Source organism: Acidobacteriota bacterium, assembly GCA_030949985.1.
In the GTDB taxonomy this organism is placed as follows: Bacteria; Acidobacteriota; Polarisedimenticolia; order J045; family J045; genus JALTMS01.
This window is the reverse complement of the sequence record JAUZRX010000028.1, coordinates 57,672-138,815: the sequence shown is the minus strand read 5'-3', so window position 1 is coordinate 138,815 and position 81,144 is coordinate 57,672. Positions and strand designations below refer to the sequence as shown.

Here is an 81,144-nt window from a genome sequence, read left to right as displayed (position 1 = left end):
CGGTCGAACAGCCGGCCGATCTGCTCTGGGTGCGGGAAAGCGAGGCCCGGTTACGATACGCTCGGTAAACGGCGCTTTGCTTTCGTGCCGCTCTAGGGAATCCCGGCATTCCTGGTCTACACCATGCGGCGCGTTCAATGCCCGGAATGCGGCGTTGTCGTAGAGGATGTTCCGTGGGCCGATGGCAAACGCAGAATCACCACCAGCTATGCGTGGTTTCTGGCTCGGTGGGCCAAACGGCTGAGTTGGCTGGAAGTCGCGAAAGTGTTCCGTAGCAGCTGGAATACCGTATTTCGAGCCGTGAAATTCGCTGTCGAATGGGGCCAGGAGCACCGGGATCTGTCAGGGGTAGCGGCTATCGGTGTCGATGAAGTCCTTTGGAAACGCGGGTATGGCTTCATGACGGTTGTCTACGAAATCACACAGGGCCGGCGACGCCTACTGTGGGTCGGCGAGGATCGAAAAGAGGCTCCACTTCGCGCCTTCTTCGACTGGTTCGGTGAACGCAAAGCCAGCCTTCGCTTCGTCTGTAGCGTCATGTGGAAGCCCTACCTGAGAATCATCGCAGAGCGGGTGCCCGCGGCTGTCCATGTGCTCGACCGTTACCATCTTGTCGCTCGGATCAACAAAGCCATCGACGAAGTGCGTGCCAAGGAGGCCAGGCGCTTGGTCGCCGACGGCTACGAGCCGGTCCTGAAGAAGACGCGATGGCTGTTGCTCAAGCGGCCCGAGAATCTCACCGGAAACCAGGAAGTCAGGCTCGCCGAACTCCTGCGATACAACCTTGCCACTGTACGAGCCTACCTGCTGAAGGAGGCGCTCGATCCGTTCTGGAACTACACCCGAGCCGCGTGGGCGGGCAAGTTCCTCGACAAATGGTGTACCCGCGTCATGAGATCCCGAATCGACCCGATGAAGAAGATCGCACGCTCCATGCGCGGCCACAGGGAGCTTCTGCTCAACTGGTTTCGTGCGCGCGGGGAGATCTCGGCCGGTGCGGCTGAAGGGCTGAACAACAAACTGAAAGTCGCCACCAGAAAAGCGTACGGATTCCGCACCGCTCACGCCTCCAAAATCGCGATGTATCATCAACTTGGCAAGTTGCCAGAACCGGAAGGCACCCACAGATTCTGCTGAGGAGGCGAGTTCTTCAGCTTGCACAGCGTTGTGTAGTCCATCATCGGGCCATGGTCGATCCGGACAAACCGCCGCAGGAAGCCACTGTCGTCGATCCGGATGACGATCCCACGCAACGACTCGCCTTCGATGGCCTGGCAGACCAGGATCCGGAGCACATTCTCTGCGGTGAAAACGTGCTTACGCCCTCGCCGATCTCTCTGCTCCGTAGAATCGAGCGCTCGATCCAAGTCCTTGTGAACCATGTCCACGAGCGCGGGCACCTCGTCGAGGATGGTAGCAATCGCCTCGTATTTGGCGTGGTATTCATTGGTGATCTTCAGATGGGATCCGAAGAGATTCAGACTCTTCTGGGGATTGCATTTCAAACGCAACGCGGGTCCTCCCTTTGGCCGTGGTCAGCTTTGTCACTGCTATTGTGCCACAGCGAGAGGATCCGCGTTTCCTAATTTGCCGAATTCGTGCTGGATTTTGGCCTTTCTAGCCATTTCACCTGTGATGCAGCGTTTGTTCAACAGGAACGAGCTATGGGATGAAACGTGCCGTCGTCACGAAAACAGCCGGCGGCCACGACGGCGTGGATATGGTGATGGAAATTGGCGAAGGATCCGAAGGTCTGAATCGAGAGGACGACCGCAGGGCGGAGATCCCGTCGCTCGAGGGTGGCGTCAGAGGTCTTGCGGATGACGTCATAGGCGCTGCGGGCGAGGATTCCGAGCAGCCTGCGGTCGCGTCGGAACAGGCCTCGAATGGCGCGGGGTAGGGTCAGAATGAGATGCCGACGGGGAACCGGCGCGAGCACCTCTGTGACGAGCTTCTCGGCGAATAGAGCGGCGCGTTTGGCCTGGCACGACGGGCAGAAATTGCGACAAGAGCAGGAGAACGCGAGCAGGTGCTCGGCACCGCAACGCTCGCATCGAACACGGGCGAAGCCGCCTTCGAGCCGACCGCAGTCGAGGAAACGCTCGACTGCGGGTTGGACGACGGGGCGTAGCGGGCCCCACCGCGGCTCGTAGCGCTCGTCGTAGACCGAGAGGTAGCGTTCGAAGTGTTGCTCGAAGATCTTGTAGAAGTCCGAGCGCTCAGGGTGGCGGGGACGGTAGACCGTCGACGGTGCGGCGGCAGGCATGAGGGCCAGTCTGCTGCGCCCGGCCGTTGGTAGCTGCGTGTGAGAGTGGAACCCTCTCGGAAGCGGGAGTGACCTGGCAGGAGGCGTCAGCCAGAGCGCCAAGCGGTGGACATCCTGGAAGTGCCGTTCGTGAAGCTCTTCGAAGGTCAAGGCCCTCGCGCGCTTCTGCCCCAAGTAGGGCTGCTGAAGATGGACAACACCGCCGTGCGCCAGGCCCAGATCGAGCGCCTCGAGCATCTCCGGGCGGAGCGGGAGGGCGCGGAGGTCGAACGACCGGGCTGTGGCGCACAGGACTCCTCCGTCAGGAAGCGTTTGCGGGTGGCCGGGAAAGTACGAGCAACCTGCTGGTGGGCAGGGGGATAGGGCTGAAGTGCGCAACGTGCGTCCGGTGGTCGAGCGGAAGGAGCTGTTCGTGAGGACGTGGGCCGAGAGGAATTGAGGAACGGAGGGGACGGCATCGTCACTATTCGGTCACTGCCGCCGAATAATCTGTTGCCAACCCCACCTCCGCAAACGTGGTAACGTTTTCAGGGTAGTTGATCTTCATCCGGCATGATGCCCGTTCATGGTGAACCGGCGGCCGGATGGAAAAGGTTCGTGCAACAGGCTGAAAAGGGAGGTTCATTCATGAGTGGAGTCTCGAGAATCGGCATCTTGGCAGTTCTCGTGATGGCATTGGCGGGAGTTGCTGTCGCCGATACCACCACGCACGTGGCTACGTTTACGTGCCCCAGCGGTATTCCGCTCTGGCTCTGGGTGGAGGGAGACGATTTTACCTGCTCCGAGCTGGTGCCCGGCGAATACAAGTGTGTGGACCTGGCATTGGAGGATTCAGCTTCTGCCACGTGCACGCGGGGGTGCGAGAAGGTCGTGATCGGGACTCTCGCTGGGTGCTATCACGGCACGGGCAGTCCCAACATACTGGAGCCCAATTTCAGCGTCTTTTGTGACAACGGAAAGGAATTCGATCTCAAAGGAGTCAAGGGGGACACCTGTACGCAAATCAACTCGGGAACCACCGAAAACCCCAAGATCACGGGCGGGGAATGCTCCCAGACGGGCAAGGACGGTCAGAAGAGGACATCGACCTCCGTCGATTGCAATTTGGGCTGCGGTCCGACGGTTGTGCCGGCCGACTGCAAACAGCGCTCATGAAAGACCTGGGCTGACTCCAGGATCGGAGTGCTTGGCAGTTCGGGTTGCGGCGGGGCCGCTGTTGCTGAGTGTCCCCACCGCCGGGTTTTTCCAGGTCGCCTTCAGCTCGTTTACCCAGTGGCGTCTGCTGAGGCTCGACCCCGGGCAAGGATGGTCCATCGCCCGGCTTCTCTTTCGAGGCGGTTGTCTTGGGCCTCGCTGTCGTGCACCGTAGGGGCCCGGCCGGGCGGACTTCCTGGGAGGCAGGCAGCGTGTTCAAGCGCAGAGCGCAGCGTGTTTTGTGGCGGGTGCTCCCGCTGATCCAATTCGTGCGTTACGGGCGTCCCAATCCCATCGAGCCCTGGGACTCCGACGACGCCTTCCGCGAGGTGATGGAGCGGGTTCAAGACCATACCGTGGTGGACAAGGTGCGCTGCTACATGCTCTGGCAATGGCTGCGCACGGTGCTGCCGCTCGAGGGTGATGTAGCCGAAGTGGGGGTCTACCGGGGCGGGACCGCGCGGCTGCTTGGCGAGGCTCTCGGGGATTCGGGCAAGACGCTGCATTTGTTCGACACATTCTGCGGTATGCCCGAAACCGATCCGCAGCGCGACTACCACGAAAGGGGCGAGTTCGACGACACGTCCCTCGATGCCGTGCGGGCATTTCTGCAGGGGTTGGACCGTGTTGCGTTTCATCCCGGGCGGTTTCCCGCCTCGGCGACAACGGTACGGGAGAGCCGCTTTTGCTTCGTGCATGTCGATGTGGACATTTACCGGTCGGTCTTCGACTGCTGTTCCTTTTTCTATCCACGGCTGACATCCGGTGGCCTGCTCGTCTTCGACGATTACGGCTTTGTGACCTGCCCGGGAGCGAAAGAAGCCGTTGACGAGTTTTTTGCGGGGACACGGGATGTTCCCTGCTATCTGCCCACGGGACAATGTGTGGTCCGGAAGCATTGACCGCCCCCTGAACCGGTTGCTTGGCGCACTGGCCCCGGCTATGAACGTGAACCAGGCGAAGCATGAACCGCTTTGGCACATGGGAGATCGGGAGGTGCCATGAATAGACGCGGGGGAAAGAATGGCGGCGGAGGCCTGGTTTATTCGAGTGAGCTCGGCTCGACCTGCCCCGTCTGTGAACAACCCCTTGCCGGCTGCCGCTGCAGGGAGTCGACCGGGGCGCGCGCTGCTTTCGGTCCGGTCCGGGTTTACAGCGAACGCAAGGGCCGGCACGGCAAGACGGTCACCGTGATTCTCGGCCTGCCGCTCGATGGCGCCGCTCTCAGGAATCTGGCCGGTGAACTCAAGCGCATGTGTGGCTCAGGGGGCACCGTCAAGGACGGGCGGATCGAGATCCAGGGTGAGCATCGCGCGGCCTTGCTGGCCGAACTCCGCCGCCGCGGCTGGGCGCCCAAGGGATGAAAGGCGGCGCAGGAGATTGCGGCTGCCGGCCCGGCGATGAGCGAGTGCTGTAGAATCGGTCCCTTGCGGGAGGTGCCATGGTGCTTGGGTGGGCTCGAGTCCTGCTGCTGACGTGGTTCGTCGCCCTGGTCGGCGTCGCGGGGCTCCGCGCCGATGCCCCGGTCGATCTCCAGGATCGTCTGGTCACCCGCACGCTGGCCAACGGTATGCATGTCACCGTTCTCCCCGATCCCGCCCTCCGTACCGTGGCGACGGAGCTTTGGGTGCACGTTGGATCCGCCAACGAAGAACAGGAGACCCGGGGCTTCGCCCACCTCTTCGAGCACTTGATGTTCGGAGGGACGGTGGAGCATTCCAAGGAAGACTACGCACTGCTTCACGAGAGTCATGGGGGCTACGAAAACGCCTTCACCTCCTTTGACGAGACAGTCTACATTTCGGAGATTCCGCCTGCCGGGCATGACGAAGTCCTCGCGCTGGAGGCCGATCGCCTGGTGAACCTGGCCCTGAGCGAAGAGAACCTGGCCAACGAGAAAAAGATCGTCACCGAGGAACTTCGCCTGCGGACCGAGAACGACCCCATGGTACGGGTGATGCTCACAGCCCTCGAGGCGATTCTCGGTGAGCACCCCTACGCTGTGACCCCGGCGGGCACCAAGGAAGACATCGCCCGCGCCGACCTGGAGCAGGCGCGGGGATTTTATCGACGCTACTACCGGCCTTCCAACGTGCACCTCGTGGTGGTGGGGCCGGTGGATCCGCGGCGGGTGTTGGCCCGGGTCGAGGAGGTTTTCGGGTCCCTCGAGCCGGGCGCGGGGCCGCCTGAGGACGTGCCCGAGGTGATGGGCTGGCCGATGCCCGGCCTGGTGCGCCTCGAAGAGGATTTGCCGCCGGTGGAGACGGTGATCGCGGGCTTTCCGCTGCCGTCGCCGGATTCAGCCGACCACGCGGCGCTGGAGGTGATGCGGGAACTGCTCGGCGGCGGCCGGATCGATCCCTTCGTCGAAGAACTGGTGCGGAGGCGCAAGAAGGCGATCTACGCCCAGACCGAGCACCTCGAGTTCCGGAAGGGCGGGGCGGTGATCTTTGCCGCCGCTTTCTTGCCCTACCACCGGGAGCGTACCGAACGGCGCCTGGTGCGCGAGACGCTGCAAGTCCTCGCCCGCATGGAGTGGCTCGACGAGGCTGGTTTCGAAGGAGCGCGCAGGCGATTGCTTCAGCGTGTGTACCGGGGGGCCTACTCGCCGGTGGCGCTGGCCGATAGCCTGGGACGGGCCAGGTGGTGGCGCGGTGACGAGAAACTGGCCTTGCGGCACGCGTCGGAACTGGAGGCGGTGCGCCTCGAGGACGTGCGGCGGGTCTATCGCACCTATCTCGCCGAGGCCGAACCGGTCATGCTGATCATCCGGCCCGAGCACGTTCCCCTCTACGTCCAGCTCTTCGGCTGGCTCTATCCCTTGTTGCAGCGATGAAGAAAGCGCTGACATTCTGCTGCCTGGCGACGCTGCTGCTCGTCCTCCCGCCCGCCCCGGCCGGTACTGCGAGTGCGCGGGTCTTCGACCTCGACCCCGGCACCCGGCTCGTGGTGGTCGAAGACCACCGCGTGCCGCTGGTTCATCTGCAGATCGACTTTCCCGCGGGGCGAGACGCCCCCTGGGTGCGCGGACACCACGTCGACACCGCCTTCCGGGCCCAGTTCTACGACCCCGCGGGTCGTCTGCGCCGGCGGGCCGACGAGCTGGGGGTGAACCTGGGCCTGCGGACCTCCGACCGGGTTTCCACCTTGAGCGTCTCGTTCCTCAGGGACGATCTGGAGCCGACTCTCGACCTGGTGCGGAAGGTCCTGGGCAACGATGATTTCGACCGCCGGGAACTGCGCCGCTGGCGGCAGTCCGCGTCCGTGAGCTGGAAGTTCCAGCTCAAGAATCCCCACTTCCGTCTGCGGCAGGCCCAGATGCGTCTGCTCTTCCAACCCGACGACCCTCGCGTGCGTGCGGTGGAACGTCCGCCGAAGATCTCCACCAAGATCGAAGCCCTTCGCCGGGCCCGGGACACCTTGCTCAGGCTTCCCGGCCGCGTCGTGGGTTTCGCCGGTGCGATCACCGCGGAAGACGCCCGGGCGGCCGCGAGAGGACTGCTGCCTCCACTCCTCGAGGAGCCGCCCGAGGGTGTCGAGCCCACCTATCTGCCCGCGGCGCCCCGCACCGGGCGGCCTGCCCGGGTCAGGGTCCGGCTCCCCCGGTTGACCCAGGTCTACTTCGCCTTGACCCGTGAGTCTTTGACCGACGACGACCCGCGCTACCCGGCCCTGATGCTCGCCGACCATGCCCTGGGAGGCTACTTCTTTTCCCGTCTCTACCGCGCTCTGCGCCACGAGGGCGGCGAGACCTACGGCGCCCGTTCCTCGGGACTCGGCGGTGTGGTCAGCACCGGCTATGCCCTGGGCACCTTCACCCGCACCGCCAACGCGGACCACACCGAGCGGAAGCTGCGCCGCGTGCTCGAGCAGTTCCATCACGACGGCATCAGCGAGGACGAGCGGTCCCTGGCGGCCGCGGCTCTGCGCGGTCGCCGCCTGCGTCGGGTCCAGGATCCTGCCCGCCGCCTCGCCGAGGCGATGGACGACCTGCGCCACAATCGCCGGCCAGGTTTCCGCGATCGCCTGGTGGAAGCGGCCGCCCGGGTCTCCCTCGAGCAGGTCAACCAGGTCATCGAGGAGTTCTACGACCCCGACGACTTCACCATGGTCCGGGTCGAGCCCCGTTGATGCGGATCGGCGTGGGGTGCGCGTCCGCCGTCCTGACGGCTCGGCGGCAGGCCTGCCGCGGGTCGCCCCGGGGCTTTCGCCGACGATCTGCGGCGGCCGATCGCGTCCGTGGCCCCCGAATCCGGCCACTCGTGGGGTGGCAGGGAACCCCCTGCGGCAAGGTGCGTTGCGAGAGATCCTCTCCTATCTTGTGTGGCGGCCGGGCGACCTTCTCCGGCACAAGGAATCTTGCGGATGATCACACTCGCGGGCGTTGCCAAGACCTATGGAGCCCAGACCCTCTTTCAGGAGGTCTCTCTGCAGCTTCATCGAGGCAACCGTTACGGACTGGTGGGCGCCAACGGGTCGGGAAAGTCCACCCTTCTCCGCCTGCTTACCGGGGAAGAAGAGGCCAGCGCCGGGACGATCGCCATGCCACGCAAGGCTCGGGTGGGGTTCCTGACCCAGGACCACTTCCGTTTCGAGAACACACCGATTCTCGACGTGGTGATGATGGGCAACGAGGCCCTCTGGCAGGCGGTGCAAGAAAAGGAAGCACTCCTCGAGACGGCCGGGGATGACTTCGATATCGATCGCTACGGGGAACTGGAAGAGGTCATCCTCCACTACGACGGTTACAACATGGAGTCCCGGGCGGCGCAGATCCTCGAGGGGCTGAACATTCCCGCCGCGGTGCAGCGCCGGCCGCTGTCCACCCTTTCCGGAGGGTTCAAACTGCGGGTGCTGATGGCCCGCACCCTGGCCTCGGATCCCGACATCCTGCTGCTCGACGAGCCGACCAACCACCTGGATATCCTCTCCATCCGATGGCTCGAAAAGTTCTTGCTGGATTTCCGTGGCCTGGCGGTGGTGGTCTCTCACGATCACCGCTTTTTGAACAACGTCTGCACCCACATCATCGACGTGGATTACGAGCGGGCGACCCTCTATCGGGGGAACTACACCGACTTTACCCTGGCCAAGCGGGCGGAGCGTGAGCGCAAGGAGGCCGAGATCCGGCTGCGCGAGAAAGAAATCGCCGACCACAAAGCCACGGTCGAGCGTTTCCGGGCCAAGCCCACCAAGGCCCGGCAGGCCAAGAGCACGGCCAAGTTGATCGAGAAGATCGTCATCGAGGACTTGCCGCGCTCGTCCCGGCGCTATCCCAACTTCGTCTTCAGGGCCTGTCGCCCGAGCGGCAAGACGGTCCTCGAGGTGCGGGGCGTCTCCAAGAGTTATGGTGAAAACCGGGTGCTCGAGAACGTCAGCCTGACGGTGCGGCGGGGCGATGCCCTGGCGATCATCGGACCCAACGGCATCGGCAAGTCCACCTTGCTCAAGATCATCATGGGCGAGGTGAGCGCGGACGCGGGCGAGGTGGAGTGGGGCTACGAGACCCACCGGGGCTACTTCCCTCAAGAAAACACGCTCGCCGGCTCTCCGGGGGAGTCCATCGAAAACTGGCTCTGGCGTCACTGTCCCGGGCAGCCTATCGGCTTCGTGCGGGCGAACCTGGCCCGGGTGCTCTTTTCCCGGGAAGAAGTCGACAAGCGCATCGGCAGCCTGAGCGGGGGCGAGGGCGCGCGGTTGATCCTGGCGCGCCTGGGCGTGGAAAAGCCGAATGTCCTGGTGCTCGACGAGCCGACCAACCACCTGGACCTGGAGGGGATCGAATCCCTCGCCCGGGGCCTGGAGGCGTACGACGGCACGGTGATCTTCGTCTCTCACGACCGCTGGTTCGTCTCCCGGCTGGCCACCCGTGTGATCGAAATCACCTCCGAGGGCATGACGGACTTTCCCGGAACCTACGACGACTACCTGGCGGCCTGTGGCGACGATCACCTGGACGTGGACGCCGTGCTGCGCCGGGCGCGGCGGAAGAAGGCCCGCCAGGACCCTTAGAAACATGTCTCAGTTTCGCACCGGCGGTGGGCGCGAGCCGTTTCGATGTTGCGATGCGGGCCGGCCGCTGGAGCGTCGGCCGGGGGCTTGGCAGCCACTGTCCCGGACCCTGACAGTGCGTCTGCGGGAACAGTCCCGCGGCAGATCATTCACTCATGCGGGTGGCGATGATATCGAGACTGGCCCTGCCCGCGGGTTGCACCCTGAGCCGGGCCTTGCCCGCCCGCAGGCCGCTGTCATCGAGAAGAAGTGTGTAGCGCCCGGGCGTATCGAGCACCAGGGGTATGGAAAACGATTTCTTTCCCGGCTCCACGACACCCCGCAGGCGGGAGACCACCACGCCCCGCTCGTCGAGCACCTGCACCTCCAACTCGACTTGGCGAATGCCCAGGATGGAGCGGATGGGCCGATCGAGGCGGACGTCGACACGCCCGCTGAGCCCCTCCATCCGGGCCGTGACGTCGATCGAGCGGCGCGCCGAGAAACCCAGCCGGCTGGCGCGGACGTCGAAGCGAGTCGAGGCCTGGAAGGAATGGGCCGGCGCCGACACTCTTGCAGCGTCGGAAGTCTGCCGCACCCATCGGGCCGGCGCCGGCGGTTGGCGTTGCTGGCCGGGTACACCGGCCCATACCGAGGACGTTGTGGCTACCAGCAGCAGACAGGCGAAGCGAAGGAGGGGTAGGAGGCGCGGTCCCATAGGCATCCTCGGATCAGGTGCGCTCCTGGACTGCAAACTCCGAACCACATCGCGCCACTCTCCCGCCGGGGTCCAGGGCCTTTCGCAGGAGCCTGAAGCCATCCGGCCTGCGGCCGGTGGTTTCCGACGGAAACCGTGGTCTCGTTGCGGAATTGAAATCATTCCTCGGGAAACGGCATCACCTGGTGGATGCTCTCGGCCCCGAGGACCAGGGCCATCAGGCGCTCGAGTCCCAGGGCGATTCCCGCCGTAGGCGGCATCCCCGAGGCGAGGGCCGCCAGGAACGGCTCGTCGAGAGGGGGCACGTCGCGTCCGAGGCGGCGGCGCGCCTGTTGGTCGGCCAGATGGCGCCGACGCTGTTCGTCGGCGTCGGTCAGTTCGTCGAAGGCATTGGCCAGTTCGAGACCGCCGGCGTAGAGCTCGAAACGTTCGGCCACCGGCCAGCGGGGATCGTCGCGGACACGGGCCAGCGCCGCCTGGCTGGCGGGATATGCGCTGAGGATGGTCATCCGCTCGCGACCCAGGTGGGGCTCGACGAGCTGGATCAGCACCTTGAAGAAGATCTCGTCCCAGCCGTCCGCCGGGTCGACCGCGACGGCGCGCTGTCGGGCCGCCGCCGCCAGGTCGTCCCGGCGGCGAAGATCGGCCAGGTCGAGCGAAGCCCAGCGTCCGAAGGCCTCGCGCACCGTCAGCCGCTCCGCGCGCCGGCGCAGGTCGCAGCCCCGGGCGGGCCGATCGAGCCGCCCGACCGCCGCGGCGACGGTGCGCACCAGATCTTCGACGTCGTCCATCAAGGTGTCGAGACCGGCGCCGCTCCGGTACCACTCGAGCATCAGGAACTCGCTGCGATGCCACGGGCCGCCCTCGTCGTCGCGGAAGGCGTGGGCGATCTCGAAGATGCGCCCGGCGCCTGCCGCGATCAAGCGCTTGAGGTGCAGCTCGGGGCTCGTGGCCAGGTACTTTCCGTCTCCGGCGGGGAAGGCCTCGAGGTGGGGCTCGAGGCCCGGGCACACCACCCGGCAGGGGGTTTCGACCTCGAGGAAGTCCCGTTGGTGAAAGAAGTCGCGGACAGCCCGCAGGATGCGCGCGCGCTGTTCGAGCAGAACAGGCAGGGAGGGTCGGCTCACGTCAGCGCTTGATCCGCTCCACGTACTGGCCCGTACGGGTGTCGATGCGGATCCACTCACCTTCGTTGAGGAACATGGGCACCTGCACCGTGGCACCGGTCGACAAGCGTGCGGGCTTGGTGGCGCTGGACTTGGTGTCGCCCTTGACCCCCGGTTCGGTCTCGACGATCTGCAGTTCGACGAAATTGGGCAGCTCGATGGAAAGGGGCTTGCCGTTGTGAAAGAGCATGTCGACGGCCAGGTTCTCGGTCAGCCAGTTGGCCTGGTCGCCCAGGTTGTCGGCCCGCAGCGAGAACTGCTCGTAGCTCGATGTGTCCATGAAGTGGTACTCGCCGTCGGATTCGTAGAGAAACTCCATGGGCCGCTCTTCCATTTCGGCCTTGTCGATCTTCTCCCCCGAGCGCCAGGTGCGATCGATGGTGTTGCCCGTGATCAGGCTCTTGATGCGGCAGCGCGTGAAGGCGTTGCCCTTGCCCGGCTTGACGAACTCGGCGGTGACGATGACGAACGGTTCGCCGTCGATCTCGATCTTCACGCCCTTCTTCAGATTGCTGGTCTCGTACACGGGATTATCCTTTTCGAAATACCAGGCGGTATGGAGACGCCGCCCACAAGGCGGAGAATCTACCACGGCCAAGCCAGAGGCGAAGCCGGATTATCCCCCCAGGAGACCCTTTCAGCCATGCGCCCCCTGCCTCCTTCCTCCCCGGCTCCCTCCGGCGCCCTCCCCCTCGAGCAGGCCGCCGCACGCCTGGGTGAGACTCTCGGTCCCCGGGTTCGCCGGGCCGCCCGTCGCCTGCCCCTGCGCTTTCCGGCGGAGTACTTCTCCCTGATCGACCCCGACGATCCCGCCGACCCGCTCCGCCGGATCGCCTGGCCCGATCCCGAGGAGCTGGAAGGCGATGCCGGGGCGCTGGCGGATCCCGTCGGCGAGGGTGCCGGGCGGCCCCATCCCCTGGTGATCCGAAAGTATCCGGACCGCGCCCTCCTGCTCGTGACGCGCCGCTGCCACTTCTACTGTCGATTCTGCTTCCGAGCCGGCGAGGCCGCCGAGCCGGGAGAGGCGGACCTGGAGCAGGCGGTGGCGACCATCGCGCGGCTCGAGGGCGTGCGGGAGGTGATCCTTTCCGGCGGGGATCCGCTGGTTCTGCCCGATGCCCGCCTGGTCGGCCTGCTGGAGGCCCTCGGTCGCATCCCGAAGCTCAGGACCCTGCGCCTGCATACGCGGGCGCCGATCCACCAGCCCGATCGCATCACCGGGGATCTGGCGGCCTGGCTCGGCGGCGCTCGGCCGGGGCCCGTGTGGACGGTGATTCACGCCACCCACCCCCGGGAGCTCCGGGAGACCAGCGACCGGGCGTTCCGGACCCTGATGCGCCACGGCGTGCCGCTGCTGGCCCAGAGCGTGCTGCTCGCCGGGGTCAACGACGATGCGGCCGTGCTGGCGGAGCTTTTCGGGGGACTCTACGAGCGGGGCGTCAAGCCCTATTACCTGCATCATCCCGACCGGGTGGCGGGTACCCGCCGGTTTCGACTCCCCATTGCGCGGGGATTGCAGATCGTCCGCCGTCTTCGGGAGGCCTTGCCCGGTCCCGCGATGCCGACCTACGTGCTCGACCCCCCGGACGGGGGCGGCAAGGTGCCGGTGAGCTGGCTCGAGCCCGTCGGTCCCGGCCGCTGGCGCGTGCCCCGGCCCGGGGGGCGGGAGACCTACTACGAAGACGAGGCGGAGGGCAGGGAGGAGGGGCGGTAGCGTCTTGGTGGCCGGTGGCGGAGGGATCCTGGTGCTACCATCCGCAATACTGACCCGGCCGGGTCGTAAGCCCGGTGGCTTCGGAAACTCCGAGGGAGAACCCATGCAGGAGAGCGCACGGGCCTTTCTGGCGGGGCTGGTGGACTACGCGGGGCTTTTTCCTCCCGCCGCCCTCGACCTCGACACCACGGCCCGCAACTACGCCGCATACCTCCGGGGATCGGAGGCCTGGATGCTCGGCCGCCTGATCATCCCCGCAACCCGCCTTTCCGAATTGTTGCCGCTGCGCCGAGAGGCGGGAGACCCGTCCCGGCCCTGGCTCCTTTCCGTCCTCTCGGCCGCTCCGGAGCGCTGGGAAGCCCTGCCGCAGGCGGCGATCGCCGTGGCCGGGAAAGTGGCCAAGGCCCTCGACGACGGCGGTGACCGAGTGGAGCCCGACGTCTTCGAGCAGAAGCTGCCGCCGGTCCCCGCAGCACCGGTGGCCGGCCTCGAAGACTATGCCGCGGCCCTCGACGAACACTTGTCGGCTCCCGCCGGGGTGTTCTTCGAGGCGGCCCTGACGCCGCGGGATCCGACCGCGATCCGGGATGTGCAGGCGACCGTCGAAGCCCTGGGCGAGCTGGCGGTCCGGCGCTCCGCACCGGGGGGACGCTTTCTCGAGGGCGGTTTCAAGCTGCGCTGCGGCGGGGTCGAGGCCGGGCTGTACCCCGACGTCGACCTGGTGGTCGCCGCGCTGCTGGCCTGTCGTCGGGCCGGTGTGGCGATGAAGGCCACCGCCGGCCTGCACCACCCCCTACGCCATTTCCGCCCGGACCTGGGGGTCTACGAGCACGGTTTTCTGAACGTCTTCGGTGCCGGTGTGCTGCTCGACGTTCACGATCTCGACGAGCAGGCGGTGCGCCGGATCGTCGCGGAGGAAGACCCATCGGCCTTCGTCTTCGACGGCGCGGTGTTCCGCTGGCGTGATCTGGCGGCCACGGCCGAACAGGTGGTCGTCGCGCGCCGCCGCCGGGTCACCAGTTTCGGGAGTTGCAGTTTCGACGAGCCCCGGGAAGATCTCAGGCAACTGGGGCATTTGTGACCCGGGCCATGGGTTCCCGTCATGGAGAAACAACGATCATGAGCCACGATTCCTACCCCACGGCAGACCTGCGTTCCTTCGTGGAGGTGTCCGCCGAGTCCCATTTTCCGATTCAGAATCTTCCCTACGGGGTTTTCGTTCCCACTGCCGGCGGCGCCCCCCGGGTCGGCGTGGCCATCGGCGAGATGGTCTGCGACCTGTCGGTGCTCGACGAGGCGGGATTGCTCGATTCGACTCCCGTGGCGGGGCAGGGGATCTTCGCCCGGGATGCCCTCAACGCCTTCATGGCCCGGGGCCGCCCGGCCTGGAGCGCCGTGCGAAGGCGCCTGCAGCATCTGCTGCGGGAGGACGTGGCCGAGCTGCGGGACGATCAGGCGGTGAGGGATCGGGCCCTGCTGCCCCTGGGCGCCGTGGAATTGCGTCTTCCCGCCCGCATCGGCGACTACACGGATTTTTATTCCTCCCGGGAGCACGCCACCAACGTGGGCACCATGTTTCGCGGCAAGGACAACGCGCTGCTGGAAAACTGGCTGCACCTGCCGGTGGCCTACCACGGCCGGGCCAGTTCGGTGGTGATCAGCGGAACGCCGATCCGGCGGCCCCGGGGCCAGATGATGCCTCCCGGCGCTCAGCGGCCCGTCTTCGGTCCCACCCGGCTCCTCGATCACGAGTTCGAGATGGGCTTCTTCGTGGGGCCGGGTAACGCCATGGGCGAGCCGATCCCCATCGAGCGTGCGGGCGATCACATCTTCGGCCTGGTGCTGGTCAACGACTGGTCGGCCCGGGACATCCAGAAGTGGGAGTACCAGCCCCTGGGGCCTTTCCTGGCCAAGAACTTCGCTACTTCCATCTCGCCCTGGGTGGTGACTCTCGAGGCTCTCGAGCCCTTCCGCTGCGCCGGGCCCGAGCCGGAGTTCGAGCCCCTGCCCTACCTGCGCTCCCCCGAACCATGGTCCTACGACGTACGGCTCGAGACCCTGCTGGCCACCGAGCGCATGGATCGCCCCCAGGTCATCGGACGGGGTAACTACCGCACTCTCTACTGGAACATCTGCCAGCAGCTCGCCCACCACACCGTGGGAGGCTGTCCCGTGCAGCCGGGCGACTTGATGGCTTCCGGTACGATCAGCGGCGCCACTCGGGAATCCCGGGGCAGCCTGCTCGAACTCACCTGGCGGGGCACCGAGCCGCTGCGGCTGGAAAGCGGCGAGGAGCGCAAGTTTCTCGAGGACGGCGATACCATGACACTGACTGGCTGGGCCCAGGGTGACGGCTTCCGCGTCGGTTTCGGCGAGGTGACCGGCCGCATCCTGCCGGCCATCGACTCGGCGGCCGATCCGCGCCAGGGAGACAGCCCATGAAGACCTCGCACACCATCCTGTTCTTCGCCCTGGCGTCCCTGGTCCTGGCCGGGGCCTGCACCTCGACCCCTTCCGGGAAGGAAGAGGAAGCCGCGGTCGCCGCGGCCCCGGCGAAAGAGGTGAGCGCAACGGCCGAGGAGATTCCGGAGGCGGTGCGCCAGCGTCTGCGGGAGGCGACCGTGGATTTCGGGGGCGCTCTCAAGGCGGTGCTGGTCAAGGAACTCTCCGAGAAGGGGCCGGCCGCGGCGATCGATGTCTGCTCGCAGGTGGCCCCGAAGCTGGCCCTGGAAAAATCCAGCGATCAGCTCGTGCTGCGACGCATATCTTTCAAGGCGCGCCATCCGGGGGATGCGCCGACCGATTTCGAGGCCGAGTATCTCGCCCGCCTCGAGCAGCTTCATGTCGAGGGCCAACCGGCCGAAGAACTCTTCGTTCCCATCGAGGAGGGGGAGCGGCGAGGCGTGCACTATTTCAAGCCGATAGTCGTGGAAGCCGCCTGCCTGCTCTGCCACGGTCCCAGTGAGAGTCTCGATCCCCAGGTGCGCCGGATTCTCGATGAACGCTATCCCCAGGACCACGCCCGGGGTTACATGCTGGGCGATTTCCGTGGCGCGTTCTCGACCCGCCTCTACTTCGACGAGTAGTTGCCGCCGCCGCCGGGTGTCGCCCGGCGGCTCAGGAATGCTGCAAGGTCGTCTCGAGGCGGTGGCGGAGCTTGCCCACCAGCCGGTTGAGGGGATGGCTGCGCTCGAGGAAGGAGAAGATCGGCTCACGGCGCAGACCGATGCGACGAGCCAGGTTCGCCAGTTGGGGGTCGTCGGGAGCCAGGCGGAGGGCGGTGGCCACGGTCTGCGCCGCCAGGTCCTTGCGCTGGGCGCGCAGGTAGAGTCGCGCCAGGTTGGCGTAGAGGTGAGGCTCGAACGGGCCGCGCAGGATCGCTTCCTCGCAGAGCCGACGCCCGCGGCGGATGTCTCCCCGGGTCATGGCGATGGTCAGCCCGTAGTGGGAGCGCAACGTCCTCAGGAAAGGCGCGTCGGGGGTCTCCACCGAGGCGGAGAGGGCTTGCTCGAGAGGGGAGAGCGCCTCGTGGTAGCGCTCTTCGCGAACGAGCTGGGCACCGAGTCGGAACCAGCGCTCGGCGGGAGAGGGGGGCTCGGGCGGCTTGCTGCTCGTCGGCCACGACATGGAGGCGACCTCCTGCTGGCACTGGGTCGGAACCTTCCGAAACCAGACAGGGGTCAATTTGGTGCCGGAGTTCCGGCCGGGCAAGTCCGGGCGAAATCCGTCAAAAACGGGGCAGATCGCCGGTGGCCGCTTCCAGGGTTCGCGCGGCGGCCTGCACCTGCGGATCGTCCCTTCCTTCGAGGGTGATCAGCACGTGATCTTCCTGGGGGTAGGAACCGATGCGGACCGCGGGATGCTTTGCGGCCACGCGCTCCAGGATCGGCGCCAGGTCCACTTCTTCAGCGGCGTAGGCCACGGAACGCCGGTGAAACCTGCCGCAGCGGAAACGCTCCCGCAAGGCCTGGAACTTGCGCCGGAGAATGGCCGGAACACCGGGGAGGATCACCACGTTTTCCATCCGTACGGTGGGCCATCCCGGCTGGTCGCCGCCCTCGAGGACCGCGCCCCGGGGCACGCGGGCCATGCGCAGGTGCGCCGCCGTGGTCCGGTCTCCCCAGCGCGCACGAATCAGTTGCTCGAGCCGGGGGGCGGTCACGACTTCGACGCCGAAGGCGCGGGCCACCGCGTCGATGGTCAGGTCGTCGTGGGTCGGACCGATGCCCCCGGTGGTGAAGACCCAGTCGTGCCGGTCCGCGAGGGCCGAGAGGGTGGTCGCGATCTCTTCGATGTCGTCACCGACCATCACGGCCCGTTCCACGCTGACACCCAATTCCCACAGTTCCCGGGCCAGAAAGCGCAAGTTTTCGTCCTGCACGCGCCCCGAGAGAAGCTCGCTGCCGATGAGAAGAAGTGCGCTGCGCCGGCTGCTGTTCACGGGGAAGATCTAGACGATTCCGCTCCGCTTCGCCACATGGAGCAGGCCGAGTCCCAGCCAGAGGACGCCGACCAGGCGGAAAAGCCAGAGGACGGCCCGCGAGCCGATCAGGGCCTGGATGTGCACAGGGAAAGGCGAGGGCAACGGTTTTTCCGGCATCGGGCCGCGGCGGGTCCCCGGCCACGCGAGAGGCAACACCGCCAGGGCCACCAGAAGGCGGAAGGCGGCGACAGCGTCGGCGGCCTGGAAGCCCTCCCAGGCGCCGAAGGCCCCGGCCAGGGGCAGGGCCACCACGACGCCGATGCCTGTGAAGATCGTCACTCGCAACCACGTGCGCAGTCGCCAGGCCCGATCCAGCGTGGCCCGCAGGTCGAGGCCGTGGTAGCCGCGGCAGCAGCGCCAGGTGGTCAGTTCCCGCGGCTCCTGGATCACCACCAGCGGCCCTTCGGGGGCGCTGCCGCCACACCACAGGCAGCGATGTACGGCCCGCCTGCGTGCCCAGGGGCGGGCGTAGAAGCGATGGGTGAGCATCAGCGCCAGGGCCAGGCCCACCGAGTAGAAAACGCCCAGGGGATGCCGGGTCAGCAGGTAGAGGACGAAAGGGACCGGCAGAAAAAGAAGAGCCCCGATCAGCCGATCACGCATCGGCTGCACGCGGGAACGGAAAAGCCGGGACCGCCGGAGCAGGCATCGGGAATCCGGGGTGTGGTTGGGGAGAAGTCGTAGGGGGCGGGGCTCCAGGATGAACCGACCGCCCCCGGCGTGAGATCAGACGACGAAGTCGTAGGGGCGGACGGTCTTGCGGCCGTTGGCGGCGGCGCGCTTGACAGCCTGCTCGACGTACCAGTAGACGACCTCGTTGAGTGCCGCGGGGGCGTCGGCGGAGACGTTGACACCGGCTTCGCGCAGGGCGGCCTTCACCTTGCTGCCGACGAGGAGCATCTCCTTGCTGGCGGCCTTCTTCTTGCCACCGCGCTTGGGAGCGGCCTTGCGGGTGGTCTTCTTCTTGCGGGTGGTCTTCTTCTTGGCTGCTTTCCTGGCCATGTGGTTGTTACCTCCATTGTTTGCCTGGGTTCGTACAAACCTGCTTCATACCACTGCTGTACAGCGCGTCATTGGTAGCACTGCAACGATTCGGGATCAAGCGTAAAACGTCGTTTTTTTGCGCCTTTCCTGCTTTTTTTCGCATTCTGACGCCGATCTGCCACAACTCTGCGCCGGGGTCCGGGACTGCGCGGCACGCTCCGGGGGGCTCCGATGGTTGCTGATGCGCAGCTTGTAAAAGGGCTCTCAGGGCCTTCTAGAGCCTCGATTTCGTCATTTTCCGCTTTCCCGATCGCCGCGGGGGCACCATCTTCGAGATGGGGGAACGGGGCCTCCGAGGCCCGGCGAGGACCAGAGCAGAATGTTTTTCATCGCCAGAGAGAGGTTCAGGCCTTTTGTCGCCTTTTTCGCGTTATCGGCCCTTGTGGCCCTATCCAGCGCCTGCTTGTCGCTGCACCGCGAACGCCCCGCGGACAGCGCAGCGCAGGCCGTCGAGGCCGCGCCGCCCCCGGTCGTCGGGTCACCTGTGGCGCCGTCCGGCCGGGCGTCTGCCAGCCTGGTGGCGATGTCCCGGGTGGCTTTCGCCGACGGCCCCCTCGAGCGCCTGGAGGCCCTGCGCGAGTTGTGCCGGCAGCAGCAGGATCTGCTCTCCAGGGCGCCCCAAAGCCCGATGGAGGCCGCCGCCCGGGAGTGGCTCGAGGAGTTTCTCGATCCCCGGGACGAGGGGTCGCGGGTCCGCACCGCCCTGGGACCTCGTTCCGGTGTGGAAGACCTGCATCACCATCCGGGCTACGAGTTCTACGTCGAGACCGGCGGCGGCATCCTCGTTTTCGACCGCGAAGGGCACCTTTTGGGCAAGATCGGCGATGGCGGGGAACGGTTGGCCGACCTGGCCTTTCACGACGTGGACGGTGATGGTCAGAGCGAGGTCTTCATGAAATTCGACTCGGGGGGCAACAGCGGCAACCGCTTCACCCGGATCCTGGGCTACAAGGAAGTGGCCGGCAGTGTGGAGCAGGTTCTCGACCGCAAACTCTACGAGACGGCGTGGCGCTGGGTCTCCGCCGGACTCGGTTCGAGGCTGACCCTGGTGCGCCTGGCCGGCTCTTCCTACGTGGTGATCGACCCGGAAGGAGAGGCGGAATTCCTGCGCTGGGACCCGGGAATGGCCCGATTCATCCGCGAGAACGGCCCGCCGCGCCGCGCCTTTCTCGAGTAACCGCCGTCCGCCGGGCCTTGGGCATCGGCGGAGGATCCGCGCTAATCTGCCTGGATCATGGCGGATACTGCTCGAAGACGGGCGCCCTCCGAGGCGAGATCCCGCAACGTACTGGCCTTCGATGGCCGGGGCCTGCTGCTCGTCGCGCTCCTGGCCGTGGTGCCCTACCTGCTGCTGCCGCCCAACGGGTTTCATTCCGACGCGCGAAAAGTCGTCCCCGCCAACGAGGTGGTCCAGGAAGGCGCGCTGGCCGAGATCTTCACCACCGACTTCTGGGGCCTCCCGATGGACGCCCCTTACGCCACCCGTTCCTATCGGCCCCTGGTCAGCCTGAGCTACGCTCTGACCGTACGCGTCTTCGGCAACAGTCCGAGGCCCTTTCACCTGGTCGACATGGGGTTGCACGCCGGGGTGAGCGTGCTGGTCGCCCTGCTGATCGGTCTGATCGGAGGCGCGCGGCGCTGGGCGATTCCGCTGGCCGTGGTCTATGCGGTCCATCCGGTGCTCTCCGAAGCCGTCTGCTCGTTCGTGGGCCGGGCGGACATCATGGCGGCGGCGGGGATCCTCGGCGCTCTGCTCCTGCACCACAAGGCCCTGGGACATCCCCGACGCTGGTGGCTGGAGACGGCGGCCGCCGCGTGCCTGGCGGCGGCGCTGCTGTCCAAGGAATACGCCGTCGCGGCTCCCTTCATGCTTCTCGTCGCCGATCTCGCGCGCCTGTCCCGGGGTTCGACGAGCGCGGAGCTGCGTGGCCAGATGCGTACGGCGTGGATCGTCGCTTTCGGGATCCTGGGGGCCTACCTGGGACTGCGTTACACCCTGGCCGGAGCCCTGGGGGGGGTTCCCATGATCGGGGCGGGAGACATGCCCCTCTACGACAAGTCGCTGGCGGTGCGCTGGTCCACCGCCGCGTGGCTGCTGATCCCGGCGTTGCGATTGATGCTCCTGCCCTGGAGCCTGAACTACTTCTACGGTAAGGGCACCCTGCCCCTGGCCGAGGGTTTCGGCGATCCGAAAGCACTGGCCGGCGTGGCTCTGGTGGTGGTGGCCGGGTGGCTGGCCTTCCGGGCCGCGCGGCACGAGAAAACGCCGGCCCCGGCGCTGGCCGCGGCGCTGGTTTTCTTTCCCCTGGGGGTGACGCTCAACACGGTCAGCCTTTCCGGTGTGCTCTTCGCCGAGCGCTTCCTCTACCTGCCCCTGGCCGGAGTGCTGCTCGCCGCGGGCGTCGGGCTCGAGAGGGGGGTGATCACCGCCCGAGCGCGCAAGGGCGTGTTGTTTCTGCTGATGATCGTGGTGACCGTCTTCGCCGTGCGCACCACGGGACGGGTCCAGCAGTGGGCCAAGGTTTCCCGCCTGATCGAGGCCTCCCTGGCGAGCTACCCCGATTCCGCCAACGCCAACTTCGAAATGGGCCTGGTGCTGGCCAACCCGGGCAATCCGCAGCGGGACCTGGAGCGGGCGGTGGAGCATTTCCGTCACTCGCTGGCCATCGAAGATCGCCGACCCCAGGTGTGGACCAACTACGCCCGGGCCCTCGGAGAACTGGGTCGTTGGGACGAGGCGGTGGCAGCCCGTCGCAAGGCCATCGACCTTTCCCCGGGAGACGTGGAACCTCTCTGGCGCTGGCTCGGGGAAGCCGAGCTGAAGACCGGCCACCTGCAGCGCGCGATTCAGGCCTTCCGCCGGGCTCGGGAACTGAATCCCGACCAGCCGGAGAATCCCGTCCTGCTGGGGAACGCGTTGCTGCGGTTCGCCCAGGCGCAACTGGCACAAGGCCGCGTCGACCGGGCGGTGGACTACGCGCGCGAGGCCCTGGACCTGGGAGTGCTTCCCGGCGAGGGCTATTTCCTCGGGGCGTTGGTGCTGTCCCGCGCCGGACACGAAGAGGAAGCGCGGAAGGCCGCGGAGCGTGCCGTCGCGGAGGATCCCGACTTGCTGCGGCGGCGGCACCGCAAGGCGGTCCGGCTCGACGAGGCGGGGCGGCACGCCCAGGCGGCGTCGTTGTTCCAGGAGATCCTGGTGGCCACCCCCGACCATGTCAGCACCCTGTTCAATCTCGGTCGCAGCCTGGTGCTGGCGGGACGTCCCGCCGAGGCCATCGAGCCCCTCGCTCGCGGTCTGAAAATCAGAGACGATGCCGGTGCCCGGCGCTGGCTGGATCGGGCTCGCCGCGAGGCGAGTTTTGGAGTCGTTCAAGGAAAGGCCGAAAGATGGGAATGAGAACGAGAACCGTGCTGCTCCCGCTGGCAGCGATCCTGGCCTTCGGCCTGCTGCCGGTGACGGCCCAGGTCAAGCCCGGTCAGGAGCCGGCGGCTTCTGAAAACGCCGGCGAGAAGAAAGGCGGCGGCGACCTGGGCATGCGGTCGGCGATCGGTGAGATCGAGGTGACCGAGGAGGTGGCCCGGGCGGGCAAGGTCGTGCCCGCCGATCCGGCGGCCTTGCGCCGACTCTTTCCGGAATCCCTGGGGGGCCTGGCGCGCCGCTCGGTCAACGGCGGTGTTCAGTGGCTGGGACCGGCGGGCATCACCCGCATGCAGATGGCCTACGCCAACGAGGCCGGTACGCGCACCCTGAAGGTGGAGATCTTCGATCGGGGCGGTTTTCAGCAGCCCTTGGGCGGTGAGATGGAGATTCCCCCCATCGGCAGTACCCGCCGCGAAGGCGTACAGATCGTCGAGGGACTCGAGGTCGGCGGTTTTCCGGCCCTGGCCCGCCACGTGCGTCCGGGTCTGCCGGCGATGCTCCATATCGCCCTGACCTCGAGGATGCGGCTGACCTTCACCAGCAACCTGCCGATCCAGGACCTGGTCGGCGCCGTGGCCGGACTCGAACTCGACCAGATCGCCGCCCTGGCGCCGGACGCCCGTTGAGCCGGCGTCGGCGACTCATTCCGGTCGGGGTTGGCGGGTCATCAGCGCGGTGACCCCCTCCCGGGGGTCCCTGCCCTGGTAGAGCACCTGCCAGACCTGCTCGACGATGGGCATTTCGACGCCGGCCCGGCGGGCCAGGGCGCGGGCGCTGACGGCGGTGGTCACGCCCTCGGCGACCTGTTCCATGGACGCCAGGATCTCTTGCAGGGTTCGACCCTGGCCGATCTGAATGCCCACCGCCCGGTTGCGCCCGAAGGGCGACGTGCAGGTGACCACCAGGTCGCCCATGCCGCTCAGGCCGGAGAAGGTCCGGGGGTCGGCGCCGAGGGCGGCTCCCAGGCGGGTCATCTCGGCCAGGCCGCGGGTCAGCAGGGCGGCCATCGCGTTGTCCCCCAGCTCGAGGCCCGTGCAGATGCCCGCCGCCAGGGCGATGACGTTCTTGATCGCCCCCCCCAGTTCCACGCCCACCACGTCCGGAGAGGTGTAGAGGCGGAAGAAGGGTGTCATCAGGGTCGCCTGGGCCTGTCGGGCCAGCTCTTCGTCGGTGGATGAGACCACCACGGTCGTGGGGCGTCGGTGGGCGACTTCCTCGGCATGGGACGGTCCGGAGAGCACGGCGATGCGCCTGGCGCCCAGGGAGTCGGCGAGAATCTCCGAGGGGCGTAGCAGTGTCTCCTGCTCGATGCCCTTGGTCAGGGAGACCACGCCCATCTCCGGCGGGACCCGGCCCCGGCAGCGTTCGACCACCGCGCGCAGGAACTTGGTGGGCACGGCGGTGATCAGCAGGGCGGCGCCTTCGAGGGCGCGGTCCAGGTCGGCCTCGAAACGCAGGGAGGCGGGGAGTTGCACCCCCGGCAGGAAAAGGCGGTTGACCCGGGTGGCCGCCATTTCGTCGAGGTAGGCCGGGTCGTGGCCCCAGATCGTCACGGGGATGTTCTTGGAGCACAAGACGGTGGCGACAGCGGTACCCCAGCCGCCGTCGCCCACGATGGTTACCGGACCCTGCACGCTCATCGCGACTCCTCCACGGGAAGCGATTCTACCGCGGGCGGGTCCGGGTGCCGGAAGGCCGAGTCAGCGCCGGGGGCGCGGGGGCGGCTCGCGGCGTGGTCGCTCGCCGCGCCGCCGGTCTGCCCGGCGCTGGGCTTCCAGGCGTTGGTGCAGACGCCGCAGCTTGTTTCGCTGCTCGAGATCCAGCACCTTGGCCACTTCCGCGCGGGTCAGCAACTCCTCGCGGAACAGGGCGCAACGGATTTCCACCACCCGTTCGACGGCTTTTTCGATGGCAGCGGTGTCGAGGGTCTCCTGTTCGAGAAGTCGGCCGAGTTTCAGGTGGGCCTTTTCGAGGGCCGCCTTGAGGTCGATGGTGCGCTCGCTGCTGGCGAACATCAGTTCGTCGAGGGCCTCGACCTGGGCATCGCTCAGGGCCAGGCGCTCGATGATTCGGGGATGGTTCCACCATTGGCCGGCTTCCGGTGCGGCCGGGGTCGGCGTGGCCGCCATCAGGGTGGCGCAGGCCAGCGAGGTGAGCAGGCGGAGGCGGGGGATCTTCATGGCGTTCATCCTCTCTCGGAAAGGGGCGAGGCGGTCAAGGTGGAGGGGTCGAAGGGGTCGAGCCAGCGGAGGGGATCGTCAGGGCCCGGATCGTCGTCGAGGAAGTCCAGGGCGGGCACGGCGATCTCCGGGCCGCCGTCGAGATCCCGGGCAAGAGCGGGGGAGGCCTCCCAGGCCCCGAAGGCCCCCAGGGGGTCGTCGCCACCGACTGCGGCGGCAGGCACCTCGATGCTCTCGAGCAGGGCCAGCGGCCCGGAGGCCACGGGTGGGGGAGCGCCGATCACGGCGAAAGCCAGCACGGCCATCGCCAGAGCGGCGGCGAGGAGGACCGCCGCGCCCGGGCGCCGCCGGCCCCGGCGCCGCTCGTCACGGATCCGGTCGAGGATCTCCCGCCGCTGGCGGTCGAAGAAGCGGTCGGCGAAGGAGGTGTCGCGGTCGCCGTTCATCGCTGGGTCTCCAGGCCCTCGAGCCGCCGTCGAAGGCGCCGCGCGGTGCGGAAGATATGGACCTTGACGGTGCCCGGGTGGATGCCCAGGCGGCCGGCGATTTCGGCGATGGGCAGTCCCTGCTGGAAACGCAGTCGGAAGATCTCCCGCTGCCGCCCCTCGGGGAGCGCGTCGAGGGCTTTCTGGACCTGGGCTGCGAGATCCCGGGACATCATTTCCTCCTCTGGAGTGGGGGCGCCGTCGGCGGCCCGCCGGGCGATTTCCTCGGCCCCCTCGATTTCCCGCCAGGCCTTGCGGCTGCGGTCGACGACCAGGTTGCGCAGGATCCGGTACAACCAGGGGCCGAAACGGCTGTCCTCGCGGAACGAGCCGAGTCCCCGCCAGGCCCGGAGGAAGGTTTCCTGGACCAGGTCGTCGGCATCCTGCACCTGCCGCAGGCAGCCGAGGGCCTTGGCTGTCAAGGGCCGCTGGTAGCGTTCGACCAGGGCGGCGAAGGCCTCCAGGTCGCCCTCGCGCGCCCGCCGGACCAGGGGTGCGTCGCTGTCTCCGGTGGGAACGGGGGCCGCTGGGTTCACGCTGGGGTCTCCGCAAGGGATGACGGGCGGCGCGAGCGGAGGTTGACCGCGCGGCGAGACCAGTGCCGCCGGGGGGGCGATCCGGCCTGTGGGCGGAGCCGCCTCCCCGGACGGGCCGGCCGGATTATGCACCGGGCTTCCACGGTGGTGAAGGAGCCGGCTTGGATGCCGGGTGGGCGTGCCTTATCAGGCGGGGCGGATCTTTCCGGTTCGTGCCGCAGGCGCCGGGCCGGGGCTTTGTCTTGCGTATGAATGAAAAGATGGGTAAATTTTCAATTGAAAGGAGCGGCCATGGACGCTGATCCGGCCGGTGCGCCGGGGGAAGGTTTTGCCGGGCGCAGGGCGTCGCCGCCGGAAGCGGCGGGGGTTCTCACCCGGGCTCTGCTGCGTGCGGCCGAAGAACTCGCCCTGCCCGGGCGGAGCCTGGCGCGGGTGATCGGCATCAGTGAGGCCAGCGTCTCGCGCCTGGCACGGGGTCGGCGCATCGACCCCGGCAGCAAGGAGGGGGAGCTCGCCCTGCTTTTCCTTCGCCTCTTTCGCAGCCTCGACACCCTCGTCGGGGGCGACGCTTCCGCCGCCCGCGCCTGGCTGCATGCCGACAACCATCACCTGGGCGGGGTTCCCGCCGAGCGGATCGAAAGCGTGACGGGGTTGGTCGATGTCGTCGAATATCTGGACGCGATGCGCGGGCGAGCGTGAGGTCCGGCCCCTGGCCTGCAGCGTACTGCGGGCCGTGGAGGCCCAGCACGTGATCGCCACCCGCAAGCTCGTCGACAGCCCCGCGGAGCAGGAGTGGCTCGAGGCGCTGATCGACTCGGCCAAGCCGCCGTGGCCCCGGGGCATGGACCGGGCCGGGCTCCACTACCTGCTGGCCACCCCCTTCCGCTATCCGCCCCTGCGTCACGGCTCGCGCTTCGGCAGTCGAGGGCAGCCGGGTATCTGGTACGGCTCGCGCCGCCGGCACACGGCCCTGGCGGAGGTGGCGTACTACCGGCTGCTCTTTCTCGAGGGCAGCGCCGCGAAGATCGACCGGCTCGAGATGGAGTTGAGCACCTTTCGTATACGGGTGGAGAGTTCCCGGGGGGTGGATCTGGCCGGTCCCGCCTTTGCCGTCTGCCGCGCCGAGATCGCCTCGCCCACTTCGTGGGTCGCGACCCGGGCCCTGGGGCAGGCCATGCGTGAGGCCGGGGTGGAGCTTTTTCTCGCGCCCTCGGCGCGGGACCCCCGCGGGGGCGTCAACGTGGGGCTCTTCTCGCCGGCCCCCTTCGGTTCCCGCAGGCCCGGTCGCTTCACGTCGTGGCACTGCACGACCACCTCGGCGGGGGTGGAATTCACCCGCCGCAGCCTGGGCCGGAGGGAGACCCTGGTCTTCGCCCGGGAACTCTTCGTGGTGGACGGTGCCCTGCCCCGGCCGGGAATCTGAGCGCCGGTACGGCCCGCCGGAGCGGGAGCGCATCCGCCGCGTTCCCGTGGGGGACGACCCGCACCGGCTGGTGGGGCTCGTTTCCCGCCGCAACCTGCCGGGAGTGCTCGCCCAGGGGCGTGGAGAGGCGATGTCACCCGCCCCGGCGGGAATCGGGGTTGGTGCGCTGGCCCCACGCCCCGGGGCCGGGGAAGCGCGGCGGAAGCCCGGCGTGTTTCCGGTCGACCACCGCAGGTATGATGCGTTACCCGGGGAGGTACGTGAGGCCGTTTTCCACGGTGAATTCCGGTCAGGGAGCCGTCATGAGAAGAGTCGCGGGATGCCTGGTATTTTTGCTGCTGGTGGGCCTGTCGGCGGCGCCGGCAGGTGCCGATAGCGCCATCACCGAGAAGACCCGGGTCACGCTGGGAGGGGCGCTGGGCAAGATGGCGGGCCTGCTGGGCGGCAAGCGCGCCCGGGAGGGGACCATCACCGAATACCACGTGCGGGGCGACCGCATGCTCGAGCGCCACGGTGACACCGGCCGCCTGGTGGACCTGGCGGAAGAAAAGATCTACGACATCGACTATCGTCGCCGGCGGTACAGCGTCACCACCTTCGCGGAGTTCCGCCGGAAGATGGAGCGCCTCGACGGCCCGGATCCGGGTGGAACCGGACAGGAGCAGCCTTCTCCCGACGACGAAGGCCAAGCGCTGGAGTACGAGGTCGAGGTGCAGATCGACGAGACCGGGCGCACGGAAATCATCGCCGGCCAGGAGTGCCGCGAGGTGAAGACCGTGGTCACCCTGCGCCAGAAGGGCAAGAGCCTGGAGGAGGGTGGGGGGCTGGTGCTTTCCGCGGGCACGTGGATGGGTCCGGAGAGTCAGGCCTTCGCGGAGCGGCTCGAGTTCCAGCGACGGATGGCGGAGAAGCTCGGTTTCGGCGATCTCGAGGGCATGCGCAAGTCGATGGTCTCGGCGATGACCGCTTGGCCGGGGATGGACCAGGCGATGCAAGCGTTCCGCGACAAGCAGGCAGCCTTCCGCGGCTCGCCGCTGCGGACGGAATTGACCATCGAGACCGTTGCCGGGTCGGAGAGCGCCGACCCTCCCGCCGAGGCGGAGACCGGGGAGCGTCCAGGAGCCAAGCTGGGAGGCATGCTGCGCGGCCTGGGCAAGCGACTGCGTCGTTCTCGTGGGAGCGAGGGCGAGCGGGCGGCAGCCGCTGATGCCGGCGGCAAGCGTGTGTTGATGACTTCCCGGACCGAGGTGCTCAGCCAGGGCGGCGAGGTCGCGGAGAGCGCCGTGAGCATTCCCGAAGGATTCAAGCGGCGGCGTCCCTAGGAAAGCGGGCAGAGGCGGTCCCGCCTGCCTTCGGCGCCCCGACTCTCCCCGTCGCGCCGTGGGTTGCGGCGTCGGTCTGAAGGTGCCCTGGCTTGTCGTCCGCCTCCCGCCTGGATACCGGGAATTTCGCGACGGTCGCGTCTACGGGGACGATGGGTTTTCATCCAGCGTCTTTTGATCTCGAGTGCCCGCCCGACGTCTCGACCATCGGCCGGAAGCTGTCGGATCCGGCTCGAAAAAGCAGCGTAGAAAACACCGAGGGTTTGTGCAACGCTGGGGCCTGTCTATCATCGTTTCGGCGTCTCGGAGGGCGCCGGGGAGGCATGCGTGGCGCGCCTGACGAAAATCTACACCCGCAAGGGAGACGACGGGAGCACCCGTCTGGGCACGGGAGAGAAGGTCGGCAAGGACGACCTGCAGGTCCGGGCCTACGGCGCCGTGGACGAGCTGGGAGCCATCCTCGGTGTGGTCCTCGCCGAGGAGCCGGCCGAAGAGATCGCCGCCGAGCTGCTGCGGATCCAGAGCGAACTGTTCAATCTCGGAGGCCTCCTCTGCCTGCTCTCGCGGGAGTCCGATGAAGTGCCGGAGCTGATCCGGGCCGACCACGTCAAGCGGCTCGAACAGGCCTGTGACCGGTTCAACGCCGACCTCGAGCCTCTCGAGAATTTCATTCTTCCCGGGGGAAGCAGGGCCGCGGCCGGCTTGCACGTGGCCCGCACCGTCTGTCGCCGCGCCGAACGGGAAATGGTGGCCCTGGCGGCGCGCCAGGAGGTCCCCGCCGTCGCGCTCGAGTTCATCAACCGTCTTTCGGACCTGCTCTTCATTCTCGCCCGCTGGGAAAACCGGCGCGCAGGTGGCGCCGATGTGCTCTGGGATACGACGGTCTAGCCTGGCGGCGCTGGGGCTCTTCGTCCTGGCCTGCGCGTCCGCGGCGCTGGCGGGGCCCGCGCGGATTTGCTCGACCAGCCTGGCCGGAGACGAGTTGCTGGCCCTGCTGGTCGAGCCCTCCCGCGTGGCCTGTGTTTCGACTCTGGCCGACGACCCTCGGCTCAGTCACGTGGTGGGGCACTTTCCAGGCACCGTGGCGCGGGTGATCGGACGCATCGAACCCGTGCTCGGTGCCCGGCCGGACCTGGTCCTGGTGGCCCCCTGGAACGATCCCGACTTCCGCCGCCTGCTGACCGATTCGGGAGTCGAGGTGGAGGCGCTGGCGGATGTGAAGGACTTCGACGGGATCCGCCGCCAGGTCCTCGAACTGGGCCGGCGCCTGGGAGTGGCGTCGCGGGCCCTGGAGGTCGTCGCGGGGCTGGACGCCGACCTGGCCCGGGCGGACGAGGCGGCCTCCCGCCGTGCCTGGCGACCGGGCATCCTCTCGTTCTCCCACGGCATCGTCGCCGGAGCGGAGACCACCGTCGACGCGCTGATCCGCCGGGCCGGAGGGGTCAACGTCGCCGCCGAAGCCGGCATCGTGGGTCACACCCGGCTGCCGATGGAAGCCCTGGTGGCTCTCGATCCGGAGGTGCTTCTGCTGGGCTTCGACACGGGGGAAGATCCCGGGAACCTGCTGGCGGCCTATCCCCACCTGGCCGCCACCCGGGCGGTGCGCGAGGGCCGAATCGTGATCTTGCCGCCCCGGTTGCTGACCACGGTCACTCCTTTCCTCACCGAGGGCGTGTTGGCCCTGCAAGCGCGACTGGCCGCCCTGGAGCGGAACGGGGAATGAGCGCCCGGGGCGCCTGGCTGACGGGCCTCCTCCTGCTCCTGTTGTTGGCCGGGGTGATGCTCGCCGGCATCGCCCTGGGGGGGGCGCCGGGTTTCGGCCCCCTCAGGGCGCTGGCCACGCTGTTGGGGCGACCGGAGACGGGGCCCGAGGGGCGCATCTTGAGCGCCCTGGTCTTCGACATCCGTCTACCGCGCGTGGTGCTGCTGGCCCTCGCCGGCGCGGCCTTCGCCGCCGCCGGCGCCGCCCTGCAGGCGGTGCTCGACAACCCCCTGGCCGATCCGGGGCTGCTGGGCCTGTCGGGAGGAGCGAGCCTGGGCGCCGTGCTGGCCTACGCCACCGGGGCCTACGCCCTGTGGTCGGCCAGCGTGCCCCTGGCCGCTTTTCTCGGCGCCCTGGTGGCGGTGCTGGTGGTCTACCTGGTGGCCCACGCGGCGGGGCCGCCGGGGACCTTCGCCCTGCTGCTCACCGGGGTGGCCATGGCCTCCCTGCTGGGGGCGGCGGTCTCCTTCCTGCTGGTGAGCTTCGGCGACTACCGGGTGCACGAGGTTTTCGCCTGGCTGCTGGGCTCCGCGGAGAATCGCACCTGGGCCCACGTACGGATGGCCGTCGGGCCCGTGCTGGCCGGGATCGCGGGGCTGGTGCTCTTCGCCCGCACCATCGACGGCCTGGCTCTCGGGGAGGAGCACGCCCAGGGCATCGGCATCGACCTGGCGCGTTCTCGGCTGCTGGTGATGGGGCTGGCCGCCCTCGCCGCCGGCGGGGCGGTCAGCGTGGTGGGCCCGGTGGGTTTCGTGGGCCTGATGGTGCCCCACCTGGTGCGCTCGGTGGTGGGGGCGGCGGCGCGGAGACTGCTGCCGCTGGTCGCCGTGGCGGGGGCTGCCTTCCTGGTGGCCTGTGACCTGTGCTCCCGCCTGCTCTCCCGTACCACGGAAGTACCGGTGGGCATCGTCACGTCGCTGGTCGGCGTGGTCTTCTTCCTCGTCCTGCTGCACCGCCTGCGCCGGGCCTGAAGGCGGCCCGACACCGCGGCGGGCCGAGACCCGGTCTCCTCGCCCCCGGCCCCTGTCAGCGCAGCGCCTGGACCAGGCGGCGGACGCGGCCGGCGTCGATGGGATCTCCCGGGGCGCTCTTGAGAGCGCTGCCGACGATCAACGCGTCCGCGTCGTCGTACTCCGCTGCGTTGGAGGGGGTCACGCCGCTGCCGATCACCAGGCAGGCTTCGGGCAAGGCCTCGCGCAGGCGGCGGAAGTCCGCGGCATCGGTGGCGGCGCCGGTGGCGCGTCCGGAAAGGACCAGGGCGTCGGCACCCGCCCGGTAGAGGATCTCCCGGGCTTCGTCCAGCAGGTCCCGCGGCGCGAGGGGCGCGCTGTGCTTGACGTCCAGGTCGGCGACGATGGCGATGGACTCCGCGCCCAGGCGCTGACGCTCCCGCAGCAGTTCGTGGGCCCGGCCCTCGAGCAGGCCCTGGTCGGAGACCCGCACACCGCAGAGCACGTTGACGCGGATGAAGCTCGCTCCCGTGGCATGGGCGATGGCCAGGGCCGCCAGGGCGTCGTTGCGCAGCACGTTGATGCCGAAGGGCAGGTCGGTGGCCTCCGCCAGACGCACGGCCAGAGCCGTCATGTGGGCCACGGTCGGCGGCGGCACCGGCCCGGGATGGAACGGGGTGTCACCGAAGTTTTCCAGCAGCAGGGCGTCGGCCCCGCCCTCGGCCAGGGCCCGGGCGTCGGCCAACATGCGTTGACGCACCAGTTCCAGGCCACCGGCGTGACCGGGGGCACCCGGCAGGGCGGGCAGATGCAGCATGCCGACGAGCCGGGGGGCGGCGTCGGGCCGGCGCCGGAAGAAGCGGTTTGCGCGGTTCACGAGGTGCCTCCGGTGGAGAGGAATTCAGGGCAGGCCCGGCCGAGCACGCGCGCCAGCTCCCGGCTCTCGGCGTCGTTCAGCTTCGCGAGCAGGTCCCGCGCACGCCCCAGGGCCGGCGGCAGAAAGTCAAGGAATCGAGGCCTGGCCAGGCGGGTGGCCTGGTAGGCGAAGGTGCCCGCCGCCTTGAGCAGGCGCTGGACGCCCACCCGCATCAGGCGAGGATCCTCGAGGTCGGTGGCCTCGTCCCGGCAGCCCTGGTTCCAGCCCCGTACGGCGGCCTGCCGCTGGTCCGGGTCGAGTTCCACGTAGGGATCGTAGATCAGCGAGGCCAGATCGTAGAAGCGGGGGCCGAGGAGGGCGTCCTGGAAGTCCACGGCGGTGCAGTCGTCTCCGTTGCAGAGCAGGTTGCGGGAGTGGTAGTCCCGGTGGCAAAGCCTGGGGTTCGCCAGGTCCAGGGTGGTGATGAAGCGGTCGAGTCCCCGCGAGATCTCCCGCAGCAGCGTCGGGTCGCGCAGATCACGCCGGCCCGCCACTTCGTGTACGACGAAAAACGCCAGTTCGGAGCGCAGCCGCTCGGCGTCCAGTCGGGGGAAGGCCAGCGGGTGTTCTCCGTGGATCGGCCGGGTGGCCGCCCGATCGAGGAGGCCGGCCATCCGTCCGGCCCGGGCGTAGAGTGTCGCGCGCCGCTCGAAAGCGACGGTGGCCAGCAACTGGTCACCGAGGTCTTCGAAAACCACCGCGGACAAGGCCTCGTCTTCGTCGAGGATCGCGGGCAGGCGCAGGCCGGCCTCCGACAGCGCGCGGTGAGCCGCGCGCAGGCGGGCCAGGGCCGGCACGCCGCCCGCCGGGTCCACCATGATCACCGCGCTGTGACCGCCGAGCCGGCCGACCCGGAAGAAGAGCCGCGTGGAGGCGTCCGCCGCCAGCGGCACGACCGACAGCAGCGGGCCGAACCGCTCCCTGAGCCGGCGGATCAGGTGTTGCCGGTTCCCGCCGCTCACCGTCCCCCCACCGCGGCGAAGGGGACGCACTCCGCCCCGCCGCCCTCACCGGTGGTCACGACACCGTCGGCGAAGTGGCGGCCCGCCGGCACGCAGACCCCCGCGTCGAGGACGACGTTCTCCAGGCGGACCCCCGGCTCGCAGCGGGCGCCTTCGAGCAGGAGGCAGCGCTCGAGGCGAACATCGCTCTCCACCGTCGCCTCCTGTTCGAGGGCCACGACGGAAAGGGACGTACCAGGGGCGACGCGGGCGCCGGGGGCGCAAAAGACCGGTCCCGGTTCGCGGCGGCCGTGGGCGCTGCCGTGGGGCAGGGGGGTTCGGCCGGCGACCAGTTCGCAGACCTTGGCCAGGTAGCTCTCGGCGGAGGTGAACTCGAGCCAGGGACCGTCGAGGGGCACCGCGGCCAGGCGCCGGCCCCGGGCGAGCCATGGCGCCACCACGTCGGGGAAAAGCTCGCAGGGCTCGTTCTTCGGCACCGTGGCGAGCAGCTCCCGGCGGAAGACCGCCACGCCCAGGTAGGTCGCGGCATTCGGATCGGCGGCTGCCGCGCTGAAGGCTCGCACCCGCCCCTCTTCGACGGCGATCGGTCGATAGCCTTCGATCGGCCCGGCGGAGACGAGCAGGGCCCCGATGTTGCGGGGGTGCGCCTCGGCGGCCTCCACCAGGCGCTGGAGAGGAACCCGGGCCAGGGTGTCGGCGTTGTGCAGGACGAAGAAGGGCCCCCGGGCCAGGCGCTCGCGGGGCGCGTCGAGGGCGCCTCCCGTGCCCATCACGCGTTTCTCCCGGAAGATTTCCACCGGATGATCGACGAGCAGGTTCTCGAGGCTCGCCAGGCCGTGGCAGGCGTTGACGGCGAAGTCGGTGACCCCCTGTTGTGCCAGCTGTTCGATCACCCGCGCCGCCAGTCCCCGGCCGAGCACCGGCAGGGATGGCTTGGCCCGCTCCCGGGTCAGCGGGCGCATGCGCTCGCCCCGACCGGCCGCGAGCACCATCGCGGCCAGCGCGGAACTCATCGGGCGTCCACCCCGTCGAAGAGCATGTCCCCCGGCTCGTCGGAGCCCACCTGGCGGCAGAAGAGTTCCCGGTAGGTGGCGGTGCTGTAATCGGCGGGACCGTAGCCCAGCTTGCGGGCGGCGCTGTCGATGCCCTCCGGCGGTCCTTCCAGCTCGATGAAGGTGGCGAAGGGCAACTCGTCGATCTCCACGTGGACGCCGTCGAGTTCGTAGCTCTGGCGGTACTTCTGATAGCGCCAGGTCTGGTGGTAGCCCAGGGCGAGGAGGATCTTCTCCATCTCCTCGGCATCGGAGACCTCGCACTGGTGCTCGACCCGCACCTTGTAGCGCGCGCCTTCTTCGCTGTGTTCGGGAGGATGCTTGAAGGTCAACAGGTGGCGTCCCTGGGTACTGCGCAGGCGGAGCAGCCGCCGGCCGCGGGCGAAGGAGAGGTGCTCGTCGTCGTAGACACGGTTGTCTTCGAAGGAGCGGGGCACCAGGGCCGTGGCGCCGGCTCGGCCGAGCTTCTCCCGGGCCCGGTCGGCGCAATCCACCTCGATCTTGATCTCGATTTCACGCATGGTGGAGATTCTACTCCTTGCCCTCGCCCCGGGCCGGGCGGGGGGACGCCTTCAGCAGCCGGCCGGGGAGAATCGTGTTCCGGCCGAACTTCCGGTTGATGATGTCGGAGGCCCGGGCGGCCCGCCGGATCTGCTCCCTCCGGAGATCGGGGAAGAGGCGGGGTTGAACCTGGGAGCGGTGGAGCAGGCCCGAAGCGCCCACGCCCAGCAGGCGCAGGCCCCGCCCGGCGAAGCCGGAGCGCCTTTTCCACAGCTTCCAGGCCGCGGCGAAGATCTCGGGGCCCAGATCCGTCGCCTCGTCGAGGGTCATCGAGCGGGTGATGGTGTGGTAGGCCCCGTCGCGGACCTTGAGCACCACCGTGCGGGCCAGCACCTCGCGGTTGCGGAGCTGGCGGGCCACACCCTCCGCCCGGGCCAGGAGCTCCCGGCCGATGGCCTCGTCTCCGTAGAGGTCCTCGGTGTAGGTGCGTTCCTCGCTGATCTGCTTGCGTTCGTGGACCTCGCCGATGGGGGTGTCGTCCTCGCCGCGAGCGCGCTGCTCGAGAAAGAGGGCCGTGCGCAGCCCCAGCTCGCGTCGCAGCAGACGGGGGTCGGCCCGCCCCAGTTCGCTGATGGTGCGGATGCCCAGTCGGGCGAGCCGTTCCGTCAGTCGAGGGCCGACGCCCCCGATGCGCTGGACGGGCAGCGGGCCGAGGCGGCGGGCGAAGGCCCGGGGCGGGATCACCACCAGGCCCCGGGGTTTTTCCAGGTCCGAGGCGATCTTGGCCACGAAACGGCAGGCGCCGATGCCGATGCTGGCTCCCAGCCGCTGGGTGGTGTGGATCTCCTCCTGCAGCTCCCGGGCGAGGCTTTCGGCTCGAGCGAAGGAGTCCACCAGTCCGGTCATCTCGCCGTAGGCCTCGTCCACCGAGACCCGCTCCAGCACGGGGATGCGCCGCGCGACCAGGGTGAAGATCTCCCGGGAGACCTGGCGGTAGAAATCGTGGCGGCCGTGGAGCCACACCCCCTGGGGGCAGAGCCGTTCAGCGATCACCGAGGGCATGGCGGAGCGGACGCCGAAGCGCCGGGCCTCGTAGGAGCAGGTTGCCACCACCCCCCGGCGACCCCGGTGGCCGATGATCACCGGCCGACCCGCCAGGGAGGGGTCCTCGCGCTGCTCCACCGCCGCGAAGAAGGCGTCCATGTCCAGGTGGAGAACGATGCGGGCTTGACGATTCATGGTTGGCTCGAAAGATTCACCATTGTCGCACCTCGTGTTCTCGCGGGCCGCCCGGGCGAGGGGAGGGGTGTGGCGGGCGGAAGCCGGTGGACCGGGCTAGATTCGGTGGATCGCGCGCGGGGGGGGCGACGTGAGAGTGGGGGGAGGAGTGACGGAGTCGACCTTGGCCATCGAAACCACCATCTTCGACGCCGATCCCCGGCTCGATGCCCTGGCTGACACCTGGGACCGGCTGCCCGAAGGGCGCGGGCGGCAGGCCGATCTCTACGACTCCCACGCCTGGCTCTCCGCCTGGCTGCGGGTCGCGTCCCCCGAACAGAGGCAGGCCCTGCGGATTCCCGCGGTGCTGCGGGACGGTGAGCTGGCGGCGGCCCTGCCCCTGGTCGTCTCCGGCCGGCAGGCGCGGGCCGCCGGTCACGGCTTTCGCCCCCGCTACCGGCCGGTGGTCACCGGTGCCGAGCCCGATCCGCAAGACCTCGAGGCCCTGGCGGAGGCCGTCGCCGAGGCGGGTTACCGGGAGCTCAGCCTTTTTGCCATGCCTTCACGGGATCCGGCGACGGCCGGCCTGGCCCGGGCTCTCGAGAGTCGCGGCTATGCCGTGCGGCTGAGGGAGGGCAGCGCGGAGAGCCTGGCCCCCGCCGGGGAGGGCTGGGACGCCTTTCGCGCCGGGGCGAAAAAATTCCATCGCACCGTGAAGAACTTCTCCAACAAGGCCGCCCGGCTGGGACCGGTCGAGGTGGAGGCCTGGGAGGCGCCCGAGCGGGGGGCGTCCGATGGTTTCGCCCGCTACGTCGCGCTCCACGGGCGGGGCTGGAAGGGCGAGTTGAACGCGGCCATGCGGCGTCACCGCCAGGCCCTGCTCGAGCGCACCGACGCGCGGGGCTGGTCGCGGCTCTACCTGCTCAAGGTGGCCGGTGTCGATGCGGCGGCCATCCTCTGGCAGAAGATCGGCAAGGTGGCCATTGCCTATTCCACGGTTTATGACCACCGCCTGGCGGCGCTCAGCGCGGGCACCATCGTGATGTGGCAGGCCCACGAGCGGATTCTCGGGGCTTCTTCCCCCCCGCTGCTGGTGGACTACCTGCCGGGGCGAGGAGCCCAGAAAGATCAGCTCGCGGTGGAACGTCCGGTCCTGCTCACCCTCGAGGCGGCTCGCAGCCGGCTGGTGGCGGCGGTGGGGCCCCTGGGGGAAGGTCTGCGGCGGGCGGCGGGTCGCGCTCTGCGTCAGATGCGGGGAGGCGGTGAGAAGACCGTCGCTCCCGCGCCGCGTCGGGAACGGGTCGGCCGGCCCTCGGCGGGCCGGCTCGAGGTGACCCCGGTCCAGCCGGACGGGGCTCTCGAACTCTACCTGGCGGTGGCCGGGGGCCACACCAGCCCCAAAAAGATGCGCGGAAGTTGGGGTGAGGTGGACGCCTGGTGGCAGGTGGGCGATCCTCCCCGCGCCTTCGTGAGGGCCGTGGCCGGCCAGCAGCCACAGGTGGCGGAGATCGTGCTCCTGCCCGCGGCGGAGGTGGACGAACAGCAGGTGCTCGACGCCCTGGCCGCCAAGTTCGCGGCCGCGCTGCAGGTGCAACTCGCCACCGGCAACGCCGCCGGGTCGCCGCCGGCCACGCTCTTGCGGCGCGCCGCGCTGCCCTGGCCCCCGCCCGGCTAACCCGTTGCCCGTCGGCCGTACTCCCGGGTAGTCTCTTGCCCCTGTCGCATGTTCTTGGGGCGGCAGCGAGGAGGCGTGATGGCCGATCACCAGCAAGTCGCCGAAAGGCATCCCCCGGGTCTGAAGGTGCTGTTTTTCACCGAAATGTGGGAGCGTTTCGGCTACTACCTGATGCTGGGCATCTTCGTGCTCTACATGACCGACTCCGAGCGAGGCGGCCGGGCCTTCGACACCGAATGGGCCAACGAGATCTACGGCTGGTTCATCGCGCTGGTCTACCTGACACCCTTCGCCGGCGGAATCATCGCCGACCGCTTCCTGGGCTATCGCAAGAGTGTGATTTTCGGTGGCTTGTTGATGGCCTTCGGCTATCTGGGTGTGGGCTGGGCCCCCGGGGCGGTGGGCTTCTACGCTTCCCTGGCGCTGGTGGTGTTGGGCAACGGTTTTTTCAAGCCCAACATCTCCTCCATCGTGGGACGACTCTATCCCGAGGGCAGTCCACTGCGGGACGCGGGCTACAACATCTTCTACATGGGCATCAACATCGGAGCCTTCGTCTGCAACTTCGTGGCGGCGATCCTCCGCAACCGCTTCGGCTGGGAGTGGGCCTTTTCCGCCGCGGGTATCGGCATGTTCCTGGCGGTGATCTGGTTCGTTCTCGGTCAGCGCCAGTTGGAGGGTACCCAGGACCGGGGCGATGGTGCGGAGGTCTCGGAGGGGATTCTGCTCCAGCTCTGTCTGCGGATCTTCCTGCCCGCCATCGGGGCGGGAGTGATCGGCTTCCTCGTCGCCCGTTCCCTCGACCTCGGGGGCTTTTTCACGCCGACGAACGTGGCCTTCCTCTTCGCGGTCGTTCCCATCGTGGGCTACTACATCGGTGTCTGGCTCAAGGCGCCCGCGGAGGAAAAGGGTCCCATCGCGGCCCTGCTCGCGATCTTCGGGGTGGTGGTGATCTTCTGGATGATCTTCCATCAGAACGGCAACACCCTGACCCTCTGGGCGCGGGACAATACCGACCGGGTCGCGGGCGCCACAGCGCCTCTGCTCGAGGCGGTGTACATGGACGAGCAGGCGCCGGCATCCTACTGGGAGAACGTGCCGCCCGGGCAACGGCCGGCTCCCGGTGAGCGGGTGACTCTGGTTTCGACCGAACTCTATCAGTCGATCAACCCCTTTTTCGTCGTTACGCTGACCCCCCTGGTGGTGGCCTTCTTCGCCTTTCTTCGGAAACGGAACAAGGAGCCCTCCACGCCGGCCAAGATCGCGTGGGGGCTGATGATCACGGCAGCCTCCACGCTGATCATGGTGGCGGCGGTGGAAATGTCGAGAGGGGGGGAGGTGAAGGCCTCGCCCTGGTGGCTGGTGGGCACCTACGGCGTGATCACCGTGGGTGAACTCTGCCTGAGCCCCATGGGCCTGGCGCTGGTCTCCAAGCTGGCGCCCCGGCGGGTGACGGGCCTGATGATGGGGGGCTGGTTCCTGGCGACGGCCATCGGGAACAAGCTCTCCGGCGTGATCGGCTCGTTGTGGGAGAAGGTCGATTCCCTCAGCAGCATTTTCCTGATCAACTGCGCGGCCGCTCTCGGCGCTGCGATCCTGATGGCGCTGCTGGTTCCCTGGATTCGCCGCGTGATGGCCGAGCGCAACCTCTCGTAAGGACGTGGCGCCCGGCGCCCGGCCATGGAGCGGGCCAAGGGGCCGTGTCCGACCCTACGAGGCCATCTTGCGCTTGAGCCAGGGGGCGCAAAGCAGCAGGAGCAGCCCGAATCCGATGAGAATGCCGGCGGTGCCTCCGAAGAGCGTGGGGGTCTCCAGGCTCTCGTACAGGGATCCGGCAAGCCCGGCGAGCTTGCCGGCGAAGGCGTTGGCCAGGAACCAGACGCCCATCAGCATCGCCCCGTAGCGGGCCGGAGCCAGGCGCGTGACCATCGAAAGGCCGATGGGGCTCAGGCACAGCTCGCCCATCACCTGCAGCAGGTAGCAGGCCGACAACCACAGGGGGCTGACCCGCTGTCCATCGGCGGCGAGCAGCGCGGCCTGTACCATGACCAGAAAGCCCGCGGCGTTGAACAGCAATCCGAGGGCCATCTTGACCGGTGTGGACGGGTCTTTTCCCTTGAGCGCCAGCGCCGTCCAGAGTGCCGAAAACACGGGGGCGAAGAGAATCACCAGCAGCGCGGGAAGGGCCTGGAAGTTGCTCGACACGAAGGAGAAACCGAAGATCTCGAGGCGCGTGGCGCGTTCGGCGAAGAGCGTCAACGAGGACCCGGCCTGCTCGTAGGCGGCCCAGAAGATCATCACGAAAGTGCCGAGGGCGAAGATCACGCTGACGCGGCCGATCTCGTCCCTGGTGCAGCGGCCGAGCATGAAGACGTACATGCCGATCACGACGAAGACGGTGCCCGGCCAGATCATCGCGCGCACCGCGTCGACGGCGCTGTGGCTGCCGTTCCAGGACCAGTAGGCGAAGCCCAGGGTGACCGCGGCTCCCACGACGCCGATCCATGCCAGCCGCATTTTTTCGGCCATGCCCATGGGGGGCAGGCTTTCGGATGACGTGGATGTGGCTTCCCGTTGCTGGATGGGTGCCGGAGCGTGGCCGCGGTCGCCCAGGAATCGCTGGCCCCAGGCGAAGATCAGGAAGCCCAGGAACATGCCCAGGCAGGCCGCGCCGAAGCCCCAATGCCAGCCGAAGTTCTCGCTCTGGGCCAGGGTGCCGCAGACCAGCGGGGCGAGGAAGGCGCCGATGTTGATGCCCATGTAGAAGATCGTGAACGCCGCGTCCCGGCGGGCGTCACCCGGCTCGTAGAGTTGGCCGACGAGGGTCGAGATGTTGGGCTTGAAAAATCCGTTGCCCGCGATCAGCAGCAACAGTCCGAGGTAGAGTGGCGCGACCCCCGCGCCGCTGCCGCCGGCCGCCGAAGGCCAGGCGTGGAACGCAAGCATGCCCTGGCCCGCCGCCATGATCAGGGCGCCGATCAGGATCGCCCGGCGCATACCCAGGTAGCGGTCGGCCAGAAAACCTCCCAGCAGGGGAGTGATGTAGACCAGCCCCGTGTAGTCGCCGTAGATGCCTCCCGCCCGGCTGTCGGACCAGGCCAGGTACTGCACCATGTAGAGAATCAGGATCGCTCGCATGCCGTAGTAGGAGAAGCGTTCCCACATTTCGGTGAAGAACAGGACATACAGGCCGACGGGGTGGCCCAAAAACTCACGCTTTTCGACGGTGGCGCCGGCGCTCGGGGGCATGGTCCCTCCCTGGGAAGGTTCGGTGAAACGCGCGCAGGACATACGGGCAGCCCGGGCCGCGGTCAAGCATCATTTCCTCCCCGCGGTGGACTGCTATGCTCTCCGCGCGGGATTCGGGAGATGTCCGCGGGAGGAGGTCCGTGGCGAGAAAAGCGAAGAAGCGGCGCGAACGGGGCGGTTCCGGCCTGTTCTGGCTCGCTCTCCTGGGCTTCATCATCTTCTTCCTGGCGATGCAGGTCGTTCGTTCGGTCGAGCCCTTCGGCATGGACCAGGGCCTGTTCGGCTGCTTCGGCAAGTGGGTTCCCCGGGGCGCACTCCCCTATCGCGACATTTGGGACAGCAAGCCCCCGCTGATTCTCTACACCTACCCACTGGCTTTCGTGCTCACCGGGGGAGGGGTGGGAGGTATGTGGCTGTTCGAGGGCGCCTGGCTTGCGCTGACCGCGGGGAGCGCTTTCCTCCTCGGTCGCCGCTTGTGGGGCCGGGCCGGGGGGCTGGCGGCAGCCGTGTTCGTTTTCACCGGATTGTGGTCCGCGGGCCTCGAAGGCTATACCAGTCGCTCCCAGTCGGAGGAGTTTCTGGCTCTTCCCCTGCTGGGGGCCGCGTGGTTTCTCCTCGGGGGGCGGGAAAGGGATCGCAGCGCCTTCCTGTCGGGGGTGCTGTTGGGCGTGGCGGGGCTCTACAAGGTACCGGCGCTGATCGTCGCGGCGGCCTGGCCTGTGGCCTTGTGGCCCGGACTCGAGTGGAAAGTGGTGCTGCGCAGGACGGGGCTGGCCGCCCTGGGCACCCTGGCGCCATGGCTCCTGGCGGCCGGATGGTTTGCGCTGCACGGCGCCTTTGGTGATTTCGTCGACGCGGTCTTCATCTACAACCGGCACTATGCGGAGATGGTCGGAGGCGGTGCCTCCCTCGCGGGTGTCGGGCTGGATTTCATCCGCCGGATCGGGCTGTCGGTCCCGACAGCGGTTCTGGCCGCGGGCATCGGGGCGGCTTTCGCCTTCCTGCGCCGCGAGCGGCGGATCTACTGGTTGGTGGCCTGGCTGCTGCTGGCGGCTTTCGCCGTCATCGCCCAGAAGCAGATCGCGGGTTATCACTGCCTGCTCGTCATTCCCCCCCTGGCCCTGTTGGCTGCCCGAGGCGTCGCCGCCCTGGCCACGGCCGCCGCCGGAGGGCGCCGGCCGCTGCGTGTCGCCGCCATGCTGGCCCTGGCGGCGGCGGGCCTGGTGGAAGGCAACACCTGGTTCAGGGTCTACGGGCGCGACCTGGGACGGCTTTCCGGCCGTATCACTCAGGAGCGTTACCTGGCCTCTTTCCAGGTCGGCCCTTTTTCTCCTCTCGTCGAGCGGCAGGTGGCGCAATACCTGCGCAAAAACTGTCCGCTGGGGAAGAGGGTGCTCGTCTGGGGGCTTTCTCCCGGTATCTATGTCCTGGCCGATCGCCGCCCCGCCACGCGTTTCCCTTTCCACCACTTGCTGCTGACCGACTCCCCCCTTTCGCAGGCCTGGGGCAGTCTCGCCACGCGTCGCCGGCAATTCATCGAGAACCTCCGGAGGGACCCTCCGGCCTTCGTTCTCGTCGGTACCCGCGATCGCAACGGCTTCGAGCCCGAAGATTCCCGGACGCAGATGGTGCGCTTTCCGGAATTTCGGAATTTCCTCGGGCGGCACTACGAAGAGCAGCGGCGCATCGCCAACTTCATCGTCTACGCCCTGCGCTGAAAGGCGCCGGTTCGGTCTGTCGTCAGGGCGAAGGGCACGCCGCCGCCGCCGCGTCGGCGCCCCAGGGACCGGCTCCACCGCAGGCGTCGTCGAGAGCTCGCACCAGGTAGTGCCAGCCGCTTCCCGCGGCGGGAACGGCGGGCTCGAGAAACTCGGTATCTGTCGGGTCGTCGTCGGTGTTCGTGCGGCAGAGGAAATCGTCGGCGGTGCCGAGCGCACCTCGAGCGACGTCGTAGCGATCGGCCGTCGAGGCCGGGGTCCAGGTGAATCGGGTGGTCGAGGCGCCGACAGTCTCGGCCCTCAACGACTCGACCTCGAGGGGCGTTCCCGCCAGGGGATCGAGGACCGCGCAGTCCACGCTGTCGTCGATGCCGTCGCCGTCCTGGTCCACGGGCAAGCGTTCGATGTCGCCGAAGAGGTCGAGGTGATCGGAGGCGGTGGTGCTCACGCCGCAGTTGAGGGGAACGCCGGCCTTGGGCAACCAGTAGCCCGGGGGCGGATCGTCGACGCCGTTGTCGTCGCAGGAGTCGTAGATCTCGGTGCCGGAGGCCGCTCCATGTTGCTCGACCCACAACAGGTCGAGGATGCGAAAGGTGGCGGGGTGGGTCACCGGATCGCCGGGGTCGTCCTCGTGGAAGGCCTCGAGCATGATCATGCCGGCGTCCTCGAGGGTGCGGTAGGGATCGTAGATCACGGGGAAGGTGATGTCGGAACCCAGGCGATAGGTCGTCGGGAGGTCGGCCGGCGGTGCGTCGAAGACCGGCGCACCGAAGGGGCCCTGGCGCGGATCCTGGTTGAAATCTCCGGTCAGGAGGATGGGGGAGCCGGGGTCGTCGAGGCGAATCCGGTCGAGGGCCTGGACGATGCGCTGAATCTCGATCTGGCGGCGGAACTTGCTGGTATCGGAAGTGCCCGCCTTGAGGTGTACGGTGACCACGATCCAGGGTGCCGATCCCGGCGAGGCCTCGAGCCACACGGCGAAAATATCGCGCGTGATGTCGTTGGCATCCGGGTCCCCGGACAACTCCGCCGCGCTGTAGGACTCCGAGCGCAGCACCGGAGCGTGGCTGAGCACCGCGGTTCGCTCGTTGCCGGAAAGCGTGCCGGAGACCTGGGAGATGGCCCAGTAGGCGTACCCGGCTTCCTGTGCGAGTTCGTCGATATGGTCGCGATCCGTGGTCCCGATGACCTCCTGGAGGGCCGCCGCGTCCGCGTCGACACGTCGCAGAACCTGGACCAGGGCACTCCAGTCCGGGTCTCCCGGCGTACCGAGGCTCTGGGTGTTGTACGAGCCGACCCTCAGGGAATCGGCCGGCGCGCTTCCCATCAGCGCTGATACGGCGAGGAACGCGATCAGCCGACGGAGTCCCCGCCGCTCCGCCGGCGTGGCAGTCCCGGAACGAAACAACGCCATCTTGCCTCCACCCGGAGGGAAGATACCGCGAGTCGGATGCCGGGGAAAGACGGTTTGTGCTCCTCCCGGGTCAGGGGTGGGCGGGCGCCATCATCTGCCGGTCGGACTTGCCTGCAGGAGAGACGAACAGCGCTTCGGTTTCGCGGAAGGTGGCCGGCTCGTAGGTCCAGCCGCGTTCGAGTCGGCGCTCTTCCCGTCCGATGGTGAATTGCAGGTAGCGGCCCAGGAGGGGGGCCGCAAGGCGGGACTTGATCCCGAATTCCCGGTACAGATCACGCAGCACCCGTGAAATCTTCTCCGAGACCGTGGGGTTCGAGCGGAAGCGGCGACGCGCGGCCCACAGGGCTCCGGCGTAGGTGGTGGCCAGGTCCCGGATTTCCCAGAGGAATCGGCGCCGGACCCGCAGGTCGGGATGGTTCTTGTGTCGCTGCCAGCCCTGCAGCAGGGTGCGGGCGACGCGCACGATGCTCGGTCCATTGACTTCCAGGTCGGTCCGGAACGCTTTCAGCAGGAAGTCGCCTTCCTCGCCGTTGCGGAAGTGGGGATGCCGGAACGAGAAGCGGTACTGTCCGTGGGTATCGCACTCGGGGAACTCTTTGGAGTCCAGCAGGCGGTCCTTGGCCTCGAATTCCGCGTGCAGCGGTGTACCGAGTACGGGGGTGTACAGCATGAACTGGTGGAACTCCGTGTCGTGGCTGACCGCGTGGCTGATCACTTCGTGCATCGTTTCGGGCCGATGCTCCTCGAGACCGATGATCGTCGAGCCGAGGACCCGGATGCCGTGTGCTTGCAACTGGCGGACGACATCGCGCGTGTCGATGCCGTTGAGCTTGGAATAGTTGGCGGCCTTTCCCTCGAGTCCCATCCAGATCCAGGAGATCCCGAGCTGGACCAGTTGCTCGAGGGTGTACTTCCGCAGCACGTTGGCTGAGCTGAACACGTAGAGCGCCCAGGGCTTGTCGTGCTTGATCATCAATTCGAGCAGGCGCAGAGCACGCTTGCGATGGAAAAGAAAATTCTCGTCCATCATGAAGAAGGAGCGGACTTTCATCGATTGCTCGAGGGCGTGCATGATTTCGAAGAGTTCATCGCCGGATTCGTAGAAGTGGACGAACTTGCCCTTGCCGCCGAACATCGCCGAGGTGGCGCAGAAGTTGCACCCGAGGGGGCAGCCCACGGAGGGAATCACGGTGGCGGCCACGTCCCCCGGTTTTTCCCTGAGCCGGACGCCCATCACCCGGGTGCCCATTCCGGAGACGATGCGCGGGTGCCGGAGGGGCTTGCGGTCGTCTTCGCCGAGGAAGCGGCGCATCCATGCCACCCCTTCGCCGCGAACGATGTGATCGGCGTCGATGCGCTCGGCGATGTCGGGAATGTTGGCGACATGGCCGCCGACGACGATGGTCGCCTGGGGCAGGTGGATGCGCACCAGCTCGCACATCTTCTGCACCTTGGCCACGTTGGGGATGATCGCGCCGATGCCGACGATGTCGTAGTCGTGGGTCTTGATTTCTTCGATGAAGCGGTCCAGCGTGGGGAAGTCGAGAAGCGTGCAGGGCGCCTCGATGTTGGCCTGGATCAGCATCAGGCCCCATGAACGATGGAACATGCGCAAGGAGAAGGCTCCCTGCACCCGGGTGACCTGGTTGTGGTAGAGCTCCATCGGGTTGATGGTGCGACTGCCGTATTCGTCGTCCTGGGCGTAGGGGCCGAAAACGCTGGTCAGCAGGACGCTGGCTCGCGAGCCGCGGGGGTGTCGGGCGGGCGCCGCTTGGCCCGTAGTGACAGTCGTCGTGATTGCCGTCATGGGGGAAGGCCTTTCTGCTCCTGAGGGTTGCATGGGAAGGCGAGGCTGACAGTGACTGCTGCTGCATGCATTTCACAATCGGTTCGAGTCTCGCAGGCAATTCTGGTGGCACTGGACTCCAAGTCAAGGGCTCGCAGGCCGAGGAACTCCCGCAGCGCGTTGACCATTTGGCGCGGCAGTCAATAATTCCGGCGGAACACCGCGTGGGATGCTGCGGGCTTATTGGCGCCTTCAAGACGGTTTCTTTTTGAAGAATCGCCCGGGAAATTTTGTTTGTCGCGCGTGGGGGTTACGGCCGGCCGACCTGCCCGACCGCGGTAGTATGCTCGCCCGAGGAGGATTCCATGAGTGACGAGGCCCGGTCCGGCGAGACGCCACGGTGCCCCTGGTGCGGTCGGGATCCGGTCTACGTGGCCTACCACGACCGGGAGTGGGGCGTGCCGGTACACGACGACCGCAAGCTCTTCGAATTTCTCGTCCTCGAGGGGGCCCAGGCGGGCCTGAGCTGGCTGACGATCCTCAAGCGCCGTGAGGGCTACCGGCGGGCCTACAGGGGGTTCGACCCCCGGAAGGTGGCCCGCTTCGGAGCCTCCAGCGTGCGACGCCTCCTTGCGGATACCGGGATCATTCGCAATCGCCTGAAGATCGAGGCCAGCATCTCCAACGCACGGGCCTTCCTGAAGGTGCAGGAAGAGTGGGGCAGCTTCGACGCGTATATCTGGTCCTTCGTCGATGGGAGACCGCTTCAGAATCGCTGGCGGAACGTCTCGGAGTTACCGGCTTCGACGCCGCTGTCGGAGACGATCAGCCGCGATCTCAAACGGCGTGGCTTCCGCTTTGTCGGTCCGACCATCGTCTATGCCCACATGCAGGCCACCGGCATGGTCAACGACCACCTGGTGAGTTGTTTCCGCTACCGGCAGCTCAAAGGGGAAACATAGCCGCTTCCAGAATGCGGACCCTGCCTTCGCCGTCGAGCAGCAGGCCTGCCGGTCCCGGGGAACGGGCGGCCGCATGACCATGGACGACCAGGTCGCCGTTGACGAAGCCTTTGCGGTGGGAGCCCACGCTGGAAACGGCCAGGGTCGAGGCGGCGTCGTCCTCCTGCGGCGTGAAGGCCTGCTCGTCGAGAACGGCGACCTTGCCGGCCTCGACCTGTTCGAGCCGCGCCTTGCCGCTGCGGGTATCGAGGGTGAAGGAGGCGAAAGAGTCCGTGTCGACGAAGTGGTGCACAACGGCGACCTGTCCCTCGAACTCCGAAAGATCGACACGCCACTCGGCCTGCAGATCGCCATAGTCCGGCGAGAAGAGCAAAACGGCGCGTCCGTGCACCTCGAGCAGCGCGCCCGGCCGCCGATCACCGGCCACGACTCGGGCCTTGGAGGCCATGGCCGGGTCGGCCCACTCGAGGGCACCCCCGAGGGAGGATCCGGCGCCCGGGACCCATTCGAGAGTTCCGTCCTCGTCGATGGTGACGGGAGACTCGGTGGTTTCGGGCGGGGTGGCGCCTGCGGAAGCAGCGCGTTCCGGGCCTTGCGAGAGAGATACGGCCAGGCCGTGTCGGTAGACCAGGGCCCCGCCCCGATCGGCCGTCAAGCCGACCATGGCGACGGCGCCGAGTCCCAGGACGCAGGAGGCCGCCTTGAAGGCCGGGCGGCGGGTGACGGCCATGGCGGCGATCCCACTGAGTTGGGCCGCCTTGGCCAGGGCCACGACCGTGGAGAGGGCCACCAGCCACCACGCCAGGTCGGCATGACGGGCCAGGGCCGCTTGGGCCGCGGCGGGAACCATGCCGAGTTCGTCGGCGGCGTGATCGCCGGAGAAGAATGTCGCCCATGCGCTCACTGCCCCGAGCAGGTAGGCGGCCGAAGCGAGGGAGTTCCAGGAAGCCCAGCGGCGGACGAGGACCGAGCCCGCGTCCAGGCCGGCTGCCAACACCAGCAGGACAATCGGGAAGTGCACCAGTGCGGGGTGCAAGTTGGGCAGAGACGAAACGGATTCGAGCCATTCCATGGCGACGCCCTCCGGTGGATCGGGGGAGGAGTCCTGTGCAGGACCCCTCCCCCGCGCGACGTTTCAGTTCTTGACGAACTGTCCGCAACGGGGCATTTTCGTGCCGCCGTAAGGATTGCCGATCTGGCCCTTGGGCTGCAGCCAGGAACGCTTGGCCATCGGGCAGAAGGCCACGGCCGGCTTGTCACCCGTCGCGGCATCGCGGTAGCTGACCAACGATTCGGAGAGTGGGGCGAACGCATCGCGCGCCGAGCGGAGATCCTTCGACCCGGCCAGGGCATCGGCCTGCTCGCGGAGCTTCGGCAGCAGCGCCTTGATCGCGGCGCTCTTGTCGTCGGCCACGCCGGCCGTCTCGGCGTCGAAGGCGCTGGCCAGGCGCCGTGCGCGCTTGCTGATCGCCCGAGCGTGCTCTCCAATGCCGTCCAGGGAGTCCGAGAGCAAGGACAGGCGGATCGCCTCGTAGTGCTCGATGAACTCGGAAAAGGCCGTTTTCTTCATCTTGTGGTGCTCGCCGTGCTTGTCTCCGTGAGCCCAGGCGGCGGGGAGCAGGGTCAGAACCAGGATCGTGATCAGGGCGACTTTGGTTTTCATGTTGTGCCTCCGGGCGGCGCGGGGCCGCCGTTGTGATTCAGTGGTCAGGAGAAACCGATTTGCGGATCGAGCCGAGGCCCATCGATCGCCAGATGAAGAAAACAGCCGGATAGACGATCAACTCGCCGACGAAAGAGGTGACGACGCCGCCGATCATGGGCGCGGCGATACGACGCATGACATCCGCGCCGCTTCCCGTCGCCCAGAGAATCGGTACCAGAGAGAAGAGCGTCGCAGCGACGGTCATCATCTTGGGGCGGATGCGCTGGACCGCTCCGTGATCGACCGCGGCCACCAGGTCGGCGCGCGTGTTCATCTCCCCGCGGGCCTTCCATCGCTCCCACGCGATGTCCAGGTAGAGCAGCATCACCACGCCGGTTTCCGCGTCGAGACCCGCCAGTGCGATCATGCCGACCCAGACGGCGATCGACCAGTTGTAGCCCAGGAAGTAGAGCAGCCACACCGCACCGACGATGGAGAACGGCACTGCGAGCAAAACGATGCCGGTCTTGATCAACGAGTTGGTGTTGAAGTAGAGAATGATGAAGATCAGGAGGAGCGTGATGGGGACGATGACGACCAGGCGCTTTTTGGCCCGCTCCATGTATTCGTATTGTCCCGACCAGAAGATCGTGTAGCCGGTAGGCAGATCGACGTTTTCCTCGACCGCCTGCTTGGCCCGCTGCACCCACGTTCCGACATCGATCCCGCGAAGATCCACGTAGACCCAGGCGTTGGGGCGAGCGTTCTCCGACTTGATGCTGGGGGGACCTTGCCGAACCCAGATGGTGGCGAGTTGTGAGATCGGCACCTGCGCCCCGGTGGGAGTCGCGACCAGGATCTCCCGCAGGTTGGTCAGATCGTTTCGCAGTTCCCGGGGATAGCGCACGTTGATCGGGTAGCGCTCGAGTCCCTCGATCGTCCAGGCCACGTTCATACCGCCGACGGCGGAGCGAATCACGTCCTGGATGTCACCGACGGTCAGGCCGAAGCGGGCGGCGGCTTCGCGGTCGATGTCGAAGTCGATGTAGCTGCCTCCCATGACCCGTTCGGCATAAGCGGAAAGGGTGCCCGGAAGATCCTGCACCGCAGCCTCCACCTGCTGGCCGATCTTCTCGAGTGTCAGGAGGTCGGGGCCGGCGATCTTGATACCGATCGGCGTTTTGATGCCGGTGGACAGCATGTCGATGCGGGTCTTGATCGGCATCGTCCAAGCGTTGGTCAGCCCTGGAAACTGGATCGCTCGATCCATCTCCTCGACGAGCTTCTCCTTCGTCATGCCCGGCCGCCATTCCGACCGGGGTTTGAGGCGGATCGTCGTCTCGATCATCGACAGGGGGGCCGGGTCGGTCGCGGTTTCAGCGCGGCCGATCTTGCCCAGCACCGAATCGACTTCCGGAAAAGTGCGAATGATGCGGTCCGTTTGCTGGAGGATTTCCTTGGCCTTGGTGATCGACAGCCCGGGGAAAGTCGTGGGCATGTAGAGCAGGTCGCCCTCCCACAGGGGAGGCATGAACTCGGATCCCATGCGTTGCATCGGGTACCAGACGGAGCCGACCGCCAGGACGGCGAGAAAGACCACCAGCCAGCGGAACTTGAGTGCCAGGTTGAGGGCCGGCGTGTAGATGAACCGCAGAACACGGGAAACCGGGTGCCGTTCCTCGCTGAAGATCTTGCCGCGGACGAACCAGTACATGAGGATGGGAATGATGGTGATGGCGACGATGGAGGACATCGCCATGGCGTAGGTCTTGGTGAAGGCCAGGGGCTTGAAGAGGCGTCCTTCCTGGGCTTGCAGGGTGAAGACCGGCAGGAAGGAGACCGTGATCACCAGCAGCGAGAAGAAGAGGGTCGGTCCCACCTCCTGGGCGGAGCGGAGGATGATCTCGAAATGGCTGCGTTTACCCCGCCATTCCTCGTAGTGCTTGTGAGCGTTCTCGACCATGATGATCGAGGCGTCCACGAGAACTCCGATGGAAATCGCGATGCCTCCGAGGGACATGATATTGGCGCCGAGGCCTTGCAGGCGCATGACGATGAACGCCAGCAGCAAAGAGATCGGAATCGATATGATGGCGACGAATGCCGACCGGATGTGAAAGAGAAAGAGAATGCACACGAGTGCGACGATGATGGATTCTTCGATGAGCGTGGATGTCAAAGTTTTCAGCGAGTGGTGGATCAGCCCGGTGCGATCGTAGGCTACGGAAATTTCCACGCCCTCGGGGAGACCTTGCTTGAGTTCCGCCAGCCGCTCTTTGACACGGTCGATCGTCGAGAGCGTGTCGGCTCCGCTGCGGACGATAATGATACCGCCGACGGTCTCTCCCTCGCCGTTCCATTCGGCCAGCCCACGGCGGATTTCCGGCCCGATCGTCACGTGGGCCAGATCGCGCAGCAGGATCGGTGTCCCTCCCGGGCCGACACCCAGGGGGATGCGTTCGAGATCGCGGATTCCCTGGATGTATCCCAGGCCGCGCACCATGTATTCGCGTTCGGCGATCTCGATCAGACGTCCCCCCACGTCGTTGTTCGAGCGCTTGATGGCTTGGATCACTTTCTGCAGGCGAATGTCATATGCGCGCAGTTTGACGGGATCGATCTCGACCTGGTACTGGCGTACGAAGCCGCCGATGGAGGCCACCTCGGAAACACCTTCCACGGACATCAGCCCATATTTCAAGTACCAGTCCTGCATACTGCGCAGGTCGGCCAGGGAGTGCTGGTCGGAATTGAGGACGTACATGAAGGCCCAGCCGACGCCGGTGGCGTCGGGGCCGAGCTCGGGCGTCACTCCCGCCGGTAACTGGCTGGACAGTCCGGAAAGGTACTCGAGAACCCGCGAGCGCGCCCAGTAGAGGTCGGTACCGTCCTCGAAGATCACGTAGACGAAGCTGAAACCGAAGAACGAGTAGCCACGCACGACTTTGGCGTAGGGCACTGCGAGCATCTTCGAGGTCAGTGGGTAGGTGATCTGGTCCTCGACCACTTGGGGGGCTTGTCCCGGGTACTGGGTGTAGATAATGACCTGCACGTCGGAGAGGTCGGGAATCGCATCGAGGCGGATCGAGTTGATGGCCCAGAATCCGGCGACGATGGCAAAGATCACCGCGACGACGACGAAAAACTGGTTGCGCAGTGACCATTCGATGATTTTGTTGAGCATGACCGCCTCACTTTCCCGACTTGCGTGCGGCAATAAGCTTCTGAATCGCCTCCTGGAGACTGGATTCGGAATCGATCAGGAACTGCGAAGAGGTCACGATCCGGTCCATGTCGGTCAGGCCCGAGACCACCTGGACCCAGCCTTCACCCTCGGCGCCGAGTTCGACTTCACGGGGAGCGAAACGGCCCTCGCCGAGGGAGACCACGATGATGTTGCGGGTTCCGGTGCGGATCACGGCGTGCGACGGGACGGCGATGGCGTTGCGGGCCACGATGGGCTGGAAGTGTACCGTGGCGTACATGCCGACACGCAGCTTGGAGGCGATATTGGGCACCTGGAGCGTCAGGGTGACCGTGCGGGTGCGCTCGGTGACGGAGGGTTCGATGAAGCGCACCTTTCCCTCGAACTGCTCGCCGGGGAAATAGTTCAAAACGATCGAAGCGCGCTGGTCGATGTCGATCCAGGGGAGCTGGCTCTCGAAGACCTCCACGTTCAGCCACAGGGAGGTGAGGTCGGCGATATGCATCAATTCCATGCCCGGTCGAATGGCCATGCCTTCGAGTCCGGGCATGCGGCGCATGACGATGCCGCCGGCCGGGGCGACGACCTTGAGGGTTCTGAAGACCTTGCCGGTCTGCTCCAGCTCGGCGATCTGTGCGGGGGTGATGTCCCACAAGCGCAGGCGTCGGCGGGCGGCTTCTACCAGGGCCCGGGCGCGGGCCGCCGCCGTGGCCGAGGTGCGCTTCATGCGCCGGGCGTAGTCGAGAGCCGAGAGAAGCTCTTCCTCGGTCTGCACGAGCTCGGGGGAATAGACCTCGAAGAGGGGCTCGCCCTTCTTGACCTCCTGGCCGATGTAGTTGACCCAGGTGCGCTCGACGAAGCCCTCGTACTTGGTCGTGACCGAGACCATATTCTCCTGGTCGTAGTCCAGGTAGCCGACCGTGCGAATCGGACGGCGGAGATCGCGGCGCCGGACGGGTTCGATGATGACGTTCATGTTCTGCTGCACCGAGGGGTCGATGTGGACGGTGGCGCCATCTCCGCCGGCCTGGTCGACTTCGTCCTCGTAGACCGGAACGTAGTCCATGCCCATCGAGTCCTTCGCGGGAACCGGCGAGGTGATCGTGGGATCCATCGGGTTGCGGTAGAAGAGGATCTTGCGTTCACCGGAACCGGGTGCGGCCCCGCCGGCCGACGGGTTCCCTTGCCTGAGGGGAACCAGGTCCATGCTGCAGATGGGGCAAGTTCCCGGTTCGTCCTGGATGACGTTGGGATGCATGCCGCAGGTCCAGAGCTGCCCATCGCCGGCTTCGCCGGCGTGAGCGTGGTCGGTGGAGGCGCCGGTCAAGGACTTGCCGAGAGGAGTGAAGAAAAGAGCCCCGGCAAGCGACGCTCCGATGACGACTCCCGTGATCAGGCCGATCCACGGCCCCCTCGAGCGCTTGGGTGAAGTCTCGTTGATCATGCTTGATCCCCTTCATCGGCGATCGCCAGCGGGCCGGCGATGGCCTCCTCGATATCGATGAGCAGGAGCTGCAGCTGCATTACGGCACGCTTGGTGCCGAGTCGGACTTCGAGCAGGATGCGTTCGGCGTCCAGCAGGTCGAGAACGTCCGCATGTCCGGTTTCGTAGCCGAAGCGGGCGCTGGCCAGGGACTCCTCGGCCTGAGGCAACAGCACCTGTCCGAGGAGATGCCATTGGGCCAGCAGTGGCGGGTGTTCGGCCAGGCGCGCATGGAGTCGACGCTCGATATCGAGGACCGTCGATGCCAGGTCCGCGGTAGCCGCCGTCCGTGCTTCGAGGGCCTCTCGCACGCCGGCATCGAGGCGTCGCTTGCGAATCGGCAGATTGATCGTCGCCGCGACGCCGAGAATGTCCTCGCCGCTGTCGGCGGGGGGCGCGATTCTCCCGGCCCAGTCCTGGCGTCGGTCGACGACCGTGTAGGTCATGCCGACGGAGAAATCAGGCCGGTAGTCCTTACGGGCCAGGGCCACGCGATGCTCGGTGCTGTTGATGGTTTCCCGGCCGGCTAGAACCGCCGGATGACGGGCGACGGCCAGGGCGCGAAGCTGCTCGGGGGAGGGCAACTTCTCGTGCGGATGCGCCAGTCGCAGAGGCGGCAGTTCTTCGCTCCCCGGACGATCCCGCAGGGCGTTGACCTCGGTGACGAGAGCTGCGCGCTGTCGGTCGAGCTCGAGCAGACGCGTACGGTCCCGGGTGATTTCCGCCTGAAGCTTGATCGGCGACTGGGCGGGGCCCCTACCGGTCGCATAGCGGGAGCGGGCCAGGTGCTCGAACTCTTCGAGGGTGTTCAGGTCTTCAGTGACGATGCGCTTGGAGACATCGATGAAGGCGATGCGGGTGAGCAGTCGCCGCGCCTGGGTGATCTTCTGCAGCGCGATCTCGTCGACCCGGGCCCGGGCAGAGGCCGCCAGGGCCCGCTGGACGTCCTCCCGCAGGGAAAGCTTGCCCTTCCAGGGGATCCGCTGGCCGAGGGTTGCGCTGATGCGTTGGGGTCCGGTACGGGTTTCGGGGGGCAACAGGAAAGCCGCCAGGCCCAGCGTGGGATCCGGTAGCGTGCCCGCCTGCGGGCCGCGCTCGGCCAGGGCGGCGGCCTGGGCGCGGGCCCGGGCGATGGCCGGGTTGTCACTGTAAATCTGTTGTAAGAGAGCGTTTTCCGCGGCGCTGGGAGCCGAGTCGATCAGCTCCTGCACCGCCCCTGCGGCGACTTCGGCGCGGGCGGGGAACCATGGCCGGGGGAGCACCAGCGCAAGCAGGAGCAGCAGCCTGGCGGTGAAGCGTGGGTCTGCGAAAGACATGTTGATCTCCTGGAACGAGACGAGTCACGCGTATTGCGAAATGCAATCGATCCGGTCGCTGCATCAGCGAACGGCGATGGCGACTTGTCCGAATATCTCAGGAGAGAAAGCTGCAGAGCCGCAAATAGGCGGGTGGGTCGTAGGAGGCCGGTGGCAGGTCCCGTTCACCGTTGGCGCAAAAGGCCGGCAACGACGGGCTGGAAGCCCGTGGGGCGCTTTCGAGGGCGAGGCCGAGTTCGGTGCCGGAAGACGGTGCCGGGAGGGTTCCGGGTTCGGCGTCCAGCGAGCGGGGGAGTCTTCCCTGGCTCAGGCCACAGGGGCAACAGCAGGGTTGAGGTTGCGCGTCGATCCCTGAAGTGGATTTGTCGTTGGCGTCGATCCTGCCGCAGCAGCCCGGCGGGCAAGCGTCGCGCGTGCAGTCGAACAGTGTTCCCGCCAAGGTCATCGGGGCGACGCTCGCCGCGATCAGCAGGATGATGAGCCAACGTTTCATGCTTGGGAGTATGCGACCATGCCGCCGGGGGAGCAAGGCCCGGCACGGGGGGGCAAGGCGCGGCACTCCGCGCCGACGCGCGCCCCGGTTGCGACTGCAGCGTTGTGTGAACCCACGGGTTCGAGGGTCGCACCAGGCAACACGGAATCGGTGCGGCGCGATGCGCGTCGTGTCCAGGGGCCTCGGGGTCCCGGGCGTCGTTCCGCCGTTTCGCTTCGAGACAGCCGGAAGGGGGCATGGCTGCGCCGCCACCGGCCCGGTGCCCCAGGTTCGGGCCGGGGGCTGCGCTGGAGGCGGAACCGTTCGTAGCTCCGGGCCCCGTTGCTCTGCCGCGGCTCTCTGGGGTATCCTGTCGAACGTTCGTTCGGTTCGTGATCCAGCCACCTTCCCCGGGTTTTCCGGGACCCGCGCAACTTCGCGCCATGCGAGCAAGCCATGCGAGTGGATGACTTCGTCTATCACCGTCCAGATTCGATAGCCCAGGCGGTCGCCTTGCTTCGGGAATTGGGGCCGGGGGTGCATTTCGTCGCCGGCGGCACCGACCTGCTGCCCGACCTCAAGCGCGGCCGGGAAACGGCCCGTCACCTGGTCGCCCTGGGCGGGCTGGCCGATCTGCGGGGCATCCGCCGGGAGGAAGACGGCTGCCTGCGCATCGGGGCCCTGTGCACCCTGGCCGAGGTGGCCACGTCACCGCTGGTGCGGGAGTTCTTCCCGGCCCTGGCCGAGGCGACCGGTATGCTGGGCGCCGTGCAGATCCGCAACCAGGGCACCCTGGGAGGCAACTTCTGCCGGGCGGTTCCCTGCGCGGACACACCACCGATCTGTGTCGCCGCCGGAGCGGAGGTCCTGCTCTCGGACGGCGAGAACGAGCGTCGCGTACCGGCGACCGAGTTCTTCGTCGGGCCGCGGAAGACCTGTCGTCGGCCCGACGAAGTGATGCTGGCGCTGGCGATTCCTCCTCAACCGCCCGGTGCGGGAGCCTGCTACCAACGTTTCACCCTGCGCGGCGGCCTGGCCCTGGCTGTGGCCTCGGTGGCCGCGCGGGTGGTGCTGGCCGGGGGCCGCGTCGAGAGCGCCGACGTGGTGCTCGGGGCGGTGGCGCCGGTTCCCCTGATCGTTCGAGACTGTTCCGGGGTGCTGGCGGGCCAGGCCCTCGACGAGGGGTTGCTCGAGCAGGCCGGCCGGGTGGCCGCCGAGGCGGCTGAACCGATCTCGGATATTCGAGGCAGCGTGGAGTACCGCCGTGAGATCGTCGCTGTTCTGACCCGACGCGCCCTGGCGGAAGCGGCCGCGCGGGCCGAGGGCCGCGGTCGCTACCGCTGGGAGGGGCTGCGATGAGCGGCAACGAGATCCTGATTCGCCTCAACGTCAACGGCACCTCCCACACCCTGGGAGTCAAGCCCAGCACCACCCTCCTGCAAGCCCTGCGCAACCATCTCGACCTGACCGGCACGAAGAAGGGTTGCGAGATGGGCGACTGCGGGGCGTGCACGGTTCTGCTCGATGGCAAGCCGGTCAACTCCTGTCTCGTGCTGGCGGTGCAGGCCGACGGGCGGGAGGTGACCACCGTGGAGGGACTCGCCCGGGGGAGCGAGTTGCACCCCTTGCAGAAGTCCTTCGTCAAGCACGGGGCCCTGCAATGCGGGTATTGCACTCCAGGCATGTTGATGTCCGCCGCCGCGCTTTTGGACCGCACGCCGGACCCCGGCGAGGGCGAGATCAAGGAGGCCCTGGGGGGCAACATCTGCCGCTGCGGTACCTACCCAAGACTGATCCGGGCGATCCAGGGCTGGAAAGAGCAGGAGGGCGCGCCCCTCGATACCCGCCCACCCCGGGACGACGAGCGGGAGCAGAAGCGGGACCTGGCCGTGGTCAGCCACGGCGTGACCCGCTACGACGGCCCCGACAAGGTCTGCGGCCGGGCCAAGTACACGGCGGACCTCAAGCTGCCGGGCATGATCTACGGCAAGATCCTCACCAGCCCCATCGCCCACGGCCTGATCAAGCGCATCGACACCTCCAGGGCCAGGGCCCTTCCCGGAGTGCTGGCCGTGATCACCGGGCAGGACGTCCCCGATACCTGGTACGGCGTCAGTCCCGCCCGTTACGACGAGCAGATCCTGGCCAAGGAACGGGTGCGCTACGTAGGCGACGAGGTCGCGGCGGTGGCGGCCGTCGACGAGGCGACGGCCATCGAGGCCCTGGGGCTGATCGACGTGGAGTACGAAGAACTGCCGGCGGTGTTCGATCCCTTCGAGGCCATGAAGCCCGGCGCTCCCCTGGTCCACCCGGAAAAGGAGCGCTACGCGAACAACATCAACACGCGGGTCGAATGGGATTTCGGTGATGTGGACAAGGCCTTCGCCGAGGCGGATCACGTGCGCCGCCAGCGCTTCGTGGGCAACCGCACCTACCAGAGCCCGATGGAGCCCCATGCCGCCCTGGCTCGCTGGGAACACCATGGCGACAAGGTCACCTTGTGGAGCGCGACACAGGTACCCCACTACGTGCACCAGATGGTCTCGCGCACCCTCGGCATTCCCATGGGGCAGATCCGCGTGATTCGTCCGGCCATCGGAGGCGGCTTCGGCGGCAAGGCGGAAACCACGCCCCTCGACCTGTGCGCCGTGATTCTGGCCAGGATCACGGGTCGTCCGGTGATGATGGAGTACTCCCGCGAAGAGATGTACCTCCACTTTCGTGGTCGTCACAAGCAGTACATGGACTTGGAGATCGCCGTCAAAAAGGACGGAACGATCCTGGGCGTCAAGTCCGACATCGTTCTCGATGGAGGGGCTTACACTTCCTTCGGTGTGATCACCGCCTACTACGCCGGCTCGATGGTGCCCACGCTCTACAAGATCCCCAACTACCGTTACAGCGGGGTTCGGGTCTACACCAACCTGCCGGCTTCGGGGGCTTTCCGCGGCCATGGTGTGCCGCAGCCGCGCTTCGCTTTCGAGTCCCTGCTCGACACCATAGCCGAGGACCTGGGGCTCGATCCCTTCGAGATTCGCCGGCGAAACGCCATGGAGCCCGGTTTCCGCACGTGCAACGCCCTCGACATCTCCTCCTGTGAGTTCAAGGCCACTCTCGACCAGGCCGAGGCGCGCTCCGGGTGGAAAGAGAAGAAGGGCCGCCTGCCCCGGGGCAAGGGAATCGGTGTGGGTTGCGGTGGTTTCGTCTCGGGCGCCGGCTACCCCATCTACCGCTCCGACTTTCCCCACTCCAACGCGGTGATCCGGGTTCACGAGGACGCCACGGGGGTTTCTCTTCACATCGCCGCGGCGGAGATCGGCCAGGGCTCCGATACGGTCCTGACCCAGATCGCCGCCGAGGAGCTGGGAATTCCCTACGACCAGGTGTGGATGGTGGACTGTGACACCGTCCTCGCGCCGCTCGACCTGGGCTCCTACTCGAGCCGGGTGACCCTGATGGCCGGTAACGCGGTCAAGATGGCCGCGGCCCAGGTCAAGCGGCAGCTCTTCCGCGTGGCGGCCGACGAACTGGGCTGCGATCCGGGCAGCCTGACCGCCCGGGACGGCCGCATCTACATCGCCGAGCATCCGGCGGTGGGCATGGACTGGGCCGAGGCCGGCCGCAAGGCCTTCGCCCAGGGCGGCCCGGTGGTGGGTAAGGGGCACTATCGCCCGCCGAAAAACCTCGGAGGCGGCTTCAAGGGAAGTACGGTAGGCACTTCTCCCGCCTACAGCTTCTCGACGGCTGTCTGCGAGGTGACTGTCGACGAAGAGACGGGCTATGTCACCGTGGACCGATTCATCGACTTTTCCGATGCCGGCACGGTAGTCAACCCCGTCACCTTCCACGGCCAGGTGGAGGGGGCGATCATCATGGGACTCGGCGAGACGCTGATGGAAGACACTGTTGTCGGCGAAGGCGGCAAGCTGGTCAATCCCAACCTGCACGACTACCTGGTGCCCACGATCCACGAGACGCCCGAAATCCACTCCGGTGCGGTGGAGAGCTACGAGCCCCGGGGGCCTTTCGGCGCCAAGGAAATCGGGGAGGGGTCCCTGCTGCCGGTGCTGGGTGCGATTGCGAACGCCATCTACGATGCCTGCGGCGTACGCGTCACGGAGTTGCCCATCACACCGGAGAAGATTCTGCAGGCCCTGAAAGAGCTCAGGCAGGAGCAACGATGAAGGGTGATTTTTCGGCAGGTGGATCGATGTCTCATCATCCGAAAGCGCGTCGCGGCGAGAAGTACGAACGCCTGCTCGGTGGGGCCGCGGCCCTGATGGCCCGCCAAGGCTACAGCCAGACGACCATGCGGGACGTGGCCCGCGAGACGGGGTTCAGCCTGGCGGGGATGTACTACTATTTCAAGAGCAAGGAAGACCTGCTCTTCCAGATTCAGCGGCGGACCTTCTCCGAACTGCTGCGCCTCCAGGAAGAGCATCTGGCCCGTGGTGGAGATGCCACAAGCCGTTTGAGACGCCTGATCGATTGTCACCTGGCGTTCTACGTGCAGCACGCCGACGAGCTGAAGGTCTGTACCTACGAGCTGGATTCCCTCTCCGGTGAGAAGTACCAGGAAATCGAGACGCTGCGTCGGCGCTACTTCGCACTGGGCGTGGCCGTCATCGCCGAAGTGATGGGTGTGCGTCCCGGCTCCGTGCGTGAGGCGGCCCCGGTGCGTCATGCCACGCTCTTTCTCTTCGGCATGTTGAACTGGGTCTTCATGTGGTACCGGCCTGGACGGGATTGCGGACCCGAGCAACTGGCCCGGGAAATGACCGATTTCGTTCTCGACGGCTTGCGGGGGCGGCAGTCGTGAACCTCCGGTTGCCGGTAGCCGCCATCACAGCGGCCGGCGCCTCCTCCCGGATGGGGCGGCCCAAGGCCCTGCTGCCCTGGAACGGCAAACCGCTGCTCGAGCACATGATCGCGGCCCTGCGCGGCGCGGGTCTCGAGCGCATCGCGGTGGTCACGGGCGCCGGTCGCCGGCAGATCGAAGCGTCGGCGCTGCGCCTCCGCGTGGATGTGGCGCACAACGCGAACCATGCGGCGGGGCGTTTCTCCTCGGTGCAGGTAGCCGCCCGCTGGGCACGGGGAGAACCCCTGCTGCTCTGGCCGGTGGATTGCCCGGCGGTCGCAGTGAGGACTTTGCGGGCCCTGGTCGAGGAAGCGCGGGAGCGTCCGGATGCCAGCGTCGTGCCGCGCCATGGCGCACGCTGCGGCCATCCGGTGATCCTCCCGGGTAGCGTAGTGGCCGCGATGGCCGGCGCCGAGGCGGAGGGAAACCTCCGGCAGTGGGTGCGAGCGGCACCGGGAGGCCGGGTGACGGTGTCGGTATGGGATCCCGCGGTCCTCGATAATCTCAACACTCCCCTCGACTACCGGTGTTTCCTCGAGACCCGCCCGCCGGCGACGACCGTCGAGACGGAGGTGGATCATGGCTGAGCGCGGATCCTCCCGCGATCCCTTGGTCGCCGCCGGCGACCGGCGGGAGTCCCTCGACCTGGCACCCTACGAAGAATTCCTGCGCCTGGCGCGGGAGGGCTTGCCCGGCGCTCTGGTCACGGTGATCGGTGCGGAGGGATCAGCGCCGCGCGGCATGGGCGCCGCGATGACCGTGCGCGGGGATGGCGGCATCGTGGGCACGGTGGGAGGGGGTAGCCTCGAGCTGTTGCTGGCGGCCCACGCCCGGGAAGCGATCGAAGACGGCCGGCCCCGGCGGCTGCGCTACGATTTCTCCGGAGGACCCGAGCAGAACCTGGAGAAGGCCTGCCTGGGGAAGAGTGAATTCTTCGTGCAGCCCACGCCCTCCCCGCCGCGTTTGTATATCTTTGGTGCCGGCCATATCGGCCTGGCCCTGGCCCCCATGGCAGCGGCGGCCGGCTTTCTGGTGACCCTGGTCGACGATCGGCCCGGCTACCCGCCCCCGGGAGCCGAAGCGCCGGGGGTGCGAACCCTCACCGGAGCCTTCGAGGAGGTCATCGCGGGCCTCGACTTCGACCTGCGGACTTACGCCGTCATCGTGACCTACGGCCATCGCCAGGACGAGGCGGTGTTGCGCGCGTGCCTGCACCGCCCCTGGCGTTACCTGGGCATGATCGGCAGCCGGGCCAAGGTGCGGCAGGTTTTCGATGCGGTGGGAGGGGACCCGGCTTCGCGGAAATCGCTCGGGCGGGTTCACGCGCCGATCGGCCTGGATCTCGGTGGGCGTTCGCCGGGTGAAATCGCCATTTCGATCGCCGCGGAACTCCAGGCCGTGCGTCATGGCCGCAAGGAAGTTCGCGGCATGCGGTCGGTGGATGGACCGGCCTGAGGGCCGGGGAAGGGAACGGGCACCATGGATCTCGAACTCCAGGGGAAGGTGGCGGTGATCACGGGCGCCGGTCGGGGTATCGGCGCGGCGATCGCGGAGGCGCTGGCCCGGGAGGGCGCGCGCCTGGCCCTGGTGGACAGGCCGGGAAACAAGGACCTGGGTCCCCTGGCGGCGCGGTTGGCCCAGGCCGGTGCGACCGCACTCGCCCTCGAGGCCGACGTGGCCGACGCCGACGCCGCTCGCCGCGCCGTGGAGGACACGGTGGAAAGGCTGGGGCGGCTGGACATCCTTGTTTGCAACGCCGGTGTCACCCGCGACAGGGTGAGCTGGAAGATGAGCGAGGAAGACTGGGACCTGGTGCTGGCGGTCAACCTCAAGGGTGCTTTCAATTTTGCCCGGGCGGCCGCCCCGATCCTGCGCGGGCGGGAATCGGGAAAGATCGTCGCCGTCTCGTCGATCAATGGCCTGCGAGGCAAGTTCGGCCAGGCCAATTACGCCGCGTCGAAGGCGGGATTGGTGGGCCTGTGCAAGACCCTGGCCCGCGAATTGGGGCGCCATGGCGTCAACGTCAACGTGGTCGCGCCGGGCATGGTGATGACCGAGATGGCGAAGAACCTGCCGGAGGAAATCCTGCGGCGGGCGCGTGAGGAAAGCCTGCTGGGCCGGTTGGCGGATCCGGAAGACGTGGCCCAGCTCGTCGCCTTTCTCTGCTCGGAGCGTGCTCGACACCTGACGGGCCAGGTGATTCGTGTCGACGGTGGGCAGTACCTCTGATCGGGGATGGCGTGATGGAGAGAGTCGGCATCATCGGCACCGGTCACACCCGCTTCGGGGTGCGAGACGATGCCTCGGTTCAGGAGCTGGCCTTCGAGGCATGGCGCGAGGCCGTCGCTGAGGCCGCCATCGAACCCTCCGTGGTGGAGGCGAGCTGGATCGCGGCCGTCCCCGAGTACCACCAGCAGCGATCGGTGGCCGGCGTCGTACAGGAGTACCTGGGTCTGAACCCTCGGCCGACCTGGTTGACCGAGGCGGCCTGCGCTTCAGGCTCGGCGGCGATCCACAGCGCCTGGACGGCGCTGCGGGCCGGCCTCTACGACGTCGTCGCCGTCATCGGTTGCCAGAAAATGACCGAACTGGAAACGGCGCAGATCCTGGCCCTGATGGGCCGGGTCGGTGATGTGCAGTGGGAGTCGGTGTTCGGCAGCACCTTTCCCGGCTACTACGCCCTGTTCGCCGAGCGGCACATGCAGCTCTACGGTACCACGCGGGAGCAACTCGCCGACGTGGCGATCAAGAACCACCACTACGGCGCGATGAATCCCAAGGCGATGTTCCGCAAGGAGGTCGACCGGGCCAAGGTGCTGGCCTCCCCCCCGGTGGCCGAACCGCTGCGGGTCTTCGACTGTTGCGCGAATGCCGACGGTGCGGCTTGCGTGTTACTGGCCACCGAGTCGGCCACGCATCGCCTGGGGCGCCGGGCCGTATGGCTCGTCGGCGTGGGTGCGGCCACCGCGCCCATGTCGGTGTTGCGCCGCGAAGAGCTGACCTCCCTGCCGTCGGCACGCCGGGCCGCCGGGCAGGCCTACGCCATGGCGGGCGTCGGTCCCGACGCCATCGACGTGGCCCAGGTTCACGACTGCTTCACCATTGCCGAGATTCTGGCCTACGAAGACCTGGGATTCTGCGAACCGGGCCAGGGCGGGCGCTTCGTCGCCGAGCGTCGGAGTTACCGCGGCGGGGGGGTGGCGGTGAACGTCGACGGGGGACTCAAGGCCAAGGGGCATCCGATCGGCGCCACCGGCGTCTCCATGGCTTGCGAGATCGTGCGCCAGTTGCGCGGACAATGCCGCGAGCGGCAGGTGGAGGGCGCGCGGGTGGGCCTGACCCACAACGTGGGCGGTATCGGCCAGTACTGTTTCGTCAACGTGTACAGGGGGGAGTAGAGATGTTCGAGCGCTTCGGCACGGTTGGCTTTACCCGGCACACACGGGTCGGCCCCTTCGTCGAGCGCCTCGAGGCCGGTGAGCTGACCGCTTCGCGTTGCGCCGGTTGCGGCGTGGTGGCCCTGCCGCCGAGGGCCGACTGTCCCGCCTGCCTGGGCGGCGAGTTTACTCTCGAGGCGGTCGATCCCGTAGGACGGCTGGTTTCGTACACGACGATTCACGCCCTTCCCGCGGGTTTCGAGCACGGGGGGCCGTTCACCCTGGCCCTGGTGGAAATGAGCGGTGGTGGAAGGCTGCTCGCGCCGGTCGGCCCGTGTTTCGCGCGCTGTCCTCCGGTCATGGGCGAGAGGGTGCGCATCGTAATTCGGAGTCGAGGCGAAGGAGACGAGCGCCGCATCCTGCTCTTCGTGGAGCGGGCGGAAGGTGCTGACGCGGGGCGCGGGACAGCGACCCGAGGGGAGGAGCGATGAGCGACAAGGCGCTGGTGGATTATTCGGTTCGGGATGACGTGGCCTACCTGGTGCTCGATGCGCCGCCGCTGAACATCCTGACGGCCGCGATGATGAACGAGATCACCGGCTGTCTCGAGAAGGCGCGTGCGGATCGTTCTCTCAAGGCGGTCGCCCTTTCTGCCCGGGGGAAGGCCTTCAGCGCCGGGGCCGACGTGGGCGAACATCGTCCCGAGCAGGCGCCGGAGATGATCGGCGCCTTCAGCCGCATGTTCGAGTGTTTCGGTTCACTGGACCTGCCGGTGGTGATGGGTGTTCACGGCGCGGCCCTGGGCGCGGGCTTCGAGTTGGCGATGATGGCCGACGTCCTGGTGGCCACGAAGTCGGCCACCCTGGGGCAGCCGGAGATACGCCTCGGATTTTTCGCCCCGGTGGGCGTGGCCTGGCTGCCCAAGCTGGTCGGTGTGCAGAAGGCGATCGAGATCACCTGCTCGGGCCGGGCCTACAGCGCGCTCGACATGGAACGCTGGGGCCTGGTCTCGGGAGTCGTCGCCGACGATGATCTCGAAGCGGGGATGGAGTCCAAGCTCAAGGATTTTCGCTGCGCCAGTCCGCTGGTGCTCCGGATGAACGTGCGGCTCGTTCGCCGGCTCGCCGCCGTGCCTTTCGAGCCGGCACGCAGGGAAGCCGAACAGGTTTTCCTCGACGAATTGATGGTCACCGAAGACGTGCGTGAAGGTATCGCTTCGTTCTTCGAAAAGCGCCGCCCCAGGTGGAAGAACCGCTAGGAGTTCATCATGCGTATTCTGGTTGTGGGTGCCGGCGCCCTGGGTGGTCTCGTGGGAGCGAGCCTTGCGGAGGCCGGCGAAGACACCGTGATGGTAGAGATCAACGCGGCCCGGGCCCGCCTGCTCGGTGAGACAGGACTGTTCATTTCGCGGGAAGGGGAAGCTGAGCGCTGCGTGAAGCTGAATGTCGTGACCACCGTGGAAGGGCTCGCACCCGTCGACCTGGTCTTCGTCTCGGTCAAGAGTTACCAGACCGAGGCCGCCGTTCGGGGCGTGATGCCTGTGATCGGAGCGACGACCCGCGTGCTCTCTCTGCAGAACGGCATCGGCAACACGGATACCATGGCGCGGATCATCGGGCCCGAGCGAGTTCTCTGCGGCATCACCTACCACAGTGTGCAGCACACCGGCCCCAACCGTTTGCGCTACCGCCCCGGGATCAAACCGATTCAGATCGCTCCCTACGATGGCCGCATCACCCCGGAGATCGAGGAAATCGGCGCCGTCTTCCGCCGCGCCGGGCTGGATACGGATGTGGTCGAAAACGTCGATCACGTCACCTGGCAGAAGCTGTTGCACAACGCCGTGGTCAATCCCGTTTCCGCTGTCACGGGGTTGAGCTGCCGCGAGATGCTGGCCGACGAGGACCTGATGGCCTTCATGCGTGACCTGTGCATGGAGATCATCGCCGTGATGCGGGCCCACGGAGTTCCCATCGTCGATGAGGAAGATCCCTTCCGGCCGGTGATCGGTTCGCTCAAAGCGCTTGGAAAGAACCGTCCGTCCATGTGGCAGGACCTGGCCCGGGGAGCGCGGACAGAGGTCGATGCGATCAACGGAGCGATCTACGAGGAGGCCTGCCGGCTCGGCCTGCCGGCGCCACACAACGGCGCCCTGGTGCGTTTCATTCATTCCCGAGAGCGCCAGAAGATCCTCCGGAGGCAGGAGATCACCAGGACTCTCGAGGAGACCAAGAAACGGCAGAAGGCTGAACCGATGCCGCGGATGCTGCCTACGGGGATGGCCATCGGCGGCGGCATGCCTTCGGGTCGGGTACCCCTCGAGACGGCGCCCAAGCTCAAGGAGATGGTGCGGGAGAGCTTCCGCAAGCTCCAGGAGGCGGCAGACGATCCTTCGCGCAAGATCGCCTGCTGCTCGGGTATGGGGCCGGTGGAAATCGTTCGGGCCCTGGGTTTCACCCCGTACTTTCCCGAAAACCACGCGGCGCTGATCGCCGCCAGCCGCCTTTCCGGGCGCTACATCCCCCGGGCCCTGGCGGAAGGTTTCTCGCAATTCGTCAATTCAGGGATGGCCTGCGACATCGGCGCCCTGCTGGCCGGGCACAGCCCGCTGGTTTCGGCCCACGGTATCGCGGGGCCGCCCCATCCCGACGTGGTGGTCTACAGCACCAACAATGGTCACAGCCTGATTCGCTGGTTCGAGTATTACGGCACGCGTTTCCAGGTTCCCGTCTTCGGTTTGCACCCACCCGCCGCCTTGGGGGAAGTGGGGCGGATCGAGGTGGACGCCGCCGGTCAGCAGATGATGCGCTTGACCGGGCGCCTCGAGGAAGTATCCGGCGAGAAGCTCGATATCGACCGGCTGGCGGAGATCGTGCAGTACTCCGCCCAGGCCTCGGCTCTGTGGGCCGAGATCCTCGGCCTGGCCCGCACCGTCCCCTCGCCTGTGACCGTCTTCGACCTGCTGATTCACCTGGGGCCGATGATCCTCATGCGGGGCACGCCGGAGGCCGTGGAGTACTACCGGATCCTCAAGGCGGAGATCGAACAGCGGGTGGCGGAGAAGATGGCCGCCGTGCCTGGCGAGCGCTTCCGCTTCTACTGGGAAGGTCCACCCATCTGGTGCGCTCTGCGGCCCCTGGCGCGACTCTTCCTCGAGACGCGGGTCGCGGTGGTGGCATCCAGTTTCTTCGGCAATTTCGACCTGGCGGGTCTCGACCCGGACAATCCCATCGAGAGCATGGCCCTGGCCTACACCAGCATCTTTCCCAATCGGTCGGACGCCTTCAAGAGTGAGCATCTGGCGGCCGAGTTCGAGGCCTACGGCGTCGACGCGGTGGTCTACCACGAAGATCGAACCTGCCCCGAGCACAGCAACGTGCGGCATGGGCTCGAGGTCCAGATGCGGAGAACGACGGGTCTGCCCTCGTTGATTCTCGAGGCCGACAGTCACGATCTGCGGCTGTTCTCCATGGATCGCCTCAACAGTCAGCTCAGGGATTTCATCGAGTCGCAGCAGGAAGTGGGAGGTGCCTGTTGAGCAACGTCGAAATCGCGGCCGGCATCGATGTCGGCACGGAATGCGTGAAGGTCGTCATCGTCGATGCCGCGGGGAAACCCGGGGGTCGGGCCGTGGTCCCGACTCGGGGCTACTTCGAGGCCTGCATCGAGGAGGCCCTGCGTGCGGCGCTCGATGACGCAGGGGTGACCCGGGAAGACGTGGACGCCACCTGCGCCACGGGCTTCGGCGCGGGCTGCGTGGGAGACGCGACCGCGACGATTTCCGAGACCGCCTGTCACGCCCGCGGGGCGTTCGAGCACAGGAGTCACGAGATGACCCTGATCGATCTCGGTGGGCGCGAACCCCGTGCGATCCACGTCGGTGCTCGAGGCAAACGCCTGGGGGCCCGCAGCGTGCGCAAGTGTGCGGTGGGTATCGGGACCTTCCTGATTTTCGCCGCCCGACACCTGGACATTCATCCCACCCGTATGCAAGAGCTGGCCGCGTCGGCGGACAAGCCCGCGCCGATCAGCAGTTACTGCTCCGTCTTCTCCGGTTCGGAGTTGCTCGAGCGCCTGCGGGACGGTTTTACCCGCGAAGAAGTGGCTCTCGGCTGCATGCATTCGATCGCCGAGCGGATCTTCGAACTCGGTGACCTGGAATCGCCGGTGGTGTTCACGGGGGGGGTGCCGGAGTACTTCCCGGGGGTGGCCCAAGGTCTTGAAGGTCTGTGTGGAACCAAGGTGGACGTTTCGCCGGCACCGATATTCACGGGAGCTCTCGGCGCCGCGCTTCTGGCCCTGGAAGGCAGGTAGCCGACCGGGGTTGCTCGAGGAGAAAAAGAGATGAGCGGGAAGAAGACGATGCAGGCCTGGATGATGATGGCCCAGGAAAAGCCTTTCGAGAAGCGGGAACGGCCCCTGGAAGAGCCCGGCGCCGGAGAGGTGGTGGTGGAGGTCGCCGGCTGCGGTGTCTGCCACACGGACCTGTCGTTTCTCTACCACGGGGTGCAGACCCGTGCCGAGCTGCCCCTGACCCTGGGACATGAGATCTCGGGCACCGTGGACGCGGCCGGCCCGGGGGTCGAGGGTCTGCCCGCCGGCGCACCGGTGGTGGTCCCGGCGGTGCTTTCCTGTGGGGAATGCGAGCTGTGCCGGGCGGGCCAGCGCCGCATCTGCCGCAAGCAGATCATGCCGGGCAACGACCGCCACGGTGGCTACGCCTCCCACGTCACCGTGCCTGCGCGTTATGTCTGCCCCGTGAGTGAAAAGGTGCTGTCCCGAGCGGAGCTGTGGCAGCTCGCCGTGGTTTCCGACGCCGTCACCACGCCCTTCCAGGCCGTGCGTCGCTCGGGGTTGGCCCGGGGTGACCTGGCGGTGTTCATCGGCGCCGGCGGCATCGGCATCCACGGCGTGCAGATCGCCGCGGCGGTGGGGGCGACGGTGATCGCCCTCGACGTGGACGCCGCCAAGCTGGAGACGGCCCGGCGGTCGGGCGCGGCGGCCGTGATCGACGTCAGCGGCCTGTCGGTCAAGGAAATCCGCAAGGCTGTGCGGGAGGAGGCGAAAAAACTCGGCGCTCCGGGTCACCTGTGGAAGATCTATGAGACCTCGGGAACCCGTCCCGGCCAGGAGACCGCCTTTAGTCTGCTCGGTTTCGGTGCCACCCTGGCCGTCGTGGGTTTCACCATGGCCCGTCTCGAACTGCGGCTGAGCAACCTGATGGCCTTCGATGCCACGGCTTTCGGCAACTGGGGCTGCGATCCGGAACTCTACCCCGAGGTTCTCGACTGGGTCGGCGAGGGGAAGATTCAGCTGGATCCCTTCGTCGAACGCCGCAGCCTCGACGAGATCAACGAAGTCTTTCGCGCAGCCCACGCCGGTGAGCTGACCCGCCGAGTGGTGCTGGTTCCCTGAAGGCGGATCCTTCGGCTCGCATGCGGTCGGGGGGAAAGGGCGAGTCCTTCTCCCCGCGGGATTTCACCTGCTCCCGGCGTGGAGACCAGATGAGGGCACTGCTTCATGCCCGCCTCCGTCCAGCGGTGACCGGGTTTCAGGGGCAGGGAGAGGCGGCGTCCAGGTCGCTGCGGTCGGCGCCGTAGGTGCCGGCGCCGCAGACATTGTGACCGCGGACCAGGTGATAGAAACCGTCGCCGGTCGCCGGTGTGCGGCCGTCGGAGGTCGAGGGCTCGGCCAGGTCCGCGTCGAGGCAGGTGGCGGCTGCGAAACCGCCGCTTCCCAGGAGATCTGTCACCCGGCCGGTGAGCACGTCGTAGACCGTTCCGCTGCCGGCGTCCGGGGCCTGGTCGTTCCAGTTCAGCATGGTGGGTTCGCCGCGCTGGAGGACCAAGCCGCTGGTCTCGTCCGGTAAGGCGAAGGCGGCGGGATCGGTCGGGGCGCAGTCGCAGGCGTCTCCGGCTCCGTCCGCGTCCTGATCGAGCTGGTCGGGATTGGGTGTTGTCGGGCAATTGTCCTGTTCGGGCCAGATGCCGTCACCGTCGGCGTCGACTTCGGAGAGTTCGAGAAAGACGATGCCCTGGCCCTGGAGGAAAGTCGTCAGGGTCAGCTTGCCGTCCACCACGGCATGTCGAGTCGACGGCCCGAGAGGGACCAGGGCGTCGGCGGCCAGGAGATCGGTCAACTCTTCGGGGCTGAAAACCCCTTCCGGGCCCCGTTGGGGCAGGGCCAGATAGGCCGAACGGATGCCGTGATCCCGGTCGAGGCGGTACTCGGTGACGTCGACCTCGCTGAAACGCAGGCCCGCAAGATTCAGCGTCACCGACCAGCCCAGGTCCTCGTACCCGCCGGGGTCGAGTCGGTCATGGGCGTAGAGCAGGATCCGGTCGCCGTGCTGCTCGACGCTGCGCCAGCCGGCGATGCGGGTGCCCGCGTCCTCGATCGCGCCGATATCGGCCAGCTCGTGGGACATCCACGCGGTCAACTCGACGAAGCGGAAGAAGGTGTTTCCCACGGCTTCCGCCGCGTCCTGGGTGCCGTCCCCGTCCTGATCCACCCGCATCACGGCGGCGATGGATGCCATGCCCTGGGCAAAGTTGTAGTTGAAGGGCCAGGTGGTGGGAGTGGCGCTTCCGGCTGCCCGGCGCGGGTCGGCCATCGCGTCGGCCAGCAGGCGCTCGAAGTAGTCGGCACCCCAGCTCGGGAAGAAGCCGCTGGCCGCCCAAATGGCTTCGGCGGCGGGGTCCGGGCGACCACGCCACTCGGGGCCCGTTTCGTGGGCGTGGACCCGGAAGCCGTCGAGATGATCGGGATCGATGGAGAGAGCCGTATCCCAGGCCTCGCGAATCAGCGCCGCGGCATCGTCCGCGTGGCGATAGGGGTGGATGGAGTAAAAGTCGAACGGGCAACCCTCGCCGCCATGCGTGGCGCAGAACCCATCGACGCGGGCCGAACGCAGCCCGTCGAAGCGGGGATCGGTGCAGACCAGGTTGCTCTCTTCACGCCCGGCCGGGTTGATCACGTACGGACTGCAGTGGTAGAGCACGTCGCGCAGGTACTTGCCCGCCGGCGCGTCCTCCACGCCGCCGATCAGGATCGAAGCGCTGTCGAAGCCGTGATCCTCGAAAGCGCGCAGAATGGCGTTGCTGGTCACGTCGTAGTAGCGGAAGAAGGCCTCGCGGTTCTCGCGCCAGAACTTGACCAGCGCGATCTCGTTGCCGATGGAGTATGTCCAGCGGGTCGTCTGCTCACCGTAGCGGGTGATCATGTGGTCGATCAGGGCGTAGATGAAACCGTCCCACTCGATGTAGTCCTTGGGTTCGTTGTGACAGGCTCCGCCGAAGGTGTTGGCGGGAAGCCCCGTCATACACAGGTCGATCGGCGTATCGTCGAGACGAACCACGGGATGCCGCCCGTGGGCGACATGCTGGTCCACCTCGTCATCCAGTCGCGTCCAGTAGTAGACCGGCGTGCCGGGAGTTTCGTACTTGCGCAGGGCGGCGAGCGGGTAGGTGAAGTGATCCGGCACGTCCGGTTCGTCCGCCGGGCCGGCATCCGGATTCCCCGGATTCCACTCCGTGAGCGGGGCGGCGAGCTTCTCGACCTCGATCACACCGGCCGCATCGTCGATGGCGAGGACGCGGCGCACCTCCGACTGGTCCACGTCACACACCAGCACCTGCTCGCCCACCTGGTAGTCCGCCGAAAGGGGCCGGCCGGGAGGTATGCCGTAGAGATCGCCCTCGACCAGGTCGGTGAGGGTCAGGCGTGTGCGATCGCCTCCGTCTTCGAAGGCGAGGATGCGCCTGGTCTGTCGCTCGCGCACCAGGTTGGGCACTCCGTCGAAGACGTTCTTGTAGTAGTCGCCGAGCCACATGGCGTCGCGCTGGTCGAGCATGAATTCCGGGGCTCCGGCACGGGCTTCGTCCATCAACCGGTAGACCGCTTCCTGTTCGTAGAGACGGCTGGTGTCGAAGTTCACCTTGCTGGCCCCCGCCCACCAGCGGCCGGTCCAGAACACCGTCGGCCCGGCCAGATCCAGGTCGAAGACGGCGGTGGCGCCGGTCAGGTCCCGTCGGGTCGAGAAGGTCCAGGTCGCGGTGGCGGGATCGATCGGGGTGCCCTGAAGCGTCTGGCCGCTGACCTCCACCGTGTAGAGAGTCTCCGGGCTCAGCCGCTGGTCGGGGATACTGTAGAAGCCGAAGACCCACTCACCATTGTCGAAGAAGTCGGGGAGCGAATAGCCGCTCCAGCCCGGCGCCCAGGCGAGGTTCGGACCGAAGACGGTCTGGGTCGCCCCGCCCTCGGGGGTGATCGTCAACACCACGGTGTCGCGATCGACGGCGTTGAACGGGTAGTTCCCCGAGGCCGGAAGCGCCAGCTCGAAGTAGATCGACGTGCCGCGGGTGATGTTCACGTCACCATCACACGGGCGAGGACGGGTCGCCGGCCGGATCGTACAGTCGTGGCGCACCCCCGGCGCGTCCGCGGCGGCGGCCACCGGCGCCGGGAACACGGCGCCGACGATGACGGCGATGAAGAGCGCCTTGGCGATTCGGCCCATGCCCGAAGATACTGCGAATGGCCGCGGTGTGGGACGCTTTGTGCCGCGGGTACCGGGAATGTCGGCCGTGGGTCGAGGATCCGGCCCCTTTCGGGTGGACGAGGGGAGCGAAGAAAAGGCCGATGGGCCCCGACCCTTGCCGCATGCTCCAGGTGCAAAGCGGGAGGGATGTCCCATGAGCGTCGTTCGCGTGCACCGAGCCCGCTCGTTTGACGTTTTGCCGGGACTCCCGGCATCGCCTGGGCCGATCTGCGCCCACGATGCCGGTGTGCCCCGGGGGGCGTGACCGCTGGGAGCACGGTGGCGGTGTCCTCGGGCCGCGATCGCGTACGAGACCGGCTCTTCGGCGTCCGGACCCTTTGCCCCTGGTCCTCCCTTCCGCGCCTTCCCCCGTTTCGCCCCGTCCGCCGCTCGCCGGCAGCCGGGTCCAGCGCCTAACGGGCTGTCGCGACGGGCGACCCGATGCCTCGCCGATCGAAGAGCAGCACCCCGAAAAAGGTCACCAGGCTGACGATCCAGGTGAAGTAGATCGGATGAGGCAGCAGGCGCCAGGAGGGTGGTGCGAGCTGCCAGGCGGCCAGGGCGATCATGGTGGTCGCCAGTGTCCAGCTCGCCGACGACCGGCGGCACAGTCGCGGGGCGAAGAGGGTCATCAGTACGATCAGCGTGTAGGCCGTCGCCAGGGTCAGTCCCACCATCAAGGTCTTGAGAATCCCCTCTACCGTCAGGGCCAGCACGAAGGTGGCCACGCTCAGGCCCAGGATCGTGGCGCGACAGACGAGCTGTTCCCTGCGGGGATCGAGGTCCGGGGCGACGAACCGCTTGACCAGGTCGTTGCAGACCAGGGTGGCGCTGCCCATCAGCAGGGCCGAGGCGGTGGAGACATCCGCGGCCCACAGCCCGGCGAGAATCAGGCCCGCGGCGAAAGGCGAGAGGTCGAGAACCACCCGGGGCAGGGCCTCGGCGGCGACGATCCCCGGGTGCAGCACAGCGGCGGAGATGCCGATCACCGCGGAGATGAATCCCACGGGCAAGATCAGCAGGCCGCCGATCAGGTAGGCCCGGGCCGCGGCCTTTTCGTCCTTGGCGGCGAAGCCGATCTGAATCACGGCCTGGGTCGAGTGGACCTGGGTGATCATCACGATGAACCACGCCGCCACCACCGCGGGTCCCACGGCCAGCAGGTCGAACCCGGGATGGGCCTCGGGCAGTCGAGCCGCAAGGCCTCCGAGTCCGCCCAGCTTGGCCAGCGTCAGTCCGGCGCCGAGCAGGATGCCGCCGTAGATCACCGCCACGTTGATCACGTTGGTCAGCCCGGCGGCCCAGAAACCTCCGATCAGGGTGATACCCACGAAGACCACCGCCGTGACCAGCATGCCGGCCCGCAGGGTGAAGAACTCCGGCATCAGGGAGGAGAGGATCGCTCCCCCGGCCACGTATTGCAGCGACGTGATCACGAGCTGCACCACCAACTGGCCGATCACGCCGAGAATCCGCGCGGTCGTGCCGTAGCTGCGCTCGAAAAGCTCGGGCAGGGTGGTGATTTCGATACGCCGGAAGCGGCGGGCCGCCACCAGGCCCATGACGAAGGCGCCGGCCGCCCACGCGGCGTTGAACCAGCCGGCCCCCAGGCCCTGGGTGTAGGCCCGCTCGGCGGTGCCGATGGTGGAAACCCCGCCCACGGCGAGCCCCGCGAGCAAAGCCGCGGCGACGCCGGACGGAAGGCCGCGGCCGGCGAGTAAGTAGCCCACCAGCCCCGAGCCGCTGCGCTGGCTGAGTCGACGGGCCCAGGCCGTCACCGCGAACAAGGCCACGATATAGAGGGCCACCACTCCCAGGGCGATGCCGTGCATGCCGGACGCGCTCTCAGCGCACCTTGAGTCGGACGTCCACCGCGGCCGGGGGGCGGCCGGCGGGGTAGGCGAAGACCGGGTTGAGGTCCATCTCGACGATGGAGGGGAAGTCGGCTACCAGCCGCGAGAAGCGCAGCAACAAGCCCTCGATGGCTGCGAGATCGACGCCGGCTTTTCCCCGGGCGCCTTCGAGCAGGGGCAGGCCCCGGATCGAACGCAGCACTTCGGAGGCTTCGGGCCGGCTCAGGGGTGCCACGGCGAAGGCCACGTCCCGCAGCACTTCGACGAAGATGCCGCCGAGTCCGAACATCACCAGCGAGCCGAGGCCCGGGGCCTCCACGGCGCCGAGAATCAGTTCTCTGCCCGCGGGAGCTTGCTGCTGGACGATGAAACGGGCGCCGCGTCCCGCGAAACGGTCCTGCATGGTGGCCAGGGCCTGCTCCACCGCCTGGCGGCTGTCCAGGCCGAGAGCGACGCCCCCTTCGTCGGACTTGTGGACCACGTCGGCGGCGTCCACTTTGAGCACACAGGGCAGGCCCACTTTCTTAAGGGCGGCGTCGATGTCGCCGGGACCGGCGAGCACCGCCAGGGGTGGCGTGGGGATCCCGTAGGCCTCGAGTACCGCGTAGGCCTGGCCCTGGGGCAGGTAGCCGCCGGAAGCGGTGGTGAGGATCTTCTCCACTGTGTCCCGGTCCACGTCGAGGGCGGGCGGCTCTTCCCGCGGCCGCTGTCGCAGATCGTTGCAGCGGGCCATGTCGGCCAAGGCCCGCACTCCGTCTTCGGGAAACTCGTAGACCGGCAACCCCGAGCCGCGCAGCTTGTCGATCAGGCCGGACCACTTGTCGGTGGTCTCCACCACCACCACCACGGGCTTGTCCGAGGCTGCCGCAGCCTCTTCGATGCGGGCGGCGATGCCGTCGAGGTCCACGAAGGGGGCGGTGACGAAGAAGACCATCACCATGTCCGTGTCTTTTTCCTTGAGCAGCGTGTCCACCGCGGCGAAGTAGTGGTCGGGTCCGGCGGTGGCCACCACGTCCACCGGGTTGCCGCAGCTGGCTTCGGCGTAGAGGTTCTCTTCGAGTCGCTTGCGGCCGGCCTCCGACCAGGTGGCCAGGGTCAGCCCCCGGCTGACGGCTTCGTCCACGGCCTGGATGCCCGGACCGCCGGTGTTGGTGATCAGGCCGATGCGCCGGCCGCGGGGCGGTTCCTGGGTCGACAGGGCGATGGCGGCCTTGATCATTTCGTCGCTATCGGTGAACTGAACCACTCCGGCCTTGCGGTACATCGCCTGGGCCAGGGCGGCCTGGTCGACGAGGCTGCCCGTGTGGGAAGAAACGGCGATCGATCCTTCCCGGGTGCGGCCCGCCTTGATCGCCAGGATCGGCTTGTGGGGCGTGATTCGGGCCGCTGCTTCGAGGAAGGCGCGGGGGTCCTTGAAGCTCTCGGTCTGCATCATGATCACCCGCGTGCCTTCGTCCCGGCCGTAGTACTCGAGAATTTCGGGCATGGTCAGGTCGCATTCGTTGCCATAGGAGCAGTAGAGGCGATGGCCGAGACCCACCTTGTGCAGGTGCAGCTTGAGCAACTCGCCCATACCGCCGCCCTGGGCGATGATCGAGATGTTTCCCGGCTTCATCGGCACGAACGTGAAGTTGGCGTAGACGGATACTTCGGGGTCGGAATTCTGAATCCCCTGGCAATTCGGGCCGTAGACCCGCATGCCGTAGTGGTGGGCGATTTCGACCATCTTCTTTTCGCGGGCCAGGCCCTCCTCGCCCACCTCCTTGAAGCCGGCGCTGTGCACGATGGCGAACTTCACTCCCTTCTTGCCGCACTCCTCCATCACCGCCGGAATATAGTCGGCCTTGATCGAGATATTGACCAGGTCGACCTGGTCGGGTACCTCGCTGATCGAGCGATAGGCCTTGATCGAGCGGATGTGTCCACCCTTGGGGTTGATCGGGAAGATCGGTCCCTTGAAGCCGTAGTCCACCAGGTTGCGGACGACGATGTGGCCGATGGAGTAGGGGTTGGCCGAGGCACCGATCACGGCGACGGCCCGGGGTCGAAAAAGTCCGTCTAACATCGTCAGGTCTCCGTCGCGGGCGTGGTGGGCGCCGATTGGCGTGCGGCGAGCAGGGCCGCGCCCAGCGCGCCGGTGAGCTGGGGGTGGGGTGGCACTGTCACTTCGCGCCCGACCCTCTCGGTGAGCAGGCGCACGATCATCGGGTTGTGGGCGACCACGCCCCCGGTGGCGACGATCTCGCCTTCGAGGGTGTCCATTTCGAGGACCCGGGTGATCACCGACTCGAAGGCTCCGCGGATGATCCCCTCCACCGGCTCTCCCTGGCGCAGGTGAGCGAGAATCTCCGTCTTGGCGAAAACCGTGCAGAAGGAGCCCAGCTTGACGGTGCGCTCCGCCTGTTCCGCGAGGGGGTCGAGTTGACTGACGTCGAGGCCGAGGCGCAGCGCGATCTCTTCGATGAAGGCGCCGGTGCCGGCCGCGCACTTGCGGTTCATCTTGAAGGAGCGACGTCGGCCCTGGTCGTCGAGGTGGATGATCTTGTTGTCCTGGCCGCCGATGTCGATGATCGTCATCGCCCGCCCGATCAGGGCGAAGCAGCCCGTGGCATGGCAGGTGATCTCGGTGCGATGGGCGTCGGCGAAAGGTACGTTCTGCCGGCCGTATCCAGTGGACACCGTCCGCACGATACGCTCGCGCTGGACACCGGCCTGCTCGAGAGCTTCGTCCAGGCAGGCCTCGGCGGTGGCGGCATAGTCCACTCCCGAGTGGCGCACCACCCGCGCCAGTGCTCGGCCCTCGTTCCCGGTCAGCACCAGCTTGGTGGCGCTGGCACCGATGTCGACGCCGCAGAAGACGGCCCCGGCCACGGGAGAGTTCACAGGGCGTTCTCCTCGATCTGCTCGATCAGCGCCTCGAACTGGGTCCTGGCCTGTTCTTCCGAGTACATGCGCAGGTCGTTGAGGTCGCCGTTGATCACCACATGGGGGACACCCAGCTTTTCCGTCAACCGTTGGTGCAGCCCGTAGCGGTTGTTGGAGTTGTTGGGGCAGGTCTTGGCGTCGTGGAAGATGATGCCGTCGATCGCATAGTCCTCGATCATCTGCTCGAGATACTTGAGCTTGTAGGCCTCGGAGCGGACGATGAAGATCTCGCTGTAGGCCCGGGCCATGCCGATGAACGGGTCCTTCTCGCCCAGGCCTTCGAAGATCCAGCTGTTGCAATAGGTCGAGGCCACCACGCAAGAACGCTGAGCGGCAAAGGTTTCGGCGTGGTCGCGCAGCTTGCCCCAGACGGGCATGCCCTCCCAGTAGAACCGGTGCGCCTCGTCTTCCACCGCGGCGACGCCGTTGGCGATGCGCTCTTCGAGCTCGGCGATCAGCGTCTCGTAGTACTGCTCGGCCCGTGGATCACCGCGCAGAACCACGGCCGGTCCCATGTGAATCGTTCCGTCGAAGAAGGTGATCGGCGAGGGACGGTGGGTTGCCAGGCGGAGGACAGTCTTCCACAACTGGGTGCATCGGTAGGAGGCGGCGACGGTCTCACGCAGCCGATCGATGTCGAACGCCCGGCCGGAGATCTCCTCGAGCCGCGGGATCAGCGCCCGGTGCTGGCCGGCCAGATTCCCGAGCAGGTCGCTGTCGATGGTGTCGAGGTTGCGGGGCGTATGAATGCCCAGCATCGGCGCCCCCGTCTCGCGATGATAGAAGGCGAACCAGTCCTGCACGTCTCGACACTGGTTGGTGTTGTAGACCAGGACGTCGGGGCGGGGTACCGATCGCATACCGAAGGCGCGGGTCAAGGGCGTGTTCTTGCGAAGATACGAACCCACATCACTGGTCAGGTAAGAGCAGATATCCGGCGAATATCCGAGGGCATTGGCCGCGGGAATCAGGTCCGTGGCGGCTCGGGAGGCACCGAGCAGAGCGCCGTGGTTCTCCGGGAAATAGACGAGAAAACCCATGCTGCGAAGCAGCTCGGCGGGCCCCACGCTCGTGCACCACGCGATTCTGGCCTGGTCGCTCAAGGAGCCGGCGTCGAGTTGCTGGAAGTACTCGGCCATGATCTCGCGCATCGCGGCGGTGGCACGAATCTTCTTGATGGCTGGCTTGTCGGCGTTCATGGGGAAACTCCTCGGCGGTCGATGGCGGGAGCGCGCCGCCCATGAGAAACCAGCGGCGGGAGTCGGGTCAAGGGGCTCGGGGTCTTCACCAGATGGCAGGACTCGAAAAGGGCATGCCCGGGTCGCCGAACGGCGGAGTATCATGGGCGCTCCATCCGGCTGTCACCGGCAAGAGTAACTCGGGCGTGAAGTCCGTAAGACCCCGTTGCGAGATCGAGGAAAAAATTCGACGGTAGCCGTGGCACGCCTTGGGTGATTGAGCACGAGGAGGACTGTGATGAAGGTTGCCGTGATCGGCTCGGGATCCATCGGACCCGACCTGGCCTACGGCTTCGTCTCCGCGCTGGCGGCGACCGACGGCCACCAGGTCTACCTGCACGACATTCGGCAAGAGGCTCTCGACGCCGGTGTCGAACGCATCCGGGGTTACGTCAAGAAAGGGCTGACTCGCGGCAAACTCAGTCCGCGTGTGGCGGCAGCCATCGAGAAGGCCCTGGTTCCGACCCTCGACATCGCTGACCTGGCGGAGTGCGACTACGTGCTCGAGGCGGCCACCGAAGAGCTGGGTACCAAGCAGGCGATTGTCGACAGTCTGGAGGCGGTGGTCGGCCCGGACTGCCTGGTGGGTTTCGCCACCTCCGGTATTCCGCGCGCCCGTATCGTGGCCAACGCAAGGCATCCCGAGCGCTGTTTCGTCAATCATCCATTCTTTCCGGCCTGGCGTTCGCTTCCGATGGAGGTGGTGCTCTCGGGTGATGCCGCCTTCGAGCGGCGCATGTTGGACATGCTTCGCCGGCTGGGCAAGGTGCCCGTGGTCACCGCCGACGTTCCCTGCTTTGCGGCCGACGACATTTTTTGCAACTACTGCGCCGAGGCCGCCCGCATCGTGGTCGAAGGCGTGGCCACGCCGGCCCAGGTGGACAAGATCGTCAACGATGCCATCGGTGGCGGTGGACCCTTCCTGGTGATGGACCTGACCCGGGGCAACCTGCTCAACGTCAAATGCCTGAAATTGATGCAGGAGGGCCCTCCAGGGGGTGAGTGGTTCGCGCCACCCGAGATCTTCACCACCCAGGGCAACCGTCCCTGGCACGATCCCAAGGATCCCGGTGACCCCTCCCACGACGAAGCGCTGGCCCGTACGGTGCTCGATCGTATGCTCGCCGTGCTTCTGGCTCGTACCTTCTACGTGGCCGACAACGAGATCTGCTCGCGCCGCGAGCTGAACTGGATGACCCGCACGGCCCTGGGTTTTGCCAAGGGCCTGCTCGACCTGGCCGAAGACCTGGGGCCGCAGAAGGTCGCCGAGATCTGCGAGAGCTACGCCGCGGCCCATCCCGGCTTCGAGGTGCCGCCGAGTATCCGCGAGCGCAGCTTCCCCGCCTTCCGCCGCAACGTGGAGGTCTCCCGCCGGGGTGACGTGGCGGTGGTTTCCATCGAGCGCCCGGAGGTGAAGAACGCCCTCGACCACCAGACCATGGAGGAACTCGACGCGGTCTTCGCCGAACTCGAGCAGGATGACGGCGTCCGAGGGGTCGTGCTGACCAGTTTCGACGGTTCCCTGGCCGGTGCCGACATCATGGAACTCGCGGCCCTCGAGACGCCGGAGGAGGCCGCGGCGAAGTGCCGCCACGGCCACGGCGTGCTGGCCCGCATCGCCGCGATGAGCACGCCGGTCGTCGCCGCGGTCGACGGGCCCGTGCTCGGTGGCGGCTCGGAACTGTCGATGGCCTGCCACGGTCGCGTGGTCGGTCCGTCGCTCGTGCTCGGTCAGCCCGAGGTGAACCTCGGGATCATCCCCGGTTACGGCGGCACCCAGCGTCTGCCGCGGCTGGTGGGCTTCGAGCGCGGCGTGCAGATGCTCCGTTCGGCGCGCAGCATCGGTGCCGACAAGGCCCGCGCCTGGGGTTGGGCTGCCGGGGTCGAGGGAGCCACCGTGGTGGATGCCGCGATGACCCTGATTCGCGACCACCTCGAGGGCAGGGTGAAGCTGGAGCCCGTGGATCCCGCGCCCATGGAAGTGCCCGCCGCGTTTCCCGTCGTGGAGATAGGCCACCGCTCCCTGGCCATCGACGCGATCCTCTGCGACGTGATCCGGCGGGGCCTGGCCAGGCCCCTGGACGAGGGTCTCGAGGTCGAGGCCGAGGGCTTCGCCCGTTGCAGGAAGACCGTCGACTACGACATCGGCATGACCAATTTCATCCAGAACGGTCCCCGGGTGCCGGCGACCTTCCTCCACGAGTAGGAGAGGCAACGATGGCCAGCAAGCGCGCGATCATGATCCTCGATGGCGGCCGGCGGACGCCGCGGGCCGATATTTTGATCCAAAACCGGGAGCCGGGCCTGTTCTCCCGCTTCTCCACCACCCAGCTCGGTGGTATGGCCATCGCCGCGACTCTCGAGAACACGGCCATCGATCCCCGGGACGTGGGGCACGTGGTGATGGGCATGGCCTCCCACAGCCACCGCGACTCGATCTACGCCGCCCAGGGTATGCGTTGGCGCGGCGGTCTCGGTGACGACGTGCCCGCCCTGACCGTGGCGCGGATCTGTGGCTCGGGCGCGGAGGCGGTGGCGGTGGGCGCCGAGATGATGCTCGCCGGCGTGCGCCACGATCGGCGTCGCCCGTTGACGGTGGTCGGGGGTGCGGAGAGCATGCAGTACCCCTTCATCCTTTACAGCTATCGCGGCCGCAAGGTGGGCGAGGCGGTTCAGAAGTACGGGCCGCTGGACGTGCGGGCCCTGCCCCCCGGATCCTACCTGCAGGACAGCTTGTTGATGGGGCTCTACGATCCGAGCAGCAAGATGTCCATGGCCAACACCGCCGAAGAACTGGGTCGGCGCTACAAGATCACCCGGGACGAGGCCGACGCCTTCGGTTACCGCTCCCACGTACTGGCCCGTACGGCCCGGGACGAGGGGCAATTCGACGAGGAGACGGCGCCGGTCAAGGTCGTCGTCGATGGGGCGCGGGATCCAGTGGAGGTGCGCCACGACACCCACATCATGGACAGTATCAGCCTCGAGAAGATGGGTCGCCTGCGACCGGCTTTCGAGGCCGGCGGCATCATCACCGCGGGTAACGCCAGCGCGGTGGTGGACGGAGCGGCGGCGATGGTGATCGCCGAAGAGAGTGTCGTGGTCGAGCGCAACCTTGCGCCCCTGGCGCGGCTGGCCGGCATGGGCGTGGCGGCCTGCGATCCGCACATCATGGGCTGGGGTCCCGTCCCCGCGGTGCGCCTGGCCCTCGAAAACGCGGGCATCGGGGGCGGCGACGTGGACATCGTGGAACTCAACGAGGCCTTCGCTCCCCAGGCCCTGGCCTGCATCCGGGATTTCGAAGACTTCGGCATCGCCCCCGAGAAGGTCAATCCCATGGGGGGGGCCATCGCTCTCGGTCATCCCCTGGGGGCCACGGGAGCGATCCTGACCCTGACCTGCGCCTACGCCCTGCGGCGGCGCAAGCTGCGTTGGGGAGTGGTGACCATGTGCATCGGGGGCGGCCAGGGCATCGCGCTGGTCCTCGAGTCGATTCACTGAAAGAAGAGCAGGACGCGAGAAGGAGTAGAGGCAATGGATATCAAGTGGCTTCCCCGGGATCACCAGAAGAAAGACCACCAGCTTTTCGGTTCCGAGCACTGGGGCGAGCAGGCGCCCTGCACGATCTACGAAAAGCGTCCCCTGGTCGATCCCGGGGGCCGTCAGGTCGAGGGGCTCTACACTGCGTGGGTGACCCTCAACAACCCGAAGCAGTACAACTCCTACACCACCGAGATGGCCAAGGGTGTGACGGCGGCGTTCTCCACCGCGTCGCTCGACCGCAGCGTGGTGGCGGTGGTCTTCACCGCCGTGGGGGATCGGGCCTTCTGCACCGGCGGCAACACCAAGGAATACGCCGAGTACTACTCGCGTCGCCCCAATGAGTACGGCGAGTACATGGACATCTTCAACGGCATGGTCGATGCGATCCTCGGCTGCAAGAAGCCGACCATCTGCCGGGTCAACGGTATGCGCGTGGCCGGAGGACAGGAGATCGGCATGGCCTGCGATTTCACCCTGGCTTCCGATCTGGCGGTCTTCGGTCAGGCCGGCCCGCGCCACGGCTCGGCTCCCGACGGCGGATCCACCGACTTTCTGCCCTGGATGCTCTCCATCGAGGACGCC

At 67.4% G+C, this 81,144-nt stretch carries 72 protein-coding genes (1 of these 72 cut by a window edge); 40 read left to right on the top strand and 32 right to left on the bottom strand.

Translation table 11 applies throughout. From position 1 onward, the window contains the following. Positions 1-111: 111 nt before the first annotated feature. Positions 112-1,137: an ISL3 family transposase gene (locus Q9Q40_09305; protein ID MDQ7007419.1), complete on the top strand. Its 1,026-nt coding sequence runs from the start codon at positions 112-114 to the stop codon at positions 1,135-1,137. Here the strand turns inward: Q9Q40_09305 and Q9Q40_09300 are convergent. Together Q9Q40_09300 and Q9Q40_09295 are read right to left on the bottom strand one after the other, a co-directional pair. Next, a complete protein-coding gene (locus Q9Q40_09300) occupies positions 1,089-1,511 on the bottom strand; it encodes a transposase (GenBank protein ID MDQ7007418.1) in 423 nt (140 codons plus the stop codon). The two genes, Q9Q40_09305 and Q9Q40_09300, sit on opposite strands and share 49 nt — an antisense overlap. Before the next feature lie 137 nt (positions 1,512-1,648). Next, complete coding sequence (locus Q9Q40_09295) at positions 1,649-2,266, bottom strand: transposase zinc-binding domain-containing protein (protein MDQ7007417.1); 618 nt, start codon at positions 2,264-2,266, stop codon at positions 1,649-1,651. Between the two features lie 129 nt (positions 2,267-2,395). Between Q9Q40_09295 and Q9Q40_09290 the strand changes: the two genes are divergently transcribed. The 7 genes from Q9Q40_09290 to Q9Q40_09260 all read left to right on the top strand — a co-directional run bounded on the left by Q9Q40_09290 (position 2,396) and on the right by Q9Q40_09260 (position 9,472). Beyond that, positions 2,396-2,629 carry a hypothetical protein gene (locus tag Q9Q40_09290; GenBank protein MDQ7007416.1) on the top strand — a complete coding sequence of 78 codons (234 nt, stop codon included), beginning with the start codon at positions 2,396-2,398 and terminating at the stop codon, positions 2,627-2,629. A gap of 264 nt (positions 2,630-2,893) precedes the next feature. Continuing rightward, the gene (locus Q9Q40_09285; GenBank protein ID MDQ7007415.1) at positions 2,894-3,421 is read left to right on the top strand and encodes a hypothetical protein; all 528 of its coding nucleotides are present in this window, start codon (positions 2,894-2,896) and stop codon (positions 3,419-3,421) included. A 251-nt stretch (positions 3,422-3,672) separates the two neighbouring features. Continuing rightward, a complete protein-coding gene (locus Q9Q40_09280; protein ID MDQ7007414.1) occupies positions 3,673-4,362 on the top strand; it encodes a TylF/MycF/NovP-related O-methyltransferase in 690 nt (229 codons plus the stop codon). A 99-nt stretch (positions 4,363-4,461) separates the two neighbouring features. Next, a complete protein-coding gene (locus tag Q9Q40_09275; GenBank protein MDQ7007413.1) occupies positions 4,462-4,824 on the top strand; it encodes a stress response translation initiation inhibitor YciH in 363 nt (120 codons plus the stop codon). Between the two features lie 77 nt (positions 4,825-4,901). Continuing rightward, the gene (locus Q9Q40_09270) at positions 4,902-6,296 is read left to right on the top strand and encodes a pitrilysin family protein (protein MDQ7007412.1); all 1,395 of its coding nucleotides are present in this window, start codon (positions 4,902-4,904) and stop codon (positions 6,294-6,296) included. Further along, positions 6,293-7,591 carry an insulinase family protein gene (locus Q9Q40_09265; protein ID MDQ7007411.1) on the top strand — a complete coding sequence of 433 codons (1,299 nt, stop codon included), beginning with the start codon at positions 6,293-6,295 and terminating at the stop codon, positions 7,589-7,591. The genes Q9Q40_09270 and Q9Q40_09265 overlap by 4 nt, the downstream gene beginning before the upstream one ends. A 234-nt stretch (positions 7,592-7,825) precedes the next feature. Continuing rightward, positions 7,826-9,472 carry an ABC-F family ATP-binding cassette domain-containing protein gene (locus Q9Q40_09260; protein ID MDQ7007410.1) on the top strand — a complete coding sequence of 549 codons (1,647 nt, stop codon included), beginning with the start codon at positions 7,826-7,828 and terminating at the stop codon, positions 9,470-9,472. Positions 9,473-9,617: 145 nt separating this feature from the next. On the opposite strand, the gene Q9Q40_09255 is transcribed toward Q9Q40_09260, so the two are convergent. From Q9Q40_09255 to efp, 3 genes are all read right to left on the bottom strand, one after another. After that, the gene (locus tag Q9Q40_09255; GenBank protein ID MDQ7007409.1) at positions 9,618-10,169 is read right to left on the bottom strand and encodes a hypothetical protein; all 552 of its coding nucleotides are present in this window, start codon (positions 10,167-10,169) and stop codon (positions 9,618-9,620) included. 158 nt (positions 10,170-10,327) lie between these two features. Beyond that, the gene (gene epmA / locus Q9Q40_09250; GenBank protein ID MDQ7007408.1) at positions 10,328-11,296 is read right to left on the bottom strand and encodes an EF-P lysine aminoacylase EpmA; all 969 of its coding nucleotides are present in this window, start codon (positions 11,294-11,296) and stop codon (positions 10,328-10,330) included. Between the two features lies 1 nt (position 11,297). Continuing rightward, the gene (gene efp, locus Q9Q40_09245; GenBank protein MDQ7007407.1) at positions 11,298-11,861 is read right to left on the bottom strand and encodes an elongation factor P; all 564 of its coding nucleotides are present in this window, start codon (positions 11,859-11,861) and stop codon (positions 11,298-11,300) included. A gap of 117 nt (positions 11,862-11,978) precedes the next feature. Here efp and Q9Q40_09240 point away from each other — a divergent pair, with 117 nt between their 5' ends. The 4 genes from Q9Q40_09240 (at position 11,979) to Q9Q40_09225 (ending at position 16,135) form a co-directional block, all read left to right on the top strand. Further along, on the top strand, positions 11,979-13,049 hold the full coding sequence (locus Q9Q40_09240; GenBank protein MDQ7007406.1) for a KamA family radical SAM protein: 1,071 nt from the start codon (positions 11,979-11,981) through the stop codon (positions 13,047-13,049). A 103-nt stretch (positions 13,050-13,152) separates the two neighbouring features. Beyond that, positions 13,153-14,130, top strand: a complete 978-nt coding sequence (locus Q9Q40_09235) for a hypothetical protein (GenBank protein ID MDQ7007405.1) — start codon at positions 13,153-13,155, stop codon at positions 14,128-14,130. Positions 14,131-14,168: 38 nt separating this feature from the next. After that, positions 14,169-15,491 carry a fumarylacetoacetase gene (gene fahA / locus Q9Q40_09230; GenBank protein ID MDQ7007404.1) on the top strand — a complete coding sequence of 441 codons (1,323 nt, stop codon included), beginning with the start codon at positions 14,169-14,171 and terminating at the stop codon, positions 15,489-15,491. Then, entirely contained in the window at positions 15,488-16,135 is a 648-nt protein-coding gene (locus Q9Q40_09225) for a DUF3365 domain-containing protein (GenBank protein MDQ7007403.1), read from the top strand. The genes fahA and Q9Q40_09225 overlap by 4 nt, the downstream gene beginning before the upstream one ends. A 31-nt stretch (positions 16,136-16,166) precedes the next feature. Here Q9Q40_09225 and Q9Q40_09220 read toward each other — a convergent pair whose 3' ends face one another. The 4 genes from Q9Q40_09220 to Q9Q40_09205 form a co-directional block, all read right to left on the bottom strand. After that, positions 16,167-16,676, bottom strand: coding sequence for a tetratricopeptide repeat protein (locus Q9Q40_09220; protein ID MDQ7007402.1), 510 nt, complete (start codon positions 16,674-16,676; stop codon positions 16,167-16,169). Between the two features lie 100 nt (positions 16,677-16,776). Continuing rightward, positions 16,777-17,490 carry a molybdopterin-binding protein gene (locus Q9Q40_09215; GenBank protein MDQ7007401.1) on the bottom strand — a complete coding sequence of 238 codons (714 nt, stop codon included), beginning with the start codon at positions 17,488-17,490 and terminating at the stop codon, positions 16,777-16,779. 9 nt (positions 17,491-17,499) lie between these two features. Continuing rightward, complete coding sequence (locus Q9Q40_09210; protein ID MDQ7007400.1) at positions 17,500-18,135, bottom strand: hypothetical protein; 636 nt, start codon at positions 18,133-18,135, stop codon at positions 17,500-17,502. A gap of 123 nt (positions 18,136-18,258) precedes the next feature. Continuing rightward, complete coding sequence (locus tag Q9Q40_09205) at positions 18,259-18,534, bottom strand: hypothetical protein (GenBank protein MDQ7007399.1); 276 nt, start codon at positions 18,532-18,534, stop codon at positions 18,259-18,261. 565 nt (positions 18,535-19,099) lie between these two features. On the opposite strand from Q9Q40_09205, the gene Q9Q40_09200 reads away from it, so the two are divergent. The 3 genes from Q9Q40_09200 to Q9Q40_09190 are packed head-to-tail and all read left to right on the top strand — an operon-like array spanning position 19,100 to position 22,623. Then, positions 19,100-19,753, top strand: a complete 654-nt coding sequence (locus tag Q9Q40_09200; GenBank protein ID MDQ7007398.1) for a hypothetical protein — start codon at positions 19,100-19,102, stop codon at positions 19,751-19,753. Between the two features lie 57 nt (positions 19,754-19,810). Continuing rightward, positions 19,811-21,973 (top strand): tetratricopeptide repeat protein, encoded by a 2,163-nt coding sequence (locus tag Q9Q40_09195; protein ID MDQ7007397.1) that lies wholly within the window; start codon positions 19,811-19,813, stop codon positions 21,971-21,973. Next, the gene (locus Q9Q40_09190; protein MDQ7007396.1) at positions 21,970-22,623 is read left to right on the top strand and encodes a hypothetical protein; all 654 of its coding nucleotides are present in this window, start codon (positions 21,970-21,972) and stop codon (positions 22,621-22,623) included. The genes Q9Q40_09195 and Q9Q40_09190 overlap by 4 nt, the downstream gene beginning before the upstream one ends. A gap of 15 nt (positions 22,624-22,638) precedes the next feature. Here Q9Q40_09190 and Q9Q40_09185 read toward each other — a convergent pair whose 3' ends face one another. From Q9Q40_09185 to Q9Q40_09170, 4 genes are all read right to left on the bottom strand, one after another. Continuing rightward, on the bottom strand, positions 22,639-23,631 hold the full coding sequence (locus Q9Q40_09185; protein MDQ7007395.1) for an NAD(P)H-dependent glycerol-3-phosphate dehydrogenase: 993 nt from the start codon (positions 23,629-23,631) through the stop codon (positions 22,639-22,641). 66 nt (positions 23,632-23,697) lie between these two features. Continuing rightward, positions 23,698-24,177, bottom strand: a complete 480-nt coding sequence (locus tag Q9Q40_09180; protein MDQ7007394.1) for a periplasmic heavy metal sensor — start codon at positions 24,175-24,177, stop codon at positions 23,698-23,700. 5 nt (positions 24,178-24,182) lie between these two features. Then, positions 24,183-24,623, bottom strand: a complete 441-nt coding sequence (locus tag Q9Q40_09175; protein MDQ7007393.1) for a hypothetical protein — start codon at positions 24,621-24,623, stop codon at positions 24,183-24,185. Continuing rightward, on the bottom strand, positions 24,620-25,198 hold the full coding sequence (locus Q9Q40_09170; GenBank protein ID MDQ7007392.1) for an RNA polymerase sigma factor: 579 nt from the start codon (positions 25,196-25,198) through the stop codon (positions 24,620-24,622). The genes Q9Q40_09175 and Q9Q40_09170 overlap by 4 nt, the downstream gene beginning before the upstream one ends. A gap of 291 nt (positions 25,199-25,489) precedes the next feature. Here Q9Q40_09170 and Q9Q40_09165 point away from each other — a divergent pair, with 291 nt between their 5' ends. The 6 genes from Q9Q40_09165 to Q9Q40_09140 all read left to right on the top strand — a co-directional run bounded on the left by Q9Q40_09165 (position 25,490) and on the right by Q9Q40_09140 (position 30,676). Further along, entirely contained in the window at positions 25,490-25,897 is a 408-nt protein-coding gene (locus Q9Q40_09165; GenBank protein ID MDQ7007391.1) for an MbcA/ParS/Xre antitoxin family protein, read from the top strand. After that, on the top strand, positions 25,857-26,621 hold the full coding sequence (locus Q9Q40_09160) for an RES family NAD+ phosphorylase (protein MDQ7007390.1): 765 nt from the start codon (positions 25,857-25,859) through the stop codon (positions 26,619-26,621). The genes Q9Q40_09165 and Q9Q40_09160 overlap by 41 nt, the downstream gene beginning before the upstream one ends. A 302-nt stretch (positions 26,622-26,923) precedes the next feature. Then, positions 26,924-27,943, top strand: a complete 1,020-nt coding sequence (locus tag Q9Q40_09155; protein ID MDQ7007389.1) for a hypothetical protein — start codon at positions 26,924-26,926, stop codon at positions 27,941-27,943. Positions 27,944-28,270: 327 nt separating this feature from the next. Beyond that, complete coding sequence (locus Q9Q40_09150) at positions 28,271-28,831, top strand: cob(I)yrinic acid a,c-diamide adenosyltransferase (GenBank protein MDQ7007388.1); 561 nt, start codon at positions 28,271-28,273, stop codon at positions 28,829-28,831. Continuing rightward, positions 28,806-29,666: an ABC transporter substrate-binding protein gene (locus Q9Q40_09145; protein ID MDQ7007387.1), complete on the top strand. Its 861-nt coding sequence runs from the start codon at positions 28,806-28,808 to the stop codon at positions 29,664-29,666. The genes Q9Q40_09150 and Q9Q40_09145 overlap by 26 nt, the downstream gene beginning before the upstream one ends. Then, positions 29,663-30,676: an iron ABC transporter permease gene (locus Q9Q40_09140; GenBank protein MDQ7007386.1), complete on the top strand. Its 1,014-nt coding sequence runs from the start codon at positions 29,663-29,665 to the stop codon at positions 30,674-30,676. The genes Q9Q40_09145 and Q9Q40_09140 overlap by 4 nt, the downstream gene beginning before the upstream one ends. A gap of 55 nt (positions 30,677-30,731) precedes the next feature. Here Q9Q40_09140 and Q9Q40_09135 read toward each other — a convergent pair whose 3' ends face one another. From Q9Q40_09135 to dinB, 5 genes are read right to left on the bottom strand one after another with little or no spacing between them, the layout of a single operon-like run. Next, complete coding sequence (locus Q9Q40_09135; GenBank protein ID MDQ7007385.1) at positions 30,732-31,532, bottom strand: BtpA/SgcQ family protein; 801 nt, start codon at positions 31,530-31,532, stop codon at positions 30,732-30,734. Beyond that, entirely contained in the window at positions 31,529-32,533 is a 1,005-nt protein-coding gene (locus tag Q9Q40_09130) for a phosphotransferase (protein ID MDQ7007384.1), read from the bottom strand. The genes Q9Q40_09135 and Q9Q40_09130 overlap by 4 nt, the downstream gene beginning before the upstream one ends. Then, positions 32,530-33,546, bottom strand: a complete 1,017-nt coding sequence (locus Q9Q40_09125; protein ID MDQ7007383.1) for an NDP-sugar synthase — start codon at positions 33,544-33,546, stop codon at positions 32,530-32,532. Before Q9Q40_09125 ends, Q9Q40_09130 begins: the two co-directional genes overlap by 4 nt. Beyond that, entirely contained in the window at positions 33,543-34,106 is a 564-nt protein-coding gene (locus Q9Q40_09120) for a class IV adenylate cyclase (protein MDQ7007382.1), read from the bottom strand. The genes Q9Q40_09125 and Q9Q40_09120 overlap by 4 nt, the downstream gene beginning before the upstream one ends. Positions 34,107-34,116: 10 nt before the next feature. After that, the gene (gene dinB, locus Q9Q40_09115; protein MDQ7007381.1) at positions 34,117-35,325 is read right to left on the bottom strand and encodes a DNA polymerase IV; all 1,209 of its coding nucleotides are present in this window, start codon (positions 35,323-35,325) and stop codon (positions 34,117-34,119) included. Positions 35,326-35,473: 148 nt separating this feature from the next. Between dinB and Q9Q40_09110 the strand changes: the two genes are divergently transcribed. Next, positions 35,474-36,979 (top strand): GNAT family N-acetyltransferase, encoded by a 1,506-nt coding sequence (locus Q9Q40_09110; GenBank protein ID MDQ7007380.1) that lies wholly within the window; start codon positions 35,474-35,476, stop codon positions 36,977-36,979. Between the two features lie 78 nt (positions 36,980-37,057). Next, on the top strand, positions 37,058-38,635 hold the full coding sequence (locus Q9Q40_09105) for a peptide MFS transporter (GenBank protein ID MDQ7007379.1): 1,578 nt from the start codon (positions 37,058-37,060) through the stop codon (positions 38,633-38,635). A gap of 54 nt (positions 38,636-38,689) precedes the next feature. Here the strand turns inward: Q9Q40_09105 and Q9Q40_09100 are convergent, their stop codons facing one another. Next, positions 38,690-40,228 carry a peptide MFS transporter gene (locus Q9Q40_09100; GenBank protein MDQ7007378.1) on the bottom strand — a complete coding sequence of 513 codons (1,539 nt, stop codon included), beginning with the start codon at positions 40,226-40,228 and terminating at the stop codon, positions 38,690-38,692. 140 nt (positions 40,229-40,368) lie between these two features. Between Q9Q40_09100 and Q9Q40_09095 the strand changes: the two genes are divergently transcribed. Then, positions 40,369-41,946 (top strand): hypothetical protein, encoded by a 1,578-nt coding sequence (locus tag Q9Q40_09095; protein MDQ7007377.1) that lies wholly within the window; start codon positions 40,369-40,371, stop codon positions 41,944-41,946. A 22-nt stretch (positions 41,947-41,968) separates the two neighbouring features. Here the strand turns inward: Q9Q40_09095 and Q9Q40_09090 are convergent, their stop codons facing one another. After that, positions 41,969-43,360 carry an endonuclease/exonuclease/phosphatase family protein gene (locus tag Q9Q40_09090; protein MDQ7007376.1) on the bottom strand — a complete coding sequence of 464 codons (1,392 nt, stop codon included), beginning with the start codon at positions 43,358-43,360 and terminating at the stop codon, positions 41,969-41,971. A gap of 70 nt (positions 43,361-43,430) precedes the next feature. Beyond that, positions 43,431-45,167, bottom strand: coding sequence for a cobalamin-dependent protein (locus tag Q9Q40_09085; protein ID MDQ7007375.1), 1,737 nt, complete (start codon positions 45,165-45,167; stop codon positions 43,431-43,433). Between the two features lie 344 nt (positions 45,168-45,511). On the opposite strand from Q9Q40_09085, the gene Q9Q40_09080 reads away from it, so the two are divergent. Then, entirely contained in the window at positions 45,512-46,108 is a 597-nt protein-coding gene (locus Q9Q40_09080) for a DNA-3-methyladenine glycosylase I (GenBank protein ID MDQ7007374.1), read from the top strand. Here Q9Q40_09080 and Q9Q40_09075 read toward each other — a convergent pair. From Q9Q40_09075 to Q9Q40_09050, 6 genes are all read right to left on the bottom strand, one after another. Further along, complete coding sequence (locus tag Q9Q40_09075; GenBank protein ID MDQ7007373.1) at positions 46,092-47,180, bottom strand: hypothetical protein; 1,089 nt, start codon at positions 47,178-47,180, stop codon at positions 46,092-46,094. The two genes, Q9Q40_09080 and Q9Q40_09075, sit on opposite strands and share 17 nt — an antisense overlap. Before the next feature lie 63 nt (positions 47,181-47,243). Further along, the gene (locus Q9Q40_09070; protein MDQ7007372.1) at positions 47,244-47,771 is read right to left on the bottom strand and encodes a DUF3347 domain-containing protein; all 528 of its coding nucleotides are present in this window, start codon (positions 47,769-47,771) and stop codon (positions 47,244-47,246) included. Positions 47,772-47,808: 37 nt separating this feature from the next. Then, complete coding sequence (locus Q9Q40_09065; GenBank protein ID MDQ7007371.1) at positions 47,809-50,937, bottom strand: CusA/CzcA family heavy metal efflux RND transporter; 3,129 nt, start codon at positions 50,935-50,937, stop codon at positions 47,809-47,811. A 7-nt stretch (positions 50,938-50,944) separates the two neighbouring features. Continuing rightward, a complete protein-coding gene (locus tag Q9Q40_09060; protein MDQ7007370.1) occupies positions 50,945-52,402 on the bottom strand; it encodes an efflux RND transporter periplasmic adaptor subunit in 1,458 nt (485 codons plus the stop codon). After that, entirely contained in the window at positions 52,399-53,757 is a 1,359-nt protein-coding gene (locus tag Q9Q40_09055) for a TolC family protein (protein ID MDQ7007369.1), read from the bottom strand. The genes Q9Q40_09060 and Q9Q40_09055 overlap by 4 nt, the downstream gene beginning before the upstream one ends. A 97-nt stretch (positions 53,758-53,854) precedes the next feature. Then, complete coding sequence (locus Q9Q40_09050) at positions 53,855-54,250, bottom strand: hypothetical protein (GenBank protein ID MDQ7007368.1); 396 nt, start codon at positions 54,248-54,250, stop codon at positions 53,855-53,857. A gap of 435 nt (positions 54,251-54,685) precedes the next feature. Between Q9Q40_09050 and Q9Q40_09045 the strand changes: the two genes are divergently transcribed. The 12 genes from Q9Q40_09045 to had are packed head-to-tail and all read left to right on the top strand — an operon-like array spanning position 54,686 to position 67,879. After that, complete coding sequence (locus Q9Q40_09045) at positions 54,686-55,588, top strand: xanthine dehydrogenase family protein subunit M (protein ID MDQ7007367.1); 903 nt, start codon at positions 54,686-54,688, stop codon at positions 55,586-55,588. Then, entirely contained in the window at positions 55,585-58,413 is a 2,829-nt protein-coding gene (locus Q9Q40_09040; GenBank protein MDQ7007366.1) for a molybdopterin-dependent oxidoreductase, read from the top strand. The genes Q9Q40_09045 and Q9Q40_09040 overlap by 4 nt, the downstream gene beginning before the upstream one ends. A 26-nt stretch (positions 58,414-58,439) precedes the next feature. Beyond that, the gene (locus Q9Q40_09035) at positions 58,440-59,048 is read left to right on the top strand and encodes a TetR/AcrR family transcriptional regulator (GenBank protein MDQ7007365.1); all 609 of its coding nucleotides are present in this window, start codon (positions 58,440-58,442) and stop codon (positions 59,046-59,048) included. Next, complete coding sequence (locus tag Q9Q40_09030) at positions 59,045-59,674, top strand: nucleotidyltransferase family protein (protein MDQ7007364.1); 630 nt, start codon at positions 59,045-59,047, stop codon at positions 59,672-59,674. The genes Q9Q40_09035 and Q9Q40_09030 overlap by 4 nt, the downstream gene beginning before the upstream one ends. Continuing rightward, a complete protein-coding gene (locus Q9Q40_09025; protein ID MDQ7007363.1) occupies positions 59,667-60,542 on the top strand; it encodes an XdhC/CoxI family protein in 876 nt (291 codons plus the stop codon). Before Q9Q40_09030 ends, Q9Q40_09025 begins: the two co-directional genes overlap by 8 nt. A 24-nt stretch (positions 60,543-60,566) precedes the next feature. Continuing rightward, the gene (gene fabG / locus Q9Q40_09020; protein MDQ7007362.1) at positions 60,567-61,316 is read left to right on the top strand and encodes a 3-oxoacyl-ACP reductase FabG; all 750 of its coding nucleotides are present in this window, start codon (positions 60,567-60,569) and stop codon (positions 61,314-61,316) included. A 14-nt stretch (positions 61,317-61,330) separates the two neighbouring features. Continuing rightward, positions 61,331-62,485: a thiolase domain-containing protein gene (locus tag Q9Q40_09015; protein ID MDQ7007361.1), complete on the top strand. Its 1,155-nt coding sequence runs from the start codon at positions 61,331-61,333 to the stop codon at positions 62,483-62,485. Positions 62,486-62,487: 2 nt separating this feature from the next. Then, entirely contained in the window at positions 62,488-62,955 is a 468-nt protein-coding gene (locus Q9Q40_09010; GenBank protein ID MDQ7007360.1) for an OB-fold domain-containing protein, read from the top strand. Further along, complete coding sequence (locus Q9Q40_09005) at positions 62,952-63,722, top strand: enoyl-CoA hydratase/isomerase family protein (GenBank protein ID MDQ7007359.1); 771 nt, start codon at positions 62,952-62,954, stop codon at positions 63,720-63,722. The genes Q9Q40_09010 and Q9Q40_09005 overlap by 4 nt, the downstream gene beginning before the upstream one ends. Before the next feature lie 9 nt (positions 63,723-63,731). Next, positions 63,732-66,002 carry a 2-dehydropantoate 2-reductase gene (locus Q9Q40_09000; protein ID MDQ7007358.1) on the top strand — a complete coding sequence of 757 codons (2,271 nt, stop codon included), beginning with the start codon at positions 63,732-63,734 and terminating at the stop codon, positions 66,000-66,002. Next, positions 65,999-66,778: an acyl-CoA dehydratase activase gene (locus Q9Q40_08995; protein MDQ7007357.1), complete on the top strand. Its 780-nt coding sequence runs from the start codon at positions 65,999-66,001 to the stop codon at positions 66,776-66,778. The genes Q9Q40_09000 and Q9Q40_08995 overlap by 4 nt, the downstream gene beginning before the upstream one ends. 30 nt (positions 66,779-66,808) lie before the next feature. Further along, on the top strand, positions 66,809-67,879 hold the full coding sequence (gene had / locus Q9Q40_08990; protein ID MDQ7007356.1) for a 6-hydroxycyclohex-1-ene-1-carbonyl-CoA dehydrogenase: 1,071 nt from the start codon (positions 66,809-66,811) through the stop codon (positions 67,877-67,879). A gap of 136 nt (positions 67,880-68,015) precedes the next feature. Here had and Q9Q40_08985 read toward each other — a convergent pair whose 3' ends face one another. From Q9Q40_08985 to Q9Q40_08965, 5 genes are all read right to left on the bottom strand, one after another. Then, the gene (locus tag Q9Q40_08985) at positions 68,016-70,982 is read right to left on the bottom strand and encodes a hypothetical protein (protein MDQ7007355.1); all 2,967 of its coding nucleotides are present in this window, start codon (positions 70,980-70,982) and stop codon (positions 68,016-68,018) included. Positions 70,983-71,416: 434 nt separating this feature from the next. Next, positions 71,417-72,835, bottom strand: a complete 1,419-nt coding sequence (locus tag Q9Q40_08980) for a sodium:solute symporter family protein (GenBank protein ID MDQ7007354.1) — start codon at positions 72,833-72,835, stop codon at positions 71,417-71,419. Positions 72,836-72,848: 13 nt separating this feature from the next. Further along, positions 72,849-74,921, bottom strand: coding sequence for an acetate--CoA ligase family protein (locus Q9Q40_08975; GenBank protein MDQ7007353.1), 2,073 nt, complete (start codon positions 74,919-74,921; stop codon positions 72,849-72,851). 2 nt (positions 74,922-74,923) lie between these two features. Further along, positions 74,924-75,739 carry an acyl-CoA dehydratase activase gene (locus Q9Q40_08970; protein MDQ7007352.1) on the bottom strand — a complete coding sequence of 272 codons (816 nt, stop codon included), beginning with the start codon at positions 75,737-75,739 and terminating at the stop codon, positions 74,924-74,926. Then, positions 75,736-76,980: a 2-hydroxyacyl-CoA dehydratase family protein gene (locus Q9Q40_08965; GenBank protein ID MDQ7007351.1), complete on the bottom strand. Its 1,245-nt coding sequence runs from the start codon at positions 76,978-76,980 to the stop codon at positions 75,736-75,738. Before Q9Q40_08965 ends, Q9Q40_08970 begins: the two co-directional genes overlap by 4 nt. A gap of 277 nt (positions 76,981-77,257) precedes the next feature. On the opposite strand from Q9Q40_08965, the gene Q9Q40_08960 reads away from it, so the two are divergent. The 3 genes in view from Q9Q40_08960 to oah are tightly spaced (at most 33 nt apart) and all read left to right on the top strand, a layout consistent with a single transcriptional unit that may run on beyond the window. Then, complete coding sequence (locus Q9Q40_08960; GenBank protein MDQ7007350.1) at positions 77,258-79,225, top strand: enoyl-CoA hydratase-related protein; 1,968 nt, start codon at positions 77,258-77,260, stop codon at positions 79,223-79,225. Positions 79,226-79,236: 11 nt separating this feature from the next. Then, positions 79,237-80,520 carry a thiolase family protein gene (locus Q9Q40_08955; GenBank protein ID MDQ7007349.1) on the top strand — a complete coding sequence of 428 codons (1,284 nt, stop codon included), beginning with the start codon at positions 79,237-79,239 and terminating at the stop codon, positions 80,518-80,520. A gap of 33 nt (positions 80,521-80,553) precedes the next feature. Continuing rightward, positions 80,554-81,144: the 5' portion of a 6-oxocyclohex-1-ene-1-carbonyl-CoA hydratase gene (gene oah / locus Q9Q40_08950; protein ID MDQ7007348.1), read on the top strand. It continues 540 nt past the right edge of the window; 591 of the gene's 1,131 nt are visible here — the first part of the coding sequence; the start codon lies at positions 80,554-80,556; its stop codon lies off the right edge, out of view.

Excerpts from the sequence above, each read along its gene's own strand:
- Q9Q40_08975 (MDQ7007353.1), bottom strand. The coding sequence starts at position 74,921 with ATGTTAGACGGACTTTTTCGACCCCGGGCCGTCGCCGTGATCGGTGCC.
- Q9Q40_08985 (MDQ7007355.1), bottom strand. The coding sequence starts at position 70,982 with ATGGGCCGAATCGCCAAGGCGCTCTTCATCGCCGTCATCGTCGGCGCC.
- Q9Q40_09105 (MDQ7007379.1), top strand. The coding sequence starts at position 37,058 with ATGGCCGATCACCAGCAAGTCGCCGAAAGGCATCCCCCGGGTCTGAAG.
- Q9Q40_09195 (MDQ7007397.1), top strand. The coding sequence starts at position 19,811 with ATGGCGGATACTGCTCGAAGACGGGCGCCCTCCGAGGCGAGATCCCGC.
- Q9Q40_08965 (MDQ7007351.1), bottom strand. The coding sequence starts at position 76,980 with ATGAACGCCGACAAGCCAGCCATCAAGAAGATTCGTGCCACCGCCGCG.
- Q9Q40_09165 (MDQ7007391.1), top strand. The coding sequence starts at position 25,490 with ATGGACGCTGATCCGGCCGGTGCGCCGGGGGAAGGTTTTGCCGGGCGC.
- Q9Q40_09220 (MDQ7007402.1), bottom strand. The coding sequence starts at position 16,676 with ATGTCGTGGCCGACGAGCAGCAAGCCGCCCGAGCCCCCCTCTCCCGCC.
- Q9Q40_09065 (MDQ7007371.1), bottom strand. The coding sequence starts at position 50,937 with ATGCTCAACAAAATCATCGAATGGTCACTGCGCAACCAGTTTTTCGTC.
- Q9Q40_09090 (MDQ7007376.1), bottom strand. The coding sequence starts at position 43,360 with ATGGCGTTGTTTCGTTCCGGGACTGCCACGCCGGCGGAGCGGCGGGGA.
- Q9Q40_09285 (MDQ7007415.1), top strand. The coding sequence starts at position 2,894 with ATGAGTGGAGTCTCGAGAATCGGCATCTTGGCAGTTCTCGTGATGGCA.
- Q9Q40_09225 (MDQ7007403.1), top strand. The coding sequence starts at position 15,488 with ATGAAGACCTCGCACACCATCCTGTTCTTCGCCCTGGCGTCCCTGGTC.
- had (MDQ7007356.1), top strand. The coding sequence starts at position 66,809 with ATGAGCGGGAAGAAGACGATGCAGGCCTGGATGATGATGGCCCAGGAA.
- Q9Q40_09045 (MDQ7007367.1), top strand. The coding sequence starts at position 54,686 with ATGCGAGTGGATGACTTCGTCTATCACCGTCCAGATTCGATAGCCCAG.
- Q9Q40_09275 (MDQ7007413.1), top strand. The coding sequence starts at position 4,462 with ATGAATAGACGCGGGGGAAAGAATGGCGGCGGAGGCCTGGTTTATTCG.
- Q9Q40_09260 (MDQ7007410.1), top strand. The coding sequence starts at position 7,826 with ATGATCACACTCGCGGGCGTTGCCAAGACCTATGGAGCCCAGACCCTC.
- Q9Q40_09180 (MDQ7007394.1), bottom strand. The coding sequence starts at position 24,177 with ATGAAGATCCCCCGCCTCCGCCTGCTCACCTCGCTGGCCTGCGCCACC.
- Q9Q40_09190 (MDQ7007396.1), top strand. The coding sequence starts at position 21,970 with ATGAGAACGAGAACCGTGCTGCTCCCGCTGGCAGCGATCCTGGCCTTC.
- Q9Q40_08980 (MDQ7007354.1), bottom strand. The coding sequence starts at position 72,835 with ATGCACGGCATCGCCCTGGGAGTGGTGGCCCTCTATATCGTGGCCTTG.
- Q9Q40_09265 (MDQ7007411.1), top strand. The coding sequence starts at position 6,293 with ATGAAGAAAGCGCTGACATTCTGCTGCCTGGCGACGCTGCTGCTCGTC.
- Q9Q40_09140 (MDQ7007386.1), top strand. The coding sequence starts at position 29,663 with ATGAGCGCCCGGGGCGCCTGGCTGACGGGCCTCCTCCTGCTCCTGTTG.
- Q9Q40_08960 (MDQ7007350.1), top strand. The coding sequence starts at position 77,258 with ATGAAGGTTGCCGTGATCGGCTCGGGATCCATCGGACCCGACCTGGCC.
- Q9Q40_09295 (MDQ7007417.1), bottom strand. The coding sequence starts at position 2,266 with ATGCCTGCCGCCGCACCGTCGACGGTCTACCGTCCCCGCCACCCTGAG.
- Q9Q40_08955 (MDQ7007349.1), top strand. The coding sequence starts at position 79,237 with ATGGCCAGCAAGCGCGCGATCATGATCCTCGATGGCGGCCGGCGGACG.
- Q9Q40_09010 (MDQ7007360.1), top strand. The coding sequence starts at position 62,488 with ATGTTCGAGCGCTTCGGCACGGTTGGCTTTACCCGGCACACACGGGTC.
- fahA (MDQ7007404.1), top strand. The coding sequence starts at position 14,169 with ATGAGCCACGATTCCTACCCCACGGCAGACCTGCGTTCCTTCGTGGAG.
- Q9Q40_09085 (MDQ7007375.1), bottom strand. The coding sequence starts at position 45,167 with ATGACGGCAATCACGACGACTGTCACTACGGGCCAAGCGGCGCCCGCC.
- Q9Q40_09125 (MDQ7007383.1), bottom strand. The coding sequence starts at position 33,546 with ATGAGTTCCGCGCTGGCCGCGATGGTGCTCGCGGCCGGTCGGGGCGAG.
- Q9Q40_09235 (MDQ7007405.1), top strand. The coding sequence starts at position 13,153 with ATGCAGGAGAGCGCACGGGCCTTTCTGGCGGGGCTGGTGGACTACGCG.
- Q9Q40_09240 (MDQ7007406.1), top strand. The coding sequence starts at position 11,979 with ATGCGCCCCCTGCCTCCTTCCTCCCCGGCTCCCTCCGGCGCCCTCCCC.
- Q9Q40_09040 (MDQ7007366.1), top strand. The coding sequence starts at position 55,585 with ATGAGCGGCAACGAGATCCTGATTCGCCTCAACGTCAACGGCACCTCC.
- fabG (MDQ7007362.1), top strand. The coding sequence starts at position 60,567 with ATGGATCTCGAACTCCAGGGGAAGGTGGCGGTGATCACGGGCGCCGGT.
- Q9Q40_09160 (MDQ7007390.1), top strand. The coding sequence starts at position 25,857 with ATGTCGTCGAATATCTGGACGCGATGCGCGGGCGAGCGTGAGGTCCGG.
- Q9Q40_09050 (MDQ7007368.1), bottom strand. The coding sequence starts at position 54,250 with ATGAAACGTTGGCTCATCATCCTGCTGATCGCGGCGAGCGTCGCCCCG.
- Q9Q40_09120 (MDQ7007382.1), bottom strand. The coding sequence starts at position 34,106 with ATGCGTGAAATCGAGATCAAGATCGAGGTGGATTGCGCCGACCGGGCC.
- Q9Q40_09100 (MDQ7007378.1), bottom strand. The coding sequence starts at position 40,228 with ATGCCCCCGAGCGCCGGCGCCACCGTCGAAAAGCGTGAGTTTTTGGGC.
- Q9Q40_09080 (MDQ7007374.1), top strand. The coding sequence starts at position 45,512 with ATGAGTGACGAGGCCCGGTCCGGCGAGACGCCACGGTGCCCCTGGTGC.
- Q9Q40_09145 (MDQ7007387.1), top strand. The coding sequence starts at position 28,806 with ATGTGCTCTGGGATACGACGGTCTAGCCTGGCGGCGCTGGGGCTCTTC.
- Q9Q40_09015 (MDQ7007361.1), top strand. The coding sequence starts at position 61,331 with ATGGAGAGAGTCGGCATCATCGGCACCGGTCACACCCGCTTCGGGGTG.
- Q9Q40_09025 (MDQ7007363.1), top strand. The coding sequence starts at position 59,667 with ATGGCTGAGCGCGGATCCTCCCGCGATCCCTTGGTCGCCGCCGGCGAC.
- Q9Q40_09035 (MDQ7007365.1), top strand. The coding sequence starts at position 58,440 with ATGTCTCATCATCCGAAAGCGCGTCGCGGCGAGAAGTACGAACGCCTG.
- Q9Q40_09205 (MDQ7007399.1), bottom strand. The coding sequence starts at position 18,534 with ATGGCCAGGAAAGCAGCCAAGAAGAAGACCACCCGCAAGAAGAAGACC.
- Q9Q40_09055 (MDQ7007369.1), bottom strand. The coding sequence starts at position 53,757 with ATGTCTTTCGCAGACCCACGCTTCACCGCCAGGCTGCTGCTCCTGCTT.
- Q9Q40_09005 (MDQ7007359.1), top strand. The coding sequence starts at position 62,952 with ATGAGCGACAAGGCGCTGGTGGATTATTCGGTTCGGGATGACGTGGCC.
- Q9Q40_09210 (MDQ7007400.1), bottom strand. The coding sequence starts at position 18,135 with ATGCGTGATCGGCTGATCGGGGCTCTTCTTTTTCTGCCGGTCCCTTTC.
- Q9Q40_09060 (MDQ7007370.1), bottom strand. The coding sequence starts at position 52,402 with ATGATCAACGAGACTTCACCCAAGCGCTCGAGGGGGCCGTGGATCGGC.
- dinB (MDQ7007381.1), bottom strand. The coding sequence starts at position 35,325 with ATGAATCGTCAAGCCCGCATCGTTCTCCACCTGGACATGGACGCCTTC.
- Q9Q40_09155 (MDQ7007389.1), top strand. The coding sequence starts at position 26,924 with ATGAGAAGAGTCGCGGGATGCCTGGTATTTTTGCTGCTGGTGGGCCTG.
- Q9Q40_09175 (MDQ7007393.1), bottom strand. The coding sequence starts at position 24,623 with ATGAACGGCGACCGCGACACCTCCTTCGCCGACCGCTTCTTCGACCGC.
- Q9Q40_09070 (MDQ7007372.1), bottom strand. The coding sequence starts at position 47,771 with ATGAAAACCAAAGTCGCCCTGATCACGATCCTGGTTCTGACCCTGCTC.
- Q9Q40_09075 (MDQ7007373.1), bottom strand. The coding sequence starts at position 47,180 with ATGGAATGGCTCGAATCCGTTTCGTCTCTGCCCAACTTGCACCCCGCA.
- Q9Q40_09000 (MDQ7007358.1), top strand. The coding sequence starts at position 63,732 with ATGCGTATTCTGGTTGTGGGTGCCGGCGCCCTGGGTGGTCTCGTGGGA.
- Q9Q40_09270 (MDQ7007412.1), top strand. The coding sequence starts at position 4,902 with ATGGTGCTTGGGTGGGCTCGAGTCCTGCTGCTGACGTGGTTCGTCGCC.
- Q9Q40_09255 (MDQ7007409.1), bottom strand. The coding sequence starts at position 10,169 with ATGGGACCGCGCCTCCTACCCCTCCTTCGCTTCGCCTGTCTGCTGCTG.
- Q9Q40_09200 (MDQ7007398.1), top strand. The coding sequence starts at position 19,100 with ATGTCCCGGGTGGCTTTCGCCGACGGCCCCCTCGAGCGCCTGGAGGCC.